This window comes from Sediminibacillus sp. JSM 1682029 (assembly GCF_041366435.1).
Lineage (GTDB): Bacteria > Bacillota > Bacilli > Bacillales > Amphibacillaceae > Sediminibacillus > Sediminibacillus terrae.
In genome coordinates this window covers 1-115,343 of the sequence record NZ_JBEWYY010000011.1, presented here as the reverse complement: position 1 = coordinate 115,343, position 115,343 = coordinate 1, and the positions used below count along the sequence as shown (strand labels likewise).

Annotated in this window: 98 protein-coding genes, 11 tRNA genes, 1 rRNA gene and 1 pseudogene (1 of these 111 running past the window's edge); 26 read left to right on the top strand and 85 right to left on the bottom strand. The window is 41.1% G+C overall.

The features are described from left to right. From ABVF09_RS16665 to ABVF09_RS16655, 3 genes are all read left to right on the top strand, one after another. Positions 1-131 carry the end of a CBS domain-containing protein gene (locus tag ABVF09_RS16665; RefSeq protein WP_026571492.1) on the top strand. 292 nt of this gene lie to the left of the window's left edge, so 131 of the gene's 423 nt are visible here — the last part of the coding sequence; the start codon falls outside the window, past its left edge; its stop codon occupies positions 129-131. Positions 132-146: 15 nt separating this feature from the next. Beyond that, the gene (locus tag ABVF09_RS16660) at positions 147-308 is read left to right on the top strand and encodes a hypothetical protein (protein ID WP_162832880.1); all 162 of its coding nucleotides are present in this window, start codon (positions 147-149) and stop codon (positions 306-308) included. Positions 309-785: 477 nt separating this feature from the next. After that, on the top strand, positions 786-944 hold the full coding sequence (locus ABVF09_RS16655) for a YfhD family protein (protein ID WP_081718204.1): 159 nt from the start codon (positions 786-788) through the stop codon (positions 942-944). 238 nt (positions 945-1,182) lie between these two features. On the opposite strand, the gene mscL is transcribed toward ABVF09_RS16655, so the two are convergent. Continuing rightward, positions 1,183-1,743, bottom strand: coding sequence for a large conductance mechanosensitive channel protein MscL (gene mscL, locus ABVF09_RS16650; RefSeq protein ID WP_371069688.1), 561 nt, complete (start codon positions 1,741-1,743; stop codon positions 1,183-1,185). Between the two features lie 91 nt (positions 1,744-1,834). Between mscL and ABVF09_RS16645 the strand changes: the two genes are divergently transcribed. Together ABVF09_RS16645 and ABVF09_RS16640 are read left to right on the top strand one after the other, a co-directional pair. Next, complete coding sequence (locus ABVF09_RS16645; protein ID WP_035427294.1) at positions 1,835-2,287, top strand: YueI family protein; 453 nt, start codon at positions 1,835-1,837, stop codon at positions 2,285-2,287. Between the two features lie 135 nt (positions 2,288-2,422). Then, positions 2,423-2,608, top strand: coding sequence for a YjzC family protein (locus ABVF09_RS16640; protein WP_026571495.1), 186 nt, complete (start codon positions 2,423-2,425; stop codon positions 2,606-2,608). Between the two features lie 85 nt (positions 2,609-2,693). Here the strand turns inward: ABVF09_RS16640 and ABVF09_RS16635 are convergent, their stop codons facing one another. The 7 genes from ABVF09_RS16635 to ABVF09_RS16605 form a co-directional block, all read right to left on the bottom strand. After that, positions 2,694-3,581, bottom strand: a complete 888-nt coding sequence (locus tag ABVF09_RS16635; RefSeq protein WP_371069687.1) for a TetR/AcrR family transcriptional regulator — start codon at positions 3,579-3,581, stop codon at positions 2,694-2,696. A 191-nt stretch (positions 3,582-3,772) separates the two neighbouring features. Further along, positions 3,773-4,519 carry an amino acid ABC transporter ATP-binding protein gene (locus ABVF09_RS16630; RefSeq protein WP_371069686.1) on the bottom strand — a complete coding sequence of 249 codons (747 nt, stop codon included), beginning with the start codon at positions 4,517-4,519 and terminating at the stop codon, positions 3,773-3,775. Between the two features lie 16 nt (positions 4,520-4,535). After that, complete coding sequence (locus ABVF09_RS16625) at positions 4,536-5,240, bottom strand: amino acid ABC transporter permease (protein ID WP_051381979.1); 705 nt, start codon at positions 5,238-5,240, stop codon at positions 4,536-4,538. Continuing rightward, a complete protein-coding gene (locus tag ABVF09_RS16620; RefSeq protein ID WP_371069685.1) occupies positions 5,224-6,063 on the bottom strand; it encodes an amino acid ABC transporter substrate-binding protein in 840 nt (279 codons plus the stop codon). Before ABVF09_RS16620 ends, ABVF09_RS16625 begins: the two co-directional genes overlap by 17 nt. Positions 6,064-6,412: 349 nt before the next feature. After that, positions 6,413-7,051: a sigma-70 family RNA polymerase sigma factor gene (locus ABVF09_RS16615; protein WP_371069684.1), complete on the bottom strand. Its 639-nt coding sequence runs from the start codon at positions 7,049-7,051 to the stop codon at positions 6,413-6,415. A gap of 46 nt (positions 7,052-7,097) precedes the next feature. Then, a complete protein-coding gene (locus tag ABVF09_RS16610; RefSeq protein WP_081704461.1) occupies positions 7,098-7,253 on the bottom strand; it encodes a YvrJ family protein in 156 nt (51 codons plus the stop codon). 27 nt (positions 7,254-7,280) lie between these two features. Further along, positions 7,281-7,526: a helix-turn-helix domain-containing protein gene (locus tag ABVF09_RS16605; protein ID WP_026571501.1), complete on the bottom strand. Its 246-nt coding sequence runs from the start codon at positions 7,524-7,526 to the stop codon at positions 7,281-7,283. 355 nt (positions 7,527-7,881) lie between these two features. Between ABVF09_RS16605 and ABVF09_RS16600 the strand changes: the two genes are divergently transcribed. From ABVF09_RS16600 to ABVF09_RS16590, 3 genes and pseudogenes are all read left to right on the top strand, one after another. Further along, the gene (locus tag ABVF09_RS16600) at positions 7,882-8,997 is read left to right on the top strand and encodes an NAD(P)/FAD-dependent oxidoreductase (RefSeq protein WP_153464928.1); all 1,116 of its coding nucleotides are present in this window, start codon (positions 7,882-7,884) and stop codon (positions 8,995-8,997) included. A gap of 94 nt (positions 8,998-9,091) precedes the next feature. Then, entirely contained in the window at positions 9,092-9,277 is a 186-nt protein-coding gene (locus ABVF09_RS16595) for a helix-turn-helix transcriptional regulator (protein WP_371069683.1), read from the top strand. 38 nt (positions 9,278-9,315) lie between these two features. Next, positions 9,316-9,695 (top strand): annotated as a pseudogene (locus ABVF09_RS16590) (permease). Positions 9,696-10,017: 322 nt separating this feature from the next. Here ABVF09_RS16590 and ABVF09_RS16585 read toward each other — a convergent pair. Further along, the gene (locus ABVF09_RS16585) at positions 10,018-11,193 is read right to left on the bottom strand and encodes an aminotransferase (protein WP_371069682.1); all 1,176 of its coding nucleotides are present in this window, start codon (positions 11,191-11,193) and stop codon (positions 10,018-10,020) included. Next, entirely contained in the window at positions 11,190-11,684 is a 495-nt protein-coding gene (locus tag ABVF09_RS16580; RefSeq protein ID WP_026571506.1) for an Lrp/AsnC family transcriptional regulator, read from the bottom strand. The genes ABVF09_RS16585 and ABVF09_RS16580 overlap by 4 nt, the downstream gene beginning before the upstream one ends. A 377-nt stretch (positions 11,685-12,061) precedes the next feature. Between ABVF09_RS16580 and ABVF09_RS16575 the strand changes: the two genes are divergently transcribed. After that, on the top strand, positions 12,062-13,666 hold the full coding sequence (locus ABVF09_RS16575; protein WP_371069681.1) for an amidohydrolase: 1,605 nt from the start codon (positions 12,062-12,064) through the stop codon (positions 13,664-13,666). A gap of 39 nt (positions 13,667-13,705) precedes the next feature. Here the strand turns inward: ABVF09_RS16575 and ilvD are convergent, their stop codons facing one another. Both ilvD and ABVF09_RS16565 read right to left on the bottom strand, forming a co-directional pair. After that, positions 13,706-15,388: a dihydroxy-acid dehydratase gene (gene ilvD / locus ABVF09_RS16570; RefSeq protein ID WP_371069680.1), complete on the bottom strand. Its 1,683-nt coding sequence runs from the start codon at positions 15,386-15,388 to the stop codon at positions 13,706-13,708. A gap of 346 nt (positions 15,389-15,734) precedes the next feature. Then, the gene (locus ABVF09_RS16565; protein WP_371069679.1) at positions 15,735-16,511 is read right to left on the bottom strand and encodes a glucose 1-dehydrogenase; all 777 of its coding nucleotides are present in this window, start codon (positions 16,509-16,511) and stop codon (positions 15,735-15,737) included. A 174-nt stretch (positions 16,512-16,685) separates the two neighbouring features. Here ABVF09_RS16565 and ABVF09_RS16560 point away from each other — a divergent pair, with 174 nt between their 5' ends. Continuing rightward, entirely contained in the window at positions 16,686-17,255 is a 570-nt protein-coding gene (locus ABVF09_RS16560) for a M15 family metallopeptidase (protein WP_153464918.1), read from the top strand. A 381-nt stretch (positions 17,256-17,636) separates the two neighbouring features. Here the strand turns inward: ABVF09_RS16560 and ABVF09_RS16555 are convergent, their stop codons facing one another. Beyond that, the gene (locus ABVF09_RS16555) at positions 17,637-18,644 is read right to left on the bottom strand and encodes an NAD(P)/FAD-dependent oxidoreductase (RefSeq protein ID WP_371069678.1); all 1,008 of its coding nucleotides are present in this window, start codon (positions 18,642-18,644) and stop codon (positions 17,637-17,639) included. A gap of 312 nt (positions 18,645-18,956) precedes the next feature. Here ABVF09_RS16555 and ABVF09_RS16550 point away from each other — a divergent pair, with 312 nt between their 5' ends. Further along, positions 18,957-19,643, top strand: coding sequence for a type 1 glutamine amidotransferase domain-containing protein (locus ABVF09_RS16550; RefSeq protein ID WP_035427269.1), 687 nt, complete (start codon positions 18,957-18,959; stop codon positions 19,641-19,643). Between the two features lie 92 nt (positions 19,644-19,735). Here the strand turns inward: ABVF09_RS16550 and ABVF09_RS16545 are convergent, their stop codons facing one another. Continuing rightward, positions 19,736-21,220 (bottom strand): flavin monoamine oxidase family protein, encoded by a 1,485-nt coding sequence (locus tag ABVF09_RS16545; protein WP_371069677.1) that lies wholly within the window; start codon positions 21,218-21,220, stop codon positions 19,736-19,738. Positions 21,221-21,425: 205 nt separating this feature from the next. Between ABVF09_RS16545 and mnmH the strand changes: the two genes are divergently transcribed. After that, entirely contained in the window at positions 21,426-22,463 is a 1,038-nt protein-coding gene (gene mnmH, locus ABVF09_RS16540; RefSeq protein ID WP_371069676.1) for a tRNA 2-selenouridine(34) synthase MnmH, read from the top strand. A 471-nt stretch (positions 22,464-22,934) separates the two neighbouring features. On the opposite strand, the gene ABVF09_RS16535 is transcribed toward mnmH, so the two are convergent. Further along, entirely contained in the window at positions 22,935-24,479 is a 1,545-nt protein-coding gene (locus tag ABVF09_RS16535) for a glycosyl hydrolase family 28-related protein (protein WP_371069675.1), read from the bottom strand. Between the two features lie 143 nt (positions 24,480-24,622). On the opposite strand from ABVF09_RS16535, the gene ABVF09_RS16530 reads away from it, so the two are divergent. Beyond that, the gene (locus ABVF09_RS16530; protein ID WP_371069674.1) at positions 24,623-25,672 is read left to right on the top strand and encodes an ArsR/SmtB family transcription factor; all 1,050 of its coding nucleotides are present in this window, start codon (positions 24,623-24,625) and stop codon (positions 25,670-25,672) included. A gap of 12 nt (positions 25,673-25,684) precedes the next feature. After that, positions 25,685-26,941 (top strand): MFS transporter, encoded by a 1,257-nt coding sequence (locus ABVF09_RS16525; protein ID WP_051390487.1) that lies wholly within the window; start codon positions 25,685-25,687, stop codon positions 26,939-26,941. 148 nt (positions 26,942-27,089) lie between these two features. Here the strand turns inward: ABVF09_RS16525 and ABVF09_RS16520 are convergent, their stop codons facing one another. From ABVF09_RS16520 to ABVF09_RS16500, 5 genes are all read right to left on the bottom strand, one after another. Further along, on the bottom strand, positions 27,090-27,557 hold the full coding sequence (locus ABVF09_RS16520; RefSeq protein ID WP_371069673.1) for a metal-dependent hydrolase: 468 nt from the start codon (positions 27,555-27,557) through the stop codon (positions 27,090-27,092). Between the two features lie 36 nt (positions 27,558-27,593). Next, on the bottom strand, positions 27,594-28,442 hold the full coding sequence (locus ABVF09_RS16515) for a sulfurtransferase (RefSeq protein WP_026571516.1): 849 nt from the start codon (positions 28,440-28,442) through the stop codon (positions 27,594-27,596). A gap of 21 nt (positions 28,443-28,463) precedes the next feature. Continuing rightward, positions 28,464-29,696, bottom strand: a complete 1,233-nt coding sequence (pepT, locus tag ABVF09_RS16510; protein WP_371069672.1) for a peptidase T — start codon at positions 29,694-29,696, stop codon at positions 28,464-28,466. Between the two features lie 639 nt (positions 29,697-30,335). Beyond that, positions 30,336-32,717: a DUF5689 domain-containing protein gene (locus ABVF09_RS16505; protein ID WP_371069671.1), complete on the bottom strand. Its 2,382-nt coding sequence runs from the start codon at positions 32,715-32,717 to the stop codon at positions 30,336-30,338. 161 nt (positions 32,718-32,878) lie between these two features. After that, positions 32,879-33,790, bottom strand: a complete 912-nt coding sequence (locus ABVF09_RS16500) for an AEC family transporter (RefSeq protein ID WP_371069670.1) — start codon at positions 33,788-33,790, stop codon at positions 32,879-32,881. A gap of 262 nt (positions 33,791-34,052) precedes the next feature. Here ABVF09_RS16500 and ABVF09_RS16495 point away from each other — a divergent pair, with 262 nt between their 5' ends. From ABVF09_RS16495 to ABVF09_RS16485, 3 genes are all read left to right on the top strand, one after another. Further along, positions 34,053-34,898, top strand: coding sequence for an alpha/beta fold hydrolase (locus ABVF09_RS16495; protein WP_371069669.1), 846 nt, complete (start codon positions 34,053-34,055; stop codon positions 34,896-34,898). Positions 34,899-35,229: 331 nt separating this feature from the next. Next, positions 35,230-35,553 (top strand): ArsR/SmtB family transcription factor, encoded by a 324-nt coding sequence (locus ABVF09_RS16490; protein ID WP_026571520.1) that lies wholly within the window; start codon positions 35,230-35,232, stop codon positions 35,551-35,553. A gap of 15 nt (positions 35,554-35,568) precedes the next feature. Continuing rightward, positions 35,569-36,522 (top strand): cation diffusion facilitator family transporter, encoded by a 954-nt coding sequence (locus ABVF09_RS16485; RefSeq protein WP_026770962.1) that lies wholly within the window; start codon positions 35,569-35,571, stop codon positions 36,520-36,522. A 107-nt stretch (positions 36,523-36,629) separates the two neighbouring features. On the opposite strand, the gene ABVF09_RS16480 is transcribed toward ABVF09_RS16485, so the two are convergent. From ABVF09_RS16480 to ABVF09_RS16450, 7 genes are all read right to left on the bottom strand, one after another. Next, positions 36,630-39,638 carry a YhgE/Pip family protein gene (locus tag ABVF09_RS16480; protein WP_371069692.1) on the bottom strand — a complete coding sequence of 1,003 codons (3,009 nt, stop codon included), beginning with the start codon at positions 39,636-39,638 and terminating at the stop codon, positions 36,630-36,632. Between the two features lie 2 nt (positions 39,639-39,640). Further along, the gene (locus tag ABVF09_RS16475; protein ID WP_026571523.1) at positions 39,641-40,159 is read right to left on the bottom strand and encodes an RrF2 family transcriptional regulator; all 519 of its coding nucleotides are present in this window, start codon (positions 40,157-40,159) and stop codon (positions 39,641-39,643) included. Positions 40,160-40,570: 411 nt separating this feature from the next. Next, positions 40,571-42,751: an FUSC family protein gene (locus ABVF09_RS16470; protein WP_153464892.1), complete on the bottom strand. Its 2,181-nt coding sequence runs from the start codon at positions 42,749-42,751 to the stop codon at positions 40,571-40,573. A gap of 236 nt (positions 42,752-42,987) precedes the next feature. Next, positions 42,988-44,034: a DUF1648 domain-containing protein gene (locus ABVF09_RS16465; protein ID WP_371069668.1), complete on the bottom strand. Its 1,047-nt coding sequence runs from the start codon at positions 44,032-44,034 to the stop codon at positions 42,988-42,990. Further along, entirely contained in the window at positions 43,967-44,107 is a 141-nt protein-coding gene (locus tag ABVF09_RS16460; protein WP_371069667.1) for an SWIM zinc finger family protein, read from the bottom strand. Before ABVF09_RS16460 ends, ABVF09_RS16465 begins: the two co-directional genes overlap by 68 nt. After that, complete coding sequence (locus tag ABVF09_RS16455) at positions 44,097-44,492, bottom strand: GntR family transcriptional regulator (RefSeq protein ID WP_026770966.1); 396 nt, start codon at positions 44,490-44,492, stop codon at positions 44,097-44,099. Before ABVF09_RS16455 ends, ABVF09_RS16460 begins: the two co-directional genes overlap by 11 nt. Before the next feature lie 267 nt (positions 44,493-44,759). Then, on the bottom strand, positions 44,760-45,557 hold the full coding sequence (locus ABVF09_RS16450; RefSeq protein ID WP_035427271.1) for an ABC transporter ATP-binding protein: 798 nt from the start codon (positions 45,555-45,557) through the stop codon (positions 44,760-44,762). A gap of 315 nt (positions 45,558-45,872) precedes the next feature. Between ABVF09_RS16450 and ABVF09_RS16445 the strand changes: the two genes are divergently transcribed. Together ABVF09_RS16445 and ABVF09_RS16440 are read left to right on the top strand one after the other, a co-directional pair. Then, positions 45,873-46,073 (top strand): cold-shock protein, encoded by a 201-nt coding sequence (locus ABVF09_RS16445; RefSeq protein ID WP_026571528.1) that lies wholly within the window; start codon positions 45,873-45,875, stop codon positions 46,071-46,073. A gap of 145 nt (positions 46,074-46,218) precedes the next feature. After that, the gene (locus ABVF09_RS16440) at positions 46,219-46,983 is read left to right on the top strand and encodes an SDR family oxidoreductase (RefSeq protein ID WP_153464889.1); all 765 of its coding nucleotides are present in this window, start codon (positions 46,219-46,221) and stop codon (positions 46,981-46,983) included. Positions 46,984-47,025: 42 nt separating this feature from the next. On the opposite strand, the gene ABVF09_RS16435 is transcribed toward ABVF09_RS16440, so the two are convergent. Both ABVF09_RS16435 and ABVF09_RS16430 read right to left on the bottom strand, forming a co-directional pair. Next, positions 47,026-48,069 (bottom strand): DmpA family aminopeptidase, encoded by a 1,044-nt coding sequence (locus ABVF09_RS16435; RefSeq protein ID WP_153464887.1) that lies wholly within the window; start codon positions 48,067-48,069, stop codon positions 47,026-47,028. A 32-nt stretch (positions 48,070-48,101) separates the two neighbouring features. Beyond that, positions 48,102-48,959 carry an AraC family transcriptional regulator gene (locus ABVF09_RS16430; RefSeq protein WP_026571531.1) on the bottom strand — a complete coding sequence of 286 codons (858 nt, stop codon included), beginning with the start codon at positions 48,957-48,959 and terminating at the stop codon, positions 48,102-48,104. A 205-nt stretch (positions 48,960-49,164) separates the two neighbouring features. On the opposite strand from ABVF09_RS16430, the gene ABVF09_RS16425 reads away from it, so the two are divergent. Beyond that, a complete protein-coding gene (locus ABVF09_RS16425) occupies positions 49,165-49,551 on the top strand; it encodes a DUF5391 family protein (protein WP_153464885.1) in 387 nt (128 codons plus the stop codon). A 47-nt stretch (positions 49,552-49,598) separates the two neighbouring features. On the opposite strand, the gene ABVF09_RS16420 is transcribed toward ABVF09_RS16425, so the two are convergent. From ABVF09_RS16420 to ABVF09_RS16305, 24 genes are all read right to left on the bottom strand, one after another. Then, positions 49,599-50,585, bottom strand: coding sequence for a glycosyltransferase family protein (locus ABVF09_RS16420; protein WP_153464883.1), 987 nt, complete (start codon positions 50,583-50,585; stop codon positions 49,599-49,601). 195 nt (positions 50,586-50,780) lie between these two features. Next, a complete protein-coding gene (locus ABVF09_RS16415) occupies positions 50,781-52,259 on the bottom strand; it encodes a Na+/H+ antiporter NhaC family protein (RefSeq protein ID WP_371069666.1) in 1,479 nt (492 codons plus the stop codon). 378 nt (positions 52,260-52,637) lie between these two features. Continuing rightward, a complete protein-coding gene (locus ABVF09_RS16410) occupies positions 52,638-53,279 on the bottom strand; it encodes a peroxiredoxin-like family protein (RefSeq protein ID WP_153464879.1) in 642 nt (213 codons plus the stop codon). Positions 53,280-53,378: 99 nt separating this feature from the next. Further along, positions 53,379-54,089, bottom strand: a complete 711-nt coding sequence (locus ABVF09_RS16405; protein ID WP_371069665.1) for a hypothetical protein — start codon at positions 54,087-54,089, stop codon at positions 53,379-53,381. 569 nt (positions 54,090-54,658) lie between these two features. Further along, a complete protein-coding gene (locus tag ABVF09_RS16400; protein ID WP_051381984.1) occupies positions 54,659-55,273 on the bottom strand; it encodes a TetR/AcrR family transcriptional regulator in 615 nt (204 codons plus the stop codon). Between the two features lie 1,119 nt (positions 55,274-56,392). Next, positions 56,393-57,034 carry a CadD family cadmium resistance transporter gene (locus ABVF09_RS16395; protein ID WP_019156598.1) on the bottom strand — a complete coding sequence of 214 codons (642 nt, stop codon included), beginning with the start codon at positions 57,032-57,034 and terminating at the stop codon, positions 56,393-56,395. 47 nt (positions 57,035-57,081) lie between these two features. After that, positions 57,082-59,211, bottom strand: a complete 2,130-nt coding sequence (locus ABVF09_RS16390) for a heavy metal translocating P-type ATPase (RefSeq protein WP_019156599.1) — start codon at positions 59,209-59,211, stop codon at positions 57,082-57,084. Continuing rightward, positions 59,204-59,572, bottom strand: a complete 369-nt coding sequence (locus ABVF09_RS16385; RefSeq protein ID WP_019156600.1) for an ArsR/SmtB family transcription factor — start codon at positions 59,570-59,572, stop codon at positions 59,204-59,206. The genes ABVF09_RS16390 and ABVF09_RS16385 overlap by 8 nt, the downstream gene beginning before the upstream one ends. Positions 59,573-59,591: 19 nt before the next feature. Beyond that, positions 59,592-60,200 (bottom strand): class I SAM-dependent methyltransferase, encoded by a 609-nt coding sequence (locus ABVF09_RS16380; RefSeq protein WP_019156601.1) that lies wholly within the window; start codon positions 60,198-60,200, stop codon positions 59,592-59,594. A gap of 239 nt (positions 60,201-60,439) precedes the next feature. Continuing rightward, a complete protein-coding gene (gene merA, locus ABVF09_RS16375) occupies positions 60,440-62,056 on the bottom strand; it encodes a mercury(II) reductase (protein ID WP_217282435.1) in 1,617 nt (538 codons plus the stop codon). Positions 62,057-62,112: 56 nt separating this feature from the next. Beyond that, the gene (merR, locus tag ABVF09_RS16370; protein WP_019156603.1) at positions 62,113-62,511 is read right to left on the bottom strand and encodes a mercury resistance transcriptional regulator MerR; all 399 of its coding nucleotides are present in this window, start codon (positions 62,509-62,511) and stop codon (positions 62,113-62,115) included. Between the two features lie 172 nt (positions 62,512-62,683). Then, positions 62,684-63,247 carry a GNAT family N-acetyltransferase gene (locus tag ABVF09_RS16365; RefSeq protein ID WP_172939078.1) on the bottom strand — a complete coding sequence of 188 codons (564 nt, stop codon included), beginning with the start codon at positions 63,245-63,247 and terminating at the stop codon, positions 62,684-62,686. Positions 63,248-63,599: 352 nt separating this feature from the next. Further along, positions 63,600-64,472: a DUF5677 domain-containing protein gene (locus ABVF09_RS16360; protein ID WP_371069664.1), complete on the bottom strand. Its 873-nt coding sequence runs from the start codon at positions 64,470-64,472 to the stop codon at positions 63,600-63,602. Between the two features lie 92 nt (positions 64,473-64,564). After that, entirely contained in the window at positions 64,565-64,891 is a 327-nt protein-coding gene (locus ABVF09_RS16355; RefSeq protein ID WP_172942106.1) for a DUF771 domain-containing protein, read from the bottom strand. Between the two features lie 183 nt (positions 64,892-65,074). Beyond that, complete coding sequence (locus ABVF09_RS16350) at positions 65,075-67,333, bottom strand: ATP-binding protein (protein ID WP_371069663.1); 2,259 nt, start codon at positions 67,331-67,333, stop codon at positions 65,075-65,077. Between the two features lie 165 nt (positions 67,334-67,498). After that, the gene (locus tag ABVF09_RS16345) at positions 67,499-69,358 is read right to left on the bottom strand and encodes a TnsD family Tn7-like transposition protein (protein ID WP_371069662.1); all 1,860 of its coding nucleotides are present in this window, start codon (positions 69,356-69,358) and stop codon (positions 67,499-67,501) included. Beyond that, positions 69,355-70,965 (bottom strand): AAA family ATPase, encoded by a 1,611-nt coding sequence (locus tag ABVF09_RS16340; protein WP_371069661.1) that lies wholly within the window; start codon positions 70,963-70,965, stop codon positions 69,355-69,357. Before ABVF09_RS16340 ends, ABVF09_RS16345 begins: the two co-directional genes overlap by 4 nt. Next, on the bottom strand, positions 70,952-73,078 hold the full coding sequence (locus ABVF09_RS16335; protein ID WP_371069660.1) for a Mu transposase C-terminal domain-containing protein: 2,127 nt from the start codon (positions 73,076-73,078) through the stop codon (positions 70,952-70,954). The genes ABVF09_RS16340 and ABVF09_RS16335 overlap by 14 nt, the downstream gene beginning before the upstream one ends. Beyond that, on the bottom strand, positions 73,062-73,904 hold the full coding sequence (locus tag ABVF09_RS16330) for a TnsA endonuclease C-terminal domain-containing protein (RefSeq protein WP_371069659.1): 843 nt from the start codon (positions 73,902-73,904) through the stop codon (positions 73,062-73,064). Before ABVF09_RS16330 ends, ABVF09_RS16335 begins: the two co-directional genes overlap by 17 nt. Before the next feature lie 11 nt (positions 73,905-73,915). Next, positions 73,916-74,938 (bottom strand): hypothetical protein, encoded by a 1,023-nt coding sequence (locus ABVF09_RS16325; protein ID WP_371069658.1) that lies wholly within the window; start codon positions 74,936-74,938, stop codon positions 73,916-73,918. Positions 74,939-75,060: 122 nt separating this feature from the next. After that, positions 75,061-75,630, bottom strand: a complete 570-nt coding sequence (locus tag ABVF09_RS16320) for a tyrosine-type recombinase/integrase (protein ID WP_371069657.1) — start codon at positions 75,628-75,630, stop codon at positions 75,061-75,063. 187 nt (positions 75,631-75,817) lie between these two features. Further along, a complete protein-coding gene (locus tag ABVF09_RS16315) occupies positions 75,818-76,474 on the bottom strand; it encodes a DUF1643 domain-containing protein (RefSeq protein ID WP_371069656.1) in 657 nt (218 codons plus the stop codon). Between the two features lie 174 nt (positions 76,475-76,648). Then, on the bottom strand, positions 76,649-77,140 hold the full coding sequence (locus tag ABVF09_RS16310; RefSeq protein ID WP_371069655.1) for a hypothetical protein: 492 nt from the start codon (positions 77,138-77,140) through the stop codon (positions 76,649-76,651). Positions 77,141-77,532: 392 nt separating this feature from the next. Continuing rightward, the gene (locus ABVF09_RS16305) at positions 77,533-78,600 is read right to left on the bottom strand and encodes a four helix bundle protein (RefSeq protein WP_371069654.1); all 1,068 of its coding nucleotides are present in this window, start codon (positions 78,598-78,600) and stop codon (positions 77,533-77,535) included. A 239-nt stretch (positions 78,601-78,839) separates the two neighbouring features. On the opposite strand from ABVF09_RS16305, the gene ABVF09_RS16300 reads away from it, so the two are divergent. Continuing rightward, positions 78,840-79,814: a ParM/StbA family protein gene (locus ABVF09_RS16300; protein ID WP_371069653.1), complete on the top strand. Its 975-nt coding sequence runs from the start codon at positions 78,840-78,842 to the stop codon at positions 79,812-79,814. Beyond that, a complete protein-coding gene (locus ABVF09_RS16295; RefSeq protein WP_371069652.1) occupies positions 79,807-80,085 on the top strand; it encodes a hypothetical protein in 279 nt (92 codons plus the stop codon). The genes ABVF09_RS16300 and ABVF09_RS16295 overlap by 8 nt, the downstream gene beginning before the upstream one ends. A gap of 71 nt (positions 80,086-80,156) precedes the next feature. Here ABVF09_RS16295 and ABVF09_RS16290 read toward each other — a convergent pair whose 3' ends face one another. Genes ABVF09_RS16290 through ABVF09_RS16280 form a run of 3 tightly spaced genes read right to left on the bottom strand, consistent with a single transcriptional unit; the run spans position 80,157 to position 86,495 of the window. Further along, positions 80,157-83,153: a type I restriction endonuclease subunit R gene (locus ABVF09_RS16290; RefSeq protein WP_371069651.1), complete on the bottom strand. Its 2,997-nt coding sequence runs from the start codon at positions 83,151-83,153 to the stop codon at positions 80,157-80,159. Between the two features lie 18 nt (positions 83,154-83,171). Further along, positions 83,172-84,485: a restriction endonuclease subunit S gene (locus ABVF09_RS16285; protein ID WP_371069650.1), complete on the bottom strand. Its 1,314-nt coding sequence runs from the start codon at positions 84,483-84,485 to the stop codon at positions 83,172-83,174. Continuing rightward, positions 84,486-86,495, bottom strand: coding sequence for a type I restriction-modification system subunit M (locus ABVF09_RS16280; RefSeq protein WP_371069649.1), 2,010 nt, complete (start codon positions 86,493-86,495; stop codon positions 84,486-84,488). 377 nt (positions 86,496-86,872) lie between these two features. On the opposite strand from ABVF09_RS16280, the gene ABVF09_RS16275 reads away from it, so the two are divergent. After that, positions 86,873-87,274 (top strand): hypothetical protein, encoded by a 402-nt coding sequence (locus ABVF09_RS16275; protein ID WP_371069648.1) that lies wholly within the window; start codon positions 86,873-86,875, stop codon positions 87,272-87,274. Between the two features lie 1,106 nt (positions 87,275-88,380). Here ABVF09_RS16275 and ABVF09_RS16270 read toward each other — a convergent pair. After that, positions 88,381-88,662, bottom strand: coding sequence for a helix-turn-helix domain-containing protein (locus tag ABVF09_RS16270; protein WP_371069647.1), 282 nt, complete (start codon positions 88,660-88,662; stop codon positions 88,381-88,383). Between the two features lie 920 nt (positions 88,663-89,582). Between ABVF09_RS16270 and ABVF09_RS16265 the strand changes: the two genes are divergently transcribed. Further along, entirely contained in the window at positions 89,583-90,209 is a 627-nt protein-coding gene (locus ABVF09_RS16265) for a hypothetical protein (RefSeq protein ID WP_371069646.1), read from the top strand. Positions 90,210-91,735: 1,526 nt separating this feature from the next. On the opposite strand, the gene ABVF09_RS16260 is transcribed toward ABVF09_RS16265, so the two are convergent. Continuing rightward, entirely contained in the window at positions 91,736-92,146 is a 411-nt protein-coding gene (locus ABVF09_RS16260) for a hypothetical protein (protein ID WP_371069645.1), read from the bottom strand. Positions 92,147-92,957: 811 nt separating this feature from the next. Between ABVF09_RS16260 and ABVF09_RS16255 the strand changes: the two genes are divergently transcribed. After that, the gene (locus tag ABVF09_RS16255; protein WP_371069644.1) at positions 92,958-93,125 is read left to right on the top strand and encodes a hypothetical protein; all 168 of its coding nucleotides are present in this window, start codon (positions 92,958-92,960) and stop codon (positions 93,123-93,125) included. A gap of 82 nt (positions 93,126-93,207) precedes the next feature. Here ABVF09_RS16255 and ABVF09_RS16250 read toward each other — a convergent pair whose 3' ends face one another. From ABVF09_RS16250 to sigW, 13 genes are all read right to left on the bottom strand, one after another. Continuing rightward, positions 93,208-93,435, bottom strand: a complete 228-nt coding sequence (locus ABVF09_RS16250; protein ID WP_371069643.1) for a hypothetical protein — start codon at positions 93,433-93,435, stop codon at positions 93,208-93,210. A gap of 351 nt (positions 93,436-93,786) precedes the next feature. Then, positions 93,787-94,053, bottom strand: a complete 267-nt coding sequence (locus tag ABVF09_RS16245; RefSeq protein ID WP_371069642.1) for a hypothetical protein — start codon at positions 94,051-94,053, stop codon at positions 93,787-93,789. 124 nt (positions 94,054-94,177) lie between these two features. Then, complete coding sequence (locus tag ABVF09_RS16240; RefSeq protein ID WP_371069641.1) at positions 94,178-95,155, bottom strand: DNA/RNA non-specific endonuclease; 978 nt, start codon at positions 95,153-95,155, stop codon at positions 94,178-94,180. A 241-nt stretch (positions 95,156-95,396) separates the two neighbouring features. Continuing rightward, positions 95,397-95,912: an alpha/beta hydrolase gene (locus ABVF09_RS16235; RefSeq protein ID WP_371069640.1), complete on the bottom strand. Its 516-nt coding sequence runs from the start codon at positions 95,910-95,912 to the stop codon at positions 95,397-95,399. Positions 95,913-96,310: 398 nt separating this feature from the next. Continuing rightward, positions 96,311-96,889 (bottom strand): hypothetical protein, encoded by a 579-nt coding sequence (locus tag ABVF09_RS16230; protein ID WP_371069639.1) that lies wholly within the window; start codon positions 96,887-96,889, stop codon positions 96,311-96,313. Between the two features lie 124 nt (positions 96,890-97,013). After that, entirely contained in the window at positions 97,014-97,532 is a 519-nt protein-coding gene (locus ABVF09_RS16225; RefSeq protein ID WP_371069638.1) for a hypothetical protein, read from the bottom strand. An 803-nt stretch (positions 97,533-98,335) separates the two neighbouring features. Continuing rightward, a complete protein-coding gene (locus ABVF09_RS16220; protein ID WP_371069637.1) occupies positions 98,336-99,010 on the bottom strand; it encodes a hypothetical protein in 675 nt (224 codons plus the stop codon). Between the two features lie 830 nt (positions 99,011-99,840). Further along, positions 99,841-101,646, bottom strand: a complete 1,806-nt coding sequence (gene glmS / locus ABVF09_RS16215) for a glutamine--fructose-6-phosphate transaminase (isomerizing) (protein WP_026571536.1) — start codon at positions 101,644-101,646, stop codon at positions 99,841-99,843. A gap of 565 nt (positions 101,647-102,211) precedes the next feature. Then, positions 102,212-103,561, bottom strand: coding sequence for a phosphoglucosamine mutase (gene glmM / locus ABVF09_RS16210; RefSeq protein WP_026571537.1), 1,350 nt, complete (start codon positions 103,559-103,561; stop codon positions 102,212-102,214). Between the two features lie 34 nt (positions 103,562-103,595). Next, positions 103,596-104,834, bottom strand: a complete 1,239-nt coding sequence (locus ABVF09_RS16205) for a CdaR family protein (protein ID WP_026571538.1) — start codon at positions 104,832-104,834, stop codon at positions 103,596-103,598. After that, positions 104,827-105,654 carry a diadenylate cyclase CdaA gene (cdaA, locus tag ABVF09_RS16200; protein WP_026571539.1) on the bottom strand — a complete coding sequence of 276 codons (828 nt, stop codon included), beginning with the start codon at positions 105,652-105,654 and terminating at the stop codon, positions 104,827-104,829. The genes ABVF09_RS16205 and cdaA overlap by 8 nt, the downstream gene beginning before the upstream one ends. Before the next feature lie 238 nt (positions 105,655-105,892). After that, positions 105,893-106,504 (bottom strand): anti-sigma factor family protein, encoded by a 612-nt coding sequence (locus ABVF09_RS16195; RefSeq protein WP_026571540.1) that lies wholly within the window; start codon positions 106,502-106,504, stop codon positions 105,893-105,895. 16 nt (positions 106,505-106,520) lie between these two features. Continuing rightward, positions 106,521-107,084, bottom strand: coding sequence for an RNA polymerase sigma factor SigW (gene sigW, locus ABVF09_RS16190; RefSeq protein ID WP_026571541.1), 564 nt, complete (start codon positions 107,082-107,084; stop codon positions 106,521-106,523). A 201-nt stretch (positions 107,085-107,285) separates the two neighbouring features. On the opposite strand from sigW, the gene ABVF09_RS16185 reads away from it, so the two are divergent. Continuing rightward, on the top strand, positions 107,286-107,435 hold the full coding sequence (locus ABVF09_RS16185; RefSeq protein ID WP_081704465.1) for an aspartyl-phosphate phosphatase Spo0E family protein: 150 nt from the start codon (positions 107,286-107,288) through the stop codon (positions 107,433-107,435). Positions 107,436-107,483: 48 nt separating this feature from the next. On the opposite strand, the gene rocF is transcribed toward ABVF09_RS16185, so the two are convergent. The 14 genes from rocF to rrf form a co-directional block, all read right to left on the bottom strand. Next, positions 107,484-108,389, bottom strand: a complete 906-nt coding sequence (gene rocF / locus ABVF09_RS16180; protein WP_268744580.1) for an arginase — start codon at positions 108,387-108,389, stop codon at positions 107,484-107,486. Between the two features lie 288 nt (positions 108,390-108,677). Beyond that, a tRNA-Ala gene (locus ABVF09_RS16175) sits at positions 108,678-108,750 on the bottom strand. A gap of 4 nt (positions 108,751-108,754) precedes the next feature. Continuing rightward, positions 108,755-108,829: transfer RNA gene (locus ABVF09_RS16170), tRNA-Gly, on the bottom strand. A gap of 3 nt (positions 108,830-108,832) precedes the next feature. Then, positions 108,833-108,917, bottom strand: a tRNA-Leu gene (locus ABVF09_RS16165). A gap of 283 nt (positions 108,918-109,200) precedes the next feature. Beyond that, a tRNA-Lys gene (locus ABVF09_RS16160) sits at positions 109,201-109,273 on the bottom strand. A 34-nt stretch (positions 109,274-109,307) separates the two neighbouring features. Then, positions 109,308-109,382: transfer RNA gene (locus ABVF09_RS16155), tRNA-Gln, on the bottom strand. 61 nt (positions 109,383-109,443) lie between these two features. Continuing rightward, a tRNA-Tyr gene (locus ABVF09_RS16150) sits at positions 109,444-109,526 on the bottom strand. A 63-nt stretch (positions 109,527-109,589) separates the two neighbouring features. Next, positions 109,590-109,665, bottom strand: a tRNA-Thr gene (locus tag ABVF09_RS16145). A 3-nt stretch (positions 109,666-109,668) separates the two neighbouring features. After that, positions 109,669-109,744, bottom strand: a tRNA-Val gene (locus ABVF09_RS16140). Positions 109,745-109,760: 16 nt separating this feature from the next. Continuing rightward, positions 109,761-109,835: transfer RNA gene (locus ABVF09_RS16135), tRNA-Glu, on the bottom strand. Positions 109,836-110,097: 262 nt separating this feature from the next. Continuing rightward, positions 110,098-114,417: a S8 family serine peptidase gene (locus tag ABVF09_RS16130; RefSeq protein ID WP_371069691.1), complete on the bottom strand. Its 4,320-nt coding sequence runs from the start codon at positions 114,415-114,417 to the stop codon at positions 110,098-110,100. A gap of 360 nt (positions 114,418-114,777) precedes the next feature. After that, a tRNA-Thr gene (locus ABVF09_RS16125) sits at positions 114,778-114,850 on the bottom strand. A 3-nt stretch (positions 114,851-114,853) separates the two neighbouring features. Beyond that, positions 114,854-114,928: transfer RNA gene (locus ABVF09_RS16120), tRNA-Asn, on the bottom strand. A 7-nt stretch (positions 114,929-114,935) separates the two neighbouring features. Then, positions 114,936-115,051 (bottom strand): 5S ribosomal RNA (gene rrf, locus ABVF09_RS16115). Positions 115,052-115,343: the final 292 nt, after the last annotated feature.

Below are 115,343 nucleotides of genomic sequence, written 5' to 3'. Positions count from 1 at the left end.
TCAAACGGCTGATTGTTGCTGAAGACCGAAAAATCAAGGGTGTTGTCTCTCTGGGAGATTTAGCTGTCTCCGACAAGGAACAAGCCGCTGAAGATGCTTTAGGCGAAATTAAAAAATCAAGCAATGGATAAGCGAGGTGTCCTACGATGGCTGAAAACAAAGACGAATTATTCGACAACCACGAAAACAATTCACCTGAACAAGAAAAGAAACGGAAGGATCCTAATAAAGATCCAGATCCTGAACGCGAAGTGGAAAGCAACAACAAAAAGAATCCGGAAAAAAATCCGGATGACTTTCAACAGTAACCAACTTAAGATAAGCGGCTGCAAAGCCTTCTATTCGAGGACATCACCAGCATGGCAAAAATGCTGGTGATGTTTTTTGAATCGAGGGTGAAAAAATAGGCTCTATAGAGCGAAGCAGTGTAGCAGAGGAAATAAGCGAGACTCTTGCGGAAAAACGGGCGGCCGAGACCCCGCAGCGGGCTTTGCGAGGAGGATCGGGCGTTCGTCCGCGGAAAGCGAGTTTATTTCCTCTGCGGTCCGAGTAAAATAGCTATTTTGGAAATGAGCATTTCGATAAAAAGAGGGTGGAAGAAAAATCACACCACCACACGCTAGAGAACCAAAAATACATACTCCCACTCCCTCTGATTTTGCAACTCGACTGTACGAAAAACTTCCCTGTGAACTATCGCTTTATGAATAGGATATTGTTGTCTATTCCATATTATAAAAGAAGATGAAGCTTTCCTTATCCCTTTTCAGAAAGGATGGTATGTAATGGACGAAAATAAACAGGCCGAAAAAGCGCTAAACAATATCGAGAAAACGGAAGAAGTGGAATTTTCCTATGAACTGGCCGACTCAGAAGATATGGAAGCAATCGAAAGAATGAAAAAAGCAAATAAGCGCCAGGAACAAAATAAATCGAAAAAATAAACACGATCAGACTCGGTTGTCCCGGCGTGTGTTAAATCGATGACAGGATATGTCTTGTAAGGTCGGTGGAACAACCATTTCAGCTTACAAATTGGGAGCAAAGCATGGCCTCCCACGCAAAACCGAGCGGATTCTGAATGCTAATTGAATTCGCTTGGTTTTTTAAATTTGTAAGTTGCTTACCTTAGATAGACTTCCTCTTATTCTGTTGTTTAGGGAGGGCTTCGTATCAGTTTGCCTATTTCACGTGAATCCACGGCCTCTTCCTATCATCCGTTTCTTCTTTCGCAAGATCAGAACCGCAATGGGCACACCGGATTGCTTGTGCGGGGATGGACATACGACAGTAAGCACACTCCTTTTTTTGCATTGCCATTCCTGGATGTTGATCTGGTTTTTTCCAGCGGTTCATTTGCCGTATGACCAGAAACAACGCGAAAAAAATGATTAAAAACCGTACCAATGAAGTAAGGAACAATCCGTAGTTGATCGTGGCAGCTCCTGCCGACTGGGCTTCTGCCAATGTTTCATATCGGCCGCTCCCCAAGACAATATACAAGTTGGAAAAATTCATCTGGGATAGCAGCAATCCGATCGGCGGCAGCAGTACATCGGTCACCAATGAATCAACAATACTGCTGAATGCAGCTCCGAGAACCATACCGATTCCCATGTCGGCAGCATTCCCCCGCAGGATGAATTGACGAAATTCTTTGAGTATCGTCGATTGTTTCCCTCCTCTCCTTTCATGATAACTATATGCATAATTGGGACAATCTATGATGAGAACACACGGCACTCAGCACCATGCTTTTTTAACAGCTTCAACCGTCTTATAATAGAAGGACAAGCAAAATAGGCTTGGACCATTCATGAGAAGGAGCATCATGATGAGTAAAGAAAACATAGACAACTATCTTGAAGAAGGAATGTACGGCGCAAAGCAGACAAAACCCGCCGAGCGAAAACGATACCTAGGTACGTTAAGGGAAAGGATCCTGCTTGCCCTAGACAAATCACAAGTCATGCAGCAAGAAGGGTTTGAGGAATTAGCAGCAGAGATGAAAGCAAACCCGGAAGCAAAATTATTGCTGAATGGAAAAATCAATTCACGTTTTTTTAAAGAATATAAAAAGATTGCCCGTCAGCATAACATCCGTTATACTGCAGTTACCAATAAGCAGGCAGAGACAGACATAGGAGCAATTTTAACGAGTCAATCCGCCGTAGACCGTGAAACGATTTTCATCGAAAAAGAGGAAGCTCGGACCTCTATTGAAACAGACAGCTCGCAAGGATTTAAATCGAAGATAAAGAAATGGTTCGGCTTATCAAAGCGATAAAGATTCGGACCGTTAAATTACAATTGCGTAACATTCACCCAACAAAGTTTATCTGCACGCCATCCGTGAAATAGATTAATGTACATGAAAAGCAGGACTAGCTTTTCAAAAAAACCAACGGAGGTGTAGAGAAGAATGGCTGAAAATCGTTTAAAAACCGGAGAAAACGTCCCAGAAACAGGCAAGTATAAAGTAGACGGATTTGTCAACGAAGACGACGCTTCCCAACAAGACGACACCGAAATCAGTGTCGAGGAAGGGGAACAGCTACCACCATCCCCAACCTCCCACAAAGCAGTCTATTGGAAAAAAACTTCTTAAATGAAACCCGGTCGAAAGAAAACACTGTACGGGGAGGCTGACCCTCCGTACAGTGTTTTTTATTACCTTTTCTGCTAGCTTCCTATTACAGCAACCGTATTTGCAGACGTTCGGCTATACGATACCGGAACTCATCCAGTTCACTGATTTCTTTAAAATTAGCCAGCAAACCCTGGATTAAAAATTTTTTCGGTTCAGCTTTTCTGATCTCTGAAGACAAATAGTCGATCACACCCTGGAGTTCCGCCGCCTTAGAAGGGTCGATATCCAAATGATTGATGGCCTCCTGCATTTTCTGCAAACTTGTTTCTACTTCCTGTTTAACAGAGTCCGGCGGCAGGTTCATTTGTTGCGCGAATTCCGTCAAATGTTCCTTTGTAACCAACGGTTCTTCTCCACTGTCTATAAGCCCCCTGACTATATCGTCCAGACGACGGACAAGGAAGACAGCCATTTTGTGAAAATCGAGTTCGACATCGTACTTTATGCTCAGTTGCATATAATTCGACAGCATCCCCTCGACAATGATGCTCAAATCGACAACATGCTCTTCAGCCCGATTTCCATACATATTTATCAAATTTTGCTCATACCACTGCTTTATTTCGATATCCTTTTGTCCTATAAACTGAAATAATTCTTCATTTAGAGAGATAGTTTGCTCCCGAAACTGTGTGATGATGAAATCTTTATGTTTCAGGATTTCTTCCAATTGAACGCGGATTTGTTTGATAAAACTTTCTTTCGGCGGCAGGTTTTCCTGTCTCACTTCATCCACTTTTCTATTCATCAAGTCATAATAGTATTCGAATATACGGAGCATCAATTCGTCCTTGGAGCGAAAGTGGAGGTAAAACGATCCTTTGGATAAATTGCTTTTATCGACAATTTCCTGAACGGAGGTCGAATAGAACCCCTTTTCAGCAAAAAGCGCAATGGAAGCCTCGATTATGTTTCTCTTCTTTTCATTCATTTCCATCACTTCCCAGGCTTTAAAAACTTCTTACATATTTACTATCTTTTATTTTGTCGTTTAAACTGCAATCAGTCAAGCGGAAGTCGTTTTGTAAAGGAGAAAGCTAGCTTGTCCACTAGTCTCGTGCTTATGTTGCCTAATGACGGTATAAAAAAACATCCAGTCCGTGTAAAGACTGGATGGTGCGTTTAAGGGTTGAGTATTCGCTGCAAGAATTGCTGGGTTCTTTTCTCCTTCGGTTCTTTCAATACTTGCTTAGGTGGTCCTTGTTCAATAATGTAGCCGCCGTCCATGAACAAAACCTCATCGGAAACCTGTTCCGCGAACTGGACTTCGTGGGTGACGATTACCATTGTCCAGCCTTCATTGGCCAGCTCCTTGATTACCCCCAGTACTTCTCCGATTAATTCCGGATCCAAAGCGGAAGTAGGCTCGTCGAACAGCATCAACTCCGGTTCAATAGCCAACGCACGGGCTATCCCGACCCGCTGTTGTTGTCCCCCGGAAAGTTGATGTGGATACAAGTGCATCTTATCTCTCAGGCCCACTTTGGCAAGCAGCCGTTCTGCCATCTCCTGAACCTGTTTTTTATCACGTTTTTGAACGACGATCGGCCCTTCCGTCACATTTTCCAATGCCGTTTTATGCGGGAACAAATTGTATGACTGAAAAACCATACCAGACTTCCTTCTTAGCCGCAGCCAATCTTGTTTACTCACTTTCTTACCGAAATCAAGACTAAAACCATCTGCAAAGGTGAAAACACCGCCGGTCGGTTCTTCCAGGGCATTCAAACAGCGAAGCAGTGTCGTTTTCCCGGATCCGGACGGCCCCATGATCGTCAGTACCTTGCCCTTTTCCACGCTGACATCAATATCTTTCAGTACCTCTAGCTCGCCAAAGGACTTCGATAATCCCTTTATTGATAAATACATTGTTCCACCTTCCTCTCTACCTTGCCGTGTAACGTGAAAGTCGTCTTTCGATTGCTTCCTGGACGAGTGACAGCAAGAAACAGATCACCCAATACAGAATGGCAGCTTCCACATATATCAGCATGAAGTCGTACGTCCTTGCGGCTATTTCCTGCGCCCGGCGAAACAACTCGGTCACCAGAATCAACGAGGCAAGCGATGTATCCTTGACCAGGCTGATAAACGTATTGGACAGCGGCGGAATCGATACTCTTGCCGCCTGTGGAAGAATGATCCGCTTCAAGGTAGTAGAATGGGACATGCCGACTGTATAACCTGCTTCCCATTGGCCTTTTGGAATCGATAGAATAGATGCACGGATAATTTCAGATGCATAGGCCCCGACATTCAAGGAAAAGGCAATAATCGCACTCGGAAACGGATCGATTGTAATATTTAAACTGGGCATACCATAAAACACGATAAACAATTGCACCAGCATAGGCGTCCCACGGATCGCGGACACATATGCGATGGCAGGCGCCCTTAAAAACCTGGAATTGGATAACCGCATCATTGCGGTCAACAAGGCCAATACCAATCCAACTGCAAAGGAAATCAGTGTCAGAGGGACGGTGTACTTAATTCCTCCGGTGATCATCGGGAGCAGGGAGTTTTTAAAGAGCTCCCAGCCCCCCATGTCTCCGGTAATTGTCAACAAAACATTATTGAGAAGAGACATCTTCACCAAACCATTCTTTGGAGATTTCCGCTAAGGTTCCGTCTTCTCTCATCGCTTCCAGCTGCTCATTGACAGCCTCCACTAATTCTTCGTTTCCTTTATTGAAGGCAAATGCCGATTCCGAAACATCTTCCTGCTCCGCAGCTATCTTGATGCTTTCATCACCTTGCTGGTTGATATAATCCAATACAGCCAGCTTATCATTCACCGTGACATCGGCTCTGCCTTGCTTGATCAACTCAATGGACTGTGCCAGCCCTTCAACGCTGACAAGTTCCGCGCCATTTTCCTCGGCAATTTCACCATAATTACTCGTCAAGGACTGTGCAGATTGCTTGCCCTCCAAGTCTTCGAAAGAAGTGATATTGTTATTATCTTTCGGGACGACTACTACCGCAGAGGAATACGTATATGGATTTGAGAAATCATAATTTTGTTTGCGATCTTCGTTAATTCCAACCTGGTTTGCAATCACGTCAAAGCGTTCAGCATTCAAGCCGGCAAACATGGAATCCCATTGCGTTTCTTCAAATTCTACATCGATTCCCATCCGGTCCGCCACTTCCCGGATAACTTCCACATCATAACCAGTTAACTCACCTTCGTCATTATGGAAGGTAAATGGTGCATACGTACCTTCCGTGCCTACCGTAATGACTCCTTCTTCCATGATCTGATCATATAGTGACGCAGACGATTCAGAGCCACTGTCCGAGCTGCCATTATTTTCGTCGTCCCCGGAATCTCCCTCCGAATTGCTTCCACATGCTGCCAAAACAGCAATCAGGCCGATGAAAATCAGCCATGCACTTATTTTTTTCATATTTTAAACCCCCAGTATGTTTATCGGAATTGTTGTCCAGATGTGATTATACCCCGCCGAAGATCGCTTTGTAAAACAATTAAACCTTACAAGTGAATTATTCCCTAACCGTGTGAAAATATTGCTGAAACAAGCTTCAGCGTGCACTTTTTGCCACACAGGAAATTGTCTCAAGCTTTCGAGAATTGAATATATAAAAGAAGGGGACTCGTCCTGTGCTGTACGCACATAGCAACTCGTCCCCTTTTGCAAGGCCAGTATTCACTTTCCCCTCCCGGCAGTCTTCCAAGCCCATTCTTTTACAGTTGATGATGAAGGAGGGGAAATGATTATATTGATTCAACAACACCTATCCACTTCCTTTTCCATTTCCAAGGTATCCTGTTTCATTCAGTGATCTTCTCAATCTTTTTAATGCTTTTTTATGGCTTTTCGACACAGCCTGTTGGGTTTTTTTCATCACTGTCGCTATTTCCGTGTCACTTAGCTCATGGACATAGGCCAAGTTGAGTATTTTCTTCTGGTTCTCTGTCAAATTGGCGATTGCCTGATAAAGCCTTTCATCGACAACCAAATCCTCAAGAGAATAATCCCGGCCATTGGAAAACATCGCTTCCAGATTGGATACTTGCTGTTTGTCTTCGATTACATCTTTTAACGTGTACTCGGAATCATCTGTTAGAGGGGAGTCAAGGATGAGCTGATTTCGCATTTTAACATTTTTGTATTTTTTATCATAATTTATGGCATTGAAATGTAGGGTATTAGAGAGAAAAGTGGTCAGTCTGATATTAAAGTAGTATGCGCGGAATTTATCATCTAACTTTTTCGTGTTGGCTTGGGATGGGTAACAAATGGTCTGGACGAACAACTGGTAGTTATCCTGATCTTTCAAAAAAGTGGAAACAATCGTGTTGTTGAGGAATTCCTGATGTTCATCTATATACTTTTTCACCTCGGACGTACAGGGATCTTCATGTTCTTTCACCAACTAATCCCCCCTTCCTGGTTCCCTGAAAACGGGATGAGCATCTCTATTTTCGGGATAGCTTGGTCGAGAGCTCGTAAATCACTGTCTCCAGATTTTCAATTTTTCGTTCAAAGCGGAAGAACAAATAAACAGTGACTGCGATAGGAAAACCGAAATTCCCCAACAAAGTGACCCAAAGCGGAAAGTCAAAAGAATTCATTATCATCGCCTCCCTGTCATTATTTTTTCAAACAATGTTGCTCTCTACCTGAACTTGAAAGTCGAAAAATCCGGGAACGGTGGATATATCGTAACTGGTTACGGCTTCTACCATTTTCAACTGTAAATCCTGGTACATATCTTCCCTGTTTTTCTCTTCTGTCTGGTAAAGGGATTTCTTGACTTTTGGCTCAAATGCGTCGAGAATGGCTACCAAGGCGGACGGGTTACTCCTAGACTCAGTCGTTAACTGATACAGTGACTTTTCCTCCATTCAGATAACCCCCCTAATGATATGGACTTGGCTTGCTTACTCTATAAAGAAGCCCTCCTCTCCCATCTAACAACCTTTGTCTATAAAAATTGCTATTTACTTTATTTTACAGAAAGAACGAACGTTTGGGTATTGGGACTTTATCCGGCAATTCCGGGCAGTTAGCAGCACAATGGCATTCCATCTTTCCTCTGTGAAGCAAAACTAGTTAATAAGTATGTGGGAGCTATGGCGCACTATGATGATTTTTGAATGTTGAACATGAAAACATCCGGTCTTTCAGCGTGTTCCTTTTGCAGTGGGAATTTGTCTGATATATTTTAAATGACATACAATAAACGCTAAGGATGATAGAATGAAAAAATTCATTATAGTCGGAGCCGGCATACTAGGAGCTTCCACTGCCTACCGACTCGCAAAGGCCGGGGCTCAAGTGACGATCGTCGATAGGCAGGATGCCGGCCAGGCTACTGATGCAGCCGCCGGAATTATCTGTCCCTGGTTATCCCAGAGAAGGAATAAGGCCTGGTATCAGCTTGCCAAAGGCGGCGCCCGTTATTACCCCGAATTGATCAAAGAATTAAAATCCGATGGAGAAACAAATACCGGATACACAAAAGCAGGAGCAATCAGCCTTCATCATGATCCAAAAAAACTGGATGCAATGGAAGAACGGGCGCTGAAACGCCGCGAGGATGCTCCGGAAATGGAGGAAATCAGCCAACTTTCAGCAGAGCAAGCTCAAGCTTTGTTCCCACCACTTTCAGGAGAAATGGGGGCTGTCCATGTCAGCGGAGCCGCTCGTGTCGATGGCCGTTTACTGCTGAGTGCTTTATTGCGGGCAGCTGAAAAACACGGTGCCCATCGAATAAATGGAAGTGCCTCCCTTGTTCTCAAAGAAAACAAAACATATGGCGTGTCGGTTGATCAGGAAGTTTTTTATGCAGATAAAGTGATCGTAACAGCAGGTGCCTGGGCCCAGGAACTATTCAATCAAGCAGGCATCCCGTTCAATGTCCGCTTTCAAAAAGCCCAAATCCTCCATTTGGAACTCCCAGATACACAAACCGCTGACTGGCCGGTCGTAATGCCGCCAAGCAACCATTATCTGCTCGCCTTTAATCCAAACCGGATTATTGTCGGTACTACACACGAGGATATCGAGCATTATGATACTCGGGCCACTGCCGGCGGTATCAAGGAAATCCTCGACAAGAGCCTGCAAACTGCACCTGGATTATCGGATGGCACGATTTTGGAAACAAGGGTGGGATTTCGTCCGTTCACCCCCGGATTTCTTCCAGTCATAGGGACGGTTCCTGGATTTGATGGTCTGCTGACCGCGAACGGACTTGGGGCGTCCGGACTTACCATGGGTCCATATATCGGCTCTGAACTTGCTAAACTAGCGCTGGGAGAAGCGACAGAGATTGATCTAAGCCTTTATGATGTATCGGGTGCATTGACATGATGCACCCTTCTATTCAGCTAACAATGTAAAGTGAGCTTGACGTAAAGGAAACTTTACTTTATGATAAGTTTAACAGCGAAGGGAGTAGAAAACGTTGAAAAATGATTTACCGGCGTATAGAAAAAAACATGGGATTTCCCAAGATGGCTTGGCAGCAAAACTGGGCGTTTCTAGACAAACCATCATTTCAATCGAGAAAGGCAGATACAATCCTTCACTTCCTTTAGCTTTACAGATTGCCAGGTTATTCAATACCTACGTAGAAAATATCTTTTTTTAGAGGAGTAAGTTTGATTCAAAACCAGGAGGTTCGGAACGATGAAATATTCACGTCTCGCATTCTTATTTATCGGTATTGTCGATTTGTTATTATTCGTTTTTCTTGCTGGCGCCGCCATTCTAACCGGAGATACAGGTTTTCTGTCGCAAAACCTGATATGGCTTGCCATGGCCGTCATGGCGTTTTGTTTAAGCTATTTATTTCCACAGTTCATTCAAAAAGATGAACGGATGAAGCTTATCCGGCAGAAGGGAATCTTTTTTCCTTTTTTGCCTTTTTAGCTTATTCCGTTGTATTGACTACTTTCTTACAAACAAATTTAATCCACTTGACTGGATTAGAGGCAGTCAACATCCTCACTTCTCTGATGGTTTGCACCGTTTTTGTTTCCTGGGTAGTCTTATCCAAAATCTACTAAAACCCATTCCTTTAGGATGTGTCCCTTATGCAAAGCTGGTTTTTCCCGCTTGCTTTTATTATGGATTTCCACTGTTATACTTCTTCATTCGCAACGATGTCAATGAGGATAAGGTTTTGACCAAAAAAGGATTTATCAAACTGGGGTCTTTTTTGCTGATTATTTTTTTGGGTGCATTCTTCCTTGGGCTACTGGCAAGATGAGGCTATTGCAAGAGCACATCGCCAGTACCTATAAAGCGCTTATCACATAGTAGGAATTCAAATTCCCATTCCCCTCCACCCTAAAAAAGAGCCTTGCCAGCTAGGCAAGGCTCTTTTCTTTATAAACGCTTTTCCACAAAGCGCCCGATTCGTTCAATTGCGGTTTGCAGTGCTTCCATCGACGCAGCATAAGAACAACGTACATGCCCTTCTCCTCCAGCACCAAACACAGAACCAGGAACGACTGCCACTTTTTCTTCTTGCAGTAACTGCTCGGCGAACTGTTCCGACGTTAAACCTGTTTCCCGGATGGACGGAAAGGCATAGAAGGCCCCTCCCGGCATGTGGCAAGGCAGACCGATCCGGTTACTCGCTTTCACAAAATAATTTCGGCGCCTGCGGTAGCTGGCCACCATTTTATCGACGTCTTCACGCCCGTTTCTTAACGCTTCCAATGCACCATGCTGGGCAATAGTAGGAGCACACATCATCGTGTATTGATGAATTTTCAACATCGCCTGCAGCAGTGGCTCCGGTCCGGCCAAGTATCCGAGCCGCCAGCCCGTCATCGCGAACGCTTTGGAAAAACCGGATATAACAACGGTTCTTTCTGCCATTTCCGGAAGTGACGCTATACTGCAATGAGATTGATCGTAGCTCAGCTCGGCATAAATTTCATCGGAAAGCACTAATAAATCGTGTCTTCGGATCACCGCTGCCAGCTTCTCCAGCTCTTCTCTGTCCAACGTGGCACCGGTTGGATTGTTAGGGAAGCAAAGCAGAACCATCTTCGTTTTTTCATTAATATGACTTTCCAACTGCTCCACCGTCAGTTTAAAATGGTTGTCCGCCGTAGTCGGCACAGGAATCGGAATGCCTCCCGCCAGTTGGACAATCGGGGCATAGGCTACAAAGCCAGGCTCCGCTATCAAAACTTCGTCACCTGGATCGACCAGTGCCCGAAAGGCAATATCGATCGCCTGGCTGGCACCAGTGGTGACGATGATTTCTTTCTCTGCTTTGTATTCCAGCTGAAACTGCTTTTGTAAATAAGCCGAAATTTCCTGACGAAGCTCCAACAGCCCTGCATTCGCTGAATAGGAAGTATATCCACTTTCCATCGAAGCATAAGCCGCTTCACAAATGTTCCAGCTGGTTACAAAATCGGGTTCCCCTACCCCGAGGGAAACCACTCCCTCCATTTCATTCGCCAAATCAAAAAATTTCCGGATTCCCGAAGGTTTTATGCTTCTTGCTGTTTCCGAAAGATAATTTTTGGAAGATAGCTGTTTCATGGCGACACCACAGCCCGTTTATCCTTCTGCTCCGGTTCAAAAATGACGCCGTCATGTTTGTATTTTTTCAAAAGGAAATGAGTGGTCGTAGAGAGCACCGAGTCCAATGTCGATAATTTCTTTGACACAAAGAAAGCTACTTCCTTCATGGTTTTCCCTTCAATTTGGACCGATAAATCATAAGCACCCGACATCAAATAGACTGCTTTCACTTCTGGAAAGCGGTAAATCCGTTCAGCTACCCCGTCAAAGCCGATTTCCCGCTTCGGTGCCACCTTTACATCAATCATCGCGGTTACACCGTCATTGGATGGAACATGATCCCAATTGATCACAGCCTGGTAATTCAGAATGATATCCCGCTCTTCCAAAGATTTGACAATTTTTTCAACTTCGTGTTTCTCCATTTCCATCATATCGGCAATAGTTGCCAACGGTGTCCGTGCATTTCCTTCAAGAATCTCCAAAATCTCCAATTCTTTTTCATTCATGATATGTCCTCCATCTCAGTCGTCATTTATCAAAATTTGTTGAATCATCAATTTTTCGTTTACCCCAACTGCCGGATACGTAAAAGTCTGCTCTTTTCCGCAAAATCAATCAAAATATTTGGCAGTCCTCTAAAAAGTCACTGTTTTAGAACCAAGCCATGCACCACTACTGCTAACGGCCGCAACAAACCGTTAGAACATTATTTAAAACGACAATCCATACAAAAGATTTAAGCTACATTATATCACAAACACAAGCTGATATTGCAGGGGATTTTTGTGAGAAAGGGCTCTGTGCTTTGCGGAAAAGGAAGGTTGTGTCAAGGCATATTCTGGCGGGTATAGATAATTGAATAAGGAAAGAGGAGGAACGGATTTTGACCATACTAGATAATATTCGTTTATACAGACCGGGAGAAAAAGGGAATCCTGATGACCTCTATCACATGAAAATCGAAGAAGGATTTATCACAGGGATCTATAAAGGAACCGCAACAGAGCGAGACGAACATACCATAGATGGTGGACAACTGGTTGTTGCCCCTGCTTTTAATGATTCCCACTTACATTTGTTGCGGTACGGTTTAATGAAAAAAGAATTGGATCTTCGACAAGTTACAAGCTGGACTGACATGAAGCAAATTATCCAAGACCGGTTTATAGAAGAAGAAATGGAAGAGAACGATTGGGTGATTGGAAGGGGCGTTATTGACAGCCAGTTCACCGACCTCGATCACTTGCTGACTGCTGATGATTTGGACGAACTGGAATACGAAAAACCGATGTTTTTGCTTCATGACGATGGTCACGAATGCATAGTCAATCATAAAGCGTTATCCATTATCCAGGAGAATGATGGATTGGCTGAAGGACATGACCAGTTTATTGAAAAAGACGAAGATGGACGTTGGACAGGACGTTTCAAGGATTCCGCCGTCCATTTTATCAAATTTCATTTTCGTCAGAAGAGCAAACAGGAAATTTATGAAGCAGTTCATGATGCCATCCCCCATCTTTCCAAAACGGGAATTACTTCTGTCCATACGGACGACCTTAACTATGCAGGGGACTATCAACGGTTATGGAATGCTTATACCCAACTTGAAAAGGATGGGAAGCTGGACATCGATGTGCAGCTTCATCATTATGTTTACAAGCTCACTGACATTCAATCGTATTTAGAAGCAAATAGGAGAAGAACCGGCGATGGAACCAAGCAAGTAAAAGTAGGTGCATTCAAGATTTTTCTGGATGGTACACAACGTCTGCATACAGCCGCTTTGCGACAGCCTTATCACGACAAGCCTGAGACCAAAGGAAATTTAATATACCCGCAGGAAGAATTAAACGAGATGGTGAAAACGGCCGACCAGAACGGTATGCAAGTTACCATGCACGCTATTGGTGACAGGGCGGTCGAGCAGGCAATAACCGCTTTGGAAAATACCGATACCCACAGGATGCGCCATCGGATCATTCATGCGCAGGTCTTGACGCCTGATTTACTGGAACGGCTCAGAGAGCTCAAGCCATTTTTAGAAACCCAGCCAGGCTTTATCATGGAAGAGCACGACCAGACGGTTGAGTGGGTAGGGAAAGAAAGAGAACGCTTCTGCAATCCCTGGGCAACCGTCCATCAATTTAAAATTCCGTTTACAGGAAGTTCCGATTCGCCGATTGGTCCATTGGCTCCATTGATGAATATATTTGCAGCAGTGAATCGCACCGACGAAAACGACAAACCAGAGGGTGGCTGGATACCCGGGGAAAAACTTACAATTGACGCTATCTTCCGTGCTTATAGTGAAACACCAGCATGGTTGGAATTTCATGAAAACAAAAAAGGAAAACTGAAATCTGGTTACCAGGCAGATTTTGTCCTCCTATCTGATCATCCAGCCAAGATACATCCAGCCGATTTAAAGCATCTGCAAGTAACAGCCACCTACTTCCGAGGCAATTGTGTCTACGAGCGTTCCTGACGCAAAAACACCGGCTCCCCAATCGGAACCGGTGTTTTTTTATTCAAAATGATCGGTGACTGCACCCCTCGAGGAACAAGAAACCGTGTGTGCATACTTGCCAAGTACACCTTTGTTGTAGAGCGGCGGTGCCACCCATTGCTTACGGCGATGCTCCAATTCTGCTTCTGAAACATCCATCACGATTTCCTGCTTATCCGAGTCAATCGTGACAATATCGCCTTCCTTCAACAAAGCAATGGGTCCTCCGGATTGAGCTTCCGGTGCAATATGGCCGACAACCAGGCCATGTGTCCCACCAGAGAAACGGCCGTCTGTCAACAATGCCACCTTTTCGCCCAACCCTTTTCCAACTAAGATAGCCGAGAGGGAAAGCATTTCCGGCATACCAGGCCCGCCTTTCGGACCCTCATAGCGAATGACCAGTACATCGCCCTCGTTAATTTCATTGTTGATGACTGCTTCTGTTGCTTCTTCTTCGGTGTCGTAAACACGGGCAGGACCGGTATGTCGTTTCACTTTCACTCCCGAAACCTTGGCTACCGCACCGTCAGGAGCCAAATTTCCTTTTAAAATGACCAATGGCCCGTTTTCACGTAACGGCTTGTCGATCGGCGTAATAATTTCTTGTCCTTCTTTTAAAGAAGGTGCTTCCGCTGCATTTTCCGCTACCGTTTTTCCTGTGATGGTCATACAATCGCCGTGCAAATAACCAGCTTCGTAAAGGTACTTCATAACAGCTGGAACACCGCCGACCTTGTGTAAATCGTCCATTACATATTTTCCGCTCGGTCGTAAGTCGGCAACATGAGGGACCTTCTTTTGGATTCTGTCAAAATCATCGATGGTGATGTCGACCTTGATGGAATGGGCAATCGCCAACAAATGAAGGACAGCATTGGTAGAGCCGCCAAGAGCCATAACAACCGTAATGGCATTTTCGAATGCTTCTTTTGTCATGATGTCTTTCGGATAAATTCCCAGTTCCAGCATCTTGTAAGCTGCCTTTCCTGCTTCCGTGCAATCCTGACGCTTTTCTTTCGATTCCGCCGGATTTGAAGAACTGCCCGGCAGACTCATTCCCATTGCTTCCACTGCAGTCGCCATGGTGTTGGCGGTGTACATTCCGCCGCAAGAACCAGCCCCCGGACAAGCGTGACATTCAATCCCGTGAAGCTGCTCATCGTTGATATCGCCGTTGTTATGCTGGCCGACTCCTTCAAACACGGACACTATATCCAGCTTTTGTCCTCGATGGAAGCCTGGTGAAATCGTACCTCCATAGACAAACACAGCAGGAACTTCAGAACGGGCAATGGCAATCATGCAGCCTGGGATATTTTTATCACAGCCGCCAATTGCTACATAGGCATCGAGGTTCTCCGCTCCCACGACCGTTTCGATCGAGTCCGCAATGACATCCCTGCTCGGCAGTGAATACCGCATCCCCTGCGTTCCCATCGAGATACCATCCGACACCGTGATCGTGTTGAACACCAAAGGAACTCCTCCGGCTTCCTTAGCCCCTTCCTTGGATTTGACTGCTAAATCGTGAAGATGGATGTTACAAGGCGTCACTTCGCTCCAAGTGCTGGCCACGCCGATCATCGGTTTTTTAAAGTCTTCATCCGTCACCCCTACCGCACGAAGCATCGCCCGGTTTGGCGCCCGTTTGGGGTCATCGCTGAACACTTTGCTTTTGATTCGTAAATCTTTTTCCATTATGTATGCCTCCCTCTTTCTTTCTAACAACTATAATAGCTTTTTTAAAAGGTTTCAATATATTTATTCTATTCTGAAAAATTTAGCTATTTTTGCAGGACTTACAAAAAATATAGCAAAAGTGCTAAAAAAATGGGAAGGGAAGACCTGTTTACCAAGCTTCCCTTCCCATTTTTCCGAATTACAGTAGTGAGATAATGAAACTTATCACTACTATAGCTCCAATAATCATCAAGATGGTCCGTAGCATTTATTTCACCCTTCCTGTTCAGCAACTAGTCTTCTTTTCCTTTTTCAGATGAGAGGCAAACGACATTTCGTGATTTGGAAAACATTAGCACTTCGTCTATTCCAGTTGTGAAGGATACAGGGTCATGCCTCCATCGACGAACAACGTGGTCCCGGTAACGTATCCAGCTTCTTCAGAAACAAGCCAGGCGGCGGCTGCCGCAATCTGATCCGGCTTGCCTATTTTGTTCATCGGTATTTTTTGCAAAGTCGCGTCCTTCTCTTCCCCTTCTTTTTCCTCCGCGGGATTTGCCGGTGTTTCTATGGTTCCCGGTGCTATGGCATTGACCCGGATACCGCGTCCGGCATATTCCAGGGCAAGTGTTTCTGTCATCATCTTCAGCCCACCCTTAGTAGTAGAGTAATGGACATTATGAACTTTCGGGATTTGCTGGTGTACGCTGGAAATATTAATGATGCTTCCTTTGATTTCATGGTCCAGCATGTACTTGATCGCTTCACGCGAACCGATAAAAGCCCCGGTCAAGTTGACCTCCAGCACACGTCGCCAATCCTGCAGACTTAATTCATGCGAAGGACATCCATTACTGAATCCGGCATTATTCACCATCACTTGGATAGACCCGAAGCGTTGGATCGCGGCATCGATCAACTGACGCATCCCTTCTTCCCGGGAGACATCGGCTTCCACTGCCAAGGCCTCGCCGCCTTGTTCCTTAATCAAACGCACCGTTTCTTCTGCACCACTTGGATCGGTGTGGTAATCGACAATGACGTTCATCTTTTCCCTTCCAAACCGCACAGCGATCCCTTGACCGATTCCCTTTGATGATCCTGTAACGATGGCTGTTTTCCCCGACAGATCCGGATACATGCAAAATCCTCCTTCTCGTTTATCACTATGGTATAAGTACCCGGGAAGCGAGCGAAGGAAACAATTTGTTCAGCAAGTGCAATGGTTGTCGGCTTTATTCGAATTATGGTAGTCTTTCCTATGTACACCTGAGCAGAGAAAAGACAATTTTAGACAACGAAGGGAATAGGATAGGTGAAAGTCAATATATTAGTATGGTTGATCATACTGACGGCTTGCGTCCTGTTTATACTATTTTATATAGAAAATCAAAATCTGGAGTTTGAGCCCCAGGATGAAGACCTTGTAGAAAATGGCGAGCTGCCTGAAGAGCTGCATCCCATTGTTGAAGAGAAAAAAGACCAATTAGTTGAAAAGGCGGAGGACCAAGGGATCTCCATCATCATTACCGAGGGCTTCCGCACTGCAGAACGACAGGATGAATTATACCAGCAAGGCCGTTCAGAAGAGGGGGACATTGTCACCTATGCTGAAGGAGGAGAATCCTATCACAACTACGGACTGGCCATTGATTTCGCCCTGCAAAACGAAAATGGCAGGGCCATTTGGGACATGAACTATGACGGAAACGACAACGGCGAATCAGATTGGATGGAAGTCGTAGAAATCGCCAAGAAGCTGGGTTTCGAATGGGGTGGCGATTGGACGCGATTCAAGGATTATCCCCACTTGCAGATGGACTTCGGATTGAGCATCTATGAATTGAAGCGAGGCAAACGTCCGGATGATCCTGCTTCTGATTAGTCACGATTTATTCAACGGCTGATTCTTCAATAATACGCAACTGTTCCGAACAAGAAAAACAAAGGGATTCTTTTGACAATCAAACGGTACTGTTACTTTTCTGTCTTTGAAAAAGCAGCTGGGACAAAGCAAAAACCGAACAATATTCGATTGCTAAGCATTCGAATTCGTTCGGTTTTTTGCTTTGTATAAAGTATTCCATTACCTAGTTTTATCACTCGTTCACAAGCGATACATCCCATCCGCTTCTTTATCCCAATTTTGTTATCCTGGTTCAGCTGCAAGGTCAAAGTGAAGATTTTTTGTGCAACGAATAAACATGACAGTGAATCCTGCCTATACACCAAGGACTGATTCTCCAAAGGGGAACAGCCCGGAATCTCATTCCTTGTATTTGTATTCTACTGTACTGTAAACCTGCGCACTTGCTTTGGGATCAATATGAAACTTGGCACTATTCACCGCCGTGCATGCTTCTGTATAGCCGGATGCGATCAGCATCGACTTTCTCGGATAATGTACGGCATCTCCAGCGGCGAATATCCCTGCTACATTTGCTGCCATGCCGGCATCTACCGTGATTTTACTTTTTTCAACAGCCAGATCCCACTGTTTAAACGGGGCGGCTTTAAACTCAATTCCCTGATAAACGAGAACCTGGTCAATAGTCTCCAGAGTTTCTTCTTCTGATTCCTTGTTGACCAGCTTTGCTTTGCGAAGACAGCCATCTTGTTCCATCAGTTCGAGTACCTCATGGTGCAGTCTGACTTCTACCGTAGACTGGGCCAGCCGTTCTTCATCACCCTGTCCGACATGCTGGAATTCATCTGATTCATTTACAAGGATCACTTTTTCCGCCTGTCCCTCCAAGGCGAGCGCCCAGTCAATGCCGACTCTGTTTTTCGAAACAATCAGGACATTTTTTCCGCTGAGTTGTTCCCTATTATTCAACGAGTAATGCAGCTGGACGCCTTCATATTTCGATGCGTTTCCTGCTGTTAGACGAACAGGATCATAGATGCCAAATCCGGTCGCAAGGATTACCGTTTTCGAATAATGAGCTTCTCCGGATTCGGTGCTTAAAATGAAAGTCCCATCCTCCTGTTTATCAATAGCTGTAACATACTGATTATAAACCATCTCGGGGTCATGAAGCCCTGCTTGTTCTTTCATTTGTCGCACCAGGTCTTCACCGGATATACGCGGAATTCCTCCTACATCATAAATGTACTTTTCCGGGTAAAACTGGGCAACCTTCCCGCCAAGATGCCGGCCGGACTCTATCACCTTCGTTTTCATCTGTCGCATCCCACTATAAAATGCAGCGAACAATCCCGTCGGGCCTCCCCCGACAATCGTTACATCATACAATTCACTGTCACTTGCCATCGAAAAAAACTCCTTTATCGAATCTGCTCCATACCCGTGTTACTTACCTTTATTCCTGTAAATGTGTTGCGGCTATTTCCCGTTCAACCACTATGTAAAACAAACGCTTTCAAAGACAATCATTTAATTGAGAATCATTATCATTATAAAGCATTTTGCCAATAAATCAAGGGATGGAACGTAACAATTTGTCGATCCCTTTTTACTTTTCGGGAAAGAATCGTACTGCACAGGCGCCATGGATTCAGGAATTCCGATTAAGGCAACGGTGTATGAGTTGTCTGTAAACCCATAAGGCGGAGGAGGATTAACATGAAGAAAATTTTAATGGTCGTCACCAATCATAAGGCTCTAGGTGACCCCTCGAGAGAAACCGGACTATGGCTAAGCGAGTTCACTAAATTTTATCATCGGGTTAAACATACATTCACAGTCGATATTGTCAGCCCTTCCGGCGGCGAAGTTCCGATAGATCCCCGCAGTTTAACGGAGCTGCTAGTCAGCAAACAGCTCCGCAATTATTATAACGATCAAACTTTCATGGAATGGTTGAAGCAATCCTACTCACCAGGACAAATAAACCCGGCTGAATATGAAGCGATTTATTTTGCCGGCGGACACGGGACCATGTGGGATTTCCCGAAAAACCAGGAACTGCAAGACATTACCCGGGCAATCTATGAAAATGGAGGGATTGTGGCGGCAGTCTGCCATGGACCAAGTGCACTCTATGACCTTCAACTGACGAATGGCGAGTATCTCCTTGCTGGAAAAACAGTAACCGGGTATTCCGACCGGGAGGAAAAAGCAATGATGCTTTACAAGTATCTGCCTTTCTCTTTAGAGGAAAAATTGAAGACCCACGGGGCCGACTATGAACAGGCAGCCTTGCCGTTCAAATCTTGTGTAAGAAAAGACGGGCGAGTTGTCACGGGGCAAAATCCCGCTTCCACTAAAGGTGTCGCCAAACACGTCATCTCTCTACTACAACAAACATAAAAAAGAAGTGAACCAGCAAGGGCGCAAACAGAACATTGATTTTGGGGCTTGAGGGGGCTGAACTGCACCTTCAGTCAGTTTATTGTTCTCTTTTAACGCCGGTTCATTTCCAGTGCTGCCCGGATTCCGGATTCTATCGCCCCCTCTATCCATCCATGATGGGAAGAGGTCTGCTCTCCAGCAAAATGGATCCTGCCTTCCGGTTCCTTGATCACTTGTGAAAACTCCGTTATTTGATTTGGCTTGAACAAGGTAAAGCAACCCGCCGAGAAAGGGTTCAAGTTCCAACTGAATGCAAAACTTGTCAGAAATTGTTCATAGACCTGATTGCCAAAAAATTTAGCAAGGCCTTGCAATGCCTGCTTGACTTTTTCACGTTCCGGCAAAGCATCCCACGGGGTGGCGTTTTCTCCCCAGCTGTAACTGACGAGTAGAATCCCCGGCCCCGGGGTGCCTATTCCATGGCTCGGCGTATAAGTAAATCTGGTCGTTAAATCACTGATAATATTGGAACCGAGCAGCCCCTGTTCCTCCCAAAATTTGTTTTTGAACTGCATGGCGATTTTCGTGGAAGCCACATGATGCATTTCATGGATAGCCTTTCGCTTCATAAAACGTATTGTATGATGCGGCAGCACTTCGATAAATTGAAAAACCGGAAAAGGGATGGTAGTAAGCAGCAAGTCCCCCTCATACCACCCGAAGTTACCCGCTTGCCCATTCTGACAGTGGACCGTCACACCGTCGGACCGCTGTATAATGCGATTTGCTGTGACACCTAAATGAATATCATCTGATAAAAGCGGAAGAAATGAAGTTGGAAGCCGATCATTTCCCCCGGTGATTTCGTAAAATTTCTTTTTTCCGTTAAAAACCGTTCCGACAATATCAGTAAGGATATTGAGAAATGAAAGCTCAGGAAAGCCTTCGATTCCAAGCAGTACTTTTATTTTCCGTACAGCCTGCGAAGAAAGCTGCAGTCCAATCGGGTTATGCCGCAAAAAATTTTCCATGCTATAACGATCATAATAGGCAATCAACTCCCGTTTTTGTTCCGGGGTCGATTGCTCATAAAGCGACAGAAATGGATCGACCGCTTTCTGAAAAAGCTCGGTCGCCGTTTTTCCTTGTTCATGAGGCGGAAGCGGGTAGTCGAATAGCTCCGGTTTTTTTTCGTACTGCTGACGAGTCAAAGTAACATGATTGGTATGCAAGAGGTCGTCTGGAGAATTATTGATGAACGGATTTACCGGTAGCTTGAATTTTTCTATGTATCCCATTGTCAGGCGGTGGTCGGCAGGAATGCGCATCGCCCCGACATCGATATAATCCTCCCCGACAAATGGTTCTCTTACGGTATAAACCCTCCCCCCCACGCGGTCATTTCCCTCGATAATGGTTACCGAGTGCCCGGCCTCTTTGAGCAGTGAACCTGCCACCAGGCCGGTCATTCCCGCTCCGATGATGATGATATTTTTTGGAGCGCTCGTTGGATTCAATCCCGTCTTCACAATCGGCAAGTATTGTTCCGCCATATCCATGTCATTGAACAATTCGTTCTCTCTCAACTGTCTCATTTTTCCCCAACCTTTTTTATTTCCATATTTATGCATAATTTAGTGCTTCATTCCAGTTCCTTTATACTGTTTTTTCCATATACCCTCTGTATTATGGACCGCAAAAAGTGCCGAATTTTTACAAATCCGTTGATTTTCATTAAAATAGAGGGAGAACTCGATCAAATAGACTTTTGCCAGTTCATCATAGAGAGGCGTGAAGGAATTGTTTCAAGATATCAGTTGGAAAGAAATCGCCAATTTGCATAAAACAGACGAACATACGTTAATCGATGTACGCTCCCCGTCTGAATTTGCCGAAGCGACGATTCCAGGGAGTATCAACATTCCCCTGTTCGACGACGACGAGCGAGCGGAGATCGGGACATTGTACAAGCAGGAAAGCCAGGAGGCTGCTAAACAGCGTGGTGTAGAGATTGTTTCGGCCAAGCTTCCAGCGTTCATAAAGGCGTTTCAAGCAATAAACACAGATAAAACAGTATTCTGCTGGCGGGGCGGTATGCGCAGTAAGACCGCTGCGACGATGGTGGATTTAATGGGGATCAAAGTGAACCGCCTTCAGGGAGGAATCCGTTCCTACCGTCAATGGGTAGTCAAAACATTGGAGTCGTTTACGTTTACTCCTCAAGCTATCGTGCTCAATGGCTACACAGGGGCAGGAAAAACGATGATTCTGGAACAACTGGAAGAGGACGGTTACGCCATTCTCGATTTTGAAAAAATGGCCAATCATCGTGGTTCGATTTTCGGCCAGATCGGTTTAGAACCAAATAAACAGAAAAAATTCGAATCCCTTCTGCTTCATCAGCTATTGAAGGTGCAGCAAGCCCCCTATGTTGTCATGGAGGCTGAAAGCAAGCGTATAGGAAAAGCAGTATTGCCTGATTTCATGGTGGAAAAGAAAGAGCACGGAACACACTTGTTCATCGACATCCCTATCGAGGAGCGGGTGAGAAACATTCTGGATGATTATCAACCCTGGGACCATCACGAGGAAGCCCTCGAAGCATTTCAACGGATCAAACGTCGAATTCATACACCGGTCGCAGCCGAAATCGAGACCAGCTTGGAAAACACGGACTACGGTCAAGCCACCAGACTGCTGCTGGAATATTATTATGATCCGCTTTATAGTTATTCAGCCAACAAACACGACAGTCATACAATACATGCGTCAAGCACGGAAGAAGCGGTTCCTCTGGTCAAGGAATTCTTGGCCAGGAAGGAAGTGTACCAGCACTGAGAAAGAGGCCGGGATAAAAACATGGCCACCAAAGCAAAAACAGAGCGAATTGGTTTTTGCTTGTGAATTCGAAAAACTTCTTTTTTCCTGTTGTTTGATGCGAGTTTCGTATCGTTACGACAAGATACTACGCTACGTTTTCGTGGTCTGATTTCTGCCTATCAGGACAAAATGAATAGAACCGTATTCTTCTATCGGTGTTAGGACGAAGACGAAAAATTAGCGGAGGAGGTTCGTTATTCTTCAGAAATTGCAGGGCGCGAGCTGAAGATCCACTTGGCAAATCGCTTTTCTTTTCCAAGTTAGCTGAAGCCTTGCCCGCGGAAAGCGAAGTACCTTGCCGGAGTGGAGCATGATTCATAAGAGAAAGATAAGAATGGTTTGCTTTTTTGACAAAACCGAACGAATTAATCTTCGTTCGGTTTTTATGTTGGTCGCTATGCTTTTGTCCCAAGCTCTTTCTTTCCATTTCTATTGTTTAAAAGACATAAGCTGTACTTCTTTTCCGACTTTCACCCTTTTCCGGGCTGAATTTTCGCTTTCCACCCTTCCCAGCACGACTTTTCCAGCATGGTTGCTGCCGCCGAACAACTGCACGTCTGCACCAGCCTTCACAAAGTCTTTTACATAAATATTGTTCAGCCAAACGTTGTCTGCCCGGTACTGTACAGCGATGACCGGATTGCTTTGATAAGCATAATCCGGGTCTCCTATTGCCATCAAGTTGTCTATCCCGACGTTACGGTAGCCGGAAACCACCAGGGCACGCGGCGAGGAATTACGATACAGTTTGGAATAAACAGGACGAACTGAAACCAGGTTTACGGCCAGTATTCCCTCCGCCGTCTTGGAATGTGGCTCTTCACGGTGATGGTGGCCGATGTGTCGAAAATTATAGGAGCGGTTATCATGAATGGATAAATGTCCCGCAATAATGGTATGCATGGCCGCAGAAGAATTGGCATGCGCCTTCACTTCCACGCCGCCGAAACACCTTGCCGATGAATTGTTCACGAGCCAAACATGTTGGGAACCATCATCCACTTCGAATCCATTCGAATTGGAATATCCCGGTCGATGAGAACGTCCGCTCGGATCGTACATATGAGAGTTGGAGATGAGAATCTTCCTGCTGTGATGGGTGGTAATTCCATCATCTCCAAATCCGCGGCCGGTCAATTGATCCAGCCAGATATAACTGCTTTCCCCTCTTCCGCGGAACCCGTCTCCTGCATAGTTGTAATAGACAGAAGAAATATCGAAGCCATGAAGCCCAGGATTGATTGCCTCCACTTGTCTTACCCAGCCGTATAACACATGGGCAAAAGTCAAACAACTGGAAAAATTGTTTCCAAAGCTTGTCTTCTCGTCTCCCTTAAGCCTTTCGACATTCCAATCAAGTGTCAGCCCTTCCACATACAAATGACTGTTGCCGAGAAAATGATTGGCATTGGTGAGCAGCCTTGTCCATTTCGGCGCTGAGTCTGCCAGCTTGAGGATCGTTTTTCCCTTTCCCGCTCCCTGAAGAAAGGTATAAGAAGGAAGTTTGATTCCTTTCACCACATAACAACCAGCAGGCACATTCACCTTCACGCTGCCATTTCCGATTGCTCTTTGAAATGCCTTTGTACAATCCGTCATCCCGTCTCCGACTGCCCCGTAGGCTGTCACGTCAACCTCACGCTCTATACGTCTTAAAAGCACGTCATGCCGTGCATCCAGTGTTATTTTCCAATCGGGATAGACAGAATGTTTGTTTTCAAACACTGGTTCCTGGTTCGTTCGCCCGGGGATTGCCTTTTGCGAAACGATTCTTTTCAAGCCTGCAATCAACCATTGACCCAATGATTGGTTGCTTTGTGGTTCGCAACTAGACAGCTGGGAGCGGGACTGGATTTGCCAATATTGCCGCTTAATTGTAGAGGCCGTTTGTGCCGGATGAATGTTACCTGGAAGGTATTTGCTGATTAACTGCTCATTTTGACAAGGGTCGTGCCTTCCCTCCCATCCATGCATGGTTTCACCTGCTTTCCTTACGATTTAAACTATCTTCTTCCCAATTTCCCTTCGAAAAAAACGAAAAACATATTCTAAAATTATTGAATTGTTTATACTATTAATATAGTATACAGAAAAAGATCACTTTCGGAGGGGCGACAATGGAAATTATTCAAACAAGTGGACGAAGCAGAGAAACCTATAAAGTCGAAGTAAAACATTCTTTATTATGGGAGTGTGCACTCGGGATTGCAGCCATCACCAACACACCATTGCTTAGCAGTTTGGAGAAAAAGGAGTCTGAATGGAATCATATCAAAACGGCTTTATCTTCAGACATGCTTTCCCAGCTTGAATTGGCCGAAAGACATAATACCTGGAAAGCTCTGCTGCAGCTTCTGCATCTGAAGGATTATCCGTCTATAGAGGCATTTCTCCAAAACATTTCCGAATTGACTGCTGTCGACCTTAAAGCTGCCTGTCTGCCGTTTCTTGGACAAGCCTATCAGGCGGATGTTCAAAAAGCGGCGGAAGGTAACCAAGAATCTGTCCAAGCGCTTAAAAATGCGGCCAAGGACCACACCTTTTTTCCCGCTTACATTCAATTTATTTGTCAAACCGATATCGACTTTCTACGGTCCCATCTTTATTCTCTCATGGAAGGCTGGTATCGGACGGTCATCCAACCTGAAGCAGACCAAATCGGCACGGTTTTAACGGTGGATGCAGCCGCGAAAGAGGCGATGCGGAGAAGAAAGCATCCAGAAGAACTTGTTACTTGGGCGACTGGGGGGATCCACTATTTACCGGAGCCCAGTGTCCATACTGTTCTGCTGATTCCTCATGTAGTGTATCGTCCTTGGAACGTAGAAGCGGACCTTGCTGGACATAAAATTTTTTATTATCCGGTTTCCAACCAAAGCTTTCATTCTGCCGACCCTTACATACCGGATCAATTTCTCGTACTCAAGCACAAAGCACTGGGCGATGAGCAACGGCTGAAAATAGTGAAAATGCTCGGAGAAAAGGAGCACACACTCCAAGAGTTGACGAATCGATTGGGGATGGGAAAAACCACCGTCCATCATCATTTGAAAGTACTCAAGGCTGCACGGCTGGTACGAAACAATGGCACGGTTTACAGTCTGAACGGCAACGTGCTCCAGTCGCTTCCCGCTGAATTGGAAGATTACCTGGATGACAGGCTTTAAAGGGGGAAAAACATGAAGCGTCCCATCACCTCTACTCAATCGTCCGTTCCACTGACAAAAAACTATCCACTGTTTCGTTTTATCGGCGGGAATGTCGTTTCGTTCATGGGCGATCAAATTTATTTGATCGCACTCCCGCTTATGGTTCTTGCTGTCACAGGCTCCCCTGTCAGTATGGGAATCATTGCAGCCTTAGAACGCTTGCCGATCCTGCTCCAACCGATGATCGGTATTATATCAGATCGGTTTTCCCGCAAGACCCTGTTGCTTATTGGCGATGGTGGGAGGATGATCCTTACCGGCTGGATTGGCCTCCTCAGCATTTATGGAAATTTGTATCTATGGCAGTTAAGTATCGCGGCTTTCGGCATCGGCCTGCTTAGCCAGGTATATAACACTGCCCAATTCGCCGCTGTTCCAAGCCTTGTTAACAAGCAGGAGCTGCAGCTTGTAAATGCTCTCAACACAGGAGCTTTACAGACTGCGACGCTATCAGCTCCGGCCATCGGCGGACTAGTCGTAAGCTTGTATCATCCCGGCATCGCGCTTTTGCTCAACAGCTTCAGTTTTTTAATTGCTTTTGCTGCCATCGCAAGCATCTCTTTGCCTTTCCACCATTCACAAAAATCCGGAAAGCAAACAATGCTTCACGACCTGAAGGAAGGATTTCGCTTTGTGGTCTCCACGAAAGCCATTTTGTTTACAAATTTGGCGATGCTGTTTTCCACCTTCGGTACGACCCTGCTGTTGACATTACTCGTATTCCACCTGAAAGACACGATACAACTCACTTCCGTCCAAATTGGCTGGCTGTTATCCGGCGGCGGTGCAGGTGCCATTGCCGGAGCACTGTTCTCCGGGTTTCTGACAAAATATTTCTCCTATCGAAACCTGTTGTTTTCTGCCGCGTTTACAGGCGGCTTGTCCATCATGGTACTGAGCCAATTGCAATCTTTCCACTCGTTATTTGCAGCCAATATGGCCGGCACCTGCACGGTCTCTATCCTGAATCCTTGTCTTGCAACGATTCGGCAAAGATTGACACCTGTCCGCTTGTTGGGGAGGGTACAAGCGACATCCCGGTTCATGTCCTGGATTCTTCTTCCAGTCGCTGCAGTATCAGCTGGTCTGCTTGCGGATTTGACCAGTACAGGAACGGCGATTTTTATTGGAGGAGCAGTATCGACAATGGCTTCCCTATTTTATCTGCATCCTGCACTTTCCGGCAATGCTGCTAAAATCAAGAACGAGCAGCAACAAGCCCGGTGAAAGGGGCGCAGATCATTCAAAGGAGTAGAGCATTCACACTAGTGATCAGCAGTTTCACTCCTCGGGTGGCTAAACGTAAAAAGCTTGCAGTAAAACCAAAGGTTCTCTGCAAGCTTTGTCCAAACCATCCTGCTATCCTAGTGTTCGGTTACATAATCCCCTGTCCAAAATAGACGACTACCAATACCAATACTGCGAGAACACCGTTTTCGGCCGGTCCTCCTGTTCGCACAGTGAGTGGCAGCCGGAACGTCATTTGCAAAGGATAGAGAAGTTTGATCCCATTTTTCGTGGCTGCATCCAGCAAAAGGTGGCTGGCTGCCCCAACGAGTAAACCTGCTGTTATTTCATCAGGCAGACGGGCCAAGGAGACTAGCGTTTGAATCAACAAAAGGAACAAGAGGCTGTGTGTGAAAGTACGGTGTCCGAACAGGGCGCTTACTATATTTGATAATAAAGGCACTTTCCTTCCGATTTTGCTGCCGCTATGACAAATGTCGGGGAGCAATGAGCCAAAGATACCTGCTGTCGTCAGTAAAAGCGGGTCAAAACCCGTGAAGCGGATTGTGACAACACAAGCTGCCACTCCGCCGATAATGTGTGTTTTTCCAGTCATGGTGTATCCTCCAAGTTGGGTTGTTCTTAACAGCTTTTACTCATCCACTTCGGTGGAGACTTCATTTTCCGGATAAGATATCCAGTCGCTAAAACTACCCGGATATAATTTTACATTTTGATAACCAGCTGCTTGAAGCGCCAGGATATTCGGACAAGCGGAGACGCCTGACCCGCAGGAAACAATGATTTCCTCATCGGCAGGCAGTTCAGCAAAGTGCTTCTTTAATTCCTCTTCGCTTTTCCACTTGCCGTCATCCGTCAGCACCTGCTTCCAAAAATAGTTGTTGGCGCCCGGAATATGACCGGCCTTATGATAAAGTGGCTCTGTCTTACCAAGATACCGTTGTGGAGATCGGGAATCGATCAAATGAGAAGTGCTGTCATCGATTTTTTGTTTTATGTAGTCAATATCGACTACTTGCTGGCTCTGTATATCTGGTGAAAAGCTTTTCGGCTTAGACACAGGAATTTCACGACTCACCGGATACCCATGCTTTTTCCAACTCTCCAATCCGCCGTCGAGGAGAAAAGAACGCTCATGGCCATAATAAGTAAGCAGCCACCAACAACGGGCAGCGAACATATCATTCCCTTGGTCATATATAACAACAGTCGTCTTGCTCCCGATTCCGGCATCCCCCAGCTTATCAGCAAATATAGCCGGGTTTGGCAAAGGATGGCTGCCACCGTGTTCGTCTTTTTCTCCGGACAAGTCCTGATTCAAGTCAAAGTGGACAGCCCCTGGAATGTGCCCTTGGAAATAGGCCCGCTTTCCAGCTTCCGGGTCCATCAACTCAAACCGTGTATCAAGGACAACGATATCTTCCTCCGCGGGCTCTTGTAGTCGTTCAAACAACCATTCTGCTGTCACTAGAAAGGACATCTGCTTCCCTCCCTTTTTATTTCAAGCTTTCATTTCCGTCAAGCTGGCAATTTCCACGATTGTTTGCACAGCCTTTTCCATATTTTCGACAGAAATAAATTCAAATTTACCGTGGAAGTTTTCCCCTCCTGTGAAAATATTCGGGGTCGGCAACCCCATAAAAGAAAGCTGGGAGCCGTCTGTTCCTCCCCTGATCGGTTTGACATCGGGAGTGATGCCGATACGCTCCATCGCTTCATACGCGATGTCGACAATTTCCTTCACCGGCTCAATTTTTTCCCTCATATTGTAGTACTGATCTTTCATTTCCAGCACGACTGCGTTTTCACCATACTTCTGCTTTAATTCCTCGACTGTAGATTTGATTCTTGTTTTCTTTTTCTCGAATTGTTGTCGGTCATGATCACGTACTATGTAATACAACTTTGTTTCTTCGACATCTCCTTCGAAAGAAATGAGATGGTAAAACCCTTCGTAATCATCGGTATATTCAGGTGCTTCTTCAACAGGAAGACCGGCATGAAATTCCATTGCAATTTTTGCAGAATTAACCATCTTGTTTTTAGCCGAACCAGGATGGACATTTTTTCCGAAAAAGGTCAGTCGTGCAGCTGCTGCGTTGAAGCTTTCATACTCCAGTTCTCCCAGCGGTCCGCCGTCGACCGTGTATGCGTAATCTGCCTGAAAACGATCGACATCGAACCGGTGCGGCCCTCGGCCGATTTCTTCATCCGGCGTGAATGCGACTCTGATTTTCCCGTGCTTGGTTTTCGGATGGTTGATAAGATAGGCCATCGCCGTCATGATTTCTGCTACACCTGCTTTATTGTCTGCTCCTAATAACGTGGTGCCGTCCGTTGTAATCAATGTGTGGCCACGATAGTTCCCCAAGCTGGGAAAATCAGAAGGTGACAATACAACGTTTCTGCTTTCATTCAACACCACGTCACCGCCGTCATAATTTTCGACAAGCTGAGGATTGACATTCTTTCCAGTGAAATCTGTTGCCGTGTCGACATGGGCCAGAAAGCCGATTGTCGGTACCTGTTTATCCGTATTTGCAGGGAGGGTCGCCATTACGTATCCATTATCATCAATCGTGACCTCTTGCATGCCGATTTCTTTAAGTTCTTCTACAAGCATGTTCGCCAGGGTTAATTGACCAGGAGTGGATGGACAGCTGTCGACGCTTTCGTTTGACTGCGTATCGACTTTTACATAGCTGGTAAATCTGTCTATGATTTCGTTTTTCATGTGCTTCATCTCCATTCTTCTTCTTATCGTTATCTTATCATAACTGCTTTTCCTTCTGGACGGTTTTGTTTAGCAAAAAGCGAAGCGGGACGCATACTTAATCGAAGGCTGTAAGATAGTTCTCTATCCAAAACAAACAGGAAAGGTCGGGACATAACACTTCTCCAATCACAAAAATTCCAACAGTATACCGCTTCTCGGTGCTGTGGGAAGATCCTACACTTTCCGCGGACACGGCTTCAACTTCCTCAGTAAGTATAAACCGCTTTCTAGCGTGATTTTCAGCTATGCTGTTCCCGTAGGAGTCTCCATATCCTGCCTTCGCTAAATTACAGTGTCCTGATTTTAGAATAATGGATCCAGTCTTAGTTAAGCAATTTCCCTAGATTGATTGGATGAATCTGAACGGCTTTAAAAACGAATCAAAGCGAGGATGACAGCCTCTCTGGAGCGCAGATCCATTCTGCAAAGTGGTTTTCTTTACTGAATCCGTGTCCCGCAAAAAGCGAAGCGGCAAGTTGTAGTGGAGTGTTTGTACTCTTATTCGCAAAAGCAAAAAACCGAACGAGTTCGAATTAGGACTTCGAAACATCGCTCGGTTTTCGCTTTGGTGATTATTCCGGCCAGTTACCCTGCTAATTAGCGAATAGCCTTGATCATAGATATCAGCTCTGTCTTTAAGTCAGCACTGATGTGTTTGTCGGGCTGGTGGTCGATGAATTTTATCATTTTATCGTAATACTTACTGTTTCTTTCGGCGATCTTCAGCTTGACGAGCAATGCTATTTTGATTCCCCCAGGTCTGATATCACTATCGATGATCAGCTGCCTCAATGAACCGTTATCTACGGCAGAGAAATCATCGATACCTCGCGGCTTCAACTGGTAAGTACCATTAAAAACGCTCGCAAGGCCGGTGACGGAAATAACGTCTCCGTTTTGATAGGGAAACGCGTCGTAGTCATTTCCAGTCCGGTTATCCAGACGTACAACGACCGAATCGCCGGCCGAATTGACTGCAGTAAATTCCGTAGTGCCATAATTGTCGGCTTTCCTGAGGTCGGTAATTTCGACTGCCTCCAAACCGACCAGGCTGCCCTGATGGTCGGACAGTTCTGCCGGTCCAACTATAACCGGGCTGGGAACCTCGACAGAGCCAACCACTTCAAACGCCTGGATGTTCATAAGCTCTTCTTCTCCATTGTATGTCTCGGTTGTACCAGTCAATTGGACAATATCCCCGGGGTTCACGTCTTGCTCGTTTTGATACACATATATTCCTGCTGTTTCATCCTGTATATAAAAGCCTTTTGCTCCCCATAACCCTGATGCAGACGTTACAGTTCCCTGTATGGTTGCAAGTTCACCGTCTCCCAGGTCGCGGACCTGATCGATCGGCGCTGCTTCAGGCAAATCGGGCGTCTCTTCTTCCGGAAGGTCTTCCGGTACGGCATCAGGGTCGATTGTCACGGATTCCGTCAACAAGTTGGCAGAACCTTGTTTGACTCGCAAATTCGCCTCTCCGTCCACACCAGATTTAATACGGACATACAAAGTCTTAGAAGCGTGCCCTTGTTGATCAGCATTCAAGGCAAAGTACTCAGAATATCCATAATTGCTTGACCAATTTTCGCCATCTAAGCTGAACTGGGCGACTTGCTGCCCGCCATCCAAGTAAATTCCTACACGAAAGTCAGATTCCGTTCCATTCGCTCCAAGTTTGTCACCGGAAAAACGAATTTGGAATTCCTGCATGTCACCCGGCAAGACATCCTGATATTGCAATTGATACTCTGGATTGGACGCTTCTTCCTCCGACCCATAAGAACCGGGCTGGAAAGTCGTACGATCATACCATTCATAACCCGAAGGCGGGTTAGACCATGGCTCCGATTCCGGTTCTGTGCTATTTTCCGGGATTTCGAAATCATGGAGATCCGTAGGCTCATCCAACGGGATACCTTGCCCAGTGAAATCAGCATAATCTTCTTGTTCCGCCAGCCAATTGATCAAGTTGGTAAGAAGGACTGCGTCATCTGCCTCTTCAAACCCATCATAGGTCGTTTTTGTACTGCCAGTATCCTCTCTTAGATAGGCAGGACTGCTGTCTTCCACAGGGGAGGAATCACCAATAAACGCTGCCTTCCCTTGGCCGACTTTTGAAATGGCTACAAAAGCTCCTTCATCTCGTCCGCCTCCATTGTAAACACCCTGGTCGACTGCCGGCCCCCACGAAGAAACGCCCTCTGGCACATAAACAAGACCTTTGGCTATCGATGGATCGGTCACAGCAATGGTAGCCCCTGCGTGGAAAGCCACTCCGTCGACACCTTGTGTGACCCCAAAGCTATCATCAGGTGTTACAATATCCTCTGCTACTCCATCACCGATGGCATTGAAACGAAACCGGACACCAAAATGGTCGGCAAGCCAATCTGAATTAGACACATCCTGCATCGCTTCAGATTCGATTTCATCCTCTTCGAATCCTTTTGTGGGATCATCGAAGGCACCACGGCGATATCCATTGAAAATTTCCCCTGAATCCCAACGGTTCAAGTTTCGGTCGGCATTATAGTGGTCAGCGATATAGAAAACACTGCCGCCGTTCTCGACAAATTGCAATATCGCATCTTGTTCTGCATCTTTGTAAGGAATGTTGGCTTCTGGTATGACAAACACTTGGAAGTCTGCCAAATCCTCGTAAGTAATCGGAGTCCTTTGTCTAAGTTCTTCCACATAATAGCCTTCGCCGGCTATCGCCTCGCCAAAATCAGAAAATGCACCATTGATGACCCAGTCGGCAGCGCCTGCGGTCTGGCCGTGCGTATTGTCGAACAAAACCTTCGTGTCATTGTTCTCGTTTTCCACTGTCGGTTCGATTACCGGAGCAGGCGCATCCACAGAAGTAATCGGTAAACCGTCCGCCTGCGCCGTCTCTGGAGAATACCCTTGCAAACAACTGAATAAAGCAAGTACAGCCAAACCACTTAGAAGCTTCCTATTGAAAAATTTCCCCACAGTTTCCTCTCCCTTATCCGTTATAGTCTTGCTCCTTCTACTATACAAGCTATTTATTAAGCCAGGGTTAAGGATGAATGAAAAATCAGAAAACACATCGTTTTGCCTATCCTTTTTTTGTCGAAAAAACAAAGAAAATTAATCCGTTTGCACTACTTTGTTTAAAGAACCAAATTTGCGATTAGCCAAAGCAGGACAAAACTGATGATGATGGTGATATTTGCGATGGTGCCGACAAGTTTCGTATCATAACGGAATTCTACAGAATAAGCCAACGACGTTGCGGCAGTCGGCAAAATAAGCGCGATCAACAACGTGTATTTGAATAAATCATCAAATGGCAGCAGCCAAAACAGGCAGGAACCGACGGCAATTCCGGTTGCATATCGAAAAATCAAGAATTTCGAAATGATTTTTAAATTGCTTTTGTCGAATTGCAAATTTAAGTAGATGCCTAAAATAAGCAGCGACAAGGGCATGTTTGCCTGGGATATTGTTCCCGCAACACCAAGCGCAAAATCCGGAAGCTTTAGTCCCAGCAAATTGATGGTGCAAACAAGGATATACGTCATCAAAGGGATGGATTTAAAGATTTTTGTCGTCATCGCTTTGAAATCCGGTTTTACATCGCCACTGGCAAAATAGGTCGCCACCATATAATTCAGACCAAAAATGACAAAGGCATTGCCAGCATCGAACATACCGAAGTATTTCAACCCTTCACTCCCCCAAATGCCTTCTACTAGCGGAAAAGCAAACAGACCTATATTGAAACCTGGAAGGGTCATCAACAACATCCCTTTGTTGAGTGAACTCTCATTCCGAAACACAAAAGAACCCAGGAAGGCCATGAAACACCCATATACAAAAGCGATGATCACCAATAAAAACAGGGAAGGATCGATGACGATCTCACTGAAACTTACAATGAGCAAGCAAGGGAGGGTGACGTTTAAAACCAGTCTGGTCAACCCTTCTCCTTCTCGTTCCCGGATTATATCGAACCTTTTTAAAATGTAACCTAAAATGATGATGGAAATAGAATATAGAAATTGCTGATTGAAACTGTCCATGTAGATGTCTCCTCTGATGATCGGCATTCAATTTTTGGCATATGTATTCAACTATATAACCAGCAAAAGAAGGTTTGCAACCATTTAAAACCCATCCTGCCTTAAGAGAAGAAACCGCCCGTTACATTTTCCTCTTGTTTAATATCATTTCATCTCTCTTGCCAAAAAACGGCATAAACTTTCAAAATTTGAGCAGATGGAATCAATCAATCCATTTCTGTTTATAGTAGAATAAAGGTAACATGCAACAGGAGGAACAACAGTGACCGAAAAACTAAAACAATTCCGCTATGTCTTTTTTTTCGTTGTCGTCGCTTCGTTGATCGTTATCGGTTCATCCACCTATATTTTTTCTAAACCGATTCGTTCCCAGGACAACGCTGAAATCGTCCCCACCGTATTTGTCCATGGTTTTAAAGGAACCTACCGCTCGTTCGATACATTACTCGATAGGTTGGAGACAGGTATTCCCGATGTCAGGCGCCTCACCTTCCATATCAATAAACAGGGTGACCTCACCATTAAAGGAAGATACTTCAGTCAGAAACATCCTTTTATCCAAGTTGTTTTTGAAAACAATCAGGCAAGCATCACCGACCAGACAATGTGGCTGCGGAAGGTGATGACGACGCTGCATGAAAACTATGGTTTCAAAACGGCCAACCTGGTCGGACATTCCATGGGAGGTTTAGCTGCTGCCAATTTTTTATTAACCAGCAGCGAAGACATTTATCCATCCGTCGATAAACTGATTGTGATCGGCAGTCCTTTCAAGGGAATCAGCGCTGAAAGATATTACAAGCCCGGGAGCAGTGCCGCTGCAGTAGATCTGAGAGTAGATTCACCGGCATTGTTATCGATGGCCGACCACAAAGCTGCCTTCCCTGCTGACACCGAGGTGCTTGCAGTAGCTGGAGCTTTGCAACGCAGTGACAACCCAGGGGACGGGCTTGTCGCAGTTAGCAGCGCCCTTGGCATAAAAGATATCGTTCCTGCAACACATTACAGCCAGGAAGTTTTTTACGATACAGAAGCAACTCACTCCGGCCTCCACGAGCATCGTGGAGTGGATAAAGCAATTACAGCATTTCTTTGGCCTAATCTATAAGCGATCATGACCAGAGCGGAAGCATTCGATGGATGTTGCCGCTCTTTCTATTTCAAGCACTTTGACTGTTCTGCTGTATCGTGCTGTAAGAAAAGGATAAACTATCGCTGATAATATAACCCGATTTTCTATAGAAAAAGAAGGATCTGGACCTTGCAGTTTCACATCCTCTATATAGAGAAGACCGAAACCATAAAAACACAACCTATGAGGAAGAAAATTTTTGAATTGATTTTGACATAGTTTCCAATAAGATATAAAATATGAACATATGCTAATATAAGCACATAAGTAGTGTGCGTACATATATTGAAATGAGGAGGTCATCCAAGTGGAAGAATCAAGTGAAGAAGTGTTCACAGACAACGACAATCTTGATGAAGAAACTCTGTTCATTGTCTCTCAAACGTTCAAAGCACTGGGAGATCCAACACGGATCCGGATTCTTCATCTACTGTTCAACAAAGAATACGCTGTCAACGAAATCGCCGAGAAATTACAATTGAAACAGTCTACCGTTTCCCACCAGCTGCGTTTTTTGAAAAATCTACGGCTCGTCAAATATCGAAGAGCGGGAACCACCTTGTTTTATTCCCACGATGACCAGCATGTAATCGGCATTTTGAAACAAACAATCGAACACGCCTTGCATTAAGAAGGAGGAAAAACAATGGGACATAGTCACAGTCATGGGCATGATCACACGCATGGTGCAAATAAAAAAGCACTGCTAATCAGTTTTTTCATCACTTCAGTATATATGGTGCTGGAAGCAATCGGCGGCTTTTTAACAAACAGCCTTGCCTTGTTATCAGATGCCGGCCATATGCTAAGTGACTCTGTATCGCTGGGCGTTGGGGTGCTCGCTTTCGTTCTTGGTGAAAAAGTAGCCAATTACAGCAAAACATATGGATATAAACGGTTTGAAATTCTCGCAGCCCTGTTCAATGGGGTCACCCTGTCGCTAATTGCGATCTATATCTTTTATGAAGCATACCAGCGTTTCCAAGACCCGCCGGAGGTAGCTTCTACAGGGATGCTGGTGATCGGTGCAATAGGACTGGTTGTCAACATTGTTGTTGCCTGGATTTTAATGAGAGGCGATACAGAAGAAAATCTGAATTTACGTGCAGCTTTTCTCCATGTAATAGGTGACTTGCTCGGTTCGGTCGGAGCGATTATAGCCGCGCTTCTTATTCTGTTCTTCAATTGGGGATGGGCAGACCCGCTGGCCAGTGTGATAGTCGCTGTCCTTGTATTGATAAGCGGCATCCGGGTTACCAAAGATGCTTGCCATATCTTGATGGAAGGCACGCCAAAGAATGTGGAACTTAGCGATATTATTGACGCCATTGAAAACATCCCTGGCATCCACAGCATTCATGACCTCCACGTTTGGAGCATCACCAGCGGACAAAATGCGATGTCCTGCCATGCTGTCGTCAGTGATAATATATCGATCCACGATAGCCAGAAACTGCTCCGTACGATTGAAGACCAATTACAGCATAAGGGAATAGGCCATGTCACTGTACAAATGGAAAACGAAGAACATCCCCATGACGATTCGCTAATGTGTAAAGACGGCACACATTCTCATGAGGACCATCATGAGAAGAACTAAAATAAATGACCTGACCTGTAACTAATCTCGACGTTTGGCTATTGACTTGACGATAGTAAAAAAGCGTCCGGACTGATTCCAGCCCGGGCGCTTTTTTGTTTTCTTTTTTATTGAGTCACTACTTCTGTATTTGCGTCACCGCGATACTTCTTTGTTTTCAAGGTGAAGAATACGAGCAGTCCCAATTGGGAAACGATGAATATGCCAACCAGCACGATTATATCACTTGTAATCGATCCGCCTAATGAAATGGCATGGCGATATGCATCGATTGAATACGTCATCGGCAAATACGGATGGATGGCTTGGAAAAATCCATTGGATAGCTGGATAGGGAACGTGCCAGCCGAACCACCCAATTGCAGTGTCAGCAAGATCAACATTAGGAATCTGCCGACATTGCCAAATGCCAGGGAGAAAAATCCAATCAGTGCCATAAAGGCAAACGATACAACAATCGAAATCAGGAACAGTTCAGTGACGCTGTGAGGCTCCAAGCCCAGTCCCCAAACCATGATTGCTGTCATGATGCCAGCCTGCAGAATGGAAACAAGCAAGACGATCGAGTACTTGCTAATCCACCAGGCAAAACCGGATGTAGGCGTTGTATGCGGCTTGAATATCGGGAATAACAAGCAGAATATTACCGCTCCTACAAATAAAGCGACCGACATCATGTACGGTGCCAGGCCATATCCGTAATTCGGAACGCTAGCCACTTCATCGTTCAACAATTTGGTTGGAGAGGAGAACATTTCCGCATTGCCATCACCAGTATTGGTGTCCTCTATTTCGTCCGCACCTTCACGCAATTTGTCGGCTAGTTCATCGGCTCCGCCGGCCAGTTCGAAACTGCCATCTTCCAGTTTATTGGTACCGGATTCCAATTCTTTTGATCCGTTAGCTAGATCAGACAGTCCGCCATTCAATGACTGTAATCCCGTACGCAATTGTGGAAGCCCCTCGGCAAGGCTGTTTGCACCATCCCTCAATTCCGGTCCGTTACTTGCCAAAGTCTGTGATCCTGCCCGCAACTCATCACCTTTCGAGTCCAGATGCTCGGACCCATTCGACAACTCTCCACCCTGCTCAGCGAGCTGCTCCGATCCTTCCGTCAAGTTACCCGATTGACGATCAAGCTCTTCGGCACCGGAGGCAAGTTCCTCTCCATTGTCATCCAGCCGTTGGGCACCATCCTCCAAATCATCTGATTGGGAATTTAAATCACTGGCGCCAGATGCCAAGGAATCGGCACCTTCTTTTAGCTGATTGACACCTGCCGTATAGCTTTCTATACCGCTGTTTAACTGTTCAGCACCAGCTTGCAATTCCGCAGAACCTGATGCAAGCTTTCCACTGTTTTCTGCTAGTTCTTTCAATCCATCATTCAAGGCTGCGCTGCCCTTTTCAGCGTTTTGGAGTCCGTTATTCAGACGTGTGACGCCTCCCTGCAGTGTATCACTGTCAGCATCGCCGACAACTGCCTCCTCCAGCTCCTTGTAACCAGCTGTGAGTTGTTTGACCCCTTCGACAGCACTCGGTTCCGTCTCGTTACCTTCCAGTCCGACGATCATCGTACCGATTGCTTCGGACAACTCATCCATCTTTGCGCTCATGACATCAAACTGTTTGTTTATACCATCCACGATTGGCTGCATCGATTGTCCAGCCTGTTTATTTTGAATCTCCTCTATTAAAGTCTGTTTTTCGGTTTCATCAAGATTTTCATTGTTTTCAACCGTTTCAATAATTTCTGCGTCATGCTTTGCTTTTAATTCATTTATCTGCTCAGCCAAATCATCGCCGGACTGGCTGCTTCCAACCGCATCCACCTGACTTTGCAATTCCTTTAAGCCAGAAGTGATATCATTCAACCCTTGAATCAATTCATCACTTTCTGCGGAGGCTCCCTGCAGTTTCCCGGCAAGTTGATCGACCTGTTTTTGTAATTCCGCACTTCCGGTAGCAAGTTCGTTTAACCCTTCACTCAATTCTCCGCTTTTTCCTGCGGCTGATTGAAGGCCCTCGTTCAATTGACTGACACCCGGACTCAATTCCTCTATGCCATCGGCCAATTTCTCACTGCCATTGATCAGTTCTGAGCTGCGGGATGCCAGGTCGTTTGCCCCCTGTGCTTGTTGTTCAAGTCCATTATCCAGTTGTCCGACGCCGGACGTATATTGCTGCAATCCTTGATTCAATGTATCAACGCCCGAGGTATATTGTTGCAGCCCATTGTTGAGCGTCCCTACCCCAGACGTGTAATCATTCAGTCCGTTATCAAGCTTGCCGACACCGGCCAAATATTGGTGAACTCCTTGGTTCAGATCGGACACTCCGTTTGTATAATCACCGATCCCGCCATTTAATGATCGAACACCGGCTGTGTACTCTTCCACACCGCTGGCAAGTTCACTCGCTCCTTCTGCGGCATTGCCGACATTGACCGCTATTTCTCCGGCTCCGTCCTCTGCCGAGTCCAAGCCATTTTCAAACGTCACGATGCTGTCGGACAGCTTATTCAGGTTATCACCGAGTTCTTGGCTTCCGTCCTTCATTTCGTTGGCTCCGTCCGCTCCCTCGGCCATGCCGTCCCCAATATCATTCAACTTTTCAAACATGGCATCCGCATATTCCTTGGTTACGGACTCGGCGATTTGTTTGTTGATGTCCTCTGCTGCAGAAGCACTGATTTTTTCAGCAATAAAATTTTGCCCGCTATTTGTGTAGTATTCCAAATTCATCTCGCGCGGGTCATCGTCCAACACGGTAGACGCATGTTGCGAAAAATCTTGCGGTATGACCAGCACCATGTAGTAATCGCCGCTTTCCAGACCATCCATCGCTGTCTGACGGTCGGTGAAATGCCAATCCAGACTGCCGTCATCCTTCAGCCGGTCAACCAGTTCTTCGCCCAGCTTCAGTTTTTCCCCTTCAAAATCCGCTGCTACGTCTTCATTCGCCACAGCAACCGGCAGATCTTCGATACTTCCATAGGGATCCCACATCGCATCCAAAAAGACACCGGCATATAAAATCGGAATCATCAGTAATCCGAATACAACAATCAAAAGTTTTTTACTATGGAACAGATTCTTCCATTCCGCCTTCAACATGTTCACTGCTCATTCCTCCAGTTGACGGATTGCAAGGCAAGAATGTCTTGTTTTCCCATTTCTTTATTCCAATCGACCAAACGAAAATCGCTTGTACCGATGGTTTGTTCTAATACTGCTTCCAACGTGACTGTCTGCAATGTTTCCCGATAGCTCATCTGAGCCTCCAGAAATACATCAGTGAACAGCTCTTCCCCTTTGACAGCCAGTTCCGTCTCCGGGAATACACTTTGAATCAGACCATCTACTTGAAGGAACGGATCGGTTCCTTCAATTGCATCCAGTATATCCAGCATCGTTATGTCGTCTGCCGGCCTGGCCAACGAAAAACCGCCTTGGTTGCCGGAAACCGAAGTAATTAATTGATTGACTACCAGCTTCCGCATTACTTTTTTCAAGTAGGATGGAGACACCTTCAGCCGGGCGCTGATAATGTCACTTTTCACCGGCTGCTCTTCGCTTTGGGTTGCCAAAATAACCAGGATGCTCACCGCCTGCTCCACACCACTTTTAATTCTCAATGAACACACTTCTTTCTTTGTAGTTTTTTATTATCCATAATGGATAATAAATGTCTACGAAACATAATACTCCTGTTGTCGTTAAAAAACAAGCCTTCAGCTTCAAAAGATTCCGGCATCCGAAATCGTATTGCGATTATTCATCCACTCCTGTGATTCATCTCAATCTTCATCAGTTCGAAGAGGATTTTCACGCTTCATTTCTACTTGCCTGCACTTGTACCATGGGACACCTGTTTACTAAAATCCAACGCCTGCATCATCCTCATCGTTTGGACTTCCGACAAGCTTAAGACCTCCACGGTGTAGGCGCTGGAGCTGGACTTGGCTATTTCAGCCAATAATTATCCACAGACCATTAAATTTCCAATACAACAAAAAAAACAGAGACCCTCTGGCAAGGTCCCTGTCTCACTTTCCCTTTTCTTCTGCGCCCATTTCTGTGCTCAATAGAACAATTGATTGATTAATCCGCCAAATATAATAAAGGTGGTGGATAATATCACCTTGCCCCTGCTTTCTGCTTGGCGCCAGACGTTCAATACGTGACCGTTCTGTATCAAGAGCGTAAACTTCGGCATGGGTGTCATCACCCTTGATCAATTGTTTCAACGTATGGATATTATGATTCAATTTCCATTCAATCTTTTGAAAATCCTCCTCCAGTTCCTGAGGATAGTGAAAATTTTTCTGATACGAGGAAGCAATCAAATGCTTCGCATAATAATTGACTGCGGTAAAAATCGTAACCCAGCGTAACAGGTTGGCATTGTTGAAGGCACCGGGCCGCTGCAGCAGGGACTGTGCTTCATCCCGTACCGCCTGTAACTTCTGATCCAAATTAAAGGCACTATCGGTAAAACTTTTGACATCGACCTCCTGGCGGAACCTTTTTACATAATCCGTCACAAACGGGCGCAGTTCCTCCAGATATTCCTCAAACGATTCAGCAACCTTGTCCTTTGTTTTCTTAGGAAAAATTACGGCAGATACAACAAGGGCAATCAACGCACCGGCGACTGTGTCAATCACTCTGGCACCCATTAGTTGCAGACTGATACCGCCTAGCAACACATCGTATAGGAATGCAATCAACATGGTGATGAACAAGCTCATGAGAGTATAGGAAACGGAAAACAGGTAAAACGCCAAAAATACCACGAGAAACAACAACGTCACTTCCAGGACAGCGTGACCAGAAACAAGTTTTGCCAGAAAAAAACCGATTACAGCACCGATAACCGTTCCGAGTGAACGTTGAAATCCTTTGATGTAAGTCCTTCCGACAGAGGCTGTACCAAGCTGGACAATGAATGCGGTAAGGAGCACCCAGTATGGTTGGACAGGAGATATCAAATAACCTGTGATAATAGCCAGTGTCCCTGTTACCAACGATTGAACAGCTTTCCTTGTGGAAGGTTCCATTCCTTCTGTTTTTTCTTGATCGGCATTTTCTGCTGATTTGTCATCCTCGGGATCTTCCTTGTCTATGCCGTATCGTTTTTTCTGTTGCAAAGATAACTGGATTGCGGCTGCCCCTTCGATCACATGATTGGCGATTGATTCGATTCGTCTGATTAAGTATATCCATCCAGACGGTCTCGACTCTGTATCCAGCAATTCTGCCAGCATTAAGCGGAGTGCCTGTAACGACCGCTCCGCCTCTTGCAGATTTTTCTCTTCATAATCCTGCGCCAGCACTTCAGCGTCCCGAAGCGCTGCAACAATCCAGACGATCAATTGGCGGATCTCGACTGCTTCCAACGCATCCGCTCGCTTGAGACGCTGAATCGAATCGGAAAGCGTTTCGGTCAGCATTGCCGTGTCAAATACATACAACCTCAGCTGTGATGCTTTCAATCCGGGCCATACATCCTCGACATCCTGTGCATTTAAATCTTCAGAAACGTTCCGGGCATACTCACTCAGTTTCGCCACATTTTTTTCCAGACTTTTCATCCGCTTTTCACTGGCTTGATCGTCCTCAATGATGCGGATCAAGATATTGAAAGTCAGATTGGCCTGGATGTGAAAGGACCGCATACTTCTCTTTAATACTTGAGCTGAATCCTTAAAAATAACAAAGTTATAAAGATAGGCATACATGACGCCAATCGCGATACTTAAATAAAACCAAGGAAATTGTGCAGGCGATAACTTTAAAAAGGAAGAAAAGTAGACTGTCATAAAACCGACCATGCCCAACGAAAAATAACGACTGCCGTGCTTGGAGAAGTAAAATGCACTGAAAATGATCGCAATCATCAAGGTTCCTACAAAATAAGCATTGTTGGCCAGCAGGCTGCCAAGCGATATTCCGAAAACCGCTGATATTGCCAACAGGAGCGTTGTCACCTTTTTTTGTTGTTTTGTATCATCCATCACCGTCATAATTCCAAGCATACCCAAAATGCCGGCAACAAGGGCGGGAGTGAACAGTCCATTTCCGCTGGCATGCAGGATAAACAGCATCGTGAACACTGAAGAAATCAGGCTAATTGTCGCTTTTCCAGCCTGCTGGAACCTTTTTCTTCCGGGATCCGAAGCCAGCAGTCTGCCAAGCCAATGGTGTTTTATATGTAGTTGCTTCATGGAAACAATCCGTCCTTTTTTCTACTGATTTCATTTTATCCGTCAATCTTTGATACCTTTTCTATTCCCTTATGTTAAGTTGCCTACCCGTTCATTTCAACTTTTTACTCTGACCGCCTCACTGTTCGGAATGGTAAAATCGGGGGATTTTAGGGGAAGGAGCTGAGCGAATGTACCAATATGAAAAAATCATTAAAGCCGAACGAATCAGAATCGTTCGGCTTTAATTTGATTATTCAAACGCCCAGAAGCCAAGGGATTGCGACCGCCAGCAGGATGATCACGATCAACACTGTCCAAGCAAGCGGCCGTGCAAAGTTGATCGTCCAGCCCACCCCGAATCGTTTTTCAAGAAATAAAGCGGGGTCTTCCGGATTGAAGTAAAATTGACCAAGTTTCCAATGCCTATCATCATCCCGATCAATGGCATCGCCCTGCTTGTCTGTGCCCGTCTTGATTCTGCTTCCCCCTTGCCCGGTATTAAAGGCAAGGAATATCGCTCCCGCTACCATCGCTCCGGACAAGAATATCGGGACAATCGTCAATAGCTGTGTGTTTACTGGAAAAATGAAGGAAATTTGCGTAAAAGCGAACAACAAGGTTAAAGCTGTGCCCGAAACAATAATATAGCCGGACCATCGCCTGCGAAAACGGATGTTTTGTTCCATCGATTTTTCGGGATTAGCTGCGTTAAGCTGCTGTTTCGCTTTGGAAATCATCGTGTTGATGAATAAAAATAAGCTGGTTAAATATACTTGCATGATAGGCATCATTAACATGGAACGATAGGATTTATCCGCCCAGTTCGTCACTTCTCCCGAAAAGTTATACTGCATTGGAATGCGTTCCGGGATTTGCTCATAAAAAGAAATCGTCAGCAGCAAGGTCAAGAAAGAGAGCAAATAAGGAATTGCGAACCACCAATTCGTTACTGTCAATTGCTTCTGCTGAAAGTGGAGATCGATCGTCACCTGCTGGGGTTTTTGCTCTGTCCACTTGCTTTCTGCCTTCAGTTTTTTCATTTTTCGATGGAAAACAAGATAGACCAAGAAAGAAACAACAGAATAGACCACAAGCCCGCAAGCAATGGCCAGGCTTATTTGTTCTTCCCCTTCTAGTGATTGGACGACGGTGAAACTTCCAATCATGACGAGGAAGCTAACTATCCCGGTTGAATAGACATACATCCGTCGCATTTTTTTCAATCGTGGATCGTTATAAATCTCTTCTGGGACATAAACACCAAAGCTTTCCGTTTTTCTTGTTAAATAAGGTGTAAACATGACGACAATAAAAACCGGAAGTAAACAGACAACAAAAATGCCGGCAATAACCAAAGCATCCATCAGTACTCATCCCCTTCATCTGTTAATTGTTTAAATAATTGACGACAAAAGGAAGTAAATTCTCCTTCTGTCATCCCCCTGCATGCGGATTCTGCGATCAGCGGCCGAAGTGATTGAGCAAGTTTTTCTTCGTACTCCCCATCTACAGATGGTATGCCTTCCGGATTGACCACCACGCCTTTTTGACGATGGATCAATATAAACCCTTCTTGCTTCAGCTGCTGATACGCCTTGTTCACGGTGTGCAAATTGATTCCTAAATCGGCTGCAAACCTGCGGACAGACGGAAGTCCATCCCCCGGCTTGAGATCCTTTCTGGCAATCTGAATCATGATTTGGTTTTTTAACTGTTCATAAATTGGTTCATTCGACTGTAAATCGATGTTAATCAACACAATTGCTTCACATCCTTTTATGTGCTAACTGTTATATTAATAGTATAACAGTTAGCACATAAAAAATCCATTGTCATTTATGATGTTTTCAAATTTAGCTGAAGCCTTGCCGGAACATCAATCAATAAATCAGTCTAAAAGAGGTTGAAAACACCTATTTAATGACATAAGGAAAAAACCGAACGGGTTCGGAAGCTGCAGACTTCGAACCCGTTCGGTTTTTCTTTCTGTCCCTTTTCCTCTATTCCAGCGAACCTTGTATTCCTCCTACAAAGTCGACTTTATCTTCAGCCACGGGCGTGATTCTCTCCATTCAACTTCTAAAGGAACTTGAAACGTCTCCATCAACCTGGAATCGGTCAATGTTTTTGCTTTTTCCCCTGCGGCCACCACTCTCCCTTGATTAATCAGCAATCCATGCGTGACGGCCGGAATCACTTCCTCCAGCTGGTGCGTGACATACAGCAGTGTCGGTCCACCCTTTTGAACGGCCATTTTCTGGACGGTGGTTAGCAGTTGTTCTTTCGCATAGATATCCAAGCCGTTGCACGGCTCATCCAGTATTAGTATTTTCGGCTCTGGCATTAAAGCCCGGGCAATAATGACCCGGCGTTTTTCCCCTTGAGAAAGTTTCACAAATGGATGCCCGGCAAAATCGGCCATTTGCATCTCATCAAGCAATTGTTCTGCTCGCAAGACATCCTGATTATCAACCTTCTCATAAATACCGATCGAAGCATGCTTTCCGCTCAGTACCACTTCCAATGCTGTATCGTCCGCTCTATTAAGGAATTGTTCATCGACCGCGGAACTTACCCAACCAATGGATTTGCGAAGTTCAGGCAAATTCGTCCTGCCAAATCGATTTCCCAGAACATCAACAGTTCCTTGGGCAGGCCACTCGTAACCTGTCACGATTTTCAATAGAGAAGTTTTTCCGGAGCCGTTCAAGCCCAGGATCACCCAATGTTCGCCCGAGCTTACCTGCCAATCGACCTCTTGTAAAATCTTTCTGCCGTCTCGCTGAAAGGTGATTTTTCGGGTTTTGATTATCTCTTTCTGCATCCTTCCACTTCCGTTCCGCTACTTTTTCTATTTTTTCGTCCTTCTATATAATCACCTTTCATCATAGAACGATATTTGCAGGATTTCAACACGTAAACTGAATATTCACACACCTTATATCACCTCCACCCAAAAAATGAATCTTTTTACCTATGTCCATTGATGAAGTATCCATGATATACTTAATTCAATTATTGTTGTTCGGTATGATTGTAATGAAAGAAGAAAAAGCTTTTAAGCGATTATCGTCTTGAATGATTTTATAGAGCAAGAATAGTAATATATTGTGCTAAAAGCACGTGGAGGAATTTTTTTATGACTAACGGTACAGTAAAATGGTTTAACGCAGACAAAGGTTTCGGTTTCATTGAAGTAGAAGGTGGCGACGACGTATTCGTTCATTTCTCTGCCATTCAAGGCGAAGGCTTCAAAACATTGGATGAAGGCCAAGCAGTTACTTTCGATATCGAAGAAGGCAACCGTGGACCTCAAGCAGCTAATGTTGAAAAAGCGTAACTAGTCTAACAAAAGGCTTTCCTGTCACAGGAAAGCCTTTTTTGTATTTCCAAAGCTGCTTAGAAAGCTTGAAATGACTGGCTGAATTCAGCTGAAGTCGGGTAAGATAACCTGGTAAATTGATTATACTCTTGGAGGGTTCCATATGAATGTTTCCAATAACACCATTTTGATAACAGGCGGCTCCTCCGGAATCGGGCTTGCCCTGGCTGCACGTTTCCTGGAAGACAACAATACTGTCATCATCGTTGGCAGGAATGAAACAAAGTTGGACGATGCGAAACAAAAATACCCGCAGCTGCACACCCGTAAATGCGATATTGCCGACGAAGCGGATCGAGTTGCACTGTTTGAATGGGTAAAAAAAGAATTTCCTACAATCAACGTCCTTGTAAATAATGCGGGCATTCAACAAAGAGCAAACTTGTTCGAGGCGGCCGACCATTGGGCCGATTATCAAAAGGAAATTTCGATCAATGTCGATGGGCCAATCCATTTATCCATGCTGTTTGCACCCCATCTTGCCAACCAGGATAGTGCGGCAATCATCAATGTATCTTCCGGTCTGGCGTTCACACCAGGAGTATGGGTTCCTGTCTACAGTGCCACAAAAGCCGCCATCCATTCTTTCACAGTATCGCTCCGACTGCAGCTAGCCGGAACGGGTACAGAGGTCATCGAAGTTCTTCCTCCGGCTGTCAATACAGATTTAGGCGGAGCCGGCCTCCATACATTCGGTGCCGACCTGCATGAATTCGCGGATTCTGTATATAGCAGAATCAAACAAGGCGATTTGGAGATCGGGTTTGGTACCTCAGAAAAAAGACTGCGCGCATCGCGTCAGGAGTTAGAGGAAGGTACACAACATGCTTGGAGAAACTTTTTAAAGAACAATCCAGACTTCCTTTGAGATAACAAGAAATCACCGCCGGAAAAGAATCCGACGGTTTTTTTATAGGAACCCGATAAACTCACGCAGCGAATACAACGTATTTCCATCCCTGCCTGTTACAGTTTCAGCTGTGAGCATCGAATTGAGTATGGCTTCTTCTGTAGCGTCTGCAACTGCAAGGAATGCCGGGTCGATGTCATCCTCATGAATGTAGCGATGACAATTAACTCTCCCATCAGAACGATGAGCGACTTGATTGACTGTGGAAAATCCGATGACGATATCGCCGCTGCCGTTTCCAATATAGGAACCACAACGGCTCAAACCAACCCCCGCTCTTTTAATGATTCGTTTCAACTGGCGCGAAGATACTGGCAAATCGGTTGCAACCACGATCATCACCGACCCCTTGTCGAGTTCATCGCGCTGTACTGCCAGCCGTTGTTTAATGATTTTCCCTGCTTGCTTGCCGTTTATCCGCAGCTGTTCCAAGGAGCCGAAATTAGTAAGTGTCAGGACTCCGATTGTATAAGAGCCATGCGGGTAAGAGACCACCCTGGAAGAAGAACCAATCCCACCTTTCAGCCCGAAGCATTTCATTCCTGTGCCAGCACCGACTCCCCCCTCTTGAAAATCGGTGGTGACGGAAGTCAATGCTTCTCTAACGTGTCTGTTCTGAACTGCTCTTGTCCGAATATCATTCAGGTACATATCATTGCATTCCCCGACAAGCGGGTTGACCGTCCCGGTCGTCCGGCCTATTTCCGGGTTATGCTCCAGCATATAATCGATCAAACTATCCGTACACGTTCCAATGCTTAAAGTGTTGGTCAACAGGATAGGCGTTTCGATCGTCCCCAGCTCTTCCAGCTGAATTGCGCCCACCGACTTGCCAAAACCATTGAGAACATGGACAGAACCCACAACTTTGTTGGTGAATAAATTGCCTTGGTGAGGAAGGATAGCTGTGACCCCAGTCTTTAACGGCCCGTCATCAATAGTGGCATGACCAACCGTCACCCCGCTCACGTCAGTAATTTTATTCAAGCGTCCGGTTTCCAGGCTGCCAATCTCGATACCATAATCCCTGATTCTTTTCTGCATGTGACTGTCCCTCCTCTTTCCTTAGCTGCTTCTCATTTTACAGGAATCCAGATTTCTGAATAAAGATCAAGGCGGGCTGGATCATCACTGGAATACACTTCTAATTCCGGTGTCCCTGCATGCTTGTAACCACTAGTGGGAAACCATTCCGTAAAAATCCGCTTCCATACTTTCTGCATGGCACCCGGCATCGGTCCACGGACCTCGAAAACCGCCCACTTGGAAGCAGGGATGTTCATTTGCTCGAATGCTTGTGGAGGATCACCATCAAATGCTGTTGCCACCCAATAATCAATTGTCCGCTTTTCGTTTTTATTATCAACACAAACACCAAGCACCCCTTTAATCGGACCGTTATTCAGACGAAACAATCGCTCATCTGTTCCATCATTATTCACCTGATTCCATAGTTTCGGTATTTCTTTCAAGTTTTCGTCATCGGTGAGAGAAAAGGATCGTTTCATACCTGCCACTGAAAAACCTTCCATTTCGACAATTCGCCACTTCATCGGATCTGCTCCTTTCAACTGTACCTGGATGGTCAGCCGGTTATAGATTGTCAGCATTTCAGAAAGCCTTCTCGATTCACTTGGTGATATACCATGCTGCCTTCGAAAAGCTTTTGAAAAAGCCTCGGGAGTGTCATAGCCATACTTATAGGCGAGATCGATCACCTTGCTACTGGTTTGGATCAATTCCTGTGCAGCCAATGTCAGGCGCCTGCGCCGTATATATTCACCAACCGATATGTCCGTCAAGATGGCGAATGTCCGCTGAAAGTGAAAAGCGGAAACATGCGCTTGTTTGGCAACATCCTCCAAATTGATCGGTTCCAGCAAATGGTCTTCCATATAGTCAATCGCCCGTTGGATCGATTCTACCCATGCCATGTCGTTCACTCCTTGCTTTTATACTAACAACCAGGAAAACAATCATCCTGTCATTCTATGCTTTGCTGTGGCAGTACCTACTTTTTTCATTATAAATGAAAAACACCTTCGTTTTTGTAAAAATCTGATATTTCACTATTAATCATGATGAAACAAACGTATAATGGACACGAATAATGAATACGAAAAGAAAGGGTGGATTTTCTTGAAAAGAAAAGTCACGATTTTTACGATTGTTTCCGCTTTGCTTTACGGGTTGGTCATTATTTTGACAACTCTGACACCACTGGCAGACATCGGTGAAAACGCCAATCAATTCAATACGACTGGCATGTGGCTTGCAGTCAGCATGGTCTTTATCTGCTATTTCGTGCCGTTGATCCTTTTTCTATCTGGTATGACTTGGGTGAAATTTGTAATGGCTGCATTATGCGGAGTAGGATTACTTAGCTTCCTCCCGATGTTTTTAGGAGGCTCCTTTTTTACGGTGAACAACGGGATGTCTTTATCGCTGTTTGCTTTGTTGGTTGCTTGCGGTGCAGGCGTCGTCATCAATATCATGTGGTACTTTGCAGCTTTCCGGACAAAATGATGGCTATCAAAAAAAGAGCAGGAAATTCCCTACTCTGAAAAGAAATCTTATATCTTGTTTAAATAATTCGTTAAATAAGTTACAAACTGCTTTGCCCGCATCTCGTTCGTATGATTTTGATGGATGAAGTCATATCCATTTTGGACAATTTGATTTCGTTGTTCCTCATTATTTACATAATACAACGCTTTTTCATAAATCTCATTCGTATTGCAGGCAACGTAGTGGACGCCGTCTTGAAAACCCAACTCTGTGATTTCCTGGTTTGGTTCTGCCAACAGCAACGTTTTGCACCCCAATACTTCAAAATACTTCAATACCGCAAAAGCCCCACTGGAATTTCGACTTCCACAGGTGAAAAATATTTTTGCCCGGTTCAATTCTCTGGCATACTTCTCGTTAATGTACATTTCCGCTGAGTACGGAACTTTATGACCCGGGTGCGGATGGAATACAAATCCCGGGACATCTTTCATCGTATTCAGCACTGCTTCCCGAAAAGCATAGCGACCCTTTGCTGCTAGTTGTCTCGGAGGATTCCGTTCATCTTCATAATATAACAATCCCATCAATAGATAATCGATATCCTTTTTCATCTTCCAATCCTTGATGATATCTGGATTGATCGACCATGGCAGCCAGCACAATTTATCCTTGTATTGCGGAAATACAGTCAGAAAGGGATTTTTACTGACAGAAAAAATCAAATCCACCTTGTTTTTTTCGATATATTGAATCCTTTTCGTTTTAGAAAAATGCAAGTCGATCACAAAACAGGCCTTGGGAATATCAATATCTGCCAAACCGGTTATGACAGGCGCGAGCCCATTGTCCCAGGCAATATCATAATGAAATATAAAATCCGGTTTCCATTGTAATGCACCCAGAATCTCATGGATGTTCCCATCCTCATGCCAATAATTCACTTCTGCAAATTCCTCGATAGCACGCAACATATCTATCTTTGGTTTATGCTTGGGAAAATCCAGCCAAAATTGTCTTACCAGAATCAGGATTTTTAATTTTTGTTCCAATCGGACCGTTCACCCCCAATGATGGACACTCATTTTCTTTTCCTGCCCCATTGCCATATAATATGTGAGGGATTTTCTAATGGACTAGATAGCTATCATAATATAGAGGAAATTTGTTTGATGCTGGGACAAAAAAGAGGCTGCATCCGGGATCAGTCAGGAAACAGCCTCTTCTGGATATAATTCTTCTGTGTTTTAATCGCCGCTCGGCGGTTCTTTGCTTTCTTCTCCATTTTCCCCTTCAAATCGCAGTCCCCAGCCGGTCAATGCCGCTACCAGCATCACGATAACAAGAAACCATCCTTGGAATACGAACGGGAATACAGAAGTCGGCGCTACAACCGGCAGCCAATCGTACGTGTCCTGCATCATTTGGATCGTCGACCAACCCAATAGTACAGGCGCTCCCCACGGGAAGATGTATCCCAGTGCAGACGTGACCGCATCAAGCATGTTCGCCCTCCGATAGCGATGTATGCGGTATTTGTCGCCCAGCTCCTTGACAAATGGAGCAGCGGCAATTTCCGCAGCAGTGTTGATGGTGATAGCACTATTCAGCAAGGCAACAATCGACCAGATGGCAAATTCAGCTTTACGGATCGATGTCTTAATCCATTTGACCAACGCATTGGTGATGACATTCATCGTGCCACCCAAGCGAAGCAAATGAGCAGCCCCCACTATCAATAAGATTAAAATGGCCATATTAATATAACCTGTGATTCCGTTGATAAGCGCACCTTCCACAATAGCATCCGAATCCGGATTGAATCGGATAATATCGCTGAAGGCTCCCAAATTCAAGAAAACAATCAACGGAATCGAAACAATGATTCCCCACGTCAACGAAGTAATTAAATGATGTCCGGATAAAGCAAGAATCAATACGAGAGCGAACGGAATCAACATCAATAACCCTTTAGGATCGGCGGAATCGAACATCGCGGTACGAGCTGTTTCATCTGTGGAAACCGCTGCGCCGCCTCCAAATATGGCAAACAGCAGTGTGGTTGGAATAGCAGCAATGATTGCGTATTTGAATCGGCTGCGTACTACGCCGGGCACATCGGCGTTTTGTGTCGTAGCGGAGACGATCGTCGTGTCCGAAACAGGAGCCAAGTTATCACCGAACACCGCACCGGCTAAAATCGCCGCGAACAACATGACAGGATCGGCTTCGGTTGCAATTCCTGCCGGATACATGAGCGTACAGAAAGCAACTGTAGTACCATATCCCGTTCCGACAGCAGTGGAAAAGACTGCTGCAAGCAAGAAGGTCAAAGCGACGAAAAGTCCACCGGTCAGGCCGGTAATCGCACCGATCCACACCAGCCCCTCAACCAAACCACCGGTCTGCAGGACTTGAGCAAACATCCCGGCATAAAACCAGGCAACCATGGCAATTACGCCGATTGGCTGGGCAAGACCATCAAATAAACCCTGTGCATAATCCTCCCATTTGCTTTTACTGAACAACAGCCCAAGCGTTAAACCGATGACAGCCCCCATCACCAAACCGATTTCCGATGACAGCTGCAGTACACTCGTCGTTATCGCCCAAATCACAAAAAACAATAACGGGACAGCTGCACCGAAGGCCCCTCCCCGGAACTCCAGTTTGGTGACGGCTTTACTGCCGGTTGCACGGGCAAGATCTTCCGTATCCTTTGTCATATTCCCCCACCTCAATTCCAAAAAAATAAAAAACATGGATGCTGTTTTTTTATCATGACAGGAAACCATGTTTATATAGCACATTTTATCATACCGGATTTTATTTAAGGAATAGAAGAATATATTTCCTGAAAACGAGCCATTGGACCTATAATACTCCAAATGGATATCGCATGGAAGCATCTTTCGGAATATCCTTCAACAAACTTCCATTTTAATGGATCAACCTATGTTTCATATAAAACACCCCAAACGTTAAATTTTCAATAACATTTGGGGTGCAATATGTTTTAAATGCCTATTTCGCATTTCATTGTACAAATATGTTTGTATCCAGTCGGAAAGCTTCTCACTGTTGCTCCTGGGACAACAGTGAAATTACAGCTTTCTTAATTCATGCATAATACTTTCCGGATCTAACCGCTGCATAAAATCCGGATTCACGTAGGCAGAACGGATAATTCCGGACTCGTCGATCATAAAAGTGGAAGGAATCGGCAGGATCCAACGGTTCGTCGCGTTGTATTCTGTCAGATCCATACCAATTTGTTTCATAATATCCTGGATGTAATCCGGAACGTCGTAAAGAATATTATAGAAAGCAGCCACAAGACCGTGTGTATCGCTAAGTACTTGGAACGTCAGTTCTTCTTTCTCCTGCTGGGAAAGCGTGTTGTCCGGGCTTTGCGGGCTGACAGCGATCAACCGCCCTCCAAGGGCTTCGATGTCCGGCAATAGCCTCTGATAAGCCTTAAGCTGACTATTGCAGAACGGGCACCATCCACCGCGGTAAAAAGTCAGGACAACAGGTCCTTTGGACAATTCCTCATAAAGGTTAACCTCTTCTCCCAAAGCATTCTTGAGTGTAAAATCCTTTGCCTTCTGCCCCTCCTGTCGCCCGTACACAATATCGGATTCCTGCTGCTCCCGAATCTGACGGAACATCTCCGTTTGAATATCCAAAGGGGTATGGGCAATAAATTCTTGTTTGGCTTCCGCTAAAGTTTGAGTTAATGACATGTTTTGCATCTCCTTTTTAATTAGAACTTTCTCAAAAGAGTCTGTATATTAAAAAGACTTGCTGGTTTATTGTCATGCTAAATCTCCATTAATGATGCTTCATTCGCCAGACATCTCGATCGGCGATTCGATCAACGCCACCCTGCCCTCCCTGCGCAAATGAATGATTTGTGCCGTCAAGCCAACAATGAGAATAACGAATAGAGCGGCTTGGGCGCCTAGAAGAATTGGCGACTTCACATCGGCGGCTATAGGATTACCGTCCGGAACACGGGTCAAGGTTTCGGTAACGGTCGGTACCATCAATAGAAACGCCGTCAAACTAAGGGAGATTGTTTCAAGGTACTTGCCTGCACGCCCGAAACCCCCAATACGCCCTATGCTGTATCCGGTGAGCAGCAATAGGATTGTAGCTGTTCCAATGACATAGCTGACCGATTGATGTGCGATGGGGAAAACGGTGATAGCACCAATCAGCATCGAAATAAAATAGAAGATACCGGACCTAGACCGAGGCACGATCCGTCCGTAACGAGCAAACATATATATAGCCAGCGGAATAGCGGGTAAGCTGCTGAGTGTATGCATCCAGCCGAGTGATGAAATTCCAAACATAATTGTCTCCTTCCAGTCCTTAAGGACAAGGGTATTTGTTCTGTCTTCGTGCGAGTCAATACTAGCAGCTGACAGCATTCTGATCAGATCGGTGATGACTTGACTTGGATTAGGATCAGCAACATTGATGATAGATGGAGGCATCGGCATCGACATCCATACCTGCACGGATTGTGTCGCAAGGAAAAGCGGCAAACATCCCCTCCTAAAATATAGAATTTCCGGCCAGCACGGTTCTTTAATTGACGGCAAACTACCTACTAGAAGGTAGATTATAAGGCGAAATCCACCATTGAAACTTGGCGTCTCTTTCCATCTGAGCAACCATCACCACACTAAAACACTAGATGGAGACGGCCATAACTGATTTCGGTTTTCCGGCTATGAAAACTGGTAAAATCCTATAGCAGTTCTTGGGTATGTAGTCTGATTCATCGCCAGTCAGCATGTTTCCCAACCATTTAGCAACAAGGTACAGTCCTAGCTCCCCGCGGTTCACTATGGCACGAGGTATCCTGTAGACTCACTTGGATTTAACGAACTCGCACGGCTTGCCCCCAAGATTGAATAAATGTTCACAGGATAGGAGATCCCAATCTCGGCTTCACCCGCAGACTGACAATGTGAGCAAGACCGCAGCGAATTGTTGTCTCAGTATAATCCGCACAACTAGTGAGCTTATTCTAAATAATACGCAGACTTCCCCCTAAGTGGGTTAATTTCAAGGGAGGTCATGTTGAGCCCCTTTCATCTCGATCATAACTTCAATTTTCGCCATCGCGACTTTCATTGCAAGAGAGACTCGAAGTGAACCGTTCCAAGAGTTGATCTGTCACGGCGCCGAATATCTGCGGATCACCATAAGCCCGCGCCGAAAGCATCGCGCCATGAACCGTGGCCATGAATGTTTCGGCCTCGTCACCAGGGGCACTCACAAGATGAAGTTGCTTGTGCCGCACACCGCGTTCCAACACGGATGTCAACCATGCCGACAGGTAGCGGAAATGTGACTGGACCTCTTCTACGACTTCCTCGGGAAGGACGGGAAGCTGGCTTGCCAACAGCGCGCAGACACAAAACGGAGCGCTTGCGTCCGTGATACAGGCTTCCCAATAACCAACGTAGAGCCGAAGCTGTTCCAGCGGATCAGATACCTGAAGTTCGAGATTCGCCATCCCCGCTTTAGATTCTTCCCGATATCGCCTAACGAGCGTTCGTACCAAATCGACCTTGCTTGGAAAATGGTGATGGATACTCGCCTTACGAATCCCAACTACATCAGCAATGTCGGCATAACTGAAACCGTTGTAGCCGCCAGTGACGATCAGAGAACGCGCACAAGCCAGAATGTCATCATAAGTGGTAGATGTTTTTGCCATACCTCTGCACTACCTCCTAGTTGTAATGTGCCAACAAATCATCTACCACCTTGATATTTACCTTACGAATCTCAGCCGCAACAATGCGGGCATAACTGGATCATTGTAGCCGCCAGTGACGATCAGAGAACGCATACAAGCCAAGGGGGTATCATAAGTGGCAATTTGATTTGTCACACTTATCCTACCATCAGGTAGGTAGTCTGTCAATATATCATTCACCACCTTGAAAATTATTTCATTTTTACGTACTCATTGATTGACTAAATTTTACTTTATAATGTCCTTATCACTTTCTCGTTACTTTTCCAAGACGAACTTCTCCCTTTTCAATCAAGGAAATGCGATTATAATGTGATTAAGTTCTTCACATAATGGAAAGAAGAATTAGGAGTTATCTCCCTGTTACTTAGTTGGAATTTTTCCAAATTCCCCTAAATCCCTTATCCCCCAAGGCTTCCGCCCTCTTTTCTCGACTTTTTCATCCCTCCATTATGTTATTAAGTTCTTCCCCAAAACCCCCATTTTCGCCCTCTTTTCTCCGCTCTGGCTTGTATCGAATATTCGGACAATGTTAAAAAGATGGTACCCAAAATGGAGGAGAAGAATCGGGAGAAAAGAAAGGAAATATAGCAATTGTAGGATGGTGTTACATTTAGGAAACAAACTGAATAGAGATTGGAAATCCTACGGATTTAGAAATTGAAAAGGTTATTGAAACCCTTATTGGACAAAGGATTAGTGGGTTATTGGAAATACAGAAAAAGACTGGACCCCCTATTGGATCCAGCCTGAGTTTTTATTGAGATTTTAATTAACTTTAAACGATTGTCTGCCTATTCTTGTTTTCCCCGCTCTTCCCTCTAATGTACCAACTTTTTAGCAGTAGGTACCGACTTTTTAGCAGAGGGAAAGGGAAAGTAACAGGGAGATATAATAGAAAAAAGAATCAAGAAGTAAGAAGGCTGGTATAAACTCAAACTCTTATTCTGTCAAAGTATCCTATAGTTAAGTACAATGATTCATAATGTATCATGTAGAATAAGATTATAGAAGCTCTATATCCATATCGTGGCAGCCTACAACAAACCAGCGAAACACTTTAAGTATCGCTAGTTTTTAATTAAATAAATCCAAGATAGCACCAAGGGTTCCTGTCTCCATCATAATGTATATTCCAAGGCCTACAAAAACAATCGGGATTAACCAACGGCCATATTTCTCAAGGGTTTCAGAGATATACCTAAACCTTGCTAAGCGATACCCAAGGAAACACCAGATTGCCACCATAACCAGGAACGTGATTAATGTAATAACTAATTCGTTAGTGTTTAAGGTAGAGAAAAACGGAACATAAATACCAATGTTGTCTCCACCGTTGGCAAACGTGATAAATGCCACACTCAGGGCAAATGTTTTAAACTTTCCCAAACCTGAAAGGATGGCACCTTCATCTTCATCTTCGCCTTCTATGAACAGTCTAATCCCTAAGTAAATTGGGATTAAGCCAAGCAATCCCACCCATTTATCAGGAATGAGCATAACGCCAAATGTCCCTAACAGACTGATTAAAACCAACAATGAAAATCCTAAATATTGCCCAACTACGATGTCCTTAGGAGAAACACCTTTTTCATGAATAGCACTCCTGCCATCGCTTGTTACTGTTTTCGCCTGTGAGAACAATAACATCAAAACGAAAATATCATCAATATTTGTTACTAGAAATGCTCCAATTGCATATATAATAGTTAAAATCATTTTAGTCATCTCCAGTTATTGTGAAGCCTGCCCAAGACTTCACAATACTATTCCTTTACCTTTAATAATCGTAAACTGTTCAGTGTTACAAGTAATGTTGCTCCCATATCGGCAAATATCGCTATCCATAGCGTTAACCAACCAGGCATCACTAACAGTAATGCCACAGCTTTAATCGCTAAAGAGAAAGTAATATTTTGCTTGATGATCGCCAAGGCCTTACGGCTTAATCTAATGGTGTAAGGCAATTTTCTTAAATCATCTGACATTAGGGCAATATCGGCAGTTTCTAATGCTGTATCCGTTCCAGCACCACCCATTGCTACACCAACGGTTGATGCTGCTAATGCAGGAGCATCGTTCACACCATCTCCAACCATTGCTACATTTTGATGTTTCCCACGAAGTTCTTTAATGAAATTCAGCTTATCTTCTGGAAGTAAGTCAGCTTTAATATCAGTAACCCCGACTTGTTTTCCAATGGCAGTTGCGGTTCTTTGATTATCACCTGTCAGCATTACTGTTTCGATTCCAATATTGTTCAATTTACCGATGACTTCTTTGGACGATTCCCTCATTTCATCAGCCACGGCAATGAATGAAAGTAATTCTTTTTCTGTTCCTAACACCATAACGGTTTTTCCTTGGGTCTGCATCTCAGCAATAGTTTGTTTTTTATCATGTTCAATGCTTCCGTGTAATTCCTCAAAAAGATTTGGGCTTCCTACATAATACATTTGGTTATTTACTTTTGCTTTAACACCTTTACCCGTAATAGATTGAAAATCATCGACTGAAGCATCATTGAATTTTAATCCATTTTCTTCTGCTTTTCGCATAATCGCTGAAGCAAGTGGATGCTGTGATCCTTTTTCAATAGCTGCTGTGATTAACAACAACTCATTTTGATTTCCACCAAAAGTTCGGATGTCGGTTACAGCAGGAAAACCTTTTGTTAATGTTCCTGTTTTATCAAAGGCAATCGCCTTTAAGTGTCCTGCTTCTTCTAAATAGATACCACCTTTAATTAAAACACCATTTTTCGCTGCATTCCCTATGGCTGTAACAACAGCAACAGGTGTTGAAACAACCAGGGCACAAGGACAACCTACCACTAATACAGCTAAACCTTGATAAACCCATTCGCTCCAATCACCGCCAAATAACGGAGGGATAACGGCAATTAAAAGAGCCAATATAACAATCGCTGGTGTATAATATTTCGCAAATTTATCGACAAACGCTTGAGAAGGTGCTCGCTCTGCTTGAGCTTCTTCTACAAGATGAATAATTTTTGAAAGAGTAGTATCTTCTACTCGTTTGGTTACTTTAACTTCTAATAATCCTTCTTCATTTAATGTTCCTGCAAAAACCTCATTATCAACTGTTTTGGTTACTGGAACACTTTCACCAGTAATGGCAGCCTGATTTAATGTAGATGTACCTTTAATAACAACTCCATCCATAGCTAATTTTTGACCAGGCTTAACAATCATAATATCGCCAACTTGAATATCTTCAACGTGGACCATCATTTCTTCATTTCCACGGCGAATTAACGCTTCTTTTGGAGCAATATCCATCAAAGATTCAATAGATTGGCGTGCCTTATCCATCGAATAACGTTCTAATGCTTCACTGATGGCAAATAGGATAACAACCGTTGCACCTTCACCCCATTCACCAATGATTGCAGCTCCTAAAATGGCAATGGTCATAAGCGTATTCATATCAAACTGTAATCTACTTAAATTTTTCAGACCTTTAATAAATAGCGAATACCCGCCAATTAAAATGGATGCTGCAAAACCAATCGTCGGAAGAATATGCTCCTCCCCGTATCGCTCTCCTAAAAACCAACTAATGATAAGCAAGATGGCTGAAATATACACTTTAATGTTTTCTTTTTGCTTCCAGAAAGGTTCATGCTTAACCTTTTGTTCTTTTTCATCTCTAATTTTTAAGTTTTCAAATGCTCCTGCTTTTTCTAGTTCCTCAATCGTTGTATTTCCTTTAACATACACTTTAGATGCACCAAAATTAACTTTTGCGTCCTCTACCCCAGCTAATCCTTTAACATTATTCTCAAAAATAGCTGCACAGTTTGTACAAGTAAATCCTTGAACACGATATGCTTTCATTTCTTGTTCAGATAGTTTTGCTTGTTGATCAGCCATTGACTTTCACCTCTTCCTGATGTGCTAACGCAATCATCATTATCTGCTTGATATGTTCGTCATCTAACGAATAAAATGCGAGTTTTCCTTCTTTTCTAAACTTCACAACCCCTTGCTTATAAAGAGTTCGTAAGTGATGGGAAGCATTGGCTACAGTAACCCCTACAATATTTGCTATATCACACACACATAGTTCGTCATCTTGACACAAGGCATAGGTGATTTTTGCCCTATTTTCATCAGCAATAGCTTTTAACATTTGGGCCAAACTAACAATATCAATTGTTTTTAAATCTCCTTGTATTCTATTTACCTTTTCTTCGTCATAACAGTAAATTTCACAAGTATCTCTTTTACTCATTTCATATTACTCCTCACTATTAATCGTTATTAGCATCATTTTTTAAGCACAGGAAAGACCCAATACCATTTGAAATAATCCTTTTTTGTTCTAAAATAACGAATCCTGTATCCCTAAGATGATCAGTAAACTCTTCCCATGTAAAATAGGCTTCTGGGGGATGATCTAATTTAAAATAGGTTGCAAAGAAGCGAGAGGCATCCTTATTCAAATCCTCAACTAAAAGTGTCCCTCCAGGCTTTAATACTCGATAGAGTTCGGTAATAGCATCTTTCCATTGGGGAATATGGTGTAAAATACCGAAAACAAACACAGCGTCAAATTTATTAGAAGACAATTGTGTTTCTAAAACATTACCTACAAAAAAATTCAACTCAGGATATTTTTGTTTTGCCTTTTTTATTTGTGAAGGCATTAAATCGAATCCTAAAAGTTCAGCAGGGGAAAATTGATTTATTAACTTCGTACTATATCCAGATCCGCAACCAGCATCTAATATTACTTTTCCCTCTAAAGAAAAATTGTGCTTGCCTAAAAACTCTTTAAAGGTTTTCAATTCAATGTTTTTTTGTAACCAACGTCTCATTGGATTATTCATAAGGAAAAATTCAAACTTATTTAACTTCAAACTATATCATCCCCTTTTTATTAGCTTTCCTTCGTTATACTTACGAGTATCTTTCTTATTCATATAAACATTCTACCATCATTCAAGTATTCACTTGAATATAATATACTCTTTTCTTCAGAAACATTCAAGTATATATTTGAATGATAAAACAAAAAAAGAAATTGGTTTTCCCAATTAAAAAAGGAGCAATCGTATTGACAGCTCCTCTTCTTGTATATGTATACCCGATTTTGAAATCAGCCTGCACAACAAGATAATTTCGATACATCTTTATCAAATGTAAGAGCAGCTAATTTTAATCCCTCTGCCATTGTTAAATATGGTGCAAGGTTTTCTTTTAAATTCTCAACTGTTAACCCAAATTTTACGGCTAATGTTGCTGCATATATCACATCTCCTGCATTTTCAGCTACGATATGAACCCCCAATACTTTTAATGTTTTCGCATCTACAACAAGTTTAAAAATACCTGTTGTTTCCCGATTTACTATCGCTCTTGGAACAGCATCTAAAGATAATACAGATGTTTTTACTTTATATCTTTGTTCTTTTGCTTGTTCTTCTGTTAACCCAACTGTTGCAATGGATGGATTTATAAATGTGACAGCAGGTATAACGGATAAATCTATTTTTTTATTTAACCCACCAATCGCATTATCAGCTACAACCCCTCCTTCATAGGCTGCTACATAGACAAATTGCGGACCTAATGTTACATCTCCTGCTGCATAAATCTTCTCATTATTTGTTTGAGCATAATCATTTATTAGGATCTCGTTCCTTTTTCCAACATTAACCCCTGCTGCACTTAAATTTAAAGAATCCGTATTTGGTTTTCTTCCTGTTGCAATAAGTAATTGTTCTGATTCCACGACTTTTTTCTTGCCATTTACCGTTATATAAACCTTTTTTACATCTCCAACTTGTTCTACACGCTCATAGGTAGCACCTGTCACAAGGTTTATACCTTGTTCTGTCAAAACCTTTTCTACGGCTTCTGAAATCTCTGGATCATATTCTTTTAAAAGACGCTCACTTCTTTGTATAAGCGTTACTTTTGAACCTAAATTATCGAACAGTTGTCCAAGTTCCAATCCGATATATCCTGAACCAATGACAGTTAACCGTTTAGGAACCTTTTTTAATTCTAGTAGGGTTGTACTTGTTAGATAATCCACTTTTTCAAGTCCCAGAATTGTTGGTATTGATGGTGAAGCACCTGTTGCGATTAAAAAGCGTTTTGCAGAAAGTTTCTGCTCATTTACCTCAACTGTGTTTTCATCAACAAATTTAGCTTCACCCTTTATTAAATCAAAGCCATATTCATCAATTAAATCTATATATTTTTGATTCCGAAGTTCGCTTACTAATTCATCCTTTTGATTCACTAAAGAGGCTAAATCAACTTCTCCATCAGAAGTTTGTAACCCTGTGAACGGATTTGCTTTTGTCAAACGTTTGATTTCTCCTGCTCTAAGAAGCGTTTTAGATGGTACACAGCCAATATTCACGCAAGTTCCACCAACAGTTCCACGTTCAATCATCCCCACTTTCGCCCCATATTCAGTTGATTTAATGGCAGCAGAAAAAGCTGCCCCACCTGAACCAATGATAAGTAAATCGTAATCACTTTTAATATCTAACTCGGTATCTTTCAGCTTCTGTGTTGAAATATCTTCTATGTCTTCTGGTTGATATTTTGCTTGTTTAATTGCCTGTCTTACATTTTCAGCATTAACATCATCTGGTATTTCAAATACCGATTCACCACGTCTAAAACTGGTTTCTATATTTAAAGCACCTATGTTGTTTAAAGCAGCATCAATATGTTGTTCACAGCCTGTACAGGTCATTCCGTTGATTTTAATCCGATATTTTTTCACCTTTTCTTCCTCCTCTATTTATAAAATCAATCAAAAATTAAAGATTCAATAATAGGACATTGATGTATTGCCTTTTGATCTGGGCATCGACTTTTTAAGTCCTTTAACATTGACTCAATACGCTTTAAATCTGCAATTTGTTCTTGAATTTCTAATTCTTTTTTTGATACAAATTCAAATATATTTTTGCAGCGAACTTCATCATTATCGACAACTCCAAGTAATTTATATATTTCACTTAATGAAAAGCCAAGATCTTGCAGTCTTTTGATAAATTTTACACGCTTAATATCATCATCTGAATATATCCGATAACCTGCATTCGTTCGGGAAGGTTCTTTTAATAATAATTTTTTTTCGTAATACCTAATTGTCTCTTTATTTACACCGGATTTTTCGGCAAACACACTAATTTGGTAACTCAAATTATTCACCCCTATAACATAATAAACCGTGTACCTTAGTACACGGTCAAGTATAATATTAAATTTCTCTTCCTCAAGTATTCTGCCCGTTACTTTAAGTATATTTTTTCACAGAGTTCTTGTAAGTACATCACGCTCTATCATTATTTGGGCGGCAATGAATTAACCATCTCTATTGAGACAAACTATAAGAATTAGTCCATATAATGTCTGCTGCTTTATTTGCAATGATACTCGCATTACCCCAAATTACATCAAATCCATGCTTTTTATAGAAATAATCTAGCTTATCAAAATGATCCTTGTCTGTATGGGAAATCCAACCTGAAATTGTATTTACAGAATTCTCTATAGCAAAATAGATTAATGAATGGAGCAAAATCGATCCGTAACCCCTACCTTCATTTTCTCCAAAAACTTCTATATCACCAATCTCTATTGTATCTTCACTGTTGTATGTAGCACTCAATCGGATTCGGTTCAAAACGATACCTTTTTTATGAATTACTTTAAGTCCAATAAAAAACGGTCCAAATTTTTCTTCTTGATCAAAAATAGCACGGTAAACGATGATATGCTCTTCATTTTTATGTAAAACATCTAATATAAACTTCTCGGGGTCTTCTTCAATTTTTTTAATTTCCGTTTGCAATAGAAAGTCTATATCCTTTATTTTATCTTTCGAATATTGTCTTTTATTCCTGTGTCTATCCAAATCAAAAATAAAATCAAACATATATGTACTCCTTTCCTACTTTTTCATCTGAGTTCACCTATTAAAATATCACTACTTATGCCTCTTTAAACTTACCATAGCGAATCCTTATCGGCTATTGATTAATAAGGTATCCAACAGAAAACATAAAGACTGGGCCTTGCTTGGCTCCAGCCTAAATTTGGATTGATTCTATATTGAAAAATCCTAATCAATGATGTTTGGAAAACCATCGACCTTCTTATTGTTTTCTCCGTCTCTCTTCCCCGATTCCTTGCCGTTAGGATACTAACTATTTAGCATGGGGAAAGGGACTATGCAGGGAGATCTAATAGAAATAAGAAAAAATATCGAAGGAAAACTTATTCTACCTTCATACAGTAAGAAAATCCTTCTTCACACTCCCCAATTCTTCTCGTAAAGATTTACGCATACCCTTAAACATTTCTTTAATCTTCTTATTAAAATAGTTAGGTTTATTAGGATTAGTAGCTGATTCTTTTGTAACCGCATCTATTAATTGAAGCAATAATTGATCCTGATAAACTAGAGAATCCTTAACTAGCTCATAGCAAAGTCTTTCTTCTCTTAAATCGTAAAAATCCTCACCTTCTACTGTAACAATATGTTCAAATAGTTTGGTAAATACAAATACCACAAAAAAACGAGTAACTACTGGGTAGTTATTTTTTTTAATCGTAAAGCCTAAACCTTCATCCAAATAAAGATTACTTATTCCAAAATTACTATGTCCCACAGATGATAGTAAATCATAGAATATACTATAATATTTCTTATCATCTCCGATTTTAAATTTATTTGGATTTAATCTTTCAGTAATTAAAGCACCGTTACGGTCTCTAATAACATTCTTTTCTGAATCATATATGTACTCTTTATTGAATAACTTTAGGTTAACAAGAGTAAATTCTTTGAAATCCCCTTCATTTTCATTCAAATATCGACTGCTTAAATAATTTTCAAATATGCTTCTTACAAGAATTAAAACATCTTCATTATGGCCCAATTTTAATAAACTTCGAACACTTATTAATGTTTTAGTGCTCTTAGTAAAATTAAAATACTCATGGTCATAAGTGAATTTATTATTTGGTTCTGCTTGACGTAACAAGTCTGCTGCTCCATATGAAAATGCAGACCATTCAACGAATTTCTTAGACCGTAAAATAAATTGGTTTATTAGTTTATTTAACTCGTTTACATACAGTTTTTGATCTTCGGTCATATTCTTCTCCAATCCGAGCTATTCGTAAAATCTCCCCATAAGGAATACTGATTAACAGTTAACAAAGTACAGCAACCTAATCAATAGTAAACTCAAAGTTTTTCACTAAATATTCTTCCAAAATTATTATCCAAAAAAACAGCCATTTTTGTAGCTTGAAAAGACCATTGTTGACCCTTTGTTTGGGGATAATAAACAAACCCACCATTGTTAATATCAATTATCTTTCTAAACCTTTCAGGATATAGAATATTCTCTTTTATCCATTCTGATTTTTTATTGATACGCTTTTCTAGGTCTTTCATACACCAATACACACCCGATAGTTCACTTTGTTTTAATTCCTCATACTCAACTCGTGTAATAAGTATCAGATCCTTTGGAATTGTTATTTCTATTTCTGCTTTTAGTTTTTGCAAGATTTGATCACCCTATATTTTCTGTCTTACTTATACATGGTTTTATGTACCGCTCTATTACTCTATTTATGAACCCGCTAGATTACATACATTACTTCAACATTCGGAGTTTTTCTTTCAAATCATAGAAAAGTACGTATTTATGCCGAGATAATACCAACCTCGTTCGATATTATCCAATCTCTATTCACGACCAACGGCAGCTTGCCGCATTGCCTCTTGTATTTCATTTCTAGCTATATCTTTAGATGGTTCTTCTTCTTTTTCAAACTCAACGCCTTCCATCATCATTTTGAAATGAGACTCATGATCTGAATTTATGAAAATCTTCCTAAACACATCAAAATATGCTCTATTAGCTTCTTGGTTACTATCTACATACAAATCATCATTAACGTGATGAGATCCATCGTTAACCCAGGAAAGTAACGAATTACAAACGATTTTGTCTTCATCTGGAAACTTCTCGACGATTTCGCTGACATCAATATTACCAAAGAATTTAAAGTAGTTTTCCAATATCCTTCTCATTATGTTTGGTGTTGTTATTGAATCTGGGTTTTCCTTTAATTCCTTCCAAAGTAACTCATACGAGTTCTTGATAGGGTTTTCCTCATATTCTTTGATCCGTGACACATTATTTACTTTTGTAAGAACCCAAAAAGTTTCATCATGCTGCTTTTTATTACTCATACCTTTATTGAAAGTTATTTCCTTATGAAAATAAACATTGTGGGTCAATACTATCAACTGCTTAAATACTAAATCATTACCTCTAATCCTTTTCTTTAAACTATTAATTAAGTAACTAACAATAAATAATACATTGCTATCGAGACTTGATATGGGATCATCTATAACAATTACTCTTTTCGTATTTACTTTATCCTGTTCATTACTACCATTAATAAGCTGATAGAAATAGAGGAAAGTAATAAAGGTCATCTCGCCTTCACTTAGTGTTTCGTTTGCTTCTACTCCATCTCCACGAACAATCTTATATTTACCTTTCTCATTCGATTCAGCTAATTTAAAGTTTGTAAATCCAAAAGATTTTAGCAGTTTATTGATTTCATTTATAGAAGGCAGAACACTCGTAAGCTGATTTTGAAGTTGAATAACGTCTTTTTTCAGTTTATCTCTATGGCCATTAAGTTCTACCAATCTTTTATTCATACCTTCTAAAGTATTTCCTTCTCTTGTTGATTTATCTACAAAACTCGCATAGTCGCTTTCATTTTCTTCAATGATATAACGCCAAACATCTTTTATTAACTTAGCTTTTTCCTCAGTTAAATTGTCGATAATTTGATTATGCTCAATTATTTGTGAGTTGGCTTGTCCAATCTCTTCATTAATCTCACCAATAAAACCGTTTATTGAGCTTAATGTAACGCTACTACTTGGTTCAATTCTTTTTCTCTCAAGTTTTAGTTTATTTTCCTTAAAAGTAGAAATTATTAATTCAAATAGATTTTTTACTTTTTCTGTGTTAACAAAAGGTATACTACCCTCGGAAAGTAACTGATGATTATTGATAATACCTTGGATTTCAGTGATGTATTTGTCTGAGGATGAATTAAGGAGCTGTAACTGTTCAGTATATGTTTCATCAAAATATTCTTCTAATTTTCCTTCTAAGTTTTGTGGCAATTCTTGTTGACAGAATGGACATACACCATCTGTGTTTTTCAAATGTTGATGCCCTTGTTGAACCCAGTCACTGATGTTCAAACGAGATATAAGGTCTGCAATGTCAATATCCCTTTTTCCTATTATTTTTGTTTCAAATATCGGGGCTTTCTCATATGAATCATTGTATTCAATAGTTCGAATCGTGTTTATTTTCTCTTGTGAACCCTTAAAAACGGAATCAATTCTCTTTTTCAATTCATCAAAGCTAAAAAGGACACCATCATTATTTTTGGCTTCTTCTACACACTTTAGCATAAAGTTATCTTTATTATTACGTACACCAGTAAGTGCTTCTTTGAAATGTTCGTCATATTTTAGTTTTAACTCCCAGCATTTATTCATAAATTCAGCTTTTAGATTGGTTAACCTTTCGCCCACTTCTTTAATTTTCCCATCCAAGGTTTCAATCTTATCCTCGTGCCTGTCTATTTCTTCCGATATTTCCTCTATCTTTTTTAACAAATCAGTAGATTCCTTACCTAAAGTAAAAATCCCTTTTATGTCATTACGCATACTGAAGTTTTCACGAACAAAGTTCCTGTTATAGACAAAAACGCTATAATTTAACCTATCTCTTTCCCATTCAATATTACAACTTGGAAAATCTCCCTGATTTCTTAGTAACTCTGAAACTGTTGTTTTTCCAGTCCCATTACTACCAAAAATGTAATTGATTTTTCTTAGATTTACCTCAATTCCAGAAGTGTCATAGGTTGCAACTTCTTTTACTTTAATCTTATTAATCATGCAAATCCCCCTAACCTCTATTATTTATTTGTTTTGCCTATTGACAACATATACTTACTATTTTACAGGAAAAGTTTTACAAGTCGATATTAAGTACCTACATATTTCAACATCTTTTTACTTTCTTAAAATTATTCCCTCAAATTAATAAAGGAGCACCAATATTTATGGTTGCTCCTTTTTGACATTTAACAAACTATTAAGATACTTCTTTACTTCATCATGGAACTTTTTCTTAATCCCAGCTCTTTTAAGTACCTTCCAGGTTACTATCTCCTCCTCCACTTCATTCATTCTCTCAACGACATGTTTTATCCTCCGTAAACGAAATTCCTGTTCTGATTCACAAACAGTATCTATATACATTTTGGTACTAGGCATCTTATCCAGATGTTGTTCCAATAACGCTCTTTCTCCGATTACATCACCAATACTTTTAATCGTAATACGTTTTGGCCTACCAGTTTTGTTTTGTATATCCTTTATTGATCTGTGAACATTCTTTAATACTTCTTGATCTCTTTTCTCCCAATCTACTTTCCTATTTTCACTATTAGTCTTTCGTAATTTTGGCGAATGATTGTTTAACCATTCTCTATCATTCCTATATAAAAAAGCATATGTTGAGGAATCTTGATTTCTCATTTCTGTTTTGGATAGATCTGGTTTTTCCTGCTGTAACCTTATCCAAATTTGACGTTTTTGTTCCAATACTGCCTTCTTTGAATGAGACTCTTCCTTCGAAATTGTTTTATTTTTCTTACCGTTCCTATAATTAATCACTGTTCCAACATCAACATTCAACCTACGAGCAATCTCTCGATAACTCAGATTTTCCCCAAGTAGTGATTGCAGCTCTTTTTCCCAAATGAAGCCAAAATCCATAATACGGGTATACTTATACCGTTCACCTAGTTCTTGCTCCTCACCCTTCCTTGTATAGGCGAAACCGCAAACAGGACAAGTGAATCTTCCAATTGGTTTCTTGGTTTTTTCGCAACTTCTAATAGTAACTTCCTCAATAACATTCTTTTTATACATAGGACAAACGAGATTTAAGCAAGGCCATTTGGGTTTACCAAAAGGATAGTTTCCTAATGAATCATTCTTAAATACTGATTCAACATTCAATTCGAGTAAAGTCAGCAGCAATATATGATAATATGGATGAAATGATTTCCTGTGTTTTCGAGTAATATTTGCTAACCATGAATTCTCTTGTACGACTTTCACATTAAGGCTTTTCAAAAACTCTTCAGGATAATACGTACAAAATGTTTCATGTATTTTCCCCTGATACACTCTACCGTTAAAGGTAGAAAAACCTTTATTAATTAAGTGGTGATGATAATACCTTGTGAAATGTTCAAAGGAAGTATTCCCAAACTGGTTATTCAATAACTTTTCTGCTTGAATAATGATTTTCTTGAAGTATTCTAGTAAATCTGCATTAACTTTTCTCAGTTTCTTCAAATCACAATTATCCGGAGTTGGTAATACGAAAGCATGCTTATTAGGAGGTGTCACGGGTACTTGACTGTCCTCAAGCCATAAACCGTGTTTTGAGCAAATGAGATGCCCTGGCAACTGATGTAGACGATGCCAGTATAATTCTCCATACATTTCAATATCTTCTTTGGCACAAGCAGAACAATACTTTAAATACTTGTTTTGTGGTATTGAACTTGCCATAATACCCGATTGCATATAAATCTTTTTTCCGTCATTACTTATCATAGAATCGTAAATGGATTGGGCCTTTTCTGTTGGTAAGAACACTGTATAGAATGGATACATTGTATGTTTCTCTACAAGTGCCTGTTCATTCAATGTCGTGTTTTTAGGTAAATGCTGAACAAGAGAGCCCATTCCAGATGGCAAAAATACCGAAGCACTTATCGTCCTCTTACCGAATAAATCTTCCAATGTGTGTTTCCAAAAGACATTTCCTGATCGGATGTGATACCGAGCAATAATACTATATAAAAGTTCATCAGGATACGGGGTTGGAAATTGTATAATCATGAAACATCACGCTCAGGGTAATCCTGCTTAATTACTCCAGCATTAAGTAATTTTTGATAAGCAGTTATTTGTTGTTCTTTCCCGTTTTTTATAATGGTTCTTAGGTCGTTACTTATTACTTTATCCATACTTTTTTCATTATTATTTAATAGAAGAAAAGCATCTTTTACGACTTGTGATAAATCCCTTAATTGATTGTTCTCTGAAACAACTTTTTGTACTGCCTTAATAGCAACATCATATTTAAAACCTAGCATCCCTAAACGGAAAACAGCGTCATCAATTAATTGCACTTGCTCATTTTTCCGTTTGGCTCCTTCTTGGAGTGAGTTAATTACCTGTTTTTGATCGACAATAATTCGTTCTTGTTCAATAAAGTCCTCAATATTTGGTAGCATTAAGTCGTCATATTTTGCTAGCTTGCTATAGTCCTTGCTCTTTAATGTATTTAGCATAGGCTGAACCATTTTTAATTCTTCTTGAGCCACTTGTTTAATTAACGCAGTGGTAATCTTTTCCTCACCACTACTAATGGCACGTAGCTGTACCATCATAGTGAGCTTAATTGCGATGTCAGCAATTCCCTGAGACTCATTATATAGGGTTGAAGAAATTTCTTCTGTAAAGGGTACTTCCTCTTTTGTCCACTGATATTTCCACATTCCCTGAACAAATAAATCCCAAATAGCATCTTTTTCAAAGCGATCCCACATGATGTTCCCCATATTAGTGCTTCTTCTTGCTTGTCTAAACTGTGATTGTAAGACATCCATTGCCTTTGGGGTTCCAACCATTATAAGAGGTATATTTATCGTATTGATTAACGCTGTAAAAAAGTTTAATATCTGTGCTGAGCTAGAGCTTTTTATACCCTTTATATGTTGTAACTCGTCCAGGAATAACATACCTAGGTTTACACTTTTAGCAATCTGAGCCATGATAGGCATTAGCTGACTTGTTGACAAATGACTGTTTACGTATCTATTAAAATAGTTGGAGCCTAGAAGTAGATCTACTTGATACATAAAATCGTAAATAATGGTTTTTACCGAGCCATCAAAAGGGGTTTCAATTTTTAAATAGGTTACTTGATAGTGATTTAAGGCTTGCCCTTTATACGAAACATGAGAAATGACCTGTGGAATGGTTTGCAAGATTCGCTGTAATGTACGTGTTTTTCCTACACCAGAGACCCCCAAAATACTCAATGTTTGTCCTGTCTGGATAATAGACTTATCAAAAGACTTATTTTGTATATTATTCCAGTTATCCACAAAAGTCTGTGCATAAGTAGAACTTACTGGATTGCGATAGGTATAACCAGTTCTAATCAACCTAGATATTGATGATTCAATTCTTAGATGGATTGGGATAGCTTGAAAATAATGCAGCAACCTAGAAATTAGATGTACTCTCTGATGATCATTCAAATATCTTTCTTCCTTATTATATGGAGGATACATGCTTAGGCGGTCAATGACTTCCTCCTGAGAATAGATTGGAGGCAAAGCCTCTATAAGAGGATTGCCTTGATATTCCAATATCTCTTGCTCCCTATATTCTGCAACTTGTGCTTGGGTTCCATTATGTAATTCAATTATCTCCATCATAAAGCACTTCCTTTTGTTTCTTACGGAAAATATCCAACACTTTTACCGGCTCAGTATCATGATTAACTTTGTTCGATTGCTTTTCAGTGTTATTTTGATTCACCACAGTTTGCTTTTCCCTTTTCAATATTTCTTTCTCTTTTTCACGATTTTCTCTAATATTCTTTATATCTTTAGGAACCTCACCATTTGAAATTTGATTGTTAGCCTCTTTTTTCGCTTTTTTAACAATCTCCTCTATGTCCTGAGCTAATTGAATTGCTCCATTTAAGCTGCTTTCCTCATATTCTGCCTTTTGTTGCTTTCTTTCACTTTTTAAACTCACAACTTCTTCCATCTTCGCACCACGATACATCTCGTATTGCTCGATTAATGAACAAACTTCATAGTTCAGTCTATCTATGCGGATATAAATATTGGATAAATCTTGAGGGTCATAATGCACCCCCATGCTCCAACTCCCCTGTATTCGAGCCTTAGAAAACCACCGTTCTTTCAATGCCTTTGTACAAGTATAATAAAGACCTCCAAAGTTGATTCCTTTCGGGGTGATTTTTGCACTGGCTTTAGGTAAAACATTACTTCTGATTGCATCTAAAGGCATAGTCCTCAGTAAGCCAGTTCCTTTACGCAAACCCCACTTAAATATTTCAATCGGTATTGGTGGGACTTTTTCTGCTATCATACTTTGCGTTAAAGGGTAGTCCGATAAATAATTATGATTGTTATAATATAGAACCGTTCTGACTAAAATTTGGACGTACTCGTTTAGGTTTAACACTGCTTTCTTCCTGTAATCCTTTCCTCCACGCTTCATAAAATCTTTTTGGACCACCCCTGGCAGGAATGGAGAGATGTGATCCTGAAGAATATCAAAGTATTTTTCGCATACGGCCTTTAGCTCCGGTCTGTATGGACCCAAGTTTTGGAATTTGATGTTTAAATCCTCCGTGATTTGTGTTAATTCATTGGAAATCAACTCACTGCCACGATCCGCCATAATAGTATGTGGAAGATAATGAATGGGCCAATCATTTTCATTAATATCCATATCGAGTGTCCGCTTGCAAAATTCCTTTTTATCTTCAAAGGCATTTGCAAGAGCCATCCTCAAAGACTCTTTTGACATATTTTGAATTCCTGCATAAACAGAGACAACACACCTGGAAAATATATCTACAGTTAGATAAACTACTGGACGGCCAATCACTTTATTCCGATCAAAACTTGAAACTAAATAAATATCACCAATAGTTGCATCAATGGCATATGTACCTATCCCCATAGAGTCTTCTGTAGCTGAACCAGTTATAGCACGATAGTTTTGTAAAAATTCTCTTCTTCCCTCTCTTTTATGAATGGCCTCTTCCGGTTTAAACCACTTTCTATACCAATAATAAAATTGGTCATATGAAATAATTGGTCTATCTATGTCCAACACTTTATAGCCAGTTCTCTCATCCTCCTTGGAAAAATGCTCCTTTACCATTTGTTGATAAGCATATTTTAATGAAGGTTTTGAACGAATAAAGTAGTATTTTTCTAGGCTTATTCTAATTATTTTCTTCCACTCATCATTGATTGCTGCTCTCTGAATAGTTGAGGAATAGACAAATGGTCTTCCTGCCTTTTTGGTGTATTGACGTTCCTTCTCCCGTTGTTTTCCGCAATTATTAAAATCAGGTAAGAGTGCATTCTTTACCATTCCTCTTGCCCAATATCGTTTTAAATATTGACGAACCGTCTTTGTACTTAAAGAATAACTTTTACTAGCCGCTTTAATTAAATCTGACCTCCGTTTTGGGATAAAGATATCCGGAATTAGATAGATTTGGTTTATTACTTTCCATACTGTTTCTCTTTTTTCAATTTCTATCTTAGATAAATCCTCATCGTTGACACTGATAGCCCACGGATCAGTTGCAACCTTCGCAATCTCCCCTGTGTTTAAGGATGCTTCTATATTGTGTATTTCCTCACTGTAAGGGAATGACGGTTCATTAACATTAACAAGGAAATAAAGTTGATTCTCCTTATCGACCCAGACTACCCTTTGAATAAATTCTGGATTCTCAGTGCTTTGTAATAAATCATTAATTACCAGCTGCATACCTCACACCACCATTCTCACTACTAAATTCAACATGATAATTATCTATTTCTTTAGTCAAATATATTTTCTTTCTTAAATCCATGCTTATTTTTTTATGGGCAATCAAATGTTTAAATAAAATCAGAGCCAATCCTTCATCCAAGCTATATTCTCTTTCCAATCGGGTGAAAATGCCTTGAAAGGTGGCTGATTTATCCGACAAATAATGAACCATATCTTTTTTTAAATGCGGCAAATTTAAAGTAAGTGATGGATAATCTTGAATGTCATAGGAGTTCAAGGCCCATCCAATATTTCGGGCCAATTGTTTATTGATCTCTTTTTCCGTAACAATCCCAAAATCAATTCCCTTCTTTTCAAAATACCTTCTTTGTAGTTCCAATCTTTGTAAGGTAGCATTCTTCTCCAGCTCTTGTGATTGCTTAATTATTCTTGCTTGTTTATAGTGCTCACCATTTTCCCCCTTCCTTGTTACCAAAAAAGAAACCGTAAAGATATGTGGTACTTGAGTCTTTGTATCAAATAGTTTCTTTGTAAGCTCCTCATCCACTTGAATATTTATGTCGTGGAAATCTAATAAAGGATACTGCTCCCTTATCTCAGTGACATTTTCATCGAATTCCAATAAATTGAAGTAATAAAGCTGCAAATCACTGAATAGATGATGCACCCGTTTCGTCGTATGTCCCAGTGTGCGTGTAGATCTTCCTTTGGATGCTATGTCTTGAACTTGCAGCCACGGCTTATAGTCTTTTCCTGTTCCTTGTCCTCGTTTTTCTTTCAGAAACCTATTGATAGTTCTTTCGTTCCATTCTCTTATCATCTAATATTCTCCTATTCTTTCGGTTTTAAATACAGCAACCCATGAACTAACAAGTCATTTATCTCTTCTCTTAGCACACCCGTTTCTAATACTTCATATTCGTCTTCAATTAATGAATATGGATAAGTTAAATCCCGTTGAATTTTGAGACCATTTTTTGGTTTGCTGTAATCAACACTAATCCAACTACGAAGTTCATCAATATTTTCAAAGCGTTGAGATCCGCTCTCCATCTTACGGATAGCCTTTAAAACATTGTGGGATAATTGGGAGTCCTCTCCGTTAAATAAAAGTTTTTCATCGTAAGAAATTCCCCATAAGGTTCTCAACTCTGATACTGAATATTCAAATTCAGCCCCATAATCCAGAAGTAATCTATTAATTAAACCTCGGTTTACCAAAACATACTTATTAGTAATAACTATTAAATCTTTAATAGAATACTCAATGCCCATCATATAAAATGTTTCAAGTTCAAATACAACATTGTTATATTCTGAGGTAGATAATAATTCACCATAGGTCCGTCTGATGAGTAAGTCGATAACTTCTACCTTGTATGTTGAATAAAAATAGCTAGGAATACCTTCTAAATAGTAAGGAGGAAGTGAAAGCAAATACCTCAGTGCATTAGTTGAGTTACCCGCCTTATCTAGTAACTCTTTTAAAACCAAATCATGCTTTCTCCATTCTTCAGAACCATATCTGTCTTGAAGAATTATTTTTTCATTATCCAATATTTCATCTACCTTAATATTGAATTCAAATTCGAATATAGTCCTAAATTCATCATACCCATTGAAAGGGGAATACTTTTTATCAATTGAACCGTTCTTACGACTTATTTCTTCTTTAACTAAAGTTAATTGCCTACGAACTAAATACCGTAGGAACTGCATCCCGGTTTCTTTTTCGAATTCAACAGAAAAATCCTCAAAAGAACAGTCTGCTAATTCTTCTATATCTTTTCTGTGAATTTCTGAATTAAAATGATCATCAATGTGATTTATAACAACCTCAATCATATCCAACATTTATTTATCCTCCTGAAAAACATTAAAAGGCATCTGTTACGTTGACTTTTGGCAAAACGGATTGTTTTTTTTCTCCGTATAACAAAGTCAGCAACAAATGCCTTTAATTCTTTTCTATATTTTTATAAGTTAACCTGTAAGTACAATTCGTCAAGATCTTCTTGTAGTATACCAAGATACCTTTTAGTTTCTGCAACGGATCTATGGTTAAGGGCTATACATATGTAATCAAGGGATACTCCTTTCTTAAAAGCAAAGAAACCCCAAGTTTTTCGCATACCGTGCGTTCCAAATCTCTCCTTTATCCCTACCATATCACATGCTTCATTTAACATCGAAGCAGCATACTGCCTTGTGATAGGTTGATTCGTTCCTTTTCTACTGGTAAACAGAAAATCGCTTTGATCCTTTTCGGGAAATTCTTTCATAAACTCTTTAATACTTTTCGCTAAATTTGAGGTAATCGGAAATCGCTTATATTTACCAGTCTTCTTTTCATTCACTTCAATAAACTCTGTTGGCTTCCTACCATCCCATACTTGATTCACTTTCAACATCAAGATGTCGGAGATTCTGAGGGCCGATGAAACACCAACCATGAAAAGCAAAAAGTCTCTTTTATTTTTCCCTCGAAGGTATCCTTTCACAGCTTCAAGTTGTTTTAAATCCCGAATCGGATGAACGACCTTCACTTTTGATCACCTCCTGCATGAATATTACACATTCAGTATATATCTCTATTTGAGTAAGATTCAACAGCCTAGAGGCAAAATCTAAAAATAAAAATGCTAATTTAATAGGATTTCCTTGTTTACACAACGGGGTTTTGTAAAGTAAAACTCCTTACCTTTCTCAGCTCCTTTCACATCGAAATATTAATTATATTTTGGGATGAAAAAATGGAATTAAAGGTTGGAAGTCATACCACATCTTTCCGTGTTTAGGGAACTTTCCATCAGTTAACTCATATCCGACCTTATATGTTTGATTATTTCCTATTATTTCTAAGACATCTTTGATTCTATGTTTATATAATAATATGACACTTTGTTTCACTTCGGCTGGTAATGCTTTCTTTTTAATCTTCAAATCTGGATAACCACCCCAAGCGAGAATGATTCTATCATCTTTACTTTCTAATGAATTAATTGTACTTTCATAGACCTTATTATTATATGCACTATTAAGACTTTCTCCTGTTAACTGGTTTGGATTATTAAATACAATATTTTTAAAGGTTGATCCATAAATGGGAAACAAGTTTAAAACTATTACTTTTTTGAATTTTAGTTTACTTTTATATAGATAATCGCAAACCTTATAAATGGTATCGTCAGATAGAATCTCTTGTGAATCATCGTCAATTAAACCGGCTTTACTCGGATTCTTCATGATTACTACCGCAGTTGGCCCTTCCTTCCTATTCTTAAAAGGAATCTCTAATGAATATCTATAGCTACTGTTAAAAATAATTGCTGGTTCCGTTATTATTTTTTCAGTATCAATATATGAGGAAAAGTATATTTTTTTAGTCATGATTTTTTATCCCCTTTTCAGACTATTAGCCTCAGTGGTATTTTCTGATTTATGATTTCTAACGTCCCTTCCTCGATTACCCATCTATCAATCTTACATTAAAACAAACTATATCTACGTTCGGTAATTTAAGAGTTACAGTTTTTTACTACTCCTTTAAAAAAAGGATAAAGACTATTCATCATTCTTTTTCTTATAACCAAAAAGAATATCACCTATATTATCCCTTTTATCTTTAGTCCCAAATTTCTTTTTCCACCAAAAGTTTATTATCTTTGGATTTTCAACGTCTTTCTTCATTGCTTCAATTAAATCAAGATAAATCTCCCTTCCTTCATCTACATCAAAATTTATACCTATTTTCTCGCAGATTGAGAGTTTCTCTATAACTTCACTTGAACCATATAATATAACTAAATTTTTCATATAAAAGTAGTTTCGATTAATCTCATCCTTATCGTTAGCTATTAATCTCTGATAGTGTGACTTATTAAAATTAAGTAAAGAATTTACAAAGTCTGCATAATATTGGCTCTTTTTATCCGCAATTTTCATTAAGATTTCTTTGTTTTTTGTGAGGAATGTATTAAGGTAGGCACCAAGGACTAAAGTGAAAATTGAAACGATCCAAATATTATCTCCAATCCAAGTAAAAATTTCATTCATAATTTTATCCACCTTTTTTTCCTATTTTATCAGTCTTCATTTAAGCAACTAAGTTTCTATCATTTATACCCGAAATTTATATCTCAAGATATGCTGGAAGAAGGTATCCTTATCTTATCTATACATTATAACTAAACTTCCTATAAAAAGAGATATAATTGGAAATAGCCACCGGTTTTAGACAAAACTCTAAGTTAAGCTGACAGAAGAAGATTTTCATAAACAAAAGAATGCGGACTCCCTTAATTTCACTGTTAAATAAGCAACACAAAACTATATACATAACTTTTTAAGCCTCTATTGGGAATAATTACAATGACATTGCTCGTTTAACAAAATAGTTAAACGAGCAATTTTCCTTCGCAAGGATAGTCACTACCTATTTCAAAAGATTAACCTGCTTTCTCGTTACTAATGTTGCCCATGTTCGCAGAAAGCACATTCCGTATAGAAATCCTTAACTCACTAATTCCTTTTAAAGACTCTTTTGAAATAATACCTTTACTCACCGATGTCTCCAACGAACTTTCAAGCCCTCCTAATGCCTTCAAAGAATCATTAAAGAAACGAAATTTCTTTTTTCTATATAATTGATGTGCTTCGGCAATATTAGCAACACATGAAGTTGCTTGCTTTCTCATATCACTTACAAGGTTCTTTTCCTTCCAAAACTCTCTTTTTCTTGTAACTTCATATATCTTTTCCACCAACAGCAAAGCATTATCATATGCTCCAAAATTTTTCACATTTGGTGTGTATGGGCTTGGCAGATCTAGTCCCTTTCCCTCTTTTTCTTTAATATTGGATAAGTTTCTTGTAAGAATACCTATCACATGATCAACCATGGTATCTAATTCCTCGAATTGGTTTTGAGTGATATACTTTTGACCCAATGAGACCTGGAGCCATGCAGAAGTTTCTTTTGCAGATCCTATGGCAATACTGTATTGGTTAAACTTTTCTCGAATATAGATTTGTTCTCCTATTTGTATTCTTTTTTTAATCGACTCTGCACTCCTCATAATTTGACCAACAATATGGTCAACCTCGTATGAAGGAAAGTTCTTACATAGTTCGATGATTTGCTCTTCTAATTTCTTTGCCTTCTTATATCCAAAAAATTGTTTTGAATCTCTTACTTTTAGTGTATGCTGCTTGTTTTGTAGAGGGGTGTCTTTTTTGGAGGATTTTGATGGAGTAATTGCACACTGACTATTTGAAGGGGGGATTGGGAAGAGGTGCTGGAGATTATCGTAAATTTGAACAGCTCTATACTTGTCCAAATAATAATTAATTACAATTCTCTCAGATTCGGTGGTATCTTTTAGATCTTTGAGAACCCAAATTAATCCTTTCTCCGCTAGGTTCTTTAGTTTTTCACCAATGTCCATGATGCTATAGTTAAATACTTCTCTTTCATTTCGGTACCAGTTTTGTATTTCTTCTACTTTTTTATTCAATTTTCTTTCACTCCATTTCTTTATAAAGTATTGATTTTTTCTTCTTTATACTTCTATTGTACTGCCTCGCTTCTTTAATAAATAGTTTCTTAGGTTCAACCATGTTCTAGTATTATTTATGAAAATTATGAAATTATCACACATACTAGAACTATACTAATATGAGTTTTTCTTATATTTATGATTAAGGTGCATAGTATAAATTGTTAAATCTAATAAACAAAAGGAAGTGGTTTCACATGAAAGAACAAATTTTAATTGCCGTAGATTGCGGCAAAGGAAATACCAAGGCTTTAGCAAAATGGAAAGGTAGAACTTACACAACAACTTTTCCAACGAGAATGCAACAAGTTAAAAGATTCGGAGTAGAAATTCAACCCAACTCCTATCTAGTCGAGTACAACGGAGATGAATTTCTTCTGGGAGAAATGGTGTCAGAGAGTTACTCTGATTTCAACTTAACCAAAAACTCACTCATCCATAAAGTAGCCATTTACACAGCTATTACCCGTCTCCTCCAAAAGGCAAATGCTCCAAGTAATGTTGATATTCGCTTAGCTGTCAATGTACCAATTTCCGCCTACAAAGATAAGATTCAAAAAGAGAATTTCAAATCTATGATTGAAAATGAGAATCGAACAATCCACTTAATCGTAAATGGAAAAGCATTCTCATTAGACTTATCGGATATTACCATCGCATTTGAAGGTATGGGTGAAGTGTACGCCAAACCTGAAAAATACAGAAAAGGATATACAACAGTGATAGATGTAGGTGGCTTAAACTGCACATATTGCCAGTTTAAAGGCGTGCAACCTATGGTTAACACAATGATTTCATCAGATTTAGGTGGTGTCAAAATCCTTCTCGGCAAAATCGGAAAATCTATTAATGAACGTTATGGCCTTTCTGTTTCTTCTGATGACCTTGAATACGTATTGCGATCTGGATACTTTGCAAGTAACGGAGAAATTTTTGAAGATAGTAAGGTGTTTATTGAAGAAATAAAGTATGATCACCTTCAGCAGATCGTTCAATTTGCAAAGAGTCGTGGATATACTTTCAATATGTCAGACATCCATTTTGTGGGAGGTGGATCCAACACTCTAAGAAGATACATTAAGCAGCTATTTCCCCATGCACTCATTAGCGACAATCCCCTCTACAGCAATTGCCTCTCTTTCCTCAAAATTCTCGAGGTTAAATATGCCTAATGCTAGATATACCATCAGCATCCTCTCTAAAGACTCTGAATTAATCCATTACATTGAGAACAAAAGAAAGTCAGTTGGATTAAGTGCCTATATTCGGGAATTAATTCGAAAAGACATGGAAAATCAAGATATTTCAGATTTAGAGCAAATATATGAATATGTAGCAAAAAGAATTAAGGAAGATGGATTTCATATAGAAGGAGAAAGTGCTCAAAAAAATGTAGATTTTATAGATGAGCAAGATAAGGAGCTCATTATGGACCTCTTCTAATTCTTCACACAAACATAAAGGACCCCAAATGCAGGGTCCTTTTTTATTATGTGGTTCATCACTGTATTAACTTATGAAACTGTCCGCTCATTTAAGCTATCGTAAACTTCTTCAAACATATCATCCATAATAAACGATCTAAATTCACCATTTTCTAACATCTTCATAAAGAATTTTTCATTTTGCGACATTCTTGAAATAACAAAATCCAAAAATGCTTTTTCATAGGAAAATTTAAAATTTTCCCTTGTATTACTCTGTGCCTTTTGAGCTAAGTCCTCATTATTTATCATATCTTCTTTTATCTGATCTCGGGATAATTTATCTGTTTCCGAAAACTCAGTGCCAAATCGTTCATTCAATCGGTCAATAATTGAAGAAAGCCTTTCTTTTTCCTCTTCTCCTGATTGCCCTTTTCCATGACTTGCAGGCTTTAATTTAGTTTCTCCATCAGGATTAAGTGATATGTTACCTTCAAACACTTTTTCATTCCGATAGTATTGCAGTGCAACATCATCAGCCAGATACACACCGTCAGAAACGTTTTTAGGTAGCTTTCTTAATAGATAATTTAGATAGACATATAGCTTGTGAAGATCAATGTCTGCAAATGGACCTATCTGCAAGATAAAAGAATATGTCCGAACAAATTTGGTAGTAGCTCCTTTAAAATCTTCTTGCTGCTCTTTTGATAGTTCTTTATTATAACGATTCACCGCTTTATCCAGGATAGAATTCAACTTCTCCTGTGTCTTACTTGTTTTCCTCTTTTCACTAAATTCTAAATTACAAACCTCTTCGATTTCTTCCTTTGTGTACACCTGACAAGCATCTAATTCTCTTTCCAAATCATATAGCAAGTTAGGATCTGTTGTACTTTCTAATCCCGTGATTTCATAATATGGTTGAAATGCCTTTTGTATATCTTCGGCCTCATTTACAAAATCAAGTACGAAGGTATCATTCTTCCCCTTACAAGTTCTGTTTAACCTAGAAAGTGTCTGTACGGCCTTTATCCCGTCTAGTGGCTTATCAACATACATAGAGTGAAGTAACGGTTCATCAAAACCAGTTTGGTATTTCTCTGCAACCAATAAAACTTGATAATCATCCGTATGAAACTTATCTGGTAATTCTTTTTCTCCAAAACCGTTCATCTCCGGTTCCGTGAATGGTACACCTTTATCCTCAACGGTTCCTGAAAATGCTACTAAAGTGTTTAAATCACCATATCCTTTTGCTTTGATATACTTATCAAATGCTTGCTTATATCTTACTGCGTGAAGACGGCTTCCCGTAACTACCATAGCCTTAGCACGACCGCCAATCTTATGTCTAGTCACTTGACGAAAGTGTTCCACAATAATTTCAGTTTTCTGAGCTATGTTATGTGGATGTAAAGATACATACTTCGCTATTTGCTTTGTTGCCTTTTTACTAGAGACCTCTGGATCATCTTCAATACTTTTAGCCACTTTATAGAAGGTTTTATACGTTGTATAATTCTTTAATACATCCAAAATGAAACCTTCTTCAATTGCTTGTCGCATAGAGTAGACGTGGAAAGCATGTGGCATTCCATCTTTATCATAGGTTCCAAACCGTTCAATCGTTTTCGGTTTTGGTGTTGCAGTAAAAGCAAAGAAAGAGATATTATCTTGTTTCCCACTTTTTGCAATTGTCTCTGCAATCTTTTCATCTACATCTTCTAAGTTCTCTTCTGCTAATCTATCAGCCTCAAAAGCATCTTCTAACGATTTATCCGATAAGATATTAGTCATTGCTGTCGAAGCCTTTCCACCCTGGGATGAATGAGCTTCATCAATTACGATTCCATACTTACCAGCAGAAAACTCTCCTAGCTTTTCTATAATAAATGGGAACTTCTGTAACGTAGTGATAATTACCCTAGTTCCTCCAGCAATTGCATTAGCTAATTGGGCAGAATCTTTATCTATTTTCTCTACCATTCCAGCTTTGTGTTCTAATTGGTAAACAGCATCTTGTAGCTGCTTATCTAATACTCTTCTGTCCGTAATAACAATGACGCTCGTAAATGTTGCGTTATTTTCTTCGTCATGGAGTTTAGCAAGACGATGTGCTAGCCAAGAAATACTGTTAGTCTTACCACTACCTGCACTATGTTGAATTAAGTAGTTTTGACCAATCCCTTTTTCTTTCACATCTAGTTCTATCTTTCTAACTGCATCTAACTGATGGTATCGAGGGAAAATAACTGTTTCTTTTTTATCAATAATCTCCCCTGTAGAGTCTAAAACATCTTCTTGATTTACATAGACGAACCGAAAAAGAATATCTAGTAAGCTATCTTTTTGAAGAATATCATTCCATAGGTACGATGTACGATAGTCATTGTAGACTACTGGATTCCCTTTCCCTCCATCATTTCCTCTATTGAAAGGCAGAAAGAATGTCTTTTCTCGATTAAGCTGTGTTGTCATGAAAACTTCATCCGTATCAACAGCAAAATAAACAACTGCTCGTTTCTTAAACTGAAACAACAACTCTCTAGGGTCACGATCTTTTCTAAACTGATTCTTGGAATCATCTACTGTTTGATTGGTTAGTTGATTCTTTAATTCCATAATAACTATGGGTAAACCATTAATAGAGAGCATCATATCAATGCTATTATTATTTTTACTACTGTAGAATACTTGTCTACTTACAGTAAATATGTTTTTCTCATAGAGATCTATTAGCATTTGATTCATGTCACTAACAGGCTTATTGTATGCTAGCTTTAAGGTTACTCCATAATCTTTTACTCCATGACGTAAACAATCAATCATTCCTCGTTTATCAAGTTCCTTGTGCACTCGGTCTAAGATTTTCTTTTTGTATTGGTCTTTATAGGCTTTACGTAGTCGCTCAAGCGATTTAGGTTGTGACTTCTCTAAAAACTCAAAAAAAATCTTTACATCAATTGCGTACTTTCTAAAGTCATCTAATGCTTGATTAGAAATGGTCCTCTGAATATAACCTGAATTAATCAGATTAGCTTCTATATTAGCCTCAAAACCTTTTTCAGAATAGTCGATACTCATCCTCTCACCTCCAAATTTTTAAATATAATCTCTAACATCAATCTTTCCTGTAACTGCTTCATAGATGAGAGATTGACGATATTCTTTTAGTTTTTCAATTTGTTTCTTAATAGCAACAACTACATTATCAATGTGATCAAATTGTTGTTCCAATTTTTCAACTATATCACGTTGTTCATTCATAGGTGGTAGTAAGCACTCTAATAAACCAATTTCACTTGCAGTAATTGCAGGATAACTAACTCCTGTAGACCTACGAACTATTTCATCTATGAAGTATGTAGACCTCATTAGATAGGAAAGATACTTCGGATGAATAGATTTTCGTATAGGTCTGAGTACAGCAAAACCTGTGGAACAGACTAAATTACTTTTTGGGCTTTCAATCCATGTAATTGCCCTTAGGTAGGTCCTAACTGTTGATACAATTGTGTCACCGTCCCTCACAACTCTTCTAGCCCTGCTTGGTGCATTTTTGAATAAGTAAGTTTCAATATTATCAATCCCACCTAGTGAATTAACACTAGCTATATCAATATAATTTAATTCCAAATCTGGATTAGTTTTCTCTGACAAGACTTCCACATTTATTTCTGATTGATACTTGATCCTACTAATATCCCAATGCTCAGGTATCTCCCCAATCCAATCCACACCAGAATCCTTCATTTTCACATCAGGATTTATTCCTTTTGTCACCGCTTCGGTAATGATGGCTTGACGCTTTTCCTCAAGTAATTCGATAAGTTTTTCTTTATCTTCCAATAAAGTGTTAATCTCTAAAATATTTTTATTCAAATACGAGACTATAATTCTTTGTTCCTCTATTGGTGGCACAATTGATAAAAAGCCTCTAATAAATTGGTTATTTATAATTGGCAACGTAGTATAATTGGCAATTTCCATAATAGTTTCCCTATTAATTAAAAGCCAATAATAGTAATATTCTTCATCAATTAAGTTATTCGTTTCAATACCTGTTATCTGCTGATTAAATGTAGCTCTCTCCCTCAAGATTGCTACCTTTCCTAAAGTTGCACCTATTCCTACTAACAGTACTGTGCCTTTAGAATGTAATCTAACTTCATTGTTCCTTAAAGCTAATTCACTTACTGTTCTTGAAGATTTGACCAATTCTTTTTGGTCTCTAAAATCACCTGGTGTAAACCAACTAATATTTCCATCAAAGTATTCACTTTTATTAGTAGATGGTGTTGAACCTGTTTGAATTTTCTTTATTAAATACTTTGATTTGGTTACCTCCCAATGACTTGGGATCTTTACAATCCAAGGTATTTCACTATTCTTATAATCGGGGTACTGTTTTATCATCTATCCCATCACCTTCTTCAACTTCTCCAAAATACTCTCTTCCAACTCTTTTATCTCTTCTTTTATCTCTTCTGAACTTCTCAATTCCGTGTATTCATAAAAGTGACGTGTAAACGGAATTTCATAACCTACTTTTGTCTTTGATTCATCAATCCAAGCATCTGAAACATGTGGTTTTACTTCTCTTTCAAAACAATCATGAATAGATTCTTTCAATGGCACGATCTCTGTATCACGTAAATCCGCATCCGATTCAGGGTTTCCTTTACTATCTACACAAATATCAGCTGTCTCATCTTTCTCTGATAATGCAGCTAGAATAGCTTTAAATAAAGGAGCACCAACTTTTATATCGTTTTCTTTAAACTTCTTCTTCAGCTTCTTCGTGAACTCTCCTCTATTTTTATATGTCTCTTCCGATTTCATGGCTAGTAAAGCATCCACTATGGCTCTTTGCTGTTGTTTACCTAACTCTATAGCCTCTAAACCAGCCTCACCTTTTTTCTTAGACTTTGCTAAGTTTGCAAAAGCAGTCTGATTATTTAATTCTTCTACTCTTTCTTCGTTAATCTTGAAGTTTAATCGCAACGATCTTTCTACTGTAATCTTTTGATAACCAAAGTCTTTATTATCAAAAATCTTTACCTGTTTACCTTCTTTAAAATCTCCATACAATCTAATTATTTCAGCAATGTGCTCCTCCGATAGTTCCTTTCGTTTGCTACCTAAACTCTTTCTCATCTTTTGATAGAACTCTACGGCATTTACAAGTTGAATTTTCCCTTTACGAAATGGACTCTTGTTATTAGTTAGTATCCATACATAAGTTGAAATCCCAGTATTGTAGAAAAGGTCCGTTGGCATAGCAACAATTCCTTCAACCAGATCGTTCTCGATTAAATATCTACGTATTTCAGACTCTCCACTTCCCGCATCACCAGTAAATAAAGGAGACCCATTCATGATAATGGCAAGACGGGATCCCTTTGGATTATCTTCTGTTACGGGTTTCATTTTGGATACAAGATGTTGTAGGAAAAGGAGTTGTCCATCACTAATACGTGGTAATCCTGCTCCAAACCTTCCGTTAAAACCTTTTTCCTCATATTCAGCTTTTACAGCTTTTTCTGCAGGCTTCCATTCCACTCCATAAGGAGGGTTAGTTATTAAGTAGTCAAAGGTCATTTCAGGGAAAGCATCATTTGATAAAGTATTCCCAAACCGAATATTCTTGGCTTCCTCACCCTTTATCAAAACATCAGCCTTACTAATCGCATATGATTCCTCGTTGAATTCTTGAGCAAAGAATTCTAACTCTGCTGTTGGGTTTAATTCCTTTAAATATTCTTGAGCAACTGAGCCCATACCACCTGTACCTGCACATGAATCGTATAACGTCTGCGTAATCCCTTGCTTCGTCAAGATATCTTCATCATCTAAGAATAATAGATTTACCATCAGACGAACGACCTCACGAGGAGTGTAGTGATCACCAGCCTCTGCATGCTCACTGAAACGACGAATTAACTCTTCAAATATGTATCCCATTTCCACATTTGATACAACACTGGCATGTAAGTCTATCTCACTAAACCGTTTCACAACAAGATATAGCAAATCGTTACGCTCCATCTTATCTATCTGCTTATCAAAATCGAAATACTCGATGATGTCTCTTGCTGTCTTAGAAAACCCATTTATATAATCCCGCAAGTTATCAGCTATGTTATCTGCATCACTTAGCAATTTAGAGAAGTCATATTTACTTACATTACTAAATCTTTGTTTTGCCACTCTTTTAAGTATTTCATCTCTTGACTCTTCTGGGATATCCTTAAATTGCTCATACTGATTTAGTACCTCTTCTTTTGTGCTATCCAACACGCTGTCAAAACGTCTTAATACAGCCATCGGTAAAACTACTTTACCGTAGTCTTCAGGCTTATACGGGCCTCTAAGCAGCTCTGCAATTGACCAAATAAAAGAAACTTTTTCTTGAAAATTTATCATTTATATACTCCCCTGTATGAAATCTATTGTTTACTACTTTTATACTATCAAATTACTGTATTAATTATAAGATATAATCTAATGGATAGGGTTCTAGGATGATCCTTAACCGAAGACTGGTACCCTTACTAATCCCTGTAGAAATGTTCTATATCAAGGAGGTTTATGTTTAAAGACTAATAGCTGTTTTTTTATATACATGTATAGGGTTATGATTCGGTCATCCTGACTTGCTGTATCTTGAAACGAGCCTTTTCTTCGTTAATTCCTTACTATTTGTAGATAAATATCTATTTTAAATTGTCATAGCAGGGATAATAGGGCATTATATAAGTAGGTAAAATAGACCTAAAATAATATGGTAGAGGTGTAGCCTATTGATTGCTGAACAAGAAGTTAAACTAATGAAAGCAGCTTACGGAATATTATATGAAGTGGAAAATTGCTTGCGAACATATATCAAGAATAATATGGAAGATTGCTACGGCATCCATTGGTTCCATTATGCTCCACGCATTGTTTTAAAACGCCCGCCATCAAAGTCATTTGAAGATCTCCTATTTAGCGACTACGAAACATACTTTCGAAATTATCCCAAAGCCTTTAGAAACTTACCATCAAAATTTTACACTCAGCTCCGTCAGCTTTATCCATTGAGAAACAAAATTTCCCATCATCATCTATTAACTCTATCCGAATTTGAATTGCTTGAAAGAAACTCTATATTTTTGATTAACTTTATGGAGAATAACAATAATAAGTCATTGATTACTTCTTAATGTATCCTAATATGTAAAAAGCCAGGGGCAGAAACAAGAAAATGAGTGTGTCATTTTTTGCACTTTATAATATAGGCTATAAATAAGGGGGCTTATATTGTGCCGTGATATTTAGTGTATCTAATCTCCCCTCTACAACTGTTTCAGTACATGGAGAGTGTTTTACGTTATTGGTGACAAACCTAACCCTTATTTATATTACTTGTATAGGGTTATGATTCGGTCATCCTGATTTTAAGTCCTAAATAAAGACCACCCCGTTGTATCCAATACAGGGGTGATCTATTTTGCGATAATTTAGTGAAATCAACTCCTCGGTCGTTATGTCACATTTTTTTCATGATTTTATTAATCCTGCTCTGCTTATTCAATTTACTTATTCTCCATTTTAAGTTTTCTATCCTTATATATTTAATAGAAACTACGCTAGGAACCTCATCATATTTTTTAAGATTAAACTCTTGTTTTTGCTTCTAAGTCTGCAGCCCAACATAATTTTCTGTATTTCATGGTAGATATTCTTTTCTCGACCAGTTTCAGCGAACTTCCATCCCACAGACCAGACACCTTCTAAATCTTATATTCATCTGTACTTATAATTGGTGCCTCATCTTGTCTAGGATTGTTTTCGTATGTCACTTTCATTTTCTACTATTATGTCAGTCCACGTTTCCCTTATATAAATAATACCAATACAAGGAGAAGTGCATTTATTGGATAATCTAACAGCTTCTTTATATATATACTTGTATAGGGTTATGATTCGGTCATCCTGATTTGTGAAACTCAAATTTTTACTATTTATAGTTTAAACGAGTATAAAAGATAAAATAACAGGGGCAATCCAGCCTCCTAAGAATGCAGTACGCTATTCGATATTTTTGTTTTGACTCATGGCAAAACTGGGACAACCCTTCCAACTACACCTTGCAACTTTTCATGAAATTTGGATTGATCTTTCACTATAACTGCGTTTTCTCGTTAAGCTCGTTTTTTGCTTTGACTTATGGAAATACCTATAATATCAATTTGCTACAATAAAAAAAGTTACTGATGTGGACGGAATATCATATCCATCCTCATCTGTAACAATAATTGTCATTATTTTATTTCTTTTCTAAAACCTTCTTTGATATTACCCATTCTAAGTATCCATATATGTCTTCCGTTGACCAACACATACCTTTAGTTAAGAACACGACTCTTGTATCCATATCAGGATTTCTTTTATCGTTCTCAATTCTCCAGCAATATGATGAGCTATACCCAACAATTTCTGACCAATCCAATAATGATAAATTATTTTTCAATCTGAAATCTCTTACTAATCCACCAAAATCATTTACTGCCCTTTCAATTTTATCTACGTTACGTTCCTTTTCACCCATTCTAATTCTCCTCCTAAATAGTAGATTGAATCAGTCAATACCTGTTTTGTGGTTCTATTTATAATAGATAAATAGAAGAGTTTAATAACTGGTGTTGAGAAGTTAGGATCGATATATATGGATATTAGAAATTGCGTTGCCTTCTGTGCTTTCCTTACTAATCTAAATATTTAGTACTAAAAATTTGGTACAAAAAGTATATAAAGTATATTCATGCCAAAACCAGGATTCACATTGACACTAGGCAAAACGAGGAAATATCTATCGTTATTAACTGCAGTAATTTCAAAACTTCGGATTGGTCTGTCGTTGTAAACTGCAACTTTCTCGTAAACTTTATTCTTTGTTTTGACCAAAGGCAAAACATTGTTTAAATAAATATTCATTAAACCAAACTTATAAAATACAAAAATAAACAATAGTAAATTGTTGCCTTATTAATTCAGTAGAAACGTTTTTCTTCAAGGAGATTTCTATAAGTATTTGATATATCTTGTATAGGGTTATGATTCGGTCATCCTGTCTTAATCTAGTAGTATTCCTATAGAAGAAATTAATAAAGTATCCTTTCTCGATGTTCCTTATTTTTGATTATAGTTTTCAAATATTGTTCAGCCTCTTCTTTAGCACACACCCAGCATTTTACTTTCTATTAGAATTGTAATGTCAACACTCTTATTGATGACTAACAATCTTTATAGCAATACAGTATCATTAAAAGAGCATAGGAATTTTTTAACTCCCTGTGACTTAGACTCACACTGCCGATGGATTAAAGAAGTGAAAAACCAGACAATGAATTGTTGTTGAACCTAATAAGACCCAAATTAATCTACCTACATAAGTAAACGACGAATAAAACACTCTTAAACTTATCTACTTCTGACAAGAAATTTATTACAGTCTCTATGGAGGTTACTATGACTAGCTACACCGTTCCAACACACAGGGATATCACCTTTAACGAGTATAAGGGTATATTTGAGAAGTACAAAAATAATAACGATATTCGTGAAATAACTTTTCAAAACGAATTAGTTAAGCCCTTCATGAGGGGTGTACGAAATGACCTTGATGTTGAAAGTTGTGACACAAAGCTACGTACCGAGAAACATGACTACCTACAATACTGTGGTACATACTTAGATAGAAACGGAATAGAAAAGGCATCTACACCCGACTTGGTAATAACTAAAAAGTGGAATTGGCTTAACAGGGAATACAGTCTTGACTATCGGGCAGTTGTAGAGGTTAAGTCACCCTTCGCAAAAAAGGATATTATGTATAACAAGAACTACAAAGATTATGGTGAGCATCTGAGTATAGAGATGAAACGTCACTTATCTGCTCAGATAAATAGTAAAGTAATCCTAACAGACTCTTTAAAGTGGGAGTTTTATGAAAGAGGTAGGAACGATAATAGCTTAGAACCTGTTGAAACTATTAGTTTAATCAGTCTACTACCTAGAAGAGGTCACTGGAAGTGGGATAGTGTTGACTCGTTCAATAGTCTCAAATACTACTTAAAGGATTTTCTTGGTAGTTAAGTGTCACAAGAACTCGTCTAACAAAAAACATTTAGAACACACCTTGATATGTTTTTTAAGCATATTAAGGGGCATTTATTCGTCCTTTTGCGTTTGGGTTGGCAACAAAACCAAGTATCTGATAATAGACAAAGAATAATCACTTCAGGTAGCGAAATTCAAAATTAAGGAGGAAAAAGAAATGCCTATTGGAGAAATCTTGAAAAGAAACCTAACTAAAAACGCTAAAATATTCCAAGCCCTAAATCAGCAAAATGTTAAAATCTGGAAAGTTTCCAATTGAACAAGAGAGAAAAGGAATATCAAGAAGATCAAGTAATATTAGAGCGATTAACAAGAAAGGATTAACACCTTTTCATATTGATACACTCCCGGCTAGGACCCTTTAATCGTTATAACTTATCATAGACTTTGGATTATCCTCCGTTATAAACTGCACTTTTCTCCTATTTAATAATCCCACGTTTTGACTAATGGCAAAACTGGGGCAATTCCATCGTTATAAACTGCAACTTTTCGTAAACTTTGGATTGATTCTCCGTTATAAACTTTATTTCTCTCATTATTTCAGCTATTTGTTTTGACTAAAGACAAAAATAAACAACAGAAAATTGGCACCTCTCCATATCCTATAGAGATGTTTATTGTCCTGGGAAATTCGTTAATAGATCAATTGCTTAATTGTGATACATCCTTTGTATAGGGTTATGATTCGGTCATCCTGATTTGTTAAATTCAAATCGTACTATTAACAGCCTGGACGAGTTTCGAGTTGAAAATATTATAATTCCTAATGATAGCCTCCAAAGAATTCATACAAGAACTTTTGTGTTTTGACTAATGGCAAAACTGGTGACAACCCTTCCGCTACATCTTGCAGTTTTTCATTAAACTTTGGATTGATTCACCGTTAAAAATTGCAACTTTTTTGACAGGAGTCAATAAAATTATCATCGTGGATTATCTATAAAATATTGCCGAAAGTCAAAACGGTGACCATTTTCTCCGTTATAAACTGCAACTTTTTCGTAAACTTTGGATTAGTCCATCGTTATAAACTGCAACTTTTCGTAAACTTTGGAATGATCCTCCACTATAAACTGCAACTTTTTGTCAGAAGTCAATAAAATTATCATTAATTCTTGGTTTGTCTGTAAAATATATGCCGAAAGTCAAAACGGTGGCCATTTTGTCCGTTATAAACTGCAACTTTGGATTGCCTTTATGTTATAAACCGCAACTTCGGTCGGGGTTTTCAATTGTAACTTTGACTCAATAAGCTACCCAAGGCCACTTTTTGTTATAGAATATTTGAAATCTTTCATAGCAGCATGCTATATTAGAAATAAGAAAACCCCGTGCTGCTAACACGGAGTAATCATATGTAGCTTGCTCGAAGTGAGAAGCTATTCAATTAAATAATTAAAAGAGAAATCACCCTTCAGCTTTTGGACGAGCGTTTCGGGGTGGTTTTTTTCTTTTATTTTTTTACTTTCTTTCTTTCTTAATCACCCCCTATATCACTCTTACTCCCTATCTCCCCTACATTTTCTAATTAATTTGAATAATCCAAACGGACCATACTCCATCCGGTTTAACTCCCTTACAATTCTTTCATTTTTCTTCCGAAGTTCCCTTGAATGATTACTTTCCATAATTTTTGGTAGCGTTACATTCGCCCTTTTATATTTAGGCTTCGGTCTTTCATTCATTAGATTGCTATAGTTATTGCGTTTAGTACTCTTAATAGAACAAAACCACTTCTCTCCCGCCTTTTTCGCCACATCAGGAGAGTGCTTATTAAATTGTAAATTCATACTGGAATGAATTTGTTGGACTTGATCTAAGGAATAACCGACCTGCTTACAAGCCAAGAGCAAAAACCCTAATGCTTGCTCTTCATCCATCCTTCTTTTAGTGAGTTCTTGGTCTGTCATATCGCATCACCTTCCTTTTATCTTTTACATAGTAATTTTCAAATCTATAAGTATTGTCTTAACTAAGTCCTCATTCTTCCTTTATCACAGAATAGGTTTTCTATTGTAATCCATCGTATCGTACAGGTAAAGAACGGGTGCCCTTCAAATTCCTTCTGTTATATTTTAAATTACAAGGAAATGCTTTTTACTACGATTACAATTAGCTTATCTACTTTAATAAATGTATAGGGTTATGATTCGGTCATCCTGTTTTTCATTACTCTTTGTCAACTTCTCAACTTGTTATAACTAGATTGATTACTAAGCACCGGTTAGTACATCAAAAATAGAATTAATTCCTTTTTATAATCTATTATAATATATAGATGCTCTTCACCCCCTTCTATCAGTTATATTCCCCACCTTCAATAGCTGTATTTAGAGTCTAAATCTTGGATGGTTTCACTTTTCATGCTAGTCATTGCTTAAATAAATACCACTCCCAGACTATTTTTAAAGGAACACTCAACACTTTTACAACTTTCTAAATGTGTTGATACCCTATAAGCTAGATCCCTACTAAATCACGGTTTTTTGATGAAAAAGTATCAACACCCATACTTGAAAATAGCTATTTAGTTTTAAAGAAGTGTTGACCACTAATATTAGAATACTCATGAAATGTACATTCTTCACTTTTACACACCCTCAAAAGGTTATATATTAGGATTATAGGATAAATAATCATACTATTCTTATGTAGTTAGGTTGAACACTACATGAATTCGTATAATAATGTTCTGAGTTACACAATCAAGGAGGATGTAGAATGACTATCGGACAAGAATTGAAAAGAAACCTATGCAAAAGTTATAGTAACAGTAAAGAGTTACATCAAAAATTCTTAATGAATTTAGAGAGTTATCAACAAAATGATAAGGAAAAAGAGTATCAGCAGTTACAAGCAAGTTTTGACAAGTTGTTGAAACGTCCATAACATCCTCATACTTATTATTGTGAAGCTAATCAGTTTAAATTAAAGTAAAAGGTCAAAGATCCAGACAGGCAAAATAGGCAGTTCAATCATTTTCCTCTTCGGAAAAGGGAATGATTTCCCCATTAGGGTATTCTTTTACCCACTGTCCATTCTTAATATAAACTTCGTATCTTCCTTTCGCCCTAGCTTGGGCTCTGGCCATCTCACCTGTAAGTTTTATCCACTTATCTAAATGAGCGTATTTTCGACCCGGGTTATTTACTTTTTCTGTTTTAAACGGTTTTTGAGAATCCTTATTATTATCTGTCACACCGTATATCCTCCTCTTTGTTTTAATGCTATAGAATAACCTCAGACACTGACTGATATCACTCTGTAAAGTTCACTTAGTTAAATCTTCTTCCAACGTATATATTCATTCCTAATGGTGTCTTACATTCACTATTGACTATATTTAATGGAACAATAAGAAACTCGTACCCATTAATGGATACGAGTTCTAAAAAATCTATTCTGCTCTTTGACTGAAAGCTATTTTTATCCATTAATACCACCCTTACTTGCCCATTTTATATGACGTCTTGATTATGTATTAATCAAGGTGTCTACGGATCAATACATGCAGTTTTGATAGCATGAAAATAATATTAAGGTCAACTATCTATAAAGACCTAAGTTCTCCAGGGAATCTCGCTCTAACAATCACATCTTCAGCAGTCCTATAAGAAAATATCATTTCGCCATTTGTCCCTTCCCAAATGTCATCGACTAGAATTGCATATTCATTAACATCCTTTATAATAATCACTTGACCCTTTTCTAATTCTTTATCTGTTTCAATTATTATACCGTTTGACCAATCCAATCGATAACGATAAACATTTTCAAAGTCAGCAAATGTCTTATGTAGTCCATGGTAGAGCAACAAAGAAATCACCCCTAGAAAGTCAAAATAACGTATTGCAGCGTTATTTAGGGAAAGTGTATCTTCATTTCATTATCTCGAATTATAGCCTTTTACACCTTTATCGTATTTCCAAAGTTCTAGGAGACTACTCACCTACCATACCGTCTCCATCACGATCATCCATATATTGGTATAGCCAATGATCACTCGTTATTGGCATACTGAAGCCTGCTGCTTTTGCTTCTGCAATTGTCACTTGTCCATTACCGTTTGAATCAACACTAGAAAGGTCACTTTTAGTTGTGGAAGAACTTGCTGATCCCGACTCCGAGTCATTCTTTCCGGTTAGTCCAAGTGATTCATTTACTTCATCAGGGTTCACATTATCAAACGAATCCTTAATGACATTGCCGTTTATTGTATAGGTATACTGATAACTGGAAGGAATTTGTGTTTCCTTATCCGGATAGGTGATAATGGCTTCAAAATTAGTAGCTCCACCTGCGTCACGGATACTTTTTTCCATATATGCTTGATCACCGTGTCGGTTAAGCGTGCTATCTTGTGGAGTAATATTATAAGCATTCGAGACTCCTCCCATAGAATCAGCAATGATATGTCCTTCATCTAAAACATCACTCTCGACACCAGGAACTTTTGCCTCATCTGAGTAGTATCTGCCAGAGGATAATACAGGTTCGCTACTGTCATCTTGTATAATAATCTCGTCAGCAATGACACGTACCAGTTGCCCGTATTCATTCGTAAATGCCCAATATTCACGTTCTCCATAACCAATGTCAACAAAGACGTTAGATTCACGATTTCCAGACAAGTCACCGCCATCAACTTCGAAAAGTTCGTATCCCGGGAACTGGTCATCATTTGATTCAGTTGGTGTTTCCTCTACTTCTGGTTCATCAACTGTGGTAGCAGCTTTTTCACTTGTTGGCTCATCTTCAGAAGTAACAGCCTCTTCTACATCATTTTTGTCTGTTTCCACTTTAGTCGTTTCTTGTGGTTCCGGATCTACATCAGTTTTGGATTCGTCTTGTACGTCAGTACAACCAAACATAAAAATGACCGTTAATAATAAGATTAGATAATTCATTTTTGTTTTCATTTTAATACCTCCTATACTCCTATAATAGTTTCATATTGTTGTCTTGATTTTTCAGACATTTTTTATAGCTTATTATATTAACGCACCCCGTTTGTTGAACATCAACTAACCACTATGTTATAAATTCCTTTAAATTTGTTATTATGTCATTTAATGCAGAAATTGATTGTGTAGTATTAAATTGTTCAATATCTAACGAATGGTTCGCATTAGTAACTTCTTTTACATTAAAGTTATTTTTTTAAGCAATCTTGTTTATCTTTTCTGGAATGTAGTGATGGTCTTCCTTGCCAATAATCAGAAGTGTTCTATTCTTACTATCCAATAACCTCTTATAATATAAATCATGTTGTAATAATGGAGTAAGAATAATCATTTTTGAATTCGAGTATATACTGTCTTTTGCAAACTTAGAAATAATCGGAATGGTTCCAAGCGACTTCCCTAAGAAGATTGTTTCTTTATATTCCCAATTCTCAATCACTTCCGTAACCACTGAATTTACATCCTCTAAAATCAAATTTGCCAAGTCCTCTTTCGGCAGATTTTGTTCACTTTGTTTGTATGAATAATGGATATGGACAACATCAAAATTGTTTCCAAGCATCACCATAGTTGAATAATAAAATAATGGTTTATCGTATGTGTAACCTGCTCCTGAAAACATAAAGCAAATAACCTGTGAGTTATTTTGTATATGAGTGTACTGAATTTGTTTATTATTCTTTGTTAATATCGTCTTTATTTCTACTTTCATCGACTATCCACCAAACTCCACTATACATTTTTAATACTACTTTTTTAAGGTTAGGTAAACTTTTTTGTCGAACTAATACTGCCCTTTAGTTTAAGTGTACTTTTTCACAAAAACTGCACTCTCTTCTACCTATTTTAATATATTTATCCAATTAAGAAGATGTAATTACAATACTTAATCTCATTAGCCCCATTTCTTTTTTCTCTTTACCGGTGCCTTGTAAAATCCTTTTGCCCTTGGAATTGTTTTAGTCATGGATTTTTTCTTTATTGAGATACACAAATTTTTTTATGTATATGACTAAGGTTTATTGTTCGGTAATCCTGATTTACATACAAGTTCTAATAACTACTTCTGTTTCCCTTTCGTATTCCATTAATAATACCTATTGTTGTTGTTTACCTAGTTTGGAAAGAAGTAAAATCAACCAACTTAATTTTGTGGTCTCTGAATAGAATAGGATCTTTTTCTTGATAATAATTTTCTACAGCCAGACAAATAGATTCACTTAATTTATCAATATTAACCCTAATAGTCTTTGTTTTCGTTATTTTCGAATTATTACTAGCTTGGTTTACCCAAGTTAAACCAATTGAATCTGCCCCACCTACTGCTAATTCAAAATCATATGAATAATAAAACTCTGCATCTTCTTTATCGCCCCAACTCCCTATATCCGAGTTTCCATCGTGTAAGAAAGAACAACGCAAAGAATAGCACATTTCCCCTGTGAAATAAGGATTTTTAGCTTTAGTGTAATCTTTTGTCCAACCTGTGTTATCTGCAAAAAATTGGTCTACCCAATTTTCAAACCATGTCGCATATTGTTTTCCTACATCCCGTTTTCCATTCTTATGTTTAAAATGTGGGTATTCAATTTTCCCACAAATATCAGGCAAAGTTAAAGATAGTGCAAGTGCTGATAAGTAACTTTTATTTCTTAGAGCAAGGTTAATGTCCTTTATTTTATCTAACATTCAAATCCCCCATTACACTTGAAATATATCAAAAATTCTCCCCATCCGAGCTACTTACAATGATAGTTATTTCTATATCATATATACAGACATCATCTAATTATTTTTTTATATCACTTTTCAATCACCTACAAAAATAGTCCTTGTATTCCTCTAAGGTACCCTTCACATATTCCCAAATCATAACATTTCCATTCTCTATCTCAAACACTTTACCATGTGATTTTGGTGAATCAATTTTCATCTGAGTAAAATTACTACGGAATTCCCTTACGAATGTATCAGGATGATTGGCCTCATCACTACATTTTCTTTCTAGTTCTACCAACGGAACCAAGCCTAATTCACCTTCCACTTGGTAATATGCTCTTACAATCTTGTGGTTGTTCTGATATCCTTTTTTAGCCCATCTTGGTATTCTAATTTTTGCCTTTCCATAATCCGGATTCATAACTCCTGTTTCCTTGGAATTATTCGAAATCAATGTTTTATATTCTTGTGATGTCCTTGAGAAACTGGTCGATATATACTGTACCATGTACCTTTCAATTACTTCCGTTGCTTCTTCCTTATTTAACATTAATGCAAGGTTAAATTTTTCTAAAATATCCTCATCAATATGGCATGAAAATAAAATCCCCATGTTTATCCCCCTATTTTATTGATATAAGTACTAATTTACTTATTTTACTTTATAATACTAATTAGTAACTATATTACTTTATTACTAGAATTTTTACAATATAAAGTAGAAGTTTAAACTTACCTCTTTTCTCATCATTTCTCTGCAATCCATTTTGTTATAAAGTTCTTCTCTAAAATACCTGAAAATGACTAGAAAAGATACTTCTGGATTGTTTCGAATATTTGTAAAATATTATTAAGTTTATGTTTATACCCATAATGGATAAAAGATAAGAAAAGAGGAGGTAAGTGAAGTGTAGCAATTGTATAACGATATTGGACAGAAGAAAAAAACGGAGAAGGAGGAAATCCAACGGGTTATATCATGGTTTAGGCCTCTCTGTTGTGCCTTTTTTATTAGTAAACGATAACTTATGGATATCTCCCAGCTATACAATAAAGCTAAATATAACAATTATAGGATAGCATTTTATTTCATACTTTTAGCTTAATTCCTATTAAATTTTCCAGAACCAGAAAGTGATTATACGCATGGTTGAGCCATTTCTCATTCATGCAGTATTTCTACAATGAACAATTCTTGGTGCATAATTGAGTTAAATATAACAATTATAGGACGAAATAGAGACTAAAACACAGAGGAAATGTAGCAATTGTAGGATGGTATTACAGTTAGGAAACGAACTGAATAGAGATTGGAAATACGCATGATCCCTTATTGAACAAGGGATTGGATAGATATTGAACATAACCAAAAGATTGGACCCTTATTGGTTCCAACCCGAATTTTTATTCCCTTTACTACCAATGAATATATTCCTCATCATTTAACTCGAAAGATTTAAGGAAAATTTCAAGTATTTGTTGTGCATTTTGATCTCCGCCACAGTGTTCAGGTGAAATACTTACAGTTATTAAATCCCAACACCCTTCATCATCATACTGCTTAAATCGCTCCAACTGCTTTTTGATGAACTCGTCACTATAACGAAAGGGATTGCTATTATAATTATTCTCAATAGATTGATAGGCATGTAAGTTGAAAAAATCCAGGTCTAAATCCAAAATAAAACTTTGATTTTCTGGACTAAAGAATTCCATCCGATGCTCATGTTCAAACTGATTTAGAGTATAAGAGTGAAAAACTTCACCTGGAGGTCTAACATAGTCTCCTATCATATACACATCTTTAATAGTGCCCGTCCCTTGGCTCGCTCTTATAAATTCAAAAATATCAAGTTTTTCCCCAATATTGAGAGCATCTTGTTCCGTTTTCAACTCTGTTATTTCCTCAATAGGCTCAAAATAATCATCGTGAAAATCAACATGTAATAATCTTGCTTTTGGTTCTATTTTTTTATTAAGTCTACTTATTTCCCAAGCTGAAAAAGCCCAATTATGGTCACGCATTATGTAGATATTTCGTTTAGGGTACGCTATTCTCCAAGTGCCATCCATATCCTTAACTTTCTTCATCCTTATCCCTCCTCAAAAAACAGAATATCCCTATTGTCTTATTTCGTCCTACTTCTCATCATTTCCTTCTTCTACTATATCTCCCTGTTACTTAGTTGGAATTTTTCCAAATTCCCCTAAATCCCTTATCCCCCAAGGCTTCCGCCCTCTTTTCTCGACTTTTTCATCCCTCCATTATGTTATTAAGTTCTTCCCCAAAACCCCCATTTTCGCCCTCTTTTCTCCGCTCTGGCTTGTATCGAATATTCGGACAATGTTAAAAAGATGGTACCCAAAATGGAGGAGAAGAATCGGGAGAAAAGAAAGGAAATATAGCAATTGTAGGATGGTGTTACATTTAGGAAACAAACTGAATAGAGATTGGAAATCCTACGGATTTAGAAATTGAAAAGGTTATTGAAACCCTTATTGGACAAAGGATTAGTGGGTTATTGGAAATACAGAAAAAGACTGGACCCCCTATTGGATCCAGCCTGAGTTTTTATTGAGATTTTAATTAACTTTAAACGATTGTCTGCCTATTCTTGTTTTCCCCGCTCTTCCCTCTAATGTACCAACTTTTTAGCAGTAGGTACCGACTTTTTAGCAGAGGGAAAGGGAAAGTAACAGGGAGATAGGAGTAAAAACTAAAAGCGAAAAGAGATAAAAAAAGGCCGGACCCCTACTGGATCCAGCCTCGATTTGATTAACTTAAAATGATTGTGTATCTCTCCTTTTTCCCACATTCTACCCTCGAATGTACCAACTATTTAGCAGTAGGTACAGACCTTTTGGAATGGGGAAGAAGAAAGTAACAGGGAGATAACAGCAAGGGCTTGTGCCTGTTTTTATTACTCCACCGTCACACTCTTCGCCAAGTTACGCGGCTTATCAACATCGCAGTCACGGTGCAGCGCAGCATAATAAGCAAGCAGTTGCATCGGCACGACACTTACAAGTGGTGTCAGCAACTCATGAACATGAGGGAGCACCAAGGTGTCGCCTTCCTGTTCCAAGCCTTTCATGCTGATGACGCAAGTCTTCGCTCCGCGTGCCGCAACTTCCTGGACATTGCCCCGGATGGATAAATTGACCCTTTCCTGTGTTGCCAGCGCAATGACCGGAGTGCCTTCTTCAATCAACGCAATCGTTCCATGCTTGAGCTCGCCGCCGGCAAAGCCTTCCGCTTGAATATAGGAAATTTCCTTCAGTTTCAAGGATGCTTCCTGGACGACAAAGTAGTCGAGTCCTCTGCCGATGTAGAACGCATTGCGTGTCTCTGTGAAAAAGTCTCTGGCAATTTCTTCGATTATTTCTTTTTGGTCGGTCAAACCTTCCATCGCGTTGGCCACAATAGCCAGTTCCTGAAGTGGATTGAAGTCGAAAGGCAAGCCCTTCGCTTTTGCTGTGTCCACAGCCAAAATGGCTAGCACCGCAATCTGTGCTGTATATGCTTTGGTGGAGGCAACGGCGATTTCTGGTCCTGCATGCAAGTGCAGGGTATAGTCTGCTTCACGAGAAAGGGTGGAACCCGGAACGTTTGTCAACGTTAGAGACGGGTGTCCTAATTCTTTGATTTTCACTAACACAGAACGGCTGTCGGCTGTTTCACCGCTCTGTGAAATAAATACAAACAAAGGCTTTTCTGATAATAACGGCATGTTGTAAGAAAATTCACTGGCAATATGAACTTCCACGGGAACATTGGCAATGTTCTCCAAGAACTGTTTTCCTACCAGTCCTGCATGGAAGCTGGTACCTGCCGCAATGATGTAAACCCGGTCGGTTTCAAGCATTGCCTGGCGCACCTGTTGATCCAGTTTGATTTCATCGTTTTCATCCTGGTATTCCTGAATGATCTTCCGCATCACAAACGGTTGTTCATCGATTTCCTTCAGCATGAAATGAGGGTATGTCCCCTTTTCGATATCCGTCGCATCGATTTCGACCGTGAACGGTTCCCGTTCAACGACCGTACCGTCCAGCTTTTGCAATTCAACATTGTCTCTGGAAACAATGATGATTTCTTTGTCTTCCAGTTCCATATAACGATCCGTCACTTGCAGTGTTGCCATCGAGTCACTGGCCACCACATTGAAACCATCGCCAAGCCCTACCAATAACGGGCTTTTGTTTTTGGCAACATAAATGGTCTCTTGATCTTCAGCGTCAATTAGAGCAACTGCATACGAGCCCTTCAACAAAGCAATCGCTTCGCGAAAAGCCTGGACGACATCACCAAGCTCTTGATAAAGTTTTTCAATCAGCTGAACGATGATTTCTGTATCTGTCTCGCTATGAAGCGTGACATCGCTCAAAAACTCACTGCGGACATCTTTATAGTTTTCAATTACGCCATTGTGAACGATTGTGAAGCGTTGCGTCGTGCTTTGATGCGGGTGGGCATTTTCTTCACTGGGAGCACCATGTGTTGCCCAGCGCGTATGACCGATACCCATCGTCGCAAAGCTATCATCTGTTTCCACCTTTGAGCGCAATGCCGCTATCCGGCCTTTCACCTTGAACAAATTGATGCCATCATCGTTCAAGGTGGCGATTCCTGCAGAGTCGTATCCGCGGTATTCCAGTTTTTCCAAGCCGTTTAGAAGTACTTCCTTCGTATCGTTGCTTCCAATATAACCTACAATTCCACACATATCGTTGTTATCCTCCTTGAATATAAGGGGCAAACAAACGACCAGCAGAAAAAGTCATCTGCGAAAAATGCCGATTTTCGCGTACAGCAAAAAACTGCAAAATCCGCCAGAAGACTGTTTCCTCTATGACTTTCAGGGGCGTTTCGTTTGCCCCTTTCCCGTAAAATGATTAATAATATCATCTTGTCTTTGTCCTTGTACAAAGAGTCGCCTCTTTGGTTTCGAAGCAAAAACATAACGGTTGAGATGTGTGCAACCGGGAGGCATCCGCCGAACTGCTCGATAAACCTCCTCCTCGTCAACTATTTTCCTCCGTCCGGAAAATAGCCCAGGCGCTTTATGAACCTTTACCTTTACATCGATCCTCCTTCCTTTTTGAATGAAGCATCCATGCCCTAACTGTTTAACCGGTCAGTTAGCCAGTCAAACCTTTAAAAGCAGAATACACTTTATTTTACTGCAAAAAAATCAGACTGGCAATAGTTCTTTCTGTCCGGACATAATAAAATATGCATAAAACGGAATAGAAGTGCCGTTTTATGCATATTCATTTTTTCGAAGTTATCTATTCCCGCAAACCGAGCAATTCATCGATCACATTCGCAACCCGGTCAACATACTTTTCACACTCTTCCTTGGTCGGTGCCTCTACCATGACACGCACCAACGGTTCGGTACCGGATGGACGGACCAGCACCCGGCCATTGCTGCCAAGTTCTTCTTCCACTTTTTCGATGGCATCCTGAATGGCAGTATTGACCAATGCTTCATGTTTGTCGACTACTTTAACGTTTTTCAGTACCTGCGGGAACTTTTCCATTTCCGAAGCAAGTTCGGATAATGGCTTACCCGTTTCCTTCACGACATTGACGAGCTGCAATGCAGTCAGCATGCCGTCGCCAGTTGTATTGTAGTCAAGGAAAATGATGTGTCCGGACTGCTCTCCACCGAGGTTGTAGCCGCCTTTTCGCATTTCTTCCATGACATATCGGTCACCGACCGCTGTTTTATCACTTTTCATTCCGTGTTTTTCGAGCGCTTTATAAAAACCGATATTGCTCATTACGGTCGAAACTACTGTATTATGACGCAGCAAGCCCTTGTCGTTAAAATACTTACCACATATATACATAATCTGATCGCCATCGATAATATTGCCAAGCTCATCTACCGCAATCAAGCGGTCGCCATCACCGTCAAAAGCAAGCCCGATATCCGCTTGTTTTTCCAATACGAAATCACGCAGCGTTTCAGGGTGGGTAGAACCGACCCCGTCGTTTATATTCAATCCATCCGGTGACGTACCGATGGAAGAGATGTCCGCTTCCAAATCGGCAAACAGATGGGAAGCCAGTGAAGAAGTAGCTCCGTGGGCACAATCCAAGGCTATATGAAGCCCGTCAAAGTCATTGTCGACCGACTGTTTCAAATACTGAATATACTTTTGACCGCCTTCAAAATAATCATTGACTTGACCGATATCGCCCCCGACAGGACGCGGCAAATCGTCTTCATCGCGGTCCATCAGTGACTCGATTTCCTGCTCTTGTTCGTCTGAAAGTTTAAAGCCGTCAGGGCTGAAGAACTTGATCCCATTATCCTCTACTGGATTATGGGATGCAGATATCATGACACCTGCTTCCGCGCTGAGTGCTTTTGTTAAAAAGGCAACGCCGGGAGTCGAAATCACGCCAAGGCGCATCACCTCTGCGCCAATCGACAAAAGACCGGCAGACAGTGCGTTCTCCAGCATATTACCGGAAACTCTTGTATCGCGGCCGATTAAAATCTTCGGCCTGCTCGTTCCCTTGGTCAGAACATAACCGCCAAAGCGGCCCAATTTAAATGCAAGTTCTGGTGTGAGTTCTTGGTTTGCTATCCCTCTGACTCCATCTGTTCCGAAATATTTTCCCATGATGCACCTCTCCTTTATTCCTTCACGTGAAATATCATTCTATCTGGACGGTTATTTCTTCAAATTCTGGTTCTACCGCTACTCCGTCCGGACCGCTTATACTGACTGGCAGCTTGTGCTCTCCTTCATCCAGGCTCCCGGCATCGACGGATAACTGAAAATCGCTGGCTGAAATTCCGTCAAGCTCTTCTTCGGTGCCCAGCGCCGTCACGTCCATTTCATCTTCTTCCGGTTCGATAAAATTCAACGTTGCGTCTTCCGGAAGATTCCGGACGTCGATTGGAACGTTTTCAATGGTAGACGTTTCTGTGCGCTCCAATTCAATTTGTACTTTCACCTGTTCCGGCTCCACCAGACGCATCTCCGAGGATGGTGCCAGACTGACTTCCATAGTCGTCGCCTCTGTAATCTTGGAAAGATCAATTTCTTCGGTTTCGATTTGTTCGATTTTCGCCAGATTTTCCTCTGAAGCATAGACCTTGACGTCGCTTGGTTCTACTTCCATCGACTTAATCGAATATCCGTCCGGCAGTTCTCCTCTGGTCACAGTTTCTACCGGCACTTCTTTATTTGGACTGTTGATGTCGACAGATACCTCGACCGTTTCCGGCTCCACCCGGACACTCAGTTCATTGCCCTGACTGTCATAGACTTTGACCGGTACTTCTCTGGAATCAATTGGTTTATCTACATCCTTCAAATCGACATAAGCCTTTACGACTGCAACCTTGTCCACTTCGCTCTGCGAACTGGTTATCTCCACTGTTTCCGGTTCTGCAGAAGCATCTCCGATTTCAAATCCGTCCGCTAATTGACTCGGATTGATATAATCCACTTCCACAGGGAACGATTCGGCTGCTCGTTCCTCTATCGTCACTTCAGCAGTCTTCGGCTCCATGTCGACATTGATGTCGCTCGGAATGCCTGCATATTGAATTTCAACGTTATGCGTGCCCGGTTCAAGCCCCTGCAAGTCGACAAACACTTCAAATGACCGCTGTCTTACCAAAGGGGTTACAGAACTATTCGGACCTTCTATATTCATGTTGACGTTTTCCGGCACACCGCTTACCACATATTTTTCTTCGTCGATTTCAATGTTGACCGGAACATTGTTCATTGTTTCTATTTGCTCAGAACCGCTTGGAATGAAGGTTTTCGAGTCATCTGGCGGAGCGATATTATCATCCAGCCTTACTGCTGTGAACAGTAATATCGCCATTGCCAATGATAATCCTCGGATAACCCAAGGACTTTTCAGCCAATTATCCATTCTTCTTCCCCCTCCAGTTCCAGCTTTTTGCCATAGGGGTCTTGGACGTGACATCCAACTCTTGTTTAAGCATCTCGATCAGTTTTTCCTGATCCAAATCCCTGTGAAGCTCTCCATTTTTTGTACAGGAGATTTGTCCGGTTTCTTCCGACACCACCACGGTCAATGCATCGGTAACCTCGCTGATACCCATCGCCGCCCTGTGGCGCGTTCCCAATTCCTTCGAGATAAATGGGTTTTCCGATAATGGCAAATAACAGGCGGCGGCGATGATTTGTTCATTTTTAAGGATGACTGCCCCATCGTGTAAAGGGGTATTGGGAATAAATATATTGGTCAACAGCTCATTGGTCAGTCTTCCATTGATCGGGATCCCTGTCTCTACATAATCACCCATCGGCGTTTCCCTTTCAATGGTGATCAGTGCTCCGATTCTTCGTTTTGCCATATAATTGCACGACTTTACAATGGCATCAACGTTTCGATTCAGCAATTCTTCTTCGGAAGTGGTGTTCCGTGAGAAAAAGCTTCCCCGGCCCAGTTGTTCCAAAGCCCGTCTGAGTTCTGGCTGGAACAGGATGATGATTCCCAGGAACCCCCACGTGATTGCCTGCCACATCAACCAGTTGACGGTTCGCAAGTCAAGTACACTCTCGCTGCTCAAAAACCAAATTCCAAGCACGACAAAAATGCCCTTTAACAATTGAATGGCTTTCGTGCCTCTGATTAACATGATCAATTTATATAAAACATACCAGACAAGGGCAATATCTATTCCGATTCTAAGTATGTCGAGTACGTCGAATCCCCCATCAAACATGTTTCCACGTCCTTCTATGCATGAAATCTTCTTCCTATCTGTTGAATGATAACGCTATGTACTTGCATTTTAATTCCTCTCAATAGAATTCTCAAGTACCATCCCTCCGGACAAGCTATTTTATTATATCATATATTAACCTTATTCAATAATTGCTCTTAAATGAATATACTTCCTTGTTTTGGACAATATAAAACCTTTGCCCGCAAAAGGTGGCAAAGGTTTTGTTCATGTTCCATCAATCATTCAACGAAAATACACTCTTGGTGATATCTTTGATATGGTACCAAATCCAGTCAAACACTTGGTTCACTTCTTTCAATTCTCCACTGACCTGGCCGGCCGAAGCCATCAGGTGGTCCCCGTTGATAATGACCACATCCCCATTTACTTCTCCTTCTATCTTCACGTCTCCATTTTTAACGACTAAATCACCGTCCACCACCACATCCTCCGGAACGATGACTGTGTCATCCTGGATAACTAAGTTTTTCTGTTTGGAAACGGACAACTGGCCATCCTGGTTCCAAGCGGAGAAAATCCCGCTAAACATAAACAAGAAGAATATCGCTGCTGCTGTTATGAGTGGATGGGCTTTAAACCAGCGCATATATCCGACGCGCTTTTTTTCTTTCGGAAGACTGTCCATCACTTTTGCAGTGAAGCCGGATGGCGCCTGGACTTCACTGCCGCTCTTCAGCATCGTTACTGTTCTTTTCAACTCGTGAAAATGCTTCTGGCACGCTTCACAGGACTGCAAGTGGTTGCGCAACTTATTTTCTTGTTCCTTCGATAGGTTTCCATCCAAATATATATGCATGAGGTTGACAATTTCTTTATCGCAGCTCATTTGTATTCACACTCCTTTACACGTGGCGAAGCCGTTTCCTCAGGGTCTCCCTGCCTCGATGAATCCGTGTTTTCACTGTACCCATCGGTATATCCAATATCTCACTTATTTCTTGTAAAGACAATTCATCGAGATACCTCAAGGCAATCACTCCCCGGTATTTGGGCGGAAGTGCCATGATTTCCTGTTGAATGTAACTCTGCAGTTCCAGGCTTTCCACTTCTTCCTCGGGCAATGCTTGTTCTGCGGGCAATTGCGAATACATATCCAATCCATCGGTCCCTTTTACTTCTGCATCCAGAAAGTAATCAGGTTTTTTCTTACGGATCCTGTCAATGGACAAGTTGGTTGCAATTCGATACAACCATGTAGAAAATTTGCGACGTTCATCGAAGGTATGGATATTTACATAGGCGCGAATAAAAGCTTCTTGAGCTATATCTTCTGCTTCATGACTATTACCCAACATCCGGTAACATATTTGGTACACTTTGTTCTGATAAAAGGAAACAACATCCTCAAATGCAGATTGATCTCCTTTTTTCACTTGCTTTATTTTTTGCTTTATCATCAGATCCATTTAAAAATACCTCCGCTGCATTTGCGGTCACTACCTATACGAGTGACGATGGTTTGAGGTTTCAATTTTTTTGCTGTTTTTTGAACAAACAAAAGCAGGAACATTTTCGTTCCACCGAAAAAATAGTAAAAATTTATGTTTATAGGTCTATTAAACCGGGTAAATATTAACAACTATATTATATCAGTTTGGGAGGAAGGTATGGATATTAAATTGTATTTGTTGGAAAAAATTGAAGCTTGCCGCAAGGAAATGCTAGAACTGTCTCACAAAAAAGAACTTACCTCCGATGCAGTAGTCTCGGCCAGTACCCGGCTCGATTACTGGCTGAATGAATACGATAAAGCATAATCGAAAACAAAAAAACCCCCGCTTTTCAGCAAGGGCCACACCATAAAACTACTTTAATTTTTCTCCAAATAAAGAACCCATTAATCCCACAGCTATTACAGCTGTTTTATTTTTTTCATCCAATATAGGATTTACTTCCACGAACTCCGCAGAAGTGACCATGTCTGTTTCCGCCAGCATTTCCATAGCCAGATGGCTCTCCCGGTAACTCAGACCCCCGATTACCGGAGTACCCACTCCCGGTGCATCTCCCGGATCGAGTCCATCCAAATCAAGGCTTAGATGCACACCGTCGGTTCGATCCTTTAAATAATCGATGACTTCCGTTATCACCGCAGACATTCCCATCCGATCCACTTCATGCATTGTATATACCTTAATGCCTTTTTCACGGATAAGCTCTTTTTCCCCTTCATCCAAAGAACGCGCTCCGATGAGGACAATGTTTTCCGGTTTTATTTTTGGCTGATAACCTAGTATATTGGTCAGTCGCTCGTGTCCCAGTCCAAGATTCACCGCCAATGGCATGCCGTGTATATTCCCGGAAGGCGATGTGTCCGCCGTGTTAAGGTCTCCGTGAGCATCGTACCATATCACCCCAAGGTTTTCGTAATGCTTGGCTATCCCAGCCAAACTTCCGATAGCAATGCTATGATCTCCGCCTAACACGAGGGGAAACCTTCCGGCAGTTATCACTTCATCCACCTGCTTGGCAAGCAACTCATTCCCTTCGGCAACTTGGCCTAAATTGCGCAAGTTGTCTTGCAGCTGTTCCGCCCCCCGACTCGGACGGGAAATTTTAATATCCCCCAAGTCTTCGATTTGAAAATTCAACGCCTCCAGAGTTTCCAACACACCGGCATAGCGAATCGCGCTCGGCCCCATATCGACCCCACGTCTGTTCTGTCCTAAATCCATCGGAACACCTATAATCGATACTTTCTTATTAACCACAATGTTGCCTCCTCCCGATTTATCATCCCTTTATAACTCCAAGGATCCGCTTTCATTTTTTCAAAGTTCGTTACTTCCTATCTTCATTTTAGTCAAAAGTGCAGGAATGACTCAACCGGACAAAAAATTGTATATATATACGGAAGTGGCAGATTGATATTCCTGCCCACATAAAGGATTGACTTAAGACCTCGAGCGGGAGACGCTGAAGCCAGACACACACCCTATTTCATTCCACATAAAAAGGGTAAAACTACTGTCAACAGTAATTTTACCCTTTATTAGAAGTGGAGCCTAGCGGGATCGAACCGCTGACCTCCTGCGTGCAAAGCAGGCGCTCTCCCAGCTGAGCTAAGGCCCCATATTGGAGCGGAAGACGGGATTCGAACCCGCGACCCCCACCTTGGCAAGGTGGTGTTCTACCACTGAACTACTTCCGCATATGGTGCGGATGGAGGGACTTGAACCCCCACGTCCGAAGACACTAGAGCCTGATTCTAGCGCGTCTGCCAATTCCGCCACATCCGCAAATTTTAATGGCAACAACGAGAAAGACATGGAGAACACTGAAAACAGCCCTGTCCATCTTAAGTTAAACAATGAGCCATGGAGGATTCCGACGCCGCAGGCTAGTCCTTGCATCCTTTTGTTGTAAATCGAAAGCAAGGGGAACCGTAGGTGAGAATCCGACCACAACTTCCTTGATGAGCCATGGAGGATTCCGACGCCGCAGGCTAGTCCTTGCATCCTTTTGTTGTAAACCGAAAGCAAGGGGAACCGTAGGTGAGAATCCGGACCACAACTTCCTTGATGAGCCATGGAGGATTCGAACCTCCGACCCTCTGATTAAAAGTCAGATGCTCTACCAACTGAGCTAATGGCTCACAATAAATCCAATCATCTTACTTATAAAAGAAATGGCTGGGCTAGCTGGATTCGAACCAGCGAATCACGGGATCAAAACCCGATGCCTTACCGCTTGGCTATAGCCCAATAAAAACAAAAGCAGTGCCAGCTGCTCGCACTTAAATCGTTTTTATATGTTTTTAAATGATGGAGGGAGTAGGACTCGAACCTACGAACCCGATGGGAGCGGATTTACAGTCCGCCGCGTTTGGCCAACTTCGCTATCCCTCCATGTATTAATGGACCTGTACCCCTATTATAATCTTCGGAATGCAGGTTATACAATTAAAAAGATGGTGCCGGCCAGAGGACTTGAACCCCCAACCTACTGATTACAAGTCAGTTGCTCTACCAATTGAGCTAGGCCGGCAAATGGTGGAGGATGCAGGGCTCGAACCTGCGACCCCCTGCTTGTAAGGCAGGTGCTCTCCCAGCTGAGCTAATCCTCCAACTAACTAAAATATATGGTGACCCGTACGGGATTCGAACCCGTGTTACCGCCGTGAAAGGGCGGTGTCTTAACCACTTGACCAACGGGCCAGTATTGTCTATCTTTCAAACTGACAGATACTATTATAACTCAAATAGGTGGTGTTTGTAAAGAGTAAATTTTTATATTTTATTTTCTCCTCTAACAAACGCCGTTCCTGTTTCTAAGCACGAATATGATTATAATAGGTATTGTGGATTTTGACAAGCATTTTTCCGCAAAAACTTTGCCGTTCTTCCATAAAAACAACCCCTTGGTGAAACGGCACCAAGGGGCCAATCCATTTATATAATATAGGGGGAGGTAAAAAGCTTAGTCTTCCGTGTTAATAAACAATTTCCCTTCGGCTGCTGCCTCGGTTGTATTACCGTAATCATCACTTATTTTCACCACAATTTCCGCTCCTTCCGCTACCAAATTGGAAGTAGCTGTCCAGTAACCAACATAATGTCCATCTTCGGTTTCAATCATCGGCAGCTCGGTAGCGTTGTTGGATAAATTGGTTAAAGGCATTTTGATATAGAATGTTGCATCCAAATCCGCTTCTGAATCAAACTCGATTTTCACTGATTCGCCTGCTTGAAGTTGGACATCCTCTTCTGGTAAAACATTGGTGATTTCCGGCGCAGTCAGTTTCGCGTCAATGGTGACGGTTTTGACACGGACATTACCGGCTTTGTCAACAGCCCGGACTTTAATTTCGTTCTCACCATCATCCAGAAGAATACGCTTAGAAAACGCTCCATTTTCATCAACGTCTGCTTTCTGACCGTTCACTACCACTTTATCAAGATTGTCTTCTTCAACCTCGCCAGTAACCTTCACTACCTCTTTATTCGTTTTTTCTCCATCTTCCGGAGAAGTGATAGTAAGTTCAGGCTTCTGTTGGTCGAGTGTTATGACAACCGGGTCAGAAGGGTCAGTGGAACCGTTATCGGTAGAAGAAACAGCTGTCAGGGAATTAGCCCCTGGTTCAAGTGTAACATCGACCGAAAATTCACCAGCTTCACTGACTTCTGTCACCGCTGCTTCTTCTTCGTTATTGTAAACAGTCAGGGTTGTAGATGGTGCCGCGCTTCCAGTAACCGTAACAACTTCTTCCTTTGTATAACTGTTATCTGATGGCGATTCAATAACTGGTGCTTCAGCTGCATAGCTCACCAAGGCCCGGATCATGTAATTCCCTTCGGCCTCTGGTGTTTGACTCCAGCCACCGTCAACCAATTGCCAGCTTCTTCCGGCGTTTTCTCCATCTTCATCAGTACCTAGTCCTGGAGTGTTTGGATTTGGTTGACTTTGAATATAAACCATATAGAAATCTCCGGATACAGAAATTCCTTTATCAGCCAGGTCGACACGCGTCCACTCGCCGTTCCGCAAAGCAGTTGCATCGTATGGTCCGCCAAGTTTTTCACCTGGTGCCCCATCCGGTCCGCTGGCATCGTAGACAGCTACTTGGAATTCCTCTCCGCCAGGTACTGGCCAATCTTCTGTCCAGAAACGGAAAAGACCACCTGTAACCATGGCTGATTCCTGCCCTTCTGCAAGAGACATTTTCACAGCCCAGCCGTTGCCCGCATCATAAAATGCACGTGCATTCTCTGCTGTTCCATCATCGTAACCGATTTCTCCCGGGTACCCAATGAATGGGTCCATTTCGATTGTCAGTTCGACCGTTTCATCCGCTTCAATGGAAACAGAAACTTCTTTAGCGTGAAATTCCGGAGCCATCACACGAAGAGTATAATCTCCTTCATATGCTTCGATGGAGTAAGATCCATCTTCCCCTGTTTCCACAGGATCGACTGCTGCGTCCTCGACAAGCATCAAGGTAGCTCCTTCAATCGGTTCCCCGGTTTCTTCATTGATCACTTGGCCGGAAACCGTACCAGTCGGGATCGGATTCAACGTGAAACTGGCTTCTACTGAGCCTTCTTCCGGAACACCAACAGCCTGCTCCTCGGCATAGAACCCGTACGCGTCTGCTTGTAGAGTGTACTCTCCCGCACCATGAAGTAAGCGGAAGCTTCCATCAGCAGGGTTCGTGTCTACGGAACGATCCGTTTCAAGCACAGTGACTGTGGCATCCAATGGCAAGAGGTTTGGTTGATACTGATCGTCGATTTCCCCTTTTGCCAGCTGGGGTGCAGTCACTTCTTTCAGCTTAGAAGGTGTTAATTTTTTAGGATTGACCTTCTTTTTCTTTTCTACTTTTTTGTCAGCAGATTTCTTATCCTGCGTAGCTGCTTTTGCTTTTTTCGTCGTGTTCTTATGAAGGGAGGCAGTTGAACCATCTGCCTGATCAGTTAATGCTACATCGTCTATATACCATCCTTCACGCACTACGCTTGAATCGGTATCAACGTGAAATCCGACAAACACATTCTGTCCGGCATAATCGGAAAGGTCAACTTCTGCATCCGTCCACCCATCCGTTGTTCCGTTAAATTCTTGTAACTGATCCCAGTTTTCCATGTCAGTAGAAACCACTATATGACCGTAATCATAGTTATTTTCTAAGTTAAACCATGATTTGAATTGTAGGAAAGTATCCCCTTCAGGCACTTCCACTGGCGGCATAACCAGGGTCATGTTTGCATCACTGTCATAATCTCCCGCCAGGTTTGTCCCATAGACTTTTTCTCCTGACGCAGCTTCTTCTGGCCCGGATTCCGGCACACCCCACTGCCAAGTGTTGTTTTCCCCAAATGACAACCAGCCTACCGGGTTTGCTTCAAAGTCCTCTTCGTACCCTGCAGAAATTGCTTCTTTAATAGAAATTTGATACACGTCTGTTTCCACTTCATTTTCGCCAAAGTCCACTGCTTTCCATTTGTATTCCAGTGTGTCGCCTGCGACAGCTTCACCTGGAATCACAGCCTGGTAAGTACCTTCAGTGAAATCACCTTGGACTAATTCTGCAGTGATTGTTTCCCAGTCACCCCCGTCGAGACGGTACTGCAGTTCAACCGTATCAACGCTGACATTATCTTGGACTTGGGCAGAAAGGGAGAGCGGTACACCTTCATAAGTATCTTCCGGGGCTACATGTTCAATGGCAGGCTCTTCGCTATCGTCCCCTTCCTTGTATACATTCCCGGTGATTTCACCCACTCCGCTCACCACTGCGGAAACTGCATTGAATGCATTGACAATTCCGTGACCGAATCCTTCATTAGGATCTTCCGGATATTGGCTGTTCGTAGTTGTATCTGCTGTTTCCATCAGTATATCCTTTACATCTTCTACCGACAGGGAACTATCCGCCTGTAGCAACAGGGCGGCAGTAGCCGCAACGTGTGGTCCTGCCATCGAAGTACCATTCCAGCCACTCTCGTAGTTGCTTCCCGGTACAGAGGAGCGAATGTTCACACCAGGAGCAGCAATGTCCGGTTTTATTTCACCGTCGTATGGAGAAGGCCCTCGAGAAGAAAAGCTGGCCAATCCATCGCTCGAATCGGTAGCAGCTACCGCGATGACCTCTGGGTAATTCGCCGGTGCGGCGATGGTTCCATCACCAGGTCCGTCGTTTCCTGCCGAAAATACCGGAACCAGACCGGCACTTATCCAATTCTGTACCATTGGACGATACCATTCATCCATTCCTGGTCCGCCTCCCCAGGAATTGTTCACTACATCTGGAGCCGCTTCCGGATGAGGCGTTCCGTCAGCATCTTTAGGAGCAAGCACCCATTCACCCGCTTCCAGTAAATCTGCATCCGTACCGCCTGCAGCAGTGAAAGCTTTTACCGCTATCCACTTCGCACCAGGTGCAACACCTATCTGGTTACTGCCATCTTCATCCGTACCTACCATTGTTCCCATCGTGTGGGTACCATGGCCCTGATCGTCATATGGAGTTTCTTCTCCGGCTGTAGCGTCGAACCAATTTAGTTCATGATCTGTTTGATCAGGGTTGGAAGCATCGAAGCCGCGATACTGCGCTTGAAGTGCTGGGTGGTCCCATTGGACACCAGTGTCAATATTTGCAACGACTACGCCACTTCCATCTATCCCCATTTCTTCCCAAACTTCCGGGGCACCTACTCGATCAATATTCCATTCTGTAGCATCTGTACCCTTCGCCAGTTTCATTTCTTTTACCGTTTCTTGCACAGCCGGAGTCAGCTTTCTCACCCTGTTTGGGAGAACCTTTTCTACTTCCGGCATAGCAGCAATTTCCTTCATGATTGCTTCATTACTTGTCACCGCCATCGCGTTGACAATGTAGTAAGAATTAAAAGAAGAGACTTTACCTTTTTCGGTTGCACTCTCCAAATATTTTTTCAATGACTGTTGGGACTCTAAAGCAGTTGATTTTAATTCCGTCACAACTGCGGATGTTTTGACTCGTTTAATTTGGGAGGTTGTTAAAGAAGAATCTTTCTTTTGCGCAGCTGCCTCAGCATTTTTTGCTGCTTTAGCAGTATCTGCCTGATCCTTCATTTTCACCAGATAGGTGACTTCTTTCGACTTTTGAAAGGAATCAGTTAAATCCTTACTGATTTTATTATTTACTTGCAGGTTATCTTTGATGGAAAGACTTGTTGAGGAGCTCTGTGCCGAGGCGGTGGTGTAAGTGAAAAGTTGTAATACCAAAAAAGCGATCAAAGAAATGCTAAGCCATTTCATTTTTCCTCTTTTTGGCCTCAATGGAATTTCCCCTTTCCAATTTTTTTAGACTTACTTTTCTTTCACCTCCTCCATTTTCATTACTTTTCAGAATATTCTAAAGAAGTTACAACGATATTACTAAAACTTTCCAAGCTTGGCTAGATAGTATAGCAAAAAAAGGTAATTATACTCTGTTTTTGTAATATTTAGTCATGGTTAAAGTCCCTGTCTTTTGCAGGAGAGTGAGGAAAGAAGGTATATATACTCAACCGCTTTACATTTTCAAGCGTGACAATAGTCTATATAGTCATATTTGTAACATCAAGCGCATAAAAAAACAGGTTCTCGCAATTTGCGAAAACCTGTTTTTTAAAAAAGAGCTTCCAGCCGGACTTGAACCGGCGACCTCTTCCTTACCATGGAAGCGCTCTACCGACTGAGCTATGGAAGCAAATGGCTCCACCGGTAGGATTCGAACCTACGACCGATCGGTTAACAGCCGATTGCTCTACCACTGAGCTACGGTGGAATAATCTGCCTGGCGGCGTCCTACTCTCGCAGGGGCAAAGCCCCAACTACCATGGGCGCTGGAGAGCTTAACTGCTGTGTTCGGCATGGGAACAGGTGTGGCCTCTCCGCTATTGCCACCAGGCCTGCAGGATACAGGTCGTTCTGTGTTGTTCACAGGACGTGAACGGGCTTAACAGAACTTCCTTGGTGATTAATTAAGAAAAGTGTACCTTCAAAACTAGATAAGAAGGAAGACATCAACGAACTTCACACGTTTGAATCTCGCTCTGCGGACCGGAGTCCGCGACGCTTTTTGTTTTAATCCAGCTCTGCGGGCTAGATGCTCGCGTCATAAGTCATTCCCCTACAAGCCCATAAAGCAGGGCTTTTCGGTGACTGGCTTATGCGTGTCGCATCTGACCAAGCCCGCGACG

Coding starts and splice junctions, on each gene's coding strand:
- ABVF09_RS16340 (WP_371069661.1), bottom strand. CDS start 70,965: ATGGAGATAATTGAATTACATAATGGAACCCAAGCACAAGTTGCAGAA.
- ABVF09_RS16470 (WP_153464892.1), bottom strand. CDS start 42,751: ATGAAGCAACTACATATAAAACACCATTGGCTTGGCAGACTGCTGGCT.
- ABVF09_RS16365 (WP_172939078.1), bottom strand. CDS start 63,247: ATGTTTGATTTTATTTTTGATTTGGATAGACACAGGAATAAAAGACAA.
- ABVF09_RS16300 (WP_371069653.1), top strand. CDS start 78,840: ATGAAAGAACAAATTTTAATTGCCGTAGATTGCGGCAAAGGAAATACC.
- ABVF09_RS16485 (WP_026770962.1), top strand. CDS start 35,569: ATGGGACATAGTCACAGTCATGGGCATGATCACACGCATGGTGCAAAT.
- ABVF09_RS16430 (WP_026571531.1), bottom strand. CDS start 48,959: ATGGCATGGGTAGAATCGATCCAACGGGCGATTGACTATATGGAAGAC.
- glmM (WP_026571537.1), bottom strand. CDS start 103,561: ATGGGAAAATATTTCGGAACAGATGGAGTCAGAGGGATAGCAAACCAA.
- ABVF09_RS16535 (WP_371069675.1), bottom strand. CDS start 24,479: ATGCATGGATGGGAGGGAAGGCACGACCCTTGTCAAAATGAGCAGTTA.
- ABVF09_RS16580 (WP_026571506.1), bottom strand. CDS start 11,684: ATGAATGAAAAAGAATTGGAGATTTTGGAGATTCTTGAAGGAAATGCA.
- ABVF09_RS16445 (WP_026571528.1), top strand. CDS start 45,873: ATGACTAACGGTACAGTAAAATGGTTTAACGCAGACAAAGGTTTCGGT.
- ABVF09_RS16185 (WP_081704465.1), top strand. CDS start 107,286: ATGGATATTAAATTGTATTTGTTGGAAAAAATTGAAGCTTGCCGCAAG.
- ABVF09_RS16625 (WP_051381979.1), bottom strand. CDS start 5,240: ATGTCTCTTCTCAATAATGTTTTGTTGACAATTACCGGAGACATGGGG.
- ABVF09_RS16460 (WP_371069667.1), bottom strand. CDS start 44,107: ATGAGTACTGATGGATGCTTTGGTTATTGCCGGCATTTTTGTTGTCTG.
- pepT (WP_371069672.1), bottom strand. CDS start 29,696: ATGAAAAACGAAATCATAGACAGATTTACCAGCTATGTAAAAGTCGAT.
- ABVF09_RS16345 (WP_371069662.1), bottom strand. CDS start 69,358: ATGATTATACAATTTCCAACCCCGTATCCTGATGAACTTTTATATAGT.
- ABVF09_RS16660 (WP_162832880.1), top strand. CDS start 147: ATGGCTGAAAACAAAGACGAATTATTCGACAACCACGAAAACAATTCA.
- ABVF09_RS16635 (WP_371069687.1), bottom strand. CDS start 3,581: ATGAATGAAAAGAAGAGAAACATAATCGAGGCTTCCATTGCGCTTTTT.
- ABVF09_RS16230 (WP_371069639.1), bottom strand. CDS start 96,889: ATGTTAGATAAAATAAAGGACATTAACCTTGCTCTAAGAAATAAAAGT.
- ABVF09_RS16395 (WP_019156598.1), bottom strand. CDS start 57,034: ATGATTTTAACTATTATATATGCAATTGGAGCATTTCTAGTAACAAAT.
- ABVF09_RS16295 (WP_371069652.1), top strand. CDS start 79,807: ATGCCTAATGCTAGATATACCATCAGCATCCTCTCTAAAGACTCTGAA.
- ABVF09_RS16585 (WP_371069682.1), bottom strand. CDS start 11,193: ATGAAACAGCTATCTTCCAAAAATTATCTTTCGGAAACAGCAAGAAGC.
- ABVF09_RS16440 (WP_153464889.1), top strand. CDS start 46,219: ATGAATGTTTCCAATAACACCATTTTGATAACAGGCGGCTCCTCCGGA.
- ABVF09_RS16220 (WP_371069637.1), bottom strand. CDS start 99,010: ATGAAGAAAGTTAAGGATATGGATGGCACTTGGAGAATAGCGTACCCT.
- ABVF09_RS16645 (WP_035427294.1), top strand. CDS start 1,835: ATGAGTAAAGAAAACATAGACAACTATCTTGAAGAAGGAATGTACGGC.
- ABVF09_RS16410 (WP_153464879.1), bottom strand. CDS start 53,279: ATGTCATTAACTCAAACTTTAGCGGAAGCCAAACAAGAATTTATTGCC.
- sigW (WP_026571541.1), bottom strand. CDS start 107,084: ATGGATCTGATGATAAAGCAAAAAATAAAGCAAGTGAAAAAAGGAGAT.
- ABVF09_RS16225 (WP_371069638.1), bottom strand. CDS start 97,532: ATGGGGATTTTATTTTCATGCCATATTGATGAGGATATTTTAGAAAAA.
- ABVF09_RS16545 (WP_371069677.1), bottom strand. CDS start 21,220: ATGAGACAGTTGAGAGAGAACGAATTGTTCAATGACATGGATATGGCG.
- ABVF09_RS16605 (WP_026571501.1), bottom strand. CDS start 7,526: ATGGAGGAAAAGTCACTGTATCAGTTAACGACTGAGTCTAGGAGTAAC.
- ABVF09_RS16500 (WP_371069670.1), bottom strand. CDS start 33,790: ATGGACAGTTTCAATCAGCAATTTCTATATTCTATTTCCATCATCATT.
- ABVF09_RS16255 (WP_371069644.1), top strand. CDS start 92,958: ATGACTATCGGACAAGAATTGAAAAGAAACCTATGCAAAAGTTATAGT.
- ABVF09_RS16280 (WP_371069649.1), bottom strand. CDS start 86,495: ATGATAAATTTTCAAGAAAAAGTTTCTTTTATTTGGTCAATTGCAGAG.
- ABVF09_RS16130 (WP_371069691.1), bottom strand. CDS start 114,417: ATGAAATGGCTTAGCATTTCTTTGATCGCTTTTTTGGTATTACAACTT.
- ABVF09_RS16565 (WP_371069679.1), bottom strand. CDS start 16,511: ATGTATCCGGATCTGTCGGGGAAAACAGCCATCGTTACAGGATCATCA.
- ABVF09_RS16400 (WP_051381984.1), bottom strand. CDS start 55,273: ATGGCAAAAACATCTACCACTTATGATGACATTCTGGCTTGTGCGCGT.
- ABVF09_RS16285 (WP_371069650.1), bottom strand. CDS start 84,485: ATGATAAAACAGTACCCCGATTATAAGAATAGTGAAATACCTTGGATT.
- ABVF09_RS16195 (WP_026571540.1), bottom strand. CDS start 106,504: ATGAGCTGCGATAAAGAAATTGTCAACCTCATGCATATATATTTGGAT.
- ABVF09_RS16415 (WP_371069666.1), bottom strand. CDS start 52,259: ATGACAAAGGATACGGAAGATCTTGCCCGTGCAACCGGCAGTAAAGCC.
- merA (WP_217282435.1), bottom strand. CDS start 62,056: ATGACCTGTACAGGCTGTGAACAACATATTGATGCTGCTTTAAACAAC.
- ABVF09_RS16480 (WP_371069692.1), bottom strand. CDS start 39,638: ATGTTGAAGGCGGAATGGAAGAATCTGTTCCATAGTAAAAAACTTTTG.
- ABVF09_RS16350 (WP_371069663.1), bottom strand. CDS start 67,333: ATGATTAATAAGATTAAAGTAAAAGAAGTTGCAACCTATGACACTTCT.
- ABVF09_RS16555 (WP_371069678.1), bottom strand. CDS start 18,644: ATGGCAAGTGACAGTGAATTGTATGATGTAACGATTGTCGGGGGAGGC.
- ABVF09_RS16450 (WP_035427271.1), bottom strand. CDS start 45,557: ATGCAGAAAGAGATAATCAAAACCCGAAAAATCACCTTTCAGCGAGAC.
- ABVF09_RS16260 (WP_371069645.1), bottom strand. CDS start 92,146: ATGACAGACCAAGAACTCACTAAAAGAAGGATGGATGAAGAGCAAGCA.
- ABVF09_RS16525 (WP_051390487.1), top strand. CDS start 25,685: ATGAAGCGTCCCATCACCTCTACTCAATCGTCCGTTCCACTGACAAAA.
- ABVF09_RS16325 (WP_371069658.1), bottom strand. CDS start 74,938: ATGTTGGATATGATTGAGGTTGTTATAAATCACATTGATGATCATTTT.
- ABVF09_RS16610 (WP_081704461.1), bottom strand. CDS start 7,253: ATGAATTCTTTTGACTTTCCGCTTTGGGTCACTTTGTTGGGGAATTTC.
- ABVF09_RS16360 (WP_371069664.1), bottom strand. CDS start 64,472: ATGACCGAAGATCAAAAACTGTATGTAAACGAGTTAAATAAACTAATA.
- ABVF09_RS16530 (WP_371069674.1), top strand. CDS start 24,623: ATGGAAATTATTCAAACAAGTGGACGAAGCAGAGAAACCTATAAAGTC.
- cdaA (WP_026571539.1), bottom strand. CDS start 105,654: ATGTTTGATGGGGGATTCGACGTACTCGACATACTTAGAATCGGAATA.
- ABVF09_RS16630 (WP_371069686.1), bottom strand. CDS start 4,519: ATGTATTTATCAATAAAGGGATTATCGAAGTCCTTTGGCGAGCTAGAG.
- ABVF09_RS16550 (WP_035427269.1), top strand. CDS start 18,957: ATGAAGAAAATTTTAATGGTCGTCACCAATCATAAGGCTCTAGGTGAC.
- ABVF09_RS16235 (WP_371069640.1), bottom strand. CDS start 95,912: ATGAAAGTAGAAATAAAGACGATATTAACAAAGAATAATAAACAAATT.
- ABVF09_RS16310 (WP_371069655.1), bottom strand. CDS start 77,140: ATGAATGAAATTTTTACTTGGATTGGAGATAATATTTGGATCGTTTCA.
- ABVF09_RS16390 (WP_019156599.1), bottom strand. CDS start 59,211: ATGGCTGATCAACAAGCAAAACTATCTGAACAAGAAATGAAAGCATAT.
- ABVF09_RS16330 (WP_371069659.1), bottom strand. CDS start 73,904: ATGATAAGAGAATGGAACGAAAGAACTATCAATAGGTTTCTGAAAGAA.
- ABVF09_RS16290 (WP_371069651.1), bottom strand. CDS start 83,153: ATGAGTATCGACTATTCTGAAAAAGGTTTTGAGGCTAATATAGAAGCT.
- ilvD (WP_371069680.1), bottom strand. CDS start 15,388: ATGGAAAAAGATTTACGAATCAAAAGCAAAGTGTTCAGCGATGACCCC.
- ABVF09_RS16315 (WP_371069656.1), bottom strand. CDS start 76,474: ATGACTAAAAAAATATACTTTTCCTCATATATTGATACTGAAAAAATA.
- ABVF09_RS16385 (WP_019156600.1), bottom strand. CDS start 59,572: ATGAGTAAAAGAGATACTTGTGAAATTTACTGTTATGACGAAGAAAAG.
- ABVF09_RS16640 (WP_026571495.1), top strand. CDS start 2,423: ATGGCTGAAAATCGTTTAAAAACCGGAGAAAACGTCCCAGAAACAGGC.
- ABVF09_RS16240 (WP_371069641.1), bottom strand. CDS start 95,155: ATGAAAACAAAAATGAATTATCTAATCTTATTATTAACGGTCATTTTT.
- ABVF09_RS16520 (WP_371069673.1), bottom strand. CDS start 27,557: ATGACTGGAAAAACACACATTATCGGCGGAGTGGCAGCTTGTGTTGTC.
- ABVF09_RS16465 (WP_371069668.1), bottom strand. CDS start 44,034: ATGTTTACACCTTATTTAACAAGAAAAACGGAAAGCTTTGGTGTTTAT.
- ABVF09_RS16655 (WP_081718204.1), top strand. CDS start 786: ATGGACGAAAATAAACAGGCCGAAAAAGCGCTAAACAATATCGAGAAA.
- ABVF09_RS16515 (WP_026571516.1), bottom strand. CDS start 28,442: ATGTCCTTTCTAGTGACAGCAGAATGGTTGTTTGAACGACTACAAGAG.
- ABVF09_RS16270 (WP_371069647.1), bottom strand. CDS start 88,662: ATGGGTGAAAAGGAACGTAACGTAGATAAAATTGAAAGGGCAGTAAAT.
- ABVF09_RS16600 (WP_153464928.1), top strand. CDS start 7,882: ATGAAAAAATTCATTATAGTCGGAGCCGGCATACTAGGAGCTTCCACT.
- ABVF09_RS16205 (WP_026571538.1), bottom strand. CDS start 104,834: ATGGATAATTGGCTGAAAAGTCCTTGGGTTATCCGAGGATTATCATTG.
- ABVF09_RS16620 (WP_371069685.1), bottom strand. CDS start 6,063: ATGAAAAAAATAAGTGCATGGCTGATTTTCATCGGCCTGATTGCTGTT.
- glmS (WP_026571536.1), bottom strand. CDS start 101,646: ATGTGTGGAATTGTAGGTTATATTGGAAGCAACGATACGAAGGAAGTA.
- ABVF09_RS16265 (WP_371069646.1), top strand. CDS start 89,583: ATGACTAGCTACACCGTTCCAACACACAGGGATATCACCTTTAACGAG.
- ABVF09_RS16335 (WP_371069660.1), bottom strand. CDS start 73,078: ATGCAGCTGGTAATTAATGATTTATTACAAAGCACTGAGAATCCAGAA.
- ABVF09_RS16435 (WP_153464887.1), bottom strand. CDS start 48,069: ATGCAGAAAAGAATCAGGGATTATGGTATCGAGATTGGCAGCCTGGAA.